The sequence below is a fragment of the Flavobacterium sp. JAS genome (assembly GCF_020991455.1).
Lineage (GTDB): Bacteria > Bacteroidota > Bacteroidia > Flavobacteriales > Flavobacteriaceae > Flavobacterium.
On sequence record NZ_JAJMOX010000004.1, the window covers coordinates 57,672 to 173,014 of the forward strand.

Annotated in this window: 91 protein-coding genes and 1 tRNA gene (2 of these 92 cut by a window edge); 45 read left to right on the top strand and 47 right to left on the bottom strand. The window is 34.1% G+C overall.

Annotated features, from left to right (window positions below):
• From LPB88_RS06245 to LPB88_RS06255, 3 genes are all read right to left on the bottom strand, one after another.
• Positions 1 to 2,137: the 5' portion of a TonB-dependent receptor gene (locus LPB88_RS06245; protein ID WP_230713660.1), read on the bottom strand. 161 nt of this gene lie to the left of the window's left edge; the window shows 2,137 of its 2,298 coding nt (coding positions 1–2,137); the start codon lies at positions 2,135 to 2,137; its stop codon lies beyond the left edge, outside the window.
• Positions 2,138 to 2,451: 314 nt separating this feature from the next.
• Complete coding sequence (locus LPB88_RS06250) at positions 2,452 to 3,363, bottom strand: NAD(P)/FAD-dependent oxidoreductase (protein WP_230713664.1); 912 nt, start codon at positions 3,361 to 3,363, stop codon at positions 2,452 to 2,454.
• Positions 3,364 to 3,375: 12 nt separating this feature from the next.
• Positions 3,376 to 3,729 carry a MerC family mercury resistance protein gene (locus LPB88_RS06255; protein WP_230713665.1) on the bottom strand — a complete coding sequence of 118 codons (354 nt, stop codon included), beginning with the start codon at positions 3,727 to 3,729 and terminating at the stop codon, positions 3,376 to 3,378.
• 95 nt (positions 3,730 to 3,824) lie between these two features.
• Here LPB88_RS06255 and LPB88_RS06260 point away from each other — a divergent pair, with 95 nt between their 5' ends.
• From LPB88_RS06260 to LPB88_RS06270, 3 genes are all read left to right on the top strand, one after another.
• A complete protein-coding gene (locus LPB88_RS06260; protein WP_089354054.1) occupies positions 3,825 to 4,217 on the top strand; it encodes a Fur family transcriptional regulator in 393 nt (130 codons plus the stop codon).
• Between the two features lie 74 nt (positions 4,218 to 4,291).
• Positions 4,292 to 6,160 carry an Nramp family divalent metal transporter gene (locus tag LPB88_RS06265; protein WP_230713667.1) on the top strand — a complete coding sequence of 623 codons (1,869 nt, stop codon included), beginning with the start codon at positions 4,292 to 4,294 and terminating at the stop codon, positions 6,158 to 6,160.
• Positions 6,161 to 6,263: 103 nt separating this feature from the next.
• Positions 6,264 to 6,917, top strand: a complete 654-nt coding sequence (locus LPB88_RS06270) for a metal-dependent transcriptional regulator (protein ID WP_230713668.1) — start codon at positions 6,264 to 6,266, stop codon at positions 6,915 to 6,917.
• A gap of 412 nt (positions 6,918 to 7,329) precedes the next feature.
• Here the strand turns inward: LPB88_RS06270 and LPB88_RS06275 are convergent, their stop codons facing one another.
• The 7 genes from LPB88_RS06275 to LPB88_RS06305 all read right to left on the bottom strand — a co-directional run bounded on the left by LPB88_RS06275 (position 7,330) and on the right by LPB88_RS06305 (position 13,487).
• Positions 7,330 to 7,728: a hypothetical protein gene (locus LPB88_RS06275; RefSeq protein ID WP_230713670.1), complete on the bottom strand. Its 399-nt coding sequence runs from the start codon at positions 7,726 to 7,728 to the stop codon at positions 7,330 to 7,332.
• Between the two features lie 165 nt (positions 7,729 to 7,893).
• Positions 7,894 to 8,676 (bottom strand): enoyl-CoA hydratase/isomerase family protein, encoded by a 783-nt coding sequence (locus tag LPB88_RS06280; protein ID WP_230713673.1) that lies wholly within the window; start codon positions 8,674 to 8,676, stop codon positions 7,894 to 7,896.
• Positions 8,677 to 8,686: 10 nt separating this feature from the next.
• Entirely contained in the window at positions 8,687 to 10,102 is a 1,416-nt protein-coding gene (locus LPB88_RS06285) for a HAMP domain-containing sensor histidine kinase (protein WP_230714297.1), read from the bottom strand.
• Positions 10,103 to 10,238: 136 nt separating this feature from the next.
• The gene (locus LPB88_RS06290) at positions 10,239 to 10,787 is read right to left on the bottom strand and encodes a CopD family protein (protein WP_230713680.1); all 549 of its coding nucleotides are present in this window, start codon (positions 10,785 to 10,787) and stop codon (positions 10,239 to 10,241) included.
• On the bottom strand, positions 10,788 to 11,357 hold the full coding sequence (locus LPB88_RS06295; RefSeq protein ID WP_230713682.1) for a hypothetical protein: 570 nt from the start codon (positions 11,355 to 11,357) through the stop codon (positions 10,788 to 10,790).
• A gap of 16 nt (positions 11,358 to 11,373) precedes the next feature.
• Entirely contained in the window at positions 11,374 to 12,387 is a 1,014-nt protein-coding gene (hemH, locus tag LPB88_RS06300; protein WP_230713689.1) for a ferrochelatase, read from the bottom strand.
• Positions 12,388 to 12,614: 227 nt separating this feature from the next.
• On the bottom strand, positions 12,615 to 13,487 hold the full coding sequence (locus tag LPB88_RS06305; RefSeq protein ID WP_056247889.1) for an AraC family transcriptional regulator: 873 nt from the start codon (positions 13,485 to 13,487) through the stop codon (positions 12,615 to 12,617).
• 227 nt (positions 13,488 to 13,714) lie between these two features.
• Between LPB88_RS06305 and hemA the strand changes: the two genes are divergently transcribed.
• The 12 genes from hemA to LPB88_RS06365 all read left to right on the top strand — a co-directional run bounded on the left by hemA (position 13,715) and on the right by LPB88_RS06365 (position 23,710).
• Positions 13,715 to 14,965, top strand: a complete 1,251-nt coding sequence (gene hemA / locus LPB88_RS06310; RefSeq protein ID WP_230713692.1) for a glutamyl-tRNA reductase — start codon at positions 13,715 to 13,717, stop codon at positions 14,963 to 14,965.
• 98 nt (positions 14,966 to 15,063) lie between these two features.
• Positions 15,064 to 15,987 carry a hydroxymethylbilane synthase gene (gene hemC / locus LPB88_RS06315; protein ID WP_089354062.1) on the top strand — a complete coding sequence of 308 codons (924 nt, stop codon included), beginning with the start codon at positions 15,064 to 15,066 and terminating at the stop codon, positions 15,985 to 15,987.
• On the top strand, positions 15,987 to 16,652 hold the full coding sequence (locus tag LPB88_RS06320; protein WP_230713694.1) for a uroporphyrinogen-III synthase: 666 nt from the start codon (positions 15,987 to 15,989) through the stop codon (positions 16,650 to 16,652). Before hemC ends, LPB88_RS06320 begins: the two co-directional genes overlap by 1 nt.
• A gap of 89 nt (positions 16,653 to 16,741) precedes the next feature.
• On the top strand, positions 16,742 to 17,767 hold the full coding sequence (hemE, locus tag LPB88_RS06325; RefSeq protein ID WP_230713696.1) for a uroporphyrinogen decarboxylase: 1,026 nt from the start codon (positions 16,742 to 16,744) through the stop codon (positions 17,765 to 17,767).
• 79 nt (positions 17,768 to 17,846) lie between these two features.
• On the top strand, positions 17,847 to 18,224 hold the full coding sequence (locus tag LPB88_RS06330; RefSeq protein ID WP_230713698.1) for a hypothetical protein: 378 nt from the start codon (positions 17,847 to 17,849) through the stop codon (positions 18,222 to 18,224).
• Positions 18,225 to 18,228: 4 nt separating this feature from the next.
• Entirely contained in the window at positions 18,229 to 18,780 is a 552-nt protein-coding gene (locus LPB88_RS06335; RefSeq protein WP_230713700.1) for a GNAT family N-acetyltransferase, read from the top strand.
• Positions 18,770 to 19,672, top strand: a complete 903-nt coding sequence (gene hemF, locus LPB88_RS06340; protein WP_230713702.1) for an oxygen-dependent coproporphyrinogen oxidase — start codon at positions 18,770 to 18,772, stop codon at positions 19,670 to 19,672. The genes LPB88_RS06335 and hemF overlap by 11 nt, the downstream gene beginning before the upstream one ends.
• A gap of 82 nt (positions 19,673 to 19,754) precedes the next feature.
• Positions 19,755 to 20,696, top strand: a complete 942-nt coding sequence (locus LPB88_RS06345) for a DUF4421 family protein (protein WP_230713704.1) — start codon at positions 19,755 to 19,757, stop codon at positions 20,694 to 20,696.
• A 66-nt stretch (positions 20,697 to 20,762) separates the two neighbouring features.
• Positions 20,763 to 21,650 carry a fructose bisphosphate aldolase gene (locus LPB88_RS06350; RefSeq protein WP_230714299.1) on the top strand — a complete coding sequence of 296 codons (888 nt, stop codon included), beginning with the start codon at positions 20,763 to 20,765 and terminating at the stop codon, positions 21,648 to 21,650.
• Between the two features lie 109 nt (positions 21,651 to 21,759).
• Positions 21,760 to 22,752 carry a porphobilinogen synthase gene (hemB, locus tag LPB88_RS06355; RefSeq protein ID WP_230713706.1) on the top strand — a complete coding sequence of 331 codons (993 nt, stop codon included), beginning with the start codon at positions 21,760 to 21,762 and terminating at the stop codon, positions 22,750 to 22,752.
• 3 nt (positions 22,753 to 22,755) lie between these two features.
• Complete coding sequence (locus tag LPB88_RS06360; protein ID WP_230713709.1) at positions 22,756 to 23,166, top strand: c-type cytochrome; 411 nt, start codon at positions 22,756 to 22,758, stop codon at positions 23,164 to 23,166.
• Positions 23,167 to 23,257: 91 nt separating this feature from the next.
• Entirely contained in the window at positions 23,258 to 23,710 is a 453-nt protein-coding gene (locus LPB88_RS06365) for a GyrI-like domain-containing protein (protein WP_230713711.1), read from the top strand.
• A gap of 47 nt (positions 23,711 to 23,757) precedes the next feature.
• Here the strand turns inward: LPB88_RS06365 and LPB88_RS06370 are convergent, their stop codons facing one another.
• Entirely contained in the window at positions 23,758 to 25,818 is a 2,061-nt protein-coding gene (locus LPB88_RS06370; RefSeq protein ID WP_230713713.1) for a M13 family metallopeptidase, read from the bottom strand.
• 200 nt (positions 25,819 to 26,018) lie between these two features.
• Between LPB88_RS06370 and LPB88_RS06375 the strand changes: the two genes are divergently transcribed.
• The 5 genes from LPB88_RS06375 to LPB88_RS06395 all read left to right on the top strand — a co-directional run bounded on the left by LPB88_RS06375 (position 26,019) and on the right by LPB88_RS06395 (position 30,367).
• Positions 26,019 to 26,942, top strand: a complete 924-nt coding sequence (locus LPB88_RS06375; protein ID WP_230713715.1) for an EamA family transporter — start codon at positions 26,019 to 26,021, stop codon at positions 26,940 to 26,942.
• A 188-nt stretch (positions 26,943 to 27,130) separates the two neighbouring features.
• On the top strand, positions 27,131 to 27,796 hold the full coding sequence (locus LPB88_RS06380; protein ID WP_230713717.1) for an SCO family protein: 666 nt from the start codon (positions 27,131 to 27,133) through the stop codon (positions 27,794 to 27,796).
• Positions 27,797 to 27,899: 103 nt separating this feature from the next.
• Complete coding sequence (locus LPB88_RS06385) at positions 27,900 to 28,139, top strand: FeoA family protein (RefSeq protein WP_230713724.1); 240 nt, start codon at positions 27,900 to 27,902, stop codon at positions 28,137 to 28,139.
• Entirely contained in the window at positions 28,139 to 30,238 is a 2,100-nt protein-coding gene (gene feoB / locus LPB88_RS06390) for a ferrous iron transport protein B (protein ID WP_230713725.1), read from the top strand. Before LPB88_RS06385 ends, feoB begins: the two co-directional genes overlap by 1 nt.
• Positions 30,239 to 30,244: 6 nt before the next feature.
• Positions 30,245 to 30,367 carry a FeoB-associated Cys-rich membrane protein gene (locus LPB88_RS06395; RefSeq protein WP_082421244.1) on the top strand — a complete coding sequence of 41 codons (123 nt, stop codon included), beginning with the start codon at positions 30,245 to 30,247 and terminating at the stop codon, positions 30,365 to 30,367.
• A gap of 443 nt (positions 30,368 to 30,810) precedes the next feature.
• Here the strand turns inward: LPB88_RS06395 and LPB88_RS06400 are convergent, their stop codons facing one another.
• From LPB88_RS06400 to LPB88_RS06410, 3 genes are all read right to left on the bottom strand, one after another.
• Positions 30,811 to 31,464 (bottom strand): HD domain-containing protein, encoded by a 654-nt coding sequence (locus LPB88_RS06400; protein ID WP_230713727.1) that lies wholly within the window; start codon positions 31,462 to 31,464, stop codon positions 30,811 to 30,813.
• A 219-nt stretch (positions 31,465 to 31,683) separates the two neighbouring features.
• Positions 31,684 to 32,676, bottom strand: a complete 993-nt coding sequence (locus LPB88_RS06405) for an acyl-ACP desaturase (protein WP_089354080.1) — start codon at positions 32,674 to 32,676, stop codon at positions 31,684 to 31,686.
• 51 nt (positions 32,677 to 32,727) lie between these two features.
• On the bottom strand, positions 32,728 to 33,468 hold the full coding sequence (locus tag LPB88_RS06410) for a 1-acyl-sn-glycerol-3-phosphate acyltransferase (protein ID WP_230713730.1): 741 nt from the start codon (positions 33,466 to 33,468) through the stop codon (positions 32,728 to 32,730).
• Positions 33,469 to 33,593: 125 nt separating this feature from the next.
• Here LPB88_RS06410 and rnpA point away from each other — a divergent pair, with 125 nt between their 5' ends.
• The 4 genes from rnpA to LPB88_RS06430 all read left to right on the top strand — a co-directional run bounded on the left by rnpA (position 33,594) and on the right by LPB88_RS06430 (position 37,333).
• Positions 33,594 to 33,998 carry a ribonuclease P protein component gene (gene rnpA / locus LPB88_RS06415; RefSeq protein WP_230713732.1) on the top strand — a complete coding sequence of 135 codons (405 nt, stop codon included), beginning with the start codon at positions 33,594 to 33,596 and terminating at the stop codon, positions 33,996 to 33,998.
• 81 nt (positions 33,999 to 34,079) lie between these two features.
• Positions 34,080 to 34,883: a DUF4349 domain-containing protein gene (locus tag LPB88_RS06420; protein ID WP_230713733.1), complete on the top strand. Its 804-nt coding sequence runs from the start codon at positions 34,080 to 34,082 to the stop codon at positions 34,881 to 34,883.
• A 2-nt stretch (positions 34,884 to 34,885) separates the two neighbouring features.
• Positions 34,886 to 36,523: a S41 family peptidase gene (locus LPB88_RS06425; protein ID WP_230713735.1), complete on the top strand. Its 1,638-nt coding sequence runs from the start codon at positions 34,886 to 34,888 to the stop codon at positions 36,521 to 36,523.
• A gap of 6 nt (positions 36,524 to 36,529) precedes the next feature.
• Positions 36,530 to 37,333 carry an OmpA family protein gene (locus tag LPB88_RS06430; RefSeq protein ID WP_230713737.1) on the top strand — a complete coding sequence of 268 codons (804 nt, stop codon included), beginning with the start codon at positions 36,530 to 36,532 and terminating at the stop codon, positions 37,331 to 37,333.
• Between the two features lie 138 nt (positions 37,334 to 37,471).
• On the opposite strand, the gene LPB88_RS06435 is transcribed toward LPB88_RS06430, so the two are convergent.
• The 12 genes from LPB88_RS06435 to LPB88_RS06490 form a co-directional block, all read right to left on the bottom strand.
• Positions 37,472 to 37,918, bottom strand: a complete 447-nt coding sequence (locus LPB88_RS06435) for a GNAT family N-acetyltransferase (RefSeq protein WP_230713739.1) — start codon at positions 37,916 to 37,918, stop codon at positions 37,472 to 37,474.
• 156 nt (positions 37,919 to 38,074) lie between these two features.
• Complete coding sequence (locus LPB88_RS06440) at positions 38,075 to 38,716, bottom strand: DUF1579 domain-containing protein (RefSeq protein WP_230713741.1); 642 nt, start codon at positions 38,714 to 38,716, stop codon at positions 38,075 to 38,077.
• A gap of 51 nt (positions 38,717 to 38,767) precedes the next feature.
• Positions 38,768 to 39,736 carry a DUF4837 family protein gene (locus tag LPB88_RS06445; protein WP_230713743.1) on the bottom strand — a complete coding sequence of 323 codons (969 nt, stop codon included), beginning with the start codon at positions 39,734 to 39,736 and terminating at the stop codon, positions 38,768 to 38,770.
• A gap of 46 nt (positions 39,737 to 39,782) precedes the next feature.
• A complete protein-coding gene (locus LPB88_RS06450; protein WP_230713745.1) occupies positions 39,783 to 41,624 on the bottom strand; it encodes a LysM peptidoglycan-binding domain-containing protein in 1,842 nt (613 codons plus the stop codon).
• Between the two features lie 110 nt (positions 41,625 to 41,734).
• The gene (gene pgk, locus LPB88_RS06455; RefSeq protein ID WP_230713747.1) at positions 41,735 to 42,922 is read right to left on the bottom strand and encodes a phosphoglycerate kinase; all 1,188 of its coding nucleotides are present in this window, start codon (positions 42,920 to 42,922) and stop codon (positions 41,735 to 41,737) included.
• Between the two features lie 157 nt (positions 42,923 to 43,079).
• A complete protein-coding gene (locus LPB88_RS06460) occupies positions 43,080 to 44,054 on the bottom strand; it encodes a type IX secretion system membrane protein PorP/SprF (RefSeq protein ID WP_230713749.1) in 975 nt (324 codons plus the stop codon).
• Positions 44,055 to 44,098: 44 nt separating this feature from the next.
• The gene (locus LPB88_RS06465) at positions 44,099 to 61,663 is read right to left on the bottom strand and encodes a T9SS type B sorting domain-containing protein (protein ID WP_230713750.1); all 17,565 of its coding nucleotides are present in this window, start codon (positions 61,661 to 61,663) and stop codon (positions 44,099 to 44,101) included.
• Between the two features lie 134 nt (positions 61,664 to 61,797).
• Positions 61,798 to 66,294, bottom strand: a complete 4,497-nt coding sequence (locus LPB88_RS06470; RefSeq protein ID WP_230713753.1) for a type IX secretion system membrane protein PorP/SprF — start codon at positions 66,292 to 66,294, stop codon at positions 61,798 to 61,800.
• A gap of 1 nt (position 66,295) precedes the next feature.
• The gene (gene sprC / locus LPB88_RS06475) at positions 66,296 to 67,753 is read right to left on the bottom strand and encodes a gliding motility protein SprC (RefSeq protein WP_230713755.1); all 1,458 of its coding nucleotides are present in this window, start codon (positions 67,751 to 67,753) and stop codon (positions 66,296 to 66,298) included.
• The gene (locus LPB88_RS06480; protein ID WP_230713757.1) at positions 67,750 to 68,163 is read right to left on the bottom strand and encodes a hypothetical protein; all 414 of its coding nucleotides are present in this window, start codon (positions 68,161 to 68,163) and stop codon (positions 67,750 to 67,752) included. The genes sprC and LPB88_RS06480 overlap by 4 nt, the downstream gene beginning before the upstream one ends.
• 104 nt (positions 68,164 to 68,267) lie before the next feature.
• Positions 68,268 to 69,560 carry a hypothetical protein gene (locus LPB88_RS06485; RefSeq protein WP_230713759.1) on the bottom strand — a complete coding sequence of 431 codons (1,293 nt, stop codon included), beginning with the start codon at positions 69,558 to 69,560 and terminating at the stop codon, positions 68,268 to 68,270.
• Positions 69,561 to 69,755: 195 nt separating this feature from the next.
• Positions 69,756 to 70,208: a hypothetical protein gene (locus tag LPB88_RS06490; RefSeq protein WP_089354557.1), complete on the bottom strand. Its 453-nt coding sequence runs from the start codon at positions 70,206 to 70,208 to the stop codon at positions 69,756 to 69,758.
• Positions 70,209 to 70,642: 434 nt separating this feature from the next.
• On the opposite strand from LPB88_RS06490, the gene LPB88_RS06495 reads away from it, so the two are divergent.
• The 4 genes from LPB88_RS06495 to recA all read left to right on the top strand — a co-directional run bounded on the left by LPB88_RS06495 (position 70,643) and on the right by recA (position 73,990).
• Positions 70,643 to 71,791 (top strand): DNA polymerase III subunit delta', encoded by a 1,149-nt coding sequence (locus LPB88_RS06495; RefSeq protein WP_230713760.1) that lies wholly within the window; start codon positions 70,643 to 70,645, stop codon positions 71,789 to 71,791.
• A 7-nt stretch (positions 71,792 to 71,798) separates the two neighbouring features.
• A complete protein-coding gene (locus LPB88_RS06500) occupies positions 71,799 to 72,182 on the top strand; it encodes a DoxX family protein (RefSeq protein WP_230713782.1) in 384 nt (127 codons plus the stop codon).
• Positions 72,183 to 72,297: 115 nt separating this feature from the next.
• Entirely contained in the window at positions 72,298 to 72,807 is a 510-nt protein-coding gene (locus LPB88_RS06505; protein ID WP_230713784.1) for an acyl-CoA thioesterase, read from the top strand.
• 175 nt (positions 72,808 to 72,982) lie between these two features.
• Positions 72,983 to 73,990, top strand: a complete 1,008-nt coding sequence (gene recA / locus LPB88_RS06510) for a recombinase RecA (RefSeq protein ID WP_230714301.1) — start codon at positions 72,983 to 72,985, stop codon at positions 73,988 to 73,990.
• Positions 73,991 to 74,550: 560 nt separating this feature from the next.
• Here recA and LPB88_RS06515 read toward each other — a convergent pair.
• Positions 74,551 to 75,306, bottom strand: a complete 756-nt coding sequence (locus tag LPB88_RS06515; RefSeq protein WP_230713786.1) for a 1-acyl-sn-glycerol-3-phosphate acyltransferase — start codon at positions 75,304 to 75,306, stop codon at positions 74,551 to 74,553.
• A gap of 131 nt (positions 75,307 to 75,437) precedes the next feature.
• Between LPB88_RS06515 and LPB88_RS23835 the strand changes: the two genes are divergently transcribed.
• From LPB88_RS23835 to trpS, 3 genes are all read left to right on the top strand, one after another.
• Positions 75,438 to 75,557, top strand: coding sequence for a GxxExxY protein (locus tag LPB88_RS23835; RefSeq protein WP_370635822.1), 120 nt, complete (start codon positions 75,438 to 75,440; stop codon positions 75,555 to 75,557).
• Positions 75,541 to 75,717 (top strand): GxxExxY protein, encoded by a 177-nt coding sequence (locus tag LPB88_RS23840; RefSeq protein WP_370635820.1) that lies wholly within the window; start codon positions 75,541 to 75,543, stop codon positions 75,715 to 75,717. The genes LPB88_RS23835 and LPB88_RS23840 overlap by 17 nt, the downstream gene beginning before the upstream one ends.
• Positions 75,718 to 75,958: 241 nt before the next feature.
• On the top strand, positions 75,959 to 76,933 hold the full coding sequence (gene trpS / locus LPB88_RS06525) for a tryptophan--tRNA ligase (protein ID WP_230713788.1): 975 nt from the start codon (positions 75,959 to 75,961) through the stop codon (positions 76,931 to 76,933).
• 76 nt (positions 76,934 to 77,009) lie between these two features.
• Here the strand turns inward: trpS and dprA are convergent, their stop codons facing one another.
• Positions 77,010 to 78,110, bottom strand: coding sequence for a DNA-processing protein DprA (gene dprA / locus LPB88_RS06530; RefSeq protein WP_230713790.1), 1,101 nt, complete (start codon positions 78,108 to 78,110; stop codon positions 77,010 to 77,012).
• 238 nt (positions 78,111 to 78,348) lie between these two features.
• Between dprA and LPB88_RS06535 the strand changes: the two genes are divergently transcribed.
• Both LPB88_RS06535 and LPB88_RS06540 read left to right on the top strand, forming a co-directional pair.
• Positions 78,349 to 79,317 carry an SPOR domain-containing protein gene (locus LPB88_RS06535; RefSeq protein ID WP_230713791.1) on the top strand — a complete coding sequence of 323 codons (969 nt, stop codon included), beginning with the start codon at positions 78,349 to 78,351 and terminating at the stop codon, positions 79,315 to 79,317.
• A 132-nt stretch (positions 79,318 to 79,449) separates the two neighbouring features.
• Complete coding sequence (locus LPB88_RS06540) at positions 79,450 to 79,896, top strand: hypothetical protein (RefSeq protein WP_230713793.1); 447 nt, start codon at positions 79,450 to 79,452, stop codon at positions 79,894 to 79,896.
• 39 nt (positions 79,897 to 79,935) lie between these two features.
• On the opposite strand, the gene LPB88_RS06545 is transcribed toward LPB88_RS06540, so the two are convergent.
• From LPB88_RS06545 to LPB88_RS06585, 9 genes are all read right to left on the bottom strand, one after another.
• Positions 79,936 to 80,697 (bottom strand): hypothetical protein, encoded by a 762-nt coding sequence (locus tag LPB88_RS06545; RefSeq protein WP_230713795.1) that lies wholly within the window; start codon positions 80,695 to 80,697, stop codon positions 79,936 to 79,938.
• Positions 80,698 to 80,878: 181 nt separating this feature from the next.
• A complete protein-coding gene (locus LPB88_RS06550; protein ID WP_230713797.1) occupies positions 80,879 to 81,640 on the bottom strand; it encodes a hypothetical protein in 762 nt (253 codons plus the stop codon).
• A 286-nt stretch (positions 81,641 to 81,926) separates the two neighbouring features.
• Positions 81,927 to 84,206 (bottom strand): helix-turn-helix domain-containing protein, encoded by a 2,280-nt coding sequence (locus LPB88_RS06555; protein WP_230713799.1) that lies wholly within the window; start codon positions 84,204 to 84,206, stop codon positions 81,927 to 81,929.
• Between the two features lie 101 nt (positions 84,207 to 84,307).
• Positions 84,308 to 84,889, bottom strand: a complete 582-nt coding sequence (locus LPB88_RS06560) for an OmpH family outer membrane protein (RefSeq protein ID WP_230713801.1) — start codon at positions 84,887 to 84,889, stop codon at positions 84,308 to 84,310.
• Between the two features lie 683 nt (positions 84,890 to 85,572).
• Positions 85,573 to 86,421, bottom strand: coding sequence for a bifunctional 2-polyprenyl-6-hydroxyphenol methylase/3-demethylubiquinol 3-O-methyltransferase UbiG (locus LPB88_RS06565; RefSeq protein WP_230713803.1), 849 nt, complete (start codon positions 86,419 to 86,421; stop codon positions 85,573 to 85,575).
• Positions 86,422 to 86,518: 97 nt separating this feature from the next.
• Positions 86,519 to 86,983 carry a GNAT family N-acetyltransferase gene (locus LPB88_RS06570; protein ID WP_230713805.1) on the bottom strand — a complete coding sequence of 155 codons (465 nt, stop codon included), beginning with the start codon at positions 86,981 to 86,983 and terminating at the stop codon, positions 86,519 to 86,521.
• Positions 86,984 to 87,309: 326 nt separating this feature from the next.
• Positions 87,310 to 89,181 carry a tRNA uridine-5-carboxymethylaminomethyl(34) synthesis enzyme MnmG gene (mnmG, locus tag LPB88_RS06575; RefSeq protein WP_230713807.1) on the bottom strand — a complete coding sequence of 624 codons (1,872 nt, stop codon included), beginning with the start codon at positions 89,179 to 89,181 and terminating at the stop codon, positions 87,310 to 87,312.
• Between the two features lie 489 nt (positions 89,182 to 89,670).
• Positions 89,671 to 90,090: an rRNA maturation RNase YbeY gene (gene ybeY, locus LPB88_RS06580; protein ID WP_230713816.1), complete on the bottom strand. Its 420-nt coding sequence runs from the start codon at positions 90,088 to 90,090 to the stop codon at positions 89,671 to 89,673.
• Positions 90,087 to 93,458 (bottom strand): DUF4175 family protein, encoded by a 3,372-nt coding sequence (locus LPB88_RS06585; protein WP_230713818.1) that lies wholly within the window; start codon positions 93,456 to 93,458, stop codon positions 90,087 to 90,089. Before LPB88_RS06585 ends, ybeY begins: the two co-directional genes overlap by 4 nt.
• A 162-nt stretch (positions 93,459 to 93,620) precedes the next feature.
• On the opposite strand from LPB88_RS06585, the gene gltX reads away from it, so the two are divergent.
• Together gltX and LPB88_RS06595 are read left to right on the top strand one after the other, a co-directional pair.
• Entirely contained in the window at positions 93,621 to 95,126 is a 1,506-nt protein-coding gene (gene gltX, locus LPB88_RS06590) for a glutamate--tRNA ligase (RefSeq protein ID WP_230713820.1), read from the top strand.
• A gap of 136 nt (positions 95,127 to 95,262) precedes the next feature.
• The gene (locus LPB88_RS06595) at positions 95,263 to 96,243 is read left to right on the top strand and encodes an SPFH domain-containing protein (protein WP_089354175.1); all 981 of its coding nucleotides are present in this window, start codon (positions 95,263 to 95,265) and stop codon (positions 96,241 to 96,243) included.
• Positions 96,244 to 96,265: 22 nt separating this feature from the next.
• Here the strand turns inward: LPB88_RS06595 and LPB88_RS06600 are convergent, their stop codons facing one another.
• The 5 genes from LPB88_RS06600 to LPB88_RS06620 form a co-directional block, all read right to left on the bottom strand.
• Positions 96,266 to 96,520 carry a DUF6327 family protein gene (locus LPB88_RS06600; RefSeq protein ID WP_230713822.1) on the bottom strand — a complete coding sequence of 85 codons (255 nt, stop codon included), beginning with the start codon at positions 96,518 to 96,520 and terminating at the stop codon, positions 96,266 to 96,268.
• 2 nt (positions 96,521 to 96,522) lie between these two features.
• Positions 96,523 to 96,873, bottom strand: a complete 351-nt coding sequence (locus LPB88_RS06605; RefSeq protein WP_230713824.1) for a competence protein — start codon at positions 96,871 to 96,873, stop codon at positions 96,523 to 96,525.
• A 127-nt stretch (positions 96,874 to 97,000) separates the two neighbouring features.
• Complete coding sequence (locus tag LPB88_RS06610) at positions 97,001 to 97,327, bottom strand: YtxH domain-containing protein (RefSeq protein ID WP_089354172.1); 327 nt, start codon at positions 97,325 to 97,327, stop codon at positions 97,001 to 97,003.
• Positions 97,328 to 97,418: 91 nt separating this feature from the next.
• Entirely contained in the window at positions 97,419 to 97,898 is a 480-nt protein-coding gene (locus LPB88_RS06615) for a hypothetical protein (protein ID WP_230713825.1), read from the bottom strand.
• Between the two features lie 905 nt (positions 97,899 to 98,803).
• A complete protein-coding gene (locus LPB88_RS06620; protein ID WP_230713827.1) occupies positions 98,804 to 100,921 on the bottom strand; it encodes a glutamine--tRNA ligase/YqeY domain fusion protein in 2,118 nt (705 codons plus the stop codon).
• A 107-nt stretch (positions 100,922 to 101,028) separates the two neighbouring features.
• Between LPB88_RS06620 and folB the strand changes: the two genes are divergently transcribed.
• Positions 101,029 to 101,388: a dihydroneopterin aldolase gene (gene folB, locus LPB88_RS06625; RefSeq protein ID WP_089354167.1), complete on the top strand. Its 360-nt coding sequence runs from the start codon at positions 101,029 to 101,031 to the stop codon at positions 101,386 to 101,388.
• 94 nt (positions 101,389 to 101,482) lie between these two features.
• A tRNA-Cys gene (locus LPB88_RS06630) sits at positions 101,483 to 101,553 on the top strand.
• Between the two features lie 317 nt (positions 101,554 to 101,870).
• On the opposite strand, the gene LPB88_RS06635 is transcribed toward LPB88_RS06630, so the two are convergent.
• The 3 genes from LPB88_RS06635 to rnr are packed head-to-tail and all read right to left on the bottom strand — an operon-like array spanning position 101,871 to position 105,435.
• On the bottom strand, positions 101,871 to 102,548 hold the full coding sequence (locus LPB88_RS06635; RefSeq protein WP_230713829.1) for a LysE family translocator: 678 nt from the start codon (positions 102,546 to 102,548) through the stop codon (positions 101,871 to 101,873).
• A gap of 14 nt (positions 102,549 to 102,562) precedes the next feature.
• The gene (locus tag LPB88_RS06640; RefSeq protein ID WP_230713831.1) at positions 102,563 to 103,231 is read right to left on the bottom strand and encodes a head GIN domain-containing protein; all 669 of its coding nucleotides are present in this window, start codon (positions 103,229 to 103,231) and stop codon (positions 102,563 to 102,565) included.
• Positions 103,232 to 103,254: 23 nt separating this feature from the next.
• Positions 103,255 to 105,435 (bottom strand): ribonuclease R, encoded by a 2,181-nt coding sequence (gene rnr, locus LPB88_RS06645; protein WP_230713833.1) that lies wholly within the window; start codon positions 105,433 to 105,435, stop codon positions 103,255 to 103,257.
• A 196-nt stretch (positions 105,436 to 105,631) separates the two neighbouring features.
• Here rnr and LPB88_RS06650 point away from each other — a divergent pair, with 196 nt between their 5' ends.
• On the top strand, positions 105,632 to 105,865 hold the full coding sequence (locus tag LPB88_RS06650) for a DUF2007 domain-containing protein (RefSeq protein ID WP_230713835.1): 234 nt from the start codon (positions 105,632 to 105,634) through the stop codon (positions 105,863 to 105,865).
• Between the two features lie 858 nt (positions 105,866 to 106,723).
• Positions 106,724 to 107,155, top strand: coding sequence for a ribose 5-phosphate isomerase B (rpiB, locus tag LPB88_RS06655; protein WP_056196715.1), 432 nt, complete (start codon positions 106,724 to 106,726; stop codon positions 107,153 to 107,155).
• Positions 107,156 to 107,306: 151 nt separating this feature from the next.
• Here rpiB and LPB88_RS06660 read toward each other — a convergent pair whose 3' ends face one another.
• The gene (locus LPB88_RS06660; RefSeq protein ID WP_230713837.1) at positions 107,307 to 107,576 is read right to left on the bottom strand and encodes a DUF1294 domain-containing protein; all 270 of its coding nucleotides are present in this window, start codon (positions 107,574 to 107,576) and stop codon (positions 107,307 to 107,309) included.
• Between the two features lie 116 nt (positions 107,577 to 107,692).
• Between LPB88_RS06660 and LPB88_RS06665 the strand changes: the two genes are divergently transcribed.
• Positions 107,693 to 109,816, top strand: coding sequence for a Tex family protein (locus LPB88_RS06665; protein WP_230713839.1), 2,124 nt, complete (start codon positions 107,693 to 107,695; stop codon positions 109,814 to 109,816).
• A 106-nt stretch (positions 109,817 to 109,922) separates the two neighbouring features.
• Here LPB88_RS06665 and LPB88_RS06670 read toward each other — a convergent pair whose 3' ends face one another.
• Entirely contained in the window at positions 109,923 to 110,102 is a 180-nt protein-coding gene (locus LPB88_RS06670) for a twin-arginine translocase TatA/TatE family subunit (RefSeq protein WP_089354160.1), read from the bottom strand.
• Positions 110,103 to 110,313: 211 nt separating this feature from the next.
• Here LPB88_RS06670 and LPB88_RS06675 point away from each other — a divergent pair, with 211 nt between their 5' ends.
• The 5 genes from LPB88_RS06675 to LPB88_RS06695 form a co-directional block, all read left to right on the top strand.
• Entirely contained in the window at positions 110,314 to 110,814 is a 501-nt protein-coding gene (locus tag LPB88_RS06675; RefSeq protein WP_230713841.1) for a peptidase, read from the top strand.
• Between the two features lie 11 nt (positions 110,815 to 110,825).
• Positions 110,826 to 112,310 carry a GH3 auxin-responsive promoter family protein gene (locus LPB88_RS06680; RefSeq protein ID WP_230713843.1) on the top strand — a complete coding sequence of 495 codons (1,485 nt, stop codon included), beginning with the start codon at positions 110,826 to 110,828 and terminating at the stop codon, positions 112,308 to 112,310.
• Positions 112,311 to 112,316: 6 nt separating this feature from the next.
• Positions 112,317 to 112,703: a hypothetical protein gene (locus tag LPB88_RS06685; RefSeq protein WP_230713845.1), complete on the top strand. Its 387-nt coding sequence runs from the start codon at positions 112,317 to 112,319 to the stop codon at positions 112,701 to 112,703.
• 119 nt (positions 112,704 to 112,822) lie between these two features.
• The gene (locus LPB88_RS06690; RefSeq protein ID WP_230713847.1) at positions 112,823 to 114,502 is read left to right on the top strand and encodes a hypothetical protein; all 1,680 of its coding nucleotides are present in this window, start codon (positions 112,823 to 112,825) and stop codon (positions 114,500 to 114,502) included.
• Between the two features lie 10 nt (positions 114,503 to 114,512).
• A protein-coding gene (locus LPB88_RS06695; protein WP_230713849.1) for a hypothetical protein crosses the window boundary here: on the top strand, positions 114,513 to 115,343 show its 5' portion. 162 nt of this gene lie beyond the right edge of the window; only the first 831 of its 993 coding nucleotides appear in the window; it begins with the start codon at positions 114,513 to 114,515; its stop codon lies beyond the right edge, outside the window.

Sequence of the window (115,343 nt, forward strand, 5' to 3'; positions counted from 1 at the left end):
AAGTTTGCACATTTTTATCAAAAGGATCATTGGTTCTCGAAATCAAAAACGGATTATTCTGCTTTGGTGTAAAGTTGAGTAAATTTTTGATTCCGCCATAAAGTTCAAAATTCTTCCAGCCCGTAAAAGTAAATTGAATATTCTGTATGCTATACCAAGGCGATTTCGGACTTCTTGGATCGTATTCGCTTAGCAAAGGCAAATTCATTGGGCTGTAAACATTTCCTGTATAATCAAGTAATAAATTCCAAGGTTCTATTTTATACGAAACGCTCCACGTAGCCGTGAAATTTTCAGTTAAAAATGGTCTTTCCGAAACTCCGTTTTCTACATTTTTGTTATCTAAAATAGTTGCTCCCAAAATCATTTTTAATCCAGTTGGAAAATTAACATCAATATTGGTACTGATTCCCTGGCTTATCGCATATCCGTTAATGTTATCGTAGATGATTTTATTTGGATCAGTTTCATAATCAGAAATGATTTTATTACTGAATCGAGTATAAAAAGCAGTAGTTTCAATTCCGATAAAAGTTCCGTTTCCAAAATTTATTTTCTGGATATAATTCAGATTTGCATTTATTGATTGTTCCGGTTTCAGATTACTTTTCAGCACAACGTCTCTAGAACCGGTAAGCGCAGCATGATCTTCGGTAAACAAGTTCACGACACGAAAACCAGTTCCCGCGTTGAATCTAAAAATAGTGTTGTCACTTTTCTTCCATCGATACGCAACTCTTGGTGTAAAAATAGAACCGTGAATAGAGTTGTAATCATATCGCATTCCTAACAAAACCAGGCTTTTTGGCGAAAGCGTAATTTCGTCCTGCACAAAAATTCCGGGTAACCACGTACTTTCTGCTTCCTTAGTAGCCGTGGTATTATCGTCATAATACGAATATCGATTAGCAATTCCCGCAAGGAAATCATTTCGACCAATCTTTTTATCCCAGGTCAATTGCAAAAACCCAATTTTCTGATTGGCAATAAACGATGTTGTTCCGTAACGGCTATCTTGATAATGCACATTTCCGGAAAACGAAAGCATCAATTTTTCTTCAAAAGGCAACTGATAACTTCCAATCAATTCCCCTCTTTTAGTATAAATACTTTCGCCGTAAATTTCGTCGCCGCCACGGTATTTTTTCTCCCAACGCACATCTCCGCCCCAACGATCTTCATACATTCCGCGTGCTGCGATCGTAAACAAGCGATTATCATTTCGCAAAAAACTCCATTTATTAAAAACAGAAATTCTCTTAGACAAAGTCACATCCGTAAAGTTGTCTTTGTCTTTATCGATAACCTGATTGTAGTCAAAGTAATTAATTCCTAAAAGCGTCGTCGATTTCTTTGTCGGATTAAATTTCATTCCCAAATCGACATTGGTTTCTAAGTAAGTTGTTGTAAACACATCTGCCGAAAACAATGGCGCATTCGTTGGGTTTTTAGTAATAATGTTGATTAAACCGCCAACTGCCTCACTTCCGTATAACGAAGAAGCCGGACCTTTTACGATTTCAATTCGCTCTACCAATGAATTCGGAATTCCGGATAAACCATAAACTGTCGAAAGACTACTTACAATTGGCATTCCATCAATTAAAACCAAAGTATAAGGCCCTTCTAAACCATTAATATGAATATCTCCCGTGTTACAAACGCCACAATTAAGCTGAGGCCGAACGCCATTGATATTTTGAAGCGCTTCGTAAATACTTGGAGTTGGATTTTTCTTGAAGAAAACCGGTGAATAAACCTCAACCGGAACAGCACTTTCTAATCGTTTTACGGGTTTTAAAGTTCCCGAAACCACTACTTCGTTAAGGAGGTTTTCATTGTCTTCCAGTTCAAAATCCAAATTTAAAGCTTGTCCTTCAACAACTGAAATTCTCCGATTTATAGATTTGAATCCAGTCGAGGTCACTTGAATTGTATAATTTCCAACTACAACATTTTCTAAATTATAGTATCCTAAACTATCTGTAACTGTTTTATATTTTGTTCCTGTTAAATGAACGTTTGCTAACTCCAATTTCTGCCCTTCGCCGGATATAAATCCGGATACAGAATTGGTTTCCTGCGCAAACGAGAATTGTAAAACAAACAAAAGCAATATCAAAAATAGTTTTTTCATTATTATAAAATTAAATTTAGGCAAAACTAAAAATTAAATTTGACAAATATAGATTATGAGCTTAAAAAAATTTAACTGTATTTAATACAATATGTTATATTTTTTTAAACTCATAGAAACGATGAACGTTTCAGGTATTGAATTAAGATTAATGCACTATACCGTTTAACCGCTGGAGGCGCTAAAATTTAATTTTACTACGCATAGAAAACACAAAATTCACAAAGCTAAATCAGCACAAAGCTTTGCAAACTTTCTGTTTTTACAAAACCTCGCTGATAAAAAAACTTTGTGCTCTTTGCGGTAAAAAATAACTAAGCAAAAGACTCCTCAATAAGTTCTTTATTAATAGATGCTCCGGCAAAAGAACCCGAAGAAACTGCCATTGCAACAGATCTTGCCTGAATAACACTATCGCCACTCGCGAAAACTCCTGGAATATTGGTTTTCTGAAAAGCATCGACTTTTATCAAACCTTGTTGGGTCAATTCACAGCCTAAAGTTTCCGGTAAATGGCAATGCTGCTCAAAAGGAGGTCTGGCATAAATCGCTTTTATGCTAATTTTCGATTGATTTTTGAAGACAATATTCTGAATATTCCCGTTTTCATGTTCAAGAGAATCAATTTCATCTTCAATAATCTCAATTTTATGTTGGTTTAAAATCTGAACCTCTTCACTTGATAAAGTCAATTTTCCGTTGGTGAGTAATCTTAAATCTTTTGTCCAATTAGAAATTAGCTTAGCAAATTCAAATCCCATTTCTCCATTGGCAATAATCGCTGTTTTCTCCTTTTTAACTTCATATCCATGACAATATGGGCAATGCAATACTGAAATTCCCCAGCATCCTGCAAAACCTTTTATATCCGGAAGCAAGTCTTTTACTCCAGTGGCAAACAATACTTTTCTTGAAGTAAAAGCTAATCCTGATTCCGTTTTAATTTCAAATCCGTTTTCGGTTTTACTAGCGCTTATTGCTAATCCGTTATAAAACTGAACTGTAGTATAAAAGTCAACTTGTAGTTTGGCTTTCGCCGAAATAACAGCGGGTTTTTCACCATCGTGCGTGATGAAATTATGAGAATGCGGTGTTTGTCTGTTACAAGACAAACCACTATCAATAACCAAAACTTGTCGTAAAGAACGACCTAAACTCATTGCGGCCGAAAGTCCGCTATAGCTTCCGCCAACGATTATAACTTCAAAATGTTTTTGCTCTGTCATAACTATACTGTTTTAATGATGCTTTTTTTTGTGTGATATATAATTTAAAAGATGCCCAATGATCATCCCAATGCCTCCAATGAAGATTAGATCGAGATGAATGTCCAGAAAAAATTCACTCAAAACACTAATCCAAATCAAAGACATTGAAACAATAAGAATACTTGCCACTAAAAGATTTGATTTATTTATAATTTTAAAAATGGCAAAAAGCCCAATCGAAGCAAAAAACAAATCGATAAAAGGATTATGACTCAACCCTAAAGGCAGAATCGTTAAAAGCGGAAAAACCAAACAATGCACCAAACAAACGGTGGCGCTCGAGATTCCTAAAATATCGTAAATAGATGTTGTAGTTTTCTTCATTTTCTGTACATTTGCTTAATGCAATTTTGTTGCAAATATACACATAAAAATCAATTGCAACATTGTTGCGTTTATTTTTTTAATCTTAGATAAAAATGAAAACAACACGTAATACCGCAGCAAAGACGGCCGTTTTAGAGATTTTTGGAAAATCTAAGACCGCATTGTCACACACCGAAATTCAAAAACAAATAGGAGATTTATGCGATCGCGTCACGATTTACAGAATCTTAGATCGCTTAGTAAATGACGATATTGTGCATAAAATTGTCAATCTTGACGGAACGGTAAAGTATGCAAAATGCCATCATAATGCACAACGGGTACACATTCATAATCATGCTCACTTTAGTTGTGAAAAATGTTTGGAGGTAACTTGTCTCGAAAATGTGAAGCCGAGTTACATCCTTCCGCACAATTATAAAGTCAACGATATAAACTTTACGTTATCAGGATTATGCCCGAAATGTTTAAATTCTAACATTTAAGTTTTAGACAAGCCTAAAAATATTGTTACGCGAATATGATTTTTGTATATATTTGCTAAAACAACATTTTTACAATGGGTAAATCCTTAGAAGAAGTTCATCAATCGGTTGCGACACAGCATAAAAAAACAGGATTCAGAAAAATATTAGCCTTTTTAGGCCCGGCATATTTAGTAAGCGTAGGTTATATGGACCCGGGAAACTGGGCGACAGACATTGCCGGAGGTAGTCAGTTTGGGTATTCATTGCTTTGGGTTTTATTAATGAGCAACTTAATGGCTTTGCTGCTTCAAAGCTTAAGCGCAAGACTCGGAATCGTAACGCAACGTGATTTGGCGCAAGCCTCACGAGAAACATACTCGAGATTTATCAACTACATTCTATACTTTTTGGCCGAAATTGCCATCGCGGCTTGTGATTTGGCCGAAGTTCTGGGAATGGCAATTGGAATCAATTTACTTTTTGATATTCCATTAATTGAAGGTGTTTTGATTACCGTTTTAGATACTTTCTTACTATTGTTTTTAATTAATAAAGGTATCCGAAAAATGGAAGCTTTTATTATAGTTTTGGTTGCTATCATTGGATTTTCTTTCATTTTCGAAATGATTTTTGCTGAACCAGAACTGGACAAAGTGATTTACGGTTTGGTTCCGTCAATTCCAAGTTCTGCCGCTTTATACATCGCAATCGGGATTATTGGTGCTACGGTAATGCCACACAACTTGTATTTGCATTCCTCTTTGGTGCAAACCCGCAAATTCGACAGAACTCCCGCGGGAATCAAACAAGCCTTGAAATACAACTTTATCGATTCGACAATTGCTTTAAACTTAGCCTTTTTTGTAAACGCTGCTATTTTAATTTTGGCTGCAGCCACATTTTACAAAAATGGAATGTTCGAAGTTGCCGAAATTCAGGATGCTCATAAATTTCTCGAACCTTTATTAGGAACTAAATGGGCACCGATATTATTTGCGGTTGCTTTGATCGCTGCCGGGCAAAGTTCGACAGTAACAGGAACTTTAGCCGGACAAATCGTGATGGAAGGTTATCTGAATTTACGTATTCAGCCTTGGGTTCGTCGTATTATCACACGTTTAATTGCCATTGTTCCGGCGGTTATTGTGATTTTAATTTATGGAGAAAGCGTTACGGGAAAACTTTTAATCCTGAGTCAGGTTATTTTGAGTTTACAATTAGGTTTCGCGATTATCCCGCTGATTCATTTTGTGAGTGATAAAACCAAAATGAAAGGGTTTCATATCTCGCGAACCACTCAAATTGTGGCCTGGATAATTGCTTCGATCATTGTTTCTCTTAATGCCAAATTGGTTTATGATGAAATCAGTTCCTGGTTAGAAAACTCAAGTAATCCAACTGTGCTTTGGCTGACAGTTGTTCCGCTTGCTTTTAGCTTCCTTGCTTTACTGTTATACATCATTGCAAAACCTTTTATAGCAAGAGCAAAATCGAATATCGAAAACCACTCACCTCATCATTTAAAATTACAATACACACCAAAGGAGAGCTACAGCAAGAAAAATATAGCGATTTCTGTAGACTTTTCTAAAGCCGATGAAGCTGCACTAAATAATGCCTTAGAACTTGGCGGAATAGACGCGCAATACACCTTAATTCACATTGTTGAAACTGTTGGTGCATTAGTCTACGGAGAGAATATTGAAGACCATGAAACTACAATCGACGAAAAATTATTATTAGAATATAAGAATATGCTTTCGCAGAAGGGCTTCAAAATCGAAACCGAACTTGGTTTTGGAAAAGCTAACAATGTGATTCCGAAGATTATCAACCGTGGTAATTTTGATATTTTAGTAATGGGAACTCATGGCCACACTGGCTTAAAAGATATTTTGTTTGGTACAACAGTAGACAAATTGAGACATAAAATTTCAATACCTTTGTTGATTGTTAAATAAAGGCTCTTTTAGAGGGGCAAAGGTTCAGAGGTGCAAAGCGACAAAGGTTTGAAAACTCTGAACCTTTGTGACTTTGTAGCTTTGAGCCTCAAAAATAAAAAAAATGACTTTCTCAGAAGAAAATTATCTAAAATCAATATATCACCTTACGGCATCGAATGACGCTGAAGTGAGCACCAATGCTATTGCCGAAATGATGGAAACCAAAGCTTCATCCGTTACGGATATGCTTAAAAAGCTATCGGAAAAAGATTTGGTGAATTATAAAAAATACCAAGGTGTTTCTTTGACTGAAAACGGCAAACTAGCGGCTAAAATGATTGTTAGAAAGCATCGTTTATGGGAAGTGTTTTTGGTTGAAAAACTGAATTTTAGCTGGGATGAAGTTCACGATATTGCTGAGCAATTAGAACATATCAAATCAGAACAATTGATTAACCGTCTGGATGATTTTCTTGGAAATCCTACCGAAGATCCGCATGGAGATCCAATTCCGGATGCAAATGGAAGAATCGTTAAAATCGAAAAACACTTACTTTCTGAATTAACAGAACATCAAACCGGCGTTTGCGTTGGTGTGAAAGACACTTCATCAGAATTCCTCAAGTATCTGGACAAACAAGAAATTGCTTTGGGTTCTAAAATCGAGTTTTTGTCTAAAGAAAGCTTCGATTTATCGGTAAAAATTAAAGTTGATGGTAGAGAATTGTCTATATCTAATAAGATTGCCTCTAATTTGTTTGTGAAGTTGGTTTAGCTAGTTATTCCGCAAAGATTCACCAGAGACTTTCCGCAGAGGAACACGAAGATTTTACTTTTTTTGATTTAGGAAGATTTAATCCGTCGAAAATAACACAATATTGTCATTTCGACGTAAGGAGAAATCCTCACGAGAAGCTCGACAAAGATTGGATTGTTGTTGCGGAGTTACTTGCGAGGATTTCTCCTTACGTCGAAATGACAAACTCGGCGATAAACATTCTTTTGAAACCAACTCCATAGCCCCGATAGAAGTGAAAATCCTTTTGTGGCGGGGTTCGCCATAAAAGATTACTTCACTGTGCATTTATTTTAATTTGGAGTTCAGTGAACTTCGTTTGTAACGGATTGCTTCGCCAGTTCGCACTTTCAGGCTCGGGTGCGGGATTAGCTCCTAAAAATTAAAATTACTAAACTATCCCCTTCTCTATCATTTCAAGCATTACCGGAGATGCATTCTTAAAAGTCGGTTCCTGTTCAATGATACTTCCAGCGTTCTTTTTATTTACTTTGAATGTTATATCATTATCAGTCGTAAACAAAAGTGCCGTCAAAAACGGATTTTTAATATAAGTTCCTAAAACCATTAAAGCTTCATCTAAAGTATGAATACTTTCTATTTCTTCGGTTTTATAACGTGTTGTTAACGAAATCGAATAGGTATTATCTTCGTTTAAAACTAAACGGAAATAAATGTTCTTGATCTCGGTATCGCCCATGGTTTTCGCCAGGGTTAATTTGGCAAAAGTGCCAGCTTGAATGCTTTCTTTAACGCGTTCGCAAAAAAGAGCAAATATTGGTTCGTACATTTTTTTAGATGCTAAGGTTCTGAGATGCTAAGGTTCTAAGTTTTTAAAACCTTTGTATATTATTTAACCGCAAAGTTCGCTAAGATTTACGCAAAGGACACAAGGAAATTTAAAAAACTTTGCGAACCTACCGTAATTCCTTGCGAACTTTGTGGTTAAGAAAATTTATTTTCCTGTAAACTCTGCTTTTCTTTTTTCTAAAAATGCAGTTGTTCCTTCTTTAAAATCCTGAGTTCCGAAACATTTTCCGAATGATTTTATCTCGGTATCAAAACCATTTTTACCGTCAGTATAATTGGCATTAATTGCTTTTATCGCTTTACTTATTGCAAAAGGAGCGTTTTTAATGATTTTTTGAGCAATTCCGTTTGCAAATTCAAGAAGTTCAGCCTGAGGCACAACATGATTTACCAAACCGTATTGTTTTGCTTCATCGGCAGAAATCATCGCCGCAGTCATAATCATTTCCATTGCACGGCCTTTCCCTACTAATTGCGGCAAACGCTGTGTTCCTCCGTAACCCGGAATCAATCCTAGAGTTACTTCCGGCAATCCCATTTTTGCATTATCTGATGCTACTCTAAAATGACATGCCATTGCCAATTCTAATCCTCCGCCTAAAGCGAAACCATTTACGGCAGCAATTACGGGTTTCTTTAAATTTTCGATAAAATCAAATAAGCTTTCTTGTCCTTCAGCAGCTAATTGTGCGCCTTCGACAATAGTATAATTTGCAAATTCCGAAATATCGGCTCCGGCAACAAATGCTTTTTCGCCGCTTCCAGTGATTATAATAACACGAACATCATCATTTTTACTTAATAATTTAACTGCTTTACTCAAGTCGCTGATCGTAGCTTTGTTTAAAGCATTTAATTTTGTAGGACGATTAATGGTTACGGTTGCAATTTTTTCTTCAATTGAAATTAAAAGATTTTCGTAGTTCATGACGCTGGTTTTATGAGTTTGTGATAGGTAAAGAAACTCTAAAAGTGGTTCCTTTTCCGTAAGTTGATTCAAAGGTAATTGTTCCTTTGTAATTTTCTATAATGTTTTTTATAATTCCGAGACCAAGTCCCATTCCACTGGTTTTAGTGGTGAATTTTGGTTCGAATATTCTACTGATATCTTGTTTTTGTATTCCAATTCCGTTGTCTTTTACCGCAATTTCAACATTGTTATTCCTACGTTTTACCTTAACCACGATTGATTTGTGAAATTGACTTTCCGGAATCGCCTGAGTTGCATTTTTAACCAAATTGGTAATGACACGAATCAGTTGCGTACGATCCATTTTTGAAATGATTTCTTCTTCTTCACTTTCGAAAACAATATAATCTTCGTTGAAAATATCCAAAGCAAGCTCCACAACCTCAACCACATTTAAGGTTTCGTTCTGTTGTGCCGGCATCGATGCAAAATTCGAAAATGCCGAAGCTACTGCCGTCATCGTATCAATTTGCTGAATTAGAGTTTCAGAGTAATCGTTTAATTTCTGCTTTACGTCCGGAGCTGTCGGGTCAAACTTTCGTTGAAAACTCTGAACCGTTAACCTCATCGGCGTAAGCGGATTTTTAATTTCGTGTGCTACTTGTTTCGCCATTTCACGCCAGGCTTCTTCACGTTCACTTTGGGCTAGTTTTATGGCGCTGGTTTCTAATTTATCCACCATTCCGTTATAAGCCTTTATCAGGAAGTTAACTTCTTTACTATTGGCTTCTAATACGATTTTCTCGTTTTTCTGATCTAAATTGGTTTCTTCCAATCTGTCTGAAATGGTTTTCAGTGATTTTGTGATATATGTCGAAAGGAAATAGGCTAATGCAAAAGCCACAACCAACATAAACGAATATACCTGACTTAATCGAATCAGGAAAGTATTCAACTCGTTGTCATAATAACCGTCGTCTTCTAAATACGGAAGATTCAAAATCCCAAGTGGTTTGAATTTTTCGTCTTTAATTAAACTATACGAAGATCTATTTTTGACTCCATCGATGGTTTTAATATCTACAAAACGCTTTTCAATTGAAGAACGCACTAATTTCAAGATATAATCCGGAACCGGCGGCGCTACTTTATCAACCGCAAAAGATTCTTTGGATGATTTTAGTAGTTTTCCGTCAAGGCTATAAATATTGATTTCGATTTTATGAATCTGCGCTAATTCGTGGATTTTATCTTTAAAAATCAAATCTAAATTGGCCGTTTTTAAAGGATATGTTGTAGTAGAAAGCACATAATTGATATGTTCCTTTACTGCATTTTCTTTTCGTTCGAGACGTTCCTGATGATATTCTTTGGCTTCATTCTTAAACTGAATAATCGATATGGAAGCCAATAAAAAAGATGCCACAACAATCAATACAATCATCGAAAGGAATATCCTAACACGAAGAGAAAGCATCGACATTTTGAAGTTGTTAAACATAGTTTTTGTTTTGTTTGTTTCAGGTTTCAAGTTTCAGGTTTCGTCGCGATTGGAAACCTGAAACTTGAAACTAAAAAAACTATTTTCTTTCGCGAATTCGTTTGTAAAATCTAAAGCCTAACATTATTAAAACCGAGAATAAAATAATTCCGATTACGCCGAAAATCCAGTTGATGGCACTTTTTAGGATTACTAAAAACACAACGGCAAATAATATAATTGTAGCTCCTTCATTCCATAAACGCATGAAATTGTTGGAATATTTTACCTCATCATTTTGCAATTGTTTGAATATTTGATGGCATTTTAGATGATACAAATACAGTAAGAAAACAAAACACAACTTAACGTGCATCCAGGGCATTTTGAGCCAGGCGTTTCCTAAATCTGTAAAAAACAACATCCAAAAAGCAAAAATACTGGCTAAAATTGCTGAAGGCCAAGTAATAATATACCACAAACGGTAGGCCATTATTTTGTATTGCGCTTGTAAAATTTCCTTTTCAGGAGAAGGCTTTTCGTTGGCTTCAATTTGGTACACAAATAAGCGCACAATATAAAACAAACCTGCAAACCAAGTAATTACAAAAATAAGATGCAATGATTTTAAGTAGTTGTAATATTCCATTTATTTTTTGAATGTAGATTGTACAAAAAGATCGGTCATAGCTTTCCCATAATCTTCATTTTCGTATACGATTGAAGCAACGAAGATTTTATCGTTAAAAGTTCTTGAAAAAATCAGTATTGTCGCAACCGTTTTTCCTTCTTCAGTTACTGTAATTTGAGATTTTCTAAATTCCAAACCTGAAATACTCTCTGCACCTACTACGTAATCTCCCATTTTACCTTTTGGATAAATACGGCCAATATCTTTTAAAAGAAGAAAATCTTTTAACTTCATCTTTAGATCGACAGAACGAATATCACCGGAATAATCTTCGTAATTTGCTGAAAAATAATTCGCTGCATCTCTTTTAAAAGCAACTATAGAATGTGTCTTTTTAACTAAAGTCGAATCTCCTTTAATATTACCTTTTTCATCATGATTCACTTTTTCGTAATCATCTGGAATTGAAATGGTCCAATTAAATGTTTTATCAAAAAAACTATTATTGGCGAAAGTGTCTCTTTTTTTACATCCAACTAAAATCGCCAAGGCGAAAAACAAAACCGAAAAGTATTTAATCTTATTCATTTATATAAACGTATTATTATTTAGCCCAATCGTTAATCCAGTTACTTACAGTCTGACACCATGCATCATCATCATTCAAACACGGAATTGCTAAGAAATTCTCACCTCCTTTTGCTTCGAAATCTTCTTTGGCGCGCATCGCGATTTCTTCTAAAGTTTCTAAACAATCAGATACAAAAGCTGGTGTTACAACGGCTAAATTCTTGATTCCTTTTCCAGGCATTTTGTCGATTTCAACATCAGTATAAGGCTCTAACCATTTGTCTCCCGCTAAACGAGATTGAAAAGTAAGGCTGTATTTATCTTCAGGAAGTCCTAATAATTTAACGACTTGTCTTGTAGTTTCGTAACATTGGTGACGGTAACAAAAATCGTGCGCAGGCGAAGGTGTGTTACAACAAGAACCGTCAATTTTACAATGTGATTTCGTTACATCGGTTTTGCGAATATGGCGTTCCGGGATTCCGTGGTATGAAAATAATAAATGATCATAATCAAATCCAATTAAATGTTTCTGAATTGAATCTGCTAAATTCTTGATATAATCCGGTTTATTATAAAACGCCGGAACATCTGTAAAAGTCATTTGTGGAAATTTCTTTTTACGGATTTCTTCGACTTTAACCAAAATAGTCAAAGTAGAAGCCATCGCATATTGCGGATATAAAGGAAAAAGCAATACTTCAGTAACACCTTTATCGTGTAATTCCTGAAGTCCTTTTTCAATAGTCATACTTCCGTAGCGCATTGCCAAAGCAACTGGAACATTTACTAAAGGTTGTACTTTCTTTTGCATTCTTTCAGAAAGAACCACTAACGGAGAACCTTCTTCCCACCAAATTTTCGCGTAAGCGTGCGCTGATTCTTCCGGTCTTTTTCTTAAAATAATACCACGAACTAAAAAGGCTCTTAACAAATACGGAACATCAATTACGTATTTATCCATTAAAAATTCGTCTAAATACGGTTTTACATCTTTTGGTTCAGGACTTTCTGGAGATCCTAAGTTTACTAATAATACGCCTTTCATTTATTCTTTGCTTTAGGCTTTAAGCTCGAGGCTTTAAGCATTTAATTTGTTTTTAAAAATTTCGTCAAAAGTATTGCTTGTTACTTTTTAGAAATATGATAAATGTTACTTTTTATTTATTGTTGAATATCGAAAATTGATTTCTAGATATTGGCACACTGATTTAACGGGTTTAACAGATTTTCGCAGATAATTAATTGGTGCAAATTCGTGAAATTCGTGGCAAACTATACATTCGTATTAATCGACATCAGATATTTTTTAGGAGTCGTAGCAAACTTCTTCTTGAATGCCGCGATAAAATGACTTCCGGTGCTGTAACCAATTTTCAGCCCTACTTCGTTTACATTATAAGATCCGCTGTCAAGAAGTTTTCGGGCGAAATCCATTTTATAATCAAATAGAAAACCGTAAACTGTGTCGCCATAGATTTGTTTGAAACCCATTTTGAGTTTCTTCAAATTCAAACCAATTTCATCTGCCAACTCTTGTAATCCAGGCGGTTCAGCCATATTTGCGATGATAATTTCTTTGGCTTTTCTGATCTTCAAAACATTATCTTCATCAATCAAAAACGGACATTGTTCTGCGTTTGGGTCTTCGGTTCTATTAAAATACAAACTCAACAATTCATATCCTTTTCCTTTATAATAAAGGTTTTTTATGGACGGATGTAAGTTATAATGAAACAGTTGACTCAAAACAATTGCCATCGACGGACTAATATTCCCTTCGTTATAATACTTTTTGTCCTTATTGTCCGGACTTAAGAAAGTGATATAATCTGCTTCCGCAGAAAACAACGCGTGAAATTTCTTGATCGAAACAATTACTGAAATCACCCACGAATTTGGAGCCAACTCTAAATTGAGCGGTAATTCTTTCTGTGGATTGTACAAAAGCAATGATTTTTCTTCTTTCAAATCTAAAGCATAACTACCTTGATTGAATAAAAATTTAGCATTCCCTTTTATCCCGAAGTGAAACTGTATCAGACCACTACCAACTTCATGCTGTCCAAAAAAAGGCTCTGAACTATCGTTTTGAAAGCGGATTAGCGTAAAGTCGTCTTCAATTTTTATAATTTCCTGAGAACTCATAGCGATATTTTTTTTAGATAAAAATCAAAGCAAAAGTGAAATGTTATTTAGAATGACTCTAAACAAACAGATTCTAACAACTTGATTTTGCTACAAAAATAATGCTTTTTGCATAAAAACAGTCGTTTAGAAACAAAAAAACATGTAGCGACACAAATAGTACTTTGAGCGTTACTTTTGTAAACAGTATAATGATAATTTTGTTGCACTTTTATGAAAGTGAATTTATGGAAAACAATAACGTACCGAAACACCTATATTTTTATTCAGTTGGTCTGAGTTATAAAAAAGCTGATGCTGAGGTCAGAGGTCAATTTAGTTTGGATGCAGTTGCCAAAACGCGTTTACTGGAACAAGCTAAAACAGAAGGAATAGAAAGTCTAATTGTTACTTCGACTTGTAACAGAACCGAAATCTACGGTTTTGCCGAACACCCTTTTCAATTAATAAAGCTAATTTGCGATAATAGCAACGGATCTGTGGATGCTTTTCAGAAAGTAGGATTCGTTTATAAAAATCAGGAAGCCATTAATCACATGTTTCGCGTAGGAACTGGTTTAGACAGTCAGATCTTAGGCGACTTTGAAATTATATCTCAAATTAAAACCTGCTTTGCTCATTCTAAATCTATGAATTTAGCGAATGCTTTCTTAGAAAGACTAGTAAACGCAGTAATTCAGGCGAGTAAAAAGATCAAAAACGAAACAGAAATCAGTTCTGGAGCGACTTCGGTTTCTTTTGCATCTGTACAATATATTATTAAGAATGTAGAAGATATCGGAAATAAAAACATTCTACTTTTCGGAACAGGAAAAATCGGAAGAAATACTTGCGAGAATCTTGTAAAACATACCAAAAACGAACATATTACTTTAATCAACCGAACTAAGGATAAAGCTGAGAAATTAGCCGGAAAACTAAATTTGATTGTTAAAGATTATTCGGAACTTCATTTAGAACTTCAAAAAGCCGATGTTGTTGTAGTTGCTACAGGCGCTCAAAACCCAACAGTTGACAAAGCAATTTTGAATCTTAAGAAGCCTTTATTGATTTTAGATTTGTCTATTCCGAAAAACGTGAATGAAAACGTTGAGGAATTAGAAGGTGTAACGTTGATTCACATGGATTATTTGTCTCAATTGACAGATGAAACTTTAGAAAACAGAAAATTACACATTCCGGCAGCCGAAGCAATTATTGAAGAAGTTAAGGAAGAATTTGTTACCTGGACTAAAGGAAGAAAATTTGCCCCAACTATAAATGCTTTGAAAGAAAAACTGAATGAGATTAAAGCTTCTGAATTAGATTTTCAAAGCCGAAAAATTGCTGATTTTAATGAAGCTCAGGCTGAAATCATCAGCAACAGAATCATCCAGAAAATCACTACTCATTTTGCCAATCACTTAAAAGACGACGACACCATGGTTGATGAAAGCATCGAATGGATCGAAAAAGTCTTCAAAATAAAAGCATCTTAAATAAATTTTAAACCATATAAGTTATATAAGTTCATTTAAGTTTTTTATCCAAACTGCTTAAATTATCTTATATAACTTATAAGGTGAAATTCAACATAATGGCGGAAAAAACAATTAGAATTGGAACTCGCGATAGCGAATTGGCACTTTGGCAAGCACATACTGTCGAAAAAAAACTTAACGATTTAGGGTATAAAACCTCAATTGTTGCAGTAAAATCACAAGGTGATATCATTCTTGACAAACCACTATACGAACTTGGCATCACTGGAATTTTTACGAAAACCTTAGACATTGCCATGATTAATGGCGATTGTGATATCGCAGTACATTCCATGAAAGATGTTCCGACAGCTTTACCAAAAGGAATTGTTCAGGCAGCAGTTTTAGAAAGAGCAAATGTTCTTGATATTTTGGTACATAAAGGAAATCCCGATTTTACGAATCCAAGTACTATTGCGACCGGAAGTTTACGTCGCCAGGCACAATGGTTCAATAAATACCCTAATCATACTGTAGTTGATTTACGTGGAAACGTAAACACTCGTATGCAAAAATTACAAGACAATAACTGGGACGGAGCTGTTTTTGCTGCTGCAGGATTGGAGCGTATTAACCTAAAACCAGGAAATTTTATAGATTTAGATTGGATGATTCCCGCGCCGGCACAAGGAGCAATGCTTGTTGTGGCAATGGAAAATGACAATTATACGCTGGATGCGCTTTCGCAATTAAACCATATTGAAACTGAAATTTGTACATATATTGAACGTCAGTTTTTAAGAACGCTGGAAGGCGGTTGTACCGCGCCAATCGGGGCTTTGGTAAAATATAATGAAGATGAAGACACTTTACATTTTCAAGGTGTTTTACTTTCTGTGGATGGAAAGCAAAAGCTGGAAATTGAAAAAACAGTTGACATTTCAGAATGGAAAAAACTAGGATTCTTTGCCGCTCAGGAAATTATAAACAATGGCGGAGCCGAATTAATGGCATCTATTAAAGAATCTCTAAAAAAATAATGGCAAAATCAATTCAAATATTATCTACAAAAAAGCTATCGGGCGAACAAAAACAAGCATTAGAAAATGCTAATTTGAACGTTACGGAAACAGATTTCATTCAAACTCAAAATAAACCTTTCGAATTAAAAGACCTCAACGAAAATTTGATTTTCACAAGTCAGAATGCTGTTCACAGTGTTTTATCTGATCCAAAATCTGAACAACTAAAAAGTAAAAATGTATTTTGTGTTGGTTTAAAAACAAAAATTCTTTTATCAGAAAGCGGATTCAATGTTGTGGCTTATACGGGTTATGCATCTGATTTAGCAGAAATTATCACTTTGATTTACCGCAGTGAAAGCTTTACTTTTTTCAGCGGAAACCTTCGCAGAGAAACGTTACCAAAAGCTTTAAAAGAAGCGGATATAAAATTCAATGAAATTCAGGTTTACGATACGTCATTAACACCTCAGAAAATAAAAACAGCCGTTGATGCTATTCTGTTTTTCAGTCCCTCTGGCGTTGAAAGTTATTTAAAAGAGAATACTATCAAGAAAGAAACCTGCTTTTGTATTGGTGAAACCACTGCAGAAGCTTTAGAAAAAATCACAAAAAACATCATTATTGCAGATCAGCCAACGGTTGAAGATGTAATTGAAGATGTTTTACAAGAATATAAATAGCAATACGCTTTAGGCAATAAGCCATAAGCAAAAAAATTATAGTTAAACAAGCTTAAAGCCTAATGCTTAAAGCCTAAAGCAACAAAAAAATGTTAAAAAACGACCTATTTTTAAAAGCACTAAAAGGAGAAACTGTTCAACGTCCGCCAGTATGGATGATGCGTCAGGCCGGAAGATATTTACCTGAATTTAGAGCTTTACGTGACAAATATGATTTTTTCACAAGATGTGAAACTCCGGAATTGGCTGCCGAAATTACGGTTCAACCAATCCGCAGAATTGCTCCGGATGCTGCGATTTTATTTTCAGATATTCTGGTAGTTCCTCGCGCTATGGGTATTCACGTAGAATTGAAAGACAATTTGGGACCAATTATTCCGGACCCAATTCGTACAATGGAACAGGTAAATCAAGTTTATGTTCCAGATGTGAATGAAACTTTAGGCTATGTTTTTGACGCTATTAAATTGACTAAAGAAATGCTGAACGACGAAGTGCCATTAATTGGTTTCGCCGGTTCGCCTTGGACAATTTTCTGCTATGCAGTTGAAGGAAAAGGTTCTAAAAGCTTTGATACCGCAAAAGGATTCTGTTTCTCAAACCCTGTTGCAGCACATACATTATTACAAAAAATTACAGATACTACCATTTTATACTTAAAAGAAAAAGTGAAATCGGGAGTTGATGCCGTTCAGATTTTTGATTCTTGGGGAGGAATGCTTTCTCCTGTTGATTATCAGGAATTTTCATGGAAATACATCAACCAAATTATTGATGCTTTAGCTGAAGTTACACCGGTTATTGTTTTCGGAAAAGGATGTTGGTTTGCTCTTGGCGAAATGGGTAAAAGTAAAGCCTCTGCACTTGGTGTAGACTGGACATGCTCGGCTAGAAATGCTCGTTATTTGTCTGGTGGAAACATCACTTTACAAGGAAATTTCGATCCATCAAGATTACTTTCTCCAATTCCTACCATCAAGAAAATGGTTCACGAAATGATCGACGAATTCGGAAAAGATAAATATATTGTAAATTTAGGTCATGGAATTTTACCAAATATCCCTGTAGATCACGCTAAAGCGTTTATTGACGCGGTTAAGGAATACGGAAACTAGCATATTTAGTATTCAGTTGCAGTTTTCAGTCTCACTTCAAAACTGAAAACTGTGACTGCAATTGAAAACTTTAAAGATCATGCTCAACAAAGGCCTAAGAGACGAAGAAAGCATCAGAATTGAGAATACTCTCCGAACTTTACATGCACTTATTTTTGTGCCTAAATTTTGGAATGCTGAAGACACGAGTCTTATAGATGAACAACTTAAAAATTTTGGTTTAAGTCTGCAACGAACAATTGAAATACCCGAAGAAGAATTAATTATTCTACTTCAAAGATGCCATTTAGATTGGAACCAACAGGAGCAATTTGCAGATATTCTAGTTGGTTTATCACAAGAAAAACAATTTGATTTTTTAGGAAAAGCACTTGCTATTTACCAATACATACAGCAGGAAAGCAAAGTTTTCTCCTTTGGAATAAATACTAAAATTGCTTCGGCGAAAAACAAATAAAAAGATGGGTTTTACAGATTGGAAAACAGAAACGATTAACAGTATTCTTCCTGAAGAGTTTTACTACCTCATCGAAAAGAATAAAAGCCACATTGAAAAAACTTTCCCAGTAACGCTTTCACATTGCCTGGATCTCGAAAAAACAAGGCAATTTATTGCTTTTAACCAAGATAAGGAAAATCATAAAGAAGGATACTTTTTTTACCCTAGAGATATAAAAACCAATATATTAATTGGTTACTTGTGCATTAAAAGCATTGATAACCAAAAAGCAAAATGTGAATTAGGTTATTTTGTTGATGAAGATTTTCAAGGAAAAGGAATTACCTCAAAATTGGTTTCAGAAACACTGAACTTTTGTTTCAACACTTTGAAAATGAACAAGGTTTTTATCTGTACTTCAAAAATCAATAAAGCAAGTCAGCAAGTTGCTTTGAAACATAACTTTAAACAAGAAGGAATATTGAGAGAAGAGTTCAAAAGCAGCGACGGAACATTAGAAGATGTTGTTTATTTTGGATTACTCAAATCAGAATACAATACAAATGAAAGATAAATTTTACGCTTACATACAAAAGTTACAAGACCAGATTTGCGCTGGATTAGAAACTGTTGACGGAACGGCAAAATTTCGTGAGGATTTATGGAAACGCCCTGAAGGCGGTGGAGGAAGAACACGCATTATTGAAAACGGTGGCGTTTTCGAGAAAGGCGGAGTAAATATTTCGGCCGTTCACGGAAAATTACCGGAAGCAATGCAAAAGATGTTTGGCGTTGGCGAAGCCGATTTTTTTGCCTGCGGATTAAGTTTGGTTTTACATCCTAAAAACCCGATGGTTCCTACTGTGCACGCTAATTGGCGATATTTTGAAATGTATGATGACGCTGGAAAAGTAATCGAGCAATGGTTTGGCGGCGGACAGGATTTAACGCCTTATTATTTGTTTGAGGAAGATGCAAAACACTTTCACCAAACCTGTAAAACAGCTTGTGACAAACACAATCCGGAATTTTATCCAAAATATAAAAAACAATGTGATACTTATTTCTGGAATGCACACAGAAACGAAGCCCGCGGAATTGGCGGTTTGTTCTTTGATTATTGCAAAGCAAATGAACAAATGTCAATGGAAGACTGGTACAATTTCGTAACTGAAGTTGGTAATAGTTTCCTGGAAGCATACGTTCCGATTGTGGAAAGAAGAAAAGATCTGGAATATACTCCAGAAAACAGAAATTGGCAGGAAATCCGCCGTGGTCGTTATGTTGAGTTTAATTTGGTTCATGACAAAGGCACTTTATTCGGTTTGAGAACCAACGGAAGAATTGAAAGTATTTTGATGAGTTTACCGCCACACGTGCAATGGGTTTACGATCATCATGCAGAAGCAGGAAGCATTGAAGAAAAATTGATAAATGTATTAGAGAATCCTGTTGACTGGATTTAATCTATTCAACTCAATATTAATTTTACCCATAGAGACATACAATTAAATTGTAAATTTAGAGGTGTTTCTAAAAATTAAAAAAATGAATCTAAAACTGATTTATATAGTGTTTTTGGGAAGTGTTTTTGGGTGTTTTGCCCAAAATGATACGCTTCATAACCCCTATTTTAAATCTTATGATGATAAAATCACTACTAGTGTTTACTATTTAGACACTTCAAATAGTTTTCAGATTGGTTTTGATTCTGAAGGAAAGAAAAAATACCTTGCATTAACTCCAAATCGAAGAGAGCAGCTTGGTGTAAGTTTGAGCTATCAGTTTGCTGATATAAGTTTTGGTTTTTCACCGAAATTCTTTAGTCAAAACAAAGACAATTCAGACTCTAAGCTTTTTAGTTTTAATACTCGTTTTTATTATAAAAAGTGGATGCAATCTTTCACTTTTATCAATCAAAAAGGGTTTTATGTTAGTGACGAAAACATTCAGGCCGCTTTTCCTCGAATGCGTACCACAAAAATTGGCGGATCTACCTCGTATATTTTTAACGACAAATTCTCGTATAAAACATTAGTAAATCAGAACGAATGGCAAACCAAAAGCTCAGGAAGTTTTATTCCGAGTTTTTCATTTTACTACACGAATCTTAATTTAAACGATGTTCCCAATTCATCAAATGGTGACTTTTATGTTTTTTCAATAGCTCCCTCCTATTTTTACAATTTTGTGATTAGTGATCGATTCTTAATAGGTTCTGGAATTGCGCTTGGAGCAGGAATTAATGACATTGATAAAGTAACCTCAGCTTTGCTTCAATTAGACTTTCATTTAAAGCTTGCCTACAATACAGATCATCTTTTTGCTTTTGCGAGTTTAAACACCGTTAGTTTCGCTCAGAACGGTGATGCCGAAGCCCGATTGAATGATAATATATCAACTTTGAAATTCAGTATAGGATATCGTTTTGATCCTCCAAATAAAGTAAAAGAAGTTTATGAGAAGGTAAATCAAAAAACAGGCTTGTAAATAGTTATAGTAATCCAAAATCTTCAGTCTAAAATCTAAATTTAAAGTATTATGGAAAAGAGAGAGATGAACACGGCACAATTAAATCGCATGCATTCCGGAAAAGGATTTATCGCTGCATTAGATCAAAGTGGTGGCAGTACGCCAAAAGCCTTATCGCAATATGGAGTTGAGGAAAGCACCTATACAAATGATGAAGAAATGTACACACTTGTACATGAAATGAGAACCAGAATTATTAAAAGTCCTTCGTTTGACAGTGAATATATCCTTGGAGCTATTTTATTTGAAAATACTATGGATCGCAAAATTGACGGACAATGGACTGCTGATTATTTATGGGAGAAAAAAAATATTGTCCCTTTTTTAAAGGTTGACAAAGGACTTGCTGATCTTGTAAATGGTGTGCAGTTGATGAAACCTATTTCAAATTTGGACGAATTACTGACAAGAGCTGTAGAACGAAATGTTTTTGGAACTAAAATGCGCTCTGTCATTAAAGAGGCAAATGCCGAAGGAATTCGACAAGTAGTGGAGCAACAATTTGAAGTAGGCTTACAAATCTTTGCAAAAGGACTTGTACCAATTATTGAACCTGAGGTAGATATTTATAGTTCTGATAAACAAAAATCGGAAGAAATTCTAAAAGAAGAAATCAAGAAACAACTTAGTTTATTAGGCAAAGATGTAAAGGTGATGCTGAAATTGTCTATTCCAACGGTGAATGATTTTTACACTGATCTTATATCTGATCCACATGTTGTGCGTGTTGTGGCATTGTCTGGTGGATATGCCCAAAAGGAAGCCAATGATAAACTTGCCCAAAACCACGGACTAATCGCCAGTTTTTCAAGAGCATTGTCTGAAGGTCTTTTTGCCAATCAGTCTGATGATGAGTTTAACACCAAGCTAGGCAAAACTATTAAAGAAATTTACCAAGCTTCCATTACATAAAATAATATATAGACGGGATTTAGTCTTCTCAAAAAGATGAAAAACTTACAATAAACAATTTATAATTTCAGTGTAAAACCTGAAACATGAAACTTTAAACAAAAAAACAATGTTCCCATTACAAAGAAACCGTCGCTTAAGAACCAATGAATCAATTCGTTCGTTAGTTCGTGAAACCAGTTTAAGCCCACAGGATTTTATGCTTCCAATGTTTGTTGCGGAAGGAAAAGACGTAAAAGTTGCGATTCCGTCAATGCCGGGAATTTACCGTCATTCGTTAGACAATACTATTAAAGAAGTAAAAGAAGTCTGGGATTTAGGGATTAAGGCGGTAAATATTTACGTAAAAGTAAGCGATAGCTTAAAAGACAATAAAGGTGTTGAAGCCTGGAATAAAGATGGTTTAATGCAACAAACTATTCGCGCTATAAAAGATGCCGTTCCAGGAATGATTGTAATGCCAGATGTGGCTCTTGATCCGTATTCGATTTATGGTCATGACGGAATCATCGAAAACGGTCAATTAATCAATGACGCAACGGTTGATGCTTTAACCCGAATGAGTTTAAGCCATGCTGAGGCTGGAGCCGATTTTGTAGCTCCAAGTGATATGATGGATGGGCGCGTTTTGGCGATTAGAAAAGCATTAGAAGAAAACGGACATCACAATGTAGGAATCATGAGTTATAGTGCTAAATATGCTTCGGCATTTTATGGACCATTTCGTGATGCATTAGATTCTGCTCCGGTAGATTCTCAAAATATTCCGAAAGACAAAAAGACGTATCAAATGGATTATGCTAACCGAATCGAAGGAATTCGTGAAGCATTATTGGATGTTGAAGAAGGCGCTGACATTGTAATGGTAAAACCAGGAATGGCCTATTTAGACATTGTTCGTGAAGTAAAAAATGCCGTTCATGTACCGGTTGCCGTATACCAAGTATCTGGTGAGTACGCTATGGTAAAGGCCGCAGCCGAAAGAGGATGGTTAGATCACGACAAAATTATGATAGAGCAACTATATTGCATTAAGCGTGCAGGAGCGAGTATTATCTCCACTTATTTTGCAAAAGAAGCTGCTGTAATCTTAAATAAATAATCAATGAAAAAGATATTATTCTTATCCGCCATTTTAGCTTTAGCATCTTGTAAAAAAGAAAATGAGGAACCTTTTGGAAAAACAACCGAAAGCAATACAGAATCCTATTCAGAAGGAGAATCGGCGAAAGCCAAAACACCGGAAGCATTTGGAAAAGACATTTTTGAAGGAAAAGGAAATTGTGTTTCGTGTCATCAGGTAGACCAAAAAGTAATTGGGCCGAGTATTCAGGAAATTGGTAAAATTTATAAAGATAAAAATGGAGATATTGTAACGTTCCTTAAAGGAAACGCAGATCCAATTGTAGATCCGAGTCAGTTTGCGGTGATGAAAACCAATATTCCGGTAACGCAAGCAATGTCTGACGAAGAATTAAAAGCAATCGAAGCTTATATTTACAGCAATTTAAAATAGCTCTTTAAATTATTTTTTTTGATTTACTGCTGACATACTGTTGTCACCACTTAATTATAAATTTGGATACAAATCAAAAAAATTAAGTAAAATGGATATTCAAAAATTCAACGTCATCGGGATTTCAGTTAGAACTACTAACGAAAATGGACAATCAGGACAAGATATTCCTGCACTTTTAAAGAAGTTTATAGGTGGAGGAATTGCTGAAAAGATTCCGAATAAAGTAAGCAACGATGTTATTTTCGTTTATACGGATTACGAAAAAGATCATACAAAACCTTATACAACCCTTTTGGGATGTGCGGTAGAAAGTTTAGATTCAATTCCGAAAGAAATGACGGGTAAAACAATTGAAGGCATTCATTACGAGAAATTCACCGCAAAAGGGAACCTCGCTGAAGGTGTTGTTTATAAGGAATGGATGAAGATTTGGAATTCAGACTTGAACAGAAGTTTTACTTCAGACTTTGAAATTTATGGAGAAGGAGCACAGAATCCTGAAAATGCAGAAGTTGACATTTTCATAGCGATAAATCGATAATAACAAAAAACGGCGCTAAAATTAGCGCCGTTTTTTATGATTTTAAATTACCAGATTTTAACTCGTTTGTCTGGACTTACAAACATTTTATCTCCACTTTTAATTCCGAAAGCTTCATAAAATGCATCAACATTCTGAATTGGAACATAAGCTCTGTACATTCCAGGAGAGTGCGGATCTGTTTTTACTTGGCTCTTAATAGCTTCATCTCTTGTTTTAGTTCTCCAAACCGTAGCCCAGGAAATAAAGAAACGTTGCTCAGGAGTGAATCCGTCAATTAAAGCAGGCCTTCCGTGTGCTTTTAAATACAATTGCAAACCATCAAAAGCAGCATTGATTCCACCTAAGTCACCAATATTTTCTCCTAAAGTAAATTTACCATCAACGTGAATTCCAGGTAATGGCTCTAAAGCACTGTATTGATCTGCAAGAGCAGTTCCTAATGCTGTAAATTGTTTCAAATCATCAGCAGTCCACCAGTCTACAAGATTTCCTTCTGCATTATAACGTGCACCGGAATCATCAAAACCATGTGAAATCTCATGCCCGATTACAGCACCAATTCCACCATAGTTTACAGCTTCATCCGCTTGGTAATTGTAAAATGGCGGTTGTAAAATAGCTGCAGGGAAAACAATCTCGTTGTAAGATGGATTGTAATAAGCATTTACAGTTTGTGGAGACATTCCCCATTCTGTTTTATCCACCGGTTTTTTCAATTTCTCAATATCTTCCTTGAAATTCCATTTTGATAAATTGCGTACGTTTTCAAAATAACTTCCGCCTTCAGCAACACCTTTAATTTCAAGAGCCGAATAATCTTTCCATTTATCAGGATATCCTACTTTAATAGTGATTTTATTTAATTTCTCGATTGCTTTTACTTTTGTAGCATCAGACATCCAGGTTAAATTATTAATACGGTTTTGGTACGCCAAAATCACATTATGAATCATATCAAGTGCTTTAGTTTTTGCTTCAGCAGGAAATACTTTCTCAACATATAATTTACCCAAAGCTTCACCAATACCACGATTTACAATAGACAAAGCATTTTCTTCACGAGGCAATTGTTTGATTGCTCCTCTTAAAGTTTTGCTGTAAAAATCAAAATTTGCTGCTTCAATATCCGTTGTTAATTGCGTTGTTGATCTGTTTAACAAAGTCCATTTCAAATATTCTTTCCATTGTGCAACCTTGTTTTCAGTAAAAACAGTTTGTATGGCTTTCATATAACGTGGTTCTGTTACAATAACGCTATCTAATTTTGCCAGGCCAAGACCAGTAAAATAAGCATTCCAATTAATTGCCGGAGTCAATTTTTGAAGATCCGCAATTGTCATTGGATTATATTGTAAACGGCTGTCTCTGCTCTCAACACGATCTAATCTTGGAGCTGACAAAGCAGTTTCTAAAGCTAGAATTTCGGCAGCACTTTGTTTTGCTTTTGCCGGAGATTCTCCAATAAACTGCATCATTCTTGCAACGTGAAGCTCGTATTTTGCGCGTTTTTCTTTAGAATCTTTATCGTCTGAGTTGTAATAATCTTTATCAGACAATCCTAATCTGCTCACGCCTAAACTTACAGAGTTCTTAGAACTATTTTTATCATCGGCACCAATGTAAATTCCAAAGAAGTCGTTTCCTCCTTCAGGTTCCATTTCAACCAAATACTTTTCAAGATCTGCTACATTTTTTATAGCATCAATTTTCTTCAAATATGGTTTTAAAGGTTCAATACCTCTTTTGTTTCTTCCAACTGTATCTAAAACAGTATTAAACAAATTCACCGCTTTACCTTGATCGGTATTCGATTTATACTTTGGATTTTTTGAAGCATCCTTCAAAATTGCCATTGCATCTTTGTCTGTTTTTTTAATTAATTCGTTAAAACTTCCCCAAGTTGTTCTGTCGCTTGGAATTGCTGTTTTATCTAACCAGGTTCCGTTTACGTATTGGAAAAAATCCTGGCTTGGGCTAATTTTCGTATTCATATACGAAACATTAATCCCTGGTTCTTTTGTAGCTGTATCCTGAGCCTTTACTGCGGTAAATGAGAGAATTGCAGAAAAAGCACAAAATAAGGGTTTAGCAAGCTGTTTGTTCATTTTTGACTGTGTTTTTTGTATACACACAAACATATTGTTAATATTTGAAATTATATGTTAAAATTTTGCAATAATATGCTGACATTTTTACAATGAAAATACCTCATTTATATCAGCAAAAATTTTCATGAATATATCTTACACTTTTGCTTTCTAATTGGAATTGTTTTTAGAATATTTGTTAAAAGAAAAACAAGAACGTGAGAGCAAGAATACAGAGTGCCTTTTCAGGAAAAGTTGAAGCGATCGGACTACCGATTCTGGCTTTGTTTTGGGTGAGCTTTTTTTGGGGAACAACCTGGTTGGCCTCAAAAGAAGGTGTAAAACATATGCCCGCTTTGCAGTTGGCTACTATTCGTCAGTTTCTGGGCGGAATTTTGTACGTTGGTTATTTTATCATCAAGAAAGAACCTTGGCCAAAAGGTAAACAATGGCGTACGATTCTGGTTTTGGCAATTTTAAATTTCTGTTGCAGTAATGGTTTGAGTACTTGGGGCGTAAAATATATCAGCTCAGGATTGGGCGCTATTATTGGTGCTATTTTCCCGATCTGGATTGTGATCATTTGTTTCTTTAAAGGCGAACGTATTGCAAAATTGGCCGTTACCGGACTTTTGATCTGTTTTGGCGGAATCTGTATTATTTTTATGGATCACTTGGGAGATTTCCTTCGACCTGATTTTCAATTTGGTATTTTTCTGTCTGTGGTTTCTACAATTACATGGGCTTTTGGAATTTTACATACCAAGAAAAAAGCAGCAAGTTTCAATCCGTATTTTAGTTTAGGTTTACAAATGCTGCTTTCGAGTTTTATTCTATTCGGAATTACCGAAACAGCAGGAATGAATATTCCATTAATTCAAATTCCAGTGAGTTCCTGGTGGGCAATTGGCTATCTGGTAATTATTGGTTCAATCTTAACCTTTATTGCTTTCATCTATACGCTGCAACATCTTCCAACAGAAATTAGCAGTATTTATGCTTACATGAATCCGATTGTAGCAATTATTCTGGCTTTTTTCATCTTCGGAGAAACCATGACACAAGCCATAGTTGTTGGAGTTGCAGTAACTTTAATGGGATTGTATCTGGTGAATAAATCTATTCGGAAAATTAAAAAATAGTATGAAAAAGTTTGCCACGAATTTTCGCGAATTGCTATGTCAATTTGCAAATATCACGTTATCCGATAATTAGTGAAAATTCGTGAAATTCGTGGCTATTTAAAATCATAACGAAACTCTGTTAAAAAGCGTTATAATTACAGCTTTTAAAAACCTCTTTTTGTATTTTTGCAGCACAAATTGCATTTATGAAATCCTTTCTATACAAATACCGAAAATTCTTTATTGTTCTAATTGTATTTTCAGCTGTTACTATATCTTTATTTTATTCGGCTTTAAAGCCACAAAAAACGTTACCAATTTACAATCCTGCCGATGTAAATCCTGAATTAGTTGACAGTACAATACAATACAAAAGCAAATACCATACAATTGCCGATTTTAAATTTGTAAACCAAAACGGCGATACGATTACTCAGAAAAACTATGAAGGCAAAATTTATGTTGCCGACTTTTTCTTCACGACTTGCGGATCAATTTGTCCAAAAATGACAACCAATCTTGAAGATGTTCAAAAAGCAATTTTAAATAATCCTAAAGTAATGCTGCTTTCGCATACTGTATTTCCTGAAGTTGACAGTATTCCGGTTCTTAAAGAATATGCCATAAAACATCATGTTGTTGATAGTAAATGGAACTTGGTTACAGGCGATAAAAAAGAAATATATACTATGGCCAGAAAATCTTATCTAGCTGTAAAATTAGGTCGCCCAGATCAATTGTATGATATGGTTCATACAGAGAATTTTGTATTGGTAGACCAAAAAAGACGCGTTCGTGGTTTTTATGACGGAACAAACAAAGAAGAAATTAAACGTCTGCTTGAAGACATCAATTTCTTATGTCAGGAGTAAAATCCCTTATTTTTAGAAAGATTTAGCATTTACAAAAGTGTTAAATGCCTTGAAATAAAGAATAATTGTCTATTTTTGCAATCTAAATTCAATCTAAATAAGCTTGCAAAATACAATCCATACCCTCAAAAAAGGCGAAAAAGCCATTATCAAAGATTTTGATATCGATTTGATTCCTTTAAAACTACTAGAGATGGGGTGTTTGCCGGGCAATTTAGTCGAATTACTTCAAATCGCTCCTTTTGGAGATCCTTTATATATAGATATAAATGGTTCGCACGTAGCCATTAGAGTTGAAACTGCTCGTGAAATTGAAGTTGAACTTATCAAAACCAATTTGTAATGAGCATTCAAAATATAAATGTTGCCCTTATTGGGAATCCAAATACCGGAAAAACTTCTGTTTTTAATCAACTTACTGGTTTAAATCAACAAGTTGGGAATTATCCCGGAATCACTGTTGAGAAAAAAATGGGGTTCTGTAAATTACCGCACAACATTAAAGCTAATATTCTGGATCTACCTGGAACTTATAGTTTGAATGCCAGTTCGATAGACGAAAGTGTTGTAATTGAACTTTTGCTGAATAAAAACGATAAGTTATATCCTGATGTTGCAGTAGTTGTAACAGACGTTGAAAATCTGAAACGAAATCTACTAATTTACACTCAGATAAAAGACCTTGAAATTCCAACGATTTTAGTCATTAATATGTCTGATCGAATGGAAAGTAAAGGGATTACACTTGATATTCCTTTTTTGGAAGAAAAACTAAAAACCAAAATTGCTTTAGTAAGTTCTCGTAAAGGTTTAGGAATCGATGAATTAAAAGAATTAATCGTTTCATACAAAACAATTCCACATGAACCTTGTCTAAATGCTTCGGTTATTGATACTGAATATTTTAAAAAACTACAGCATGCTTTTCCCAATCAACTATTGTATAAATTATGGTTGGTTATTACGCAAGATGTAAACTTTTTGAATTTAGAACGTAATGAAATCAGAAGCACATTTACGAAGTCACATTCAGAATTAAAACGCTTACAGCAAAAGGAAACCATAAAACGTTATCAATTTATAAATGATGTTTTAAAACAAGGTTTGCAAGTTGACGAATCAATGGCAAAAGATATTAGAGCTAAACTGGATCGTGTTTTAACACACAAAGTTTGGGGTTATGTTATTTTCCTTGCCATTTTATTTTTGATTTTCCAATCGATTTTTAGCTGGTCAACTATTCCTATGGATTTCATTGACAGTACTTTTGCTTCTTTAAGTAGTTGGACTGCGCAAGAATTACCAAGTGGGATTCTGACCGATTTACTTTCGCAAGGAATCATTCCGGGAATTGGCGGTGTTATTATTTTTATTCCGCAAATTGCCTTTCTGTTCTTGTTTATTTCTATTCTGGAAGAAAGCGGTTATATGAGTCGTGTTGTCTTTTTGATGGATAAAATTATGCGCAAATTTGGTCTTTCCGGAAAAAGCGTTGTACCATTAATTTCAGGAACTGCCTGTGCAATTCCGGCAATTATGGCAACTAGAAATATTGAAAACTGGAAAGAACGTTTAATTACTATTCTTGTTACACCGTTTACAACCTGTTCTGCCAGATTACCGGTTTACACCATTATTATTTCTTTGGTAATACCGGATGAACGCCTTTTTGGAATATTAAACATGCAAGGTTTGGCGTTGATGCTATTGTATTTATTAGGTTTTGGAACTGCTATTTTATCGGCTTATATTTTAAATAAGATATTAAAAATAAGCTCTAAAACATATTTCGTTGTTGAAATGCCGGGTTATAAAATGCCACTTTTAAAGAATGTTGGAATTAACGTGGTCGAAAAAACGAAAGCTTTCGTTGTTGGAGCAGGAAAAATAATTTTAGCTATAGCTGTTATTTTATGGTTTTTAGCTTCTTTTGGACCTGGAGAAAACTTTAACGAAGCAGAAACTATCGTAAAAGAACGATTTGTTGACAAACCACTATCTGAAATAGAATTTGAAAACGAAGTTGCTTCTCAAAAACTAGAGAATTCATATATTGGAATCATGGGCCGCGTAATTGAACCTGCAATTGCTCCACTAGGTTACGATTGGAAAATTGGAATAGCAATTATCAGTTCATTTGCTGCACGTGAGGTTTTCGTAGGAACTCTTGCAACTATCTATAGTGTTGGAAATAGTGATAATGAAGCCACAATAAAAAGTAAAATGCAGGAAGAAATAAATCCGGAAACAGGTCGTAAGATCTTTAATTTTGCTTCTGGAATTTCATTACTGCTTTTTTATGCTTTTGCAATGCAATGTGCCAGTACACTTGCCATTACCAAAAAAGAAACCAATTCCTGGAAATGGCCAGCCATGCAACTCGTTCTTATGAGCGGATTAGCTTATTTCGTGGCATTACTTGCCTATCAACTTTTAAAATAAATTGCCATGATACAAGAAATTATAGCCTTTGCCATTTTACTTATCGCCGTTGGTTTTTTGATCAAAAAGTTCTTCTGGAAATCAAAAAAGAAAAAAGATTGCGGCGACGGAAACTGTGGATGTTCTTAGAGGAAAGGTTCTGAGTTGCTAAGACTCTAAGTTGCTAAGGTTTCAAAAAAGACAATTTTACAGAGATACACAAAGTAAAAACACAAAGCTTCACAGAGATTTAAAATCCTTTGTGAAGCTTTGTGTTTTCTTAGCGTGTCTTTGCGGAATAAAAATGTCTTTTTGTGTTACTAAAAAAACTTATAGTTCCTGTTTTTAAATATTGCACAAACTATTTTTGAGAAATTTAAATTCATCGAAAATGTCAGAAGAAGATAAAATAGAGATCATAAAAGATAATAGAGTCGCAAGATTGTTATGGTTTACTCTTGGATTTATATGTGCGGTTATAATAACGTATTTCAGCATGAAACATCATTCATAAATAAACCTTATAAAAACCAAAATCTATTTTCAATTCAATTTAGCTTAACCCGTTATATCGAATAATAGATTCTTTTTCTTTACTTCACTCCCTCCCACTCGGCATAAAACTGCGCTAGAAAGGTTTCCATAAATTTATGCCTTTCAGAAGCGATTTGTTTTCCCGTTTCGGTATTCATTTTATCTTTTAAAAGCAATAGCTTTTCGTAAAAGTGATTTATCGTTGGCGCATTATTCTTTTTGTATTCCTCTTTGGTCATAGTGGTTATTGGGGCAATTTCAGGGTCATGTAAGGCACGATTTTTAAATCCACCATAGTTGAACGCTCTTGCTACTCCAATCGCTCCTATTGCGTCTAAACGATCCGCATCCTGAACGATATCTAATTCTACAGAAGAAAACTTCTTTTCGAAATTTCCGCCTTTATACGAGATGTTTTCGATGATGTTTACCACATGCTGAATAATTTCTTCAGAAACATTCTCAGATTCCAGAAACAAACGTGCAGTTTTTGGTCCAATCGTTTCGTCTCCGTTATGAAATTTACTATCGGCAATATCATGAAGCAAAGCTCCTAATTGTACTACAACCAAATCGCAGTTGGTGTCTTTTGCAATTAAAAGTGCATTTTTATAAACACGTTCGATATGAAACCAATCGTGTCCGCCTTCGGCATTGTTAAGTTTTTCTTTTACGAAAGCAATTGTTTTGTTTATTAAGTCAGAATTATTCATAGTTGTATGTGGTATTTTTTAGTATTGAGAAATGGCACGCAGATGACACGGATTTAAGCGGATTAACGCTGATTTTTTTTGCTTCTAATTTCTAAATCTCATTCTAAATAAAAAAGTTGATTGTCAAAGCTATTAAACTTCAACAATCAACAATATATTATAAATTCTTCAAGATCAATCTAAAATCAAGAATCGATCCCGAAGTTTCGAGATTAAAATCTACAATTTAGCAGGTTCAACCCATTTAAAGATGTGTGATTCTTGCGGAATTACTAATCTTTCAGAAATTCTTGCCATACGAGCCGGTAATTTCATTAAATAATCACGTGCTTTTTCAGCTTCGTCTGTTAAACCAGACATTTTATCAATTTCCCACTTATCCATTAATTTCTGCATGATATCTACATAATCGCTTGCGGTGTAAACCCCGATACGTTGAGCAGAATCAGAAAATTGTTCGAAAGCAGAACTGATCTTTTGACCAGATTCTCTTAAGAAATGTGCCGGCATAACGATTTTTTGTTTCATCATATATTGAAACGCCAACATCATTTCGCTTGGATCCACTGCAAAAATACGGGTTACAAATTCGCTGTATGCATGGTGATGACGCATTTCGTCGCCAGCAATCATTTTACACATTTTAGACAACTTGTTATCACCAAATTTCTTAGCCATTTGTGCTACTCTATTGTGCGAAACATAAGTTGCTAATTCCTGGAAACTAGTATATACAAAGTTTTTGTACGGGTCAGATCCAGTTCCAATATCAAAACCGTCGTTGATCAGGTGTTGTGTTGTCATTTCGATTTCACGCATGTTCACACGACCAGACAAATACAAGTATTTATTTAGTAAATCACCGTGGCGGTTTTCTTCTCCAGTCCATTGCCTGATCCATTTAGACCAGCCATTTCCACCATTTTCTATCTGATTTATTCCTTCCACGTCCATTAACCATGATTCGTATGTTGGCAAAGCTTCTTCAGTGATTGTATCACCAACAAGCGTTACCCAAAAATCGTATGGTAATTCTTTGGCAATTTCACGCAACTCTTTTACCTCCTCAAAGAAATTATCTCCTTCAGAATTAGGCAAAAAGTCTGACGGCTGCCAAATTTTTTCCACTGGAATTAAATACTGTTCTACGAAGCTATCCACGTTTTTTTCCAAAAACTGCATTACTTCTAATCTAATGTTTTTTATAGACATTACTTATTTAAGATTGGGATTTCTATTTCAGATAATTTCTGAATTAAAAATCTATTTATACTCGTTTACTCCTTCTACAACAGCCTTTTCTGTCAATCTCATTAACTCGGCAAAATCATAATCTTTTACTGCCATGGCCTCATGAACGGTAAAGGTAAGGCGATTTCCTAAGGTTACCGGGAAAAGACCATATTTTACCATTTTCCATGAATTATTAATACTCACGGGCACAACATACGCCGAAGGCGCATATTTGCATAGAATTTTTAAACCACTTTGAGCAAATTCTTTAGGTTTTCCTGTTTTACTTCTTGTTCCTTCAGGAAAAATAACGGCAGATCTATTGTTTTTTTCGATATAATCAGACAAGCTTTTGATTACCGGAATCGCTTGTTTAGGGTCTTTACGGTCAATTAGTACAGATCCTCCGTGGCGTAAATTATAAGATACACTTGGGATTCCTTTCCCTAACTCCTTCTTGCTTACAAATTTACAATGAAATCGTCTAAAATACCAAATCATTGTTATAATATCGTACATGCTTTGGTGATTTGAAACAAAAATTATCGGAACTCCGCTTGGAATACGCTCTCTATTTTCAATTTTATAAGTCGTTCCTATCAGATTTGTACATCTTAAAAGGAAGAAATTTAAATAATCAACACTCTTTTTGTGCGCCTGATAACCAAAAACATTTAGGCAAAACCACTGTATTGGATGAAATACCAATAAAACCGAACTAAAGAACAAATAGTAAATTACGGATATGGGATACGAAATTATTTTTTGCATGCTTTAAAAATTAATGCGCAAAAGTAATAAATAAATTTTTAGCGGTATAAAAATTGAAAACAATAACCCGTTTTATGGTTTAATTGTACCTTTGTCCCTGAAATTGCAAATTTTTTCTGAATTAAATGAACTTTACTTACCCAAAAAATGAACGCTTAAAGAGCAATACGACAATTAGTTTACTGTTTTCTGAAGGAAAATCGGTTTCTAAATATCCGTTGCGTTTGGTTTACCGTCAAGCGGAAGTTGACTCAACAGAAAAAATCAAAATTGGGGTTTCGGTTTCAAAAAAATACTTCAAAAAAGCAGTTGATCGCAATTACTTCAAACGTGTTTTGAGAGAAACATATCGTTTAAACAAACATTTGCTTCTTGACAATATTCAACATCCTTATTCTTTGATGTTTTTTTACCAGACAAAAGACAAATTATCGTACGAAGAAATCAATACCAAAACGATTCAGTTATTTGAGAAATTCCTATCTCAAGTGAATAAAATACCCGATTCTGAAACTAAAACAGAGTTGTAGACTTCCCAAAGCAACTTTATTTATCAAATTATACGAAAAATTATAAAAAAATTGTAGTTTTAGCTTTAATTTGAAATACTTATGCGACAATTTTCCCTTTTATTCTTTGCTGCTTTGATCTTCTCCAGTTGTGAAAAACATGCCGAACCTGCTTATGCGGCAGACGAGAAAATGATAACCATGAATGCTCCGGCACCAAACGAATCAAATGGAAATGAAAGCCCCATAATTTCTCAAAAAATAATCAAAGAAGCTTTTCTTAAATTCGAAACTAACGATTTAGAGAACACTTACAATCAAATTAAAACTGCAATTGCAGCCAATAAAGCAAGTATTCAAAATGATTCTCAGGAAAAAGATTATGGAACTGTCACCAGAAGACTTACGGTACGAATTCCTAGTCAAAATTTTGATCCATTTCTAGAATCTATATCTAAAGGCGTTTCTTATTTTGACGAAAAGAACATTTCATCTCAGAATGTTACAGAAGAATATATTGACTTAACTTCGAGATTAAGCACAAAACGCAAACTCGAAGAACGTTACATCGAAATATTAAAGAAAGCCACTAAAATAAGTGAGATTCTGGAAATCGAAAAGCAGATCTCAGCAATTAGAGAAGAAATTGAGGCGAAACAAGGCCAGCTTAAATATTTAGAAAGCCGGGTTTCTGAAAGTACTGTTACAATTGAATTCTACAAAACTATCGCTCAAAAAGAAGGTGTTAAAATTTCGTACGGATCTAAAATCTGGAACTCAATTCAGTCCGGATTCTTTAGTTTATCAGATTTTCTACTCTCTCTTATTAGTGTTTGGCCGTTTATTATTCTAATTTGCACAGTTGCCTATTTTATTAGAAAAAGATTTAAAAGAAAAAAAATATAATCATGTATCCTTATTTCAAAAAGAAGTTCATTATTCCAACCGTTGCAGCCGGATTTTTATTTATTGGAACCAGTTTCAAAGATGATTTCTTTGAAATCGCCAAGCAAATAGAGATTTTCACGACATTATTCAAAGCGGTAAACACCAATTATGTCGACGAGACTAATCCGGGTGATTTAATGGACAAGGCCATAAAAAGCATGTTGGGAAGTTTAGACCCTTATACGGTTTATTTTAATGAGCAGGATGTTGTAAACTTTAAGATTAACAATACGGGTGAATACACCGGAATTGGGGCTATGATAGCCAGAAAGAAAGATCGTTTAATTGTTCGTGAACCGTATAAAAATTATCCTGCCGATAAAGCCGGACTAAAAGCGGGTGACGAAATTATTCAGATTGGGGATGTTTTGATTGCTGATTTTAAAGATGATGCTTCACAATTATTAAAAGGAACAAAAAACACTAAGATTAACATAAAATACGTTCGTCAGGACAAAACTTTGACAACCGAATTGGTTCTGGATGAAGTTGATATTAAATCAGTTCCTTTCTACGGAAAAATCGACGATAAAACGGGTTATATCGTTTTGGCACACTTTAGCCGAAAAGCATCTAATGAAGTAAAAGATGCGCTTGAAAAACTAAAAGCTGACGGAGCTACTCAAATTGTTCTTGATTTAAGAGGAAATCCAGGAGGTTTGCTAAACGAAGCTATTGATATTTGTAATTTGTTTGTTCCTAAAAACGAAGTTATTGTAACTACAAAATCAAGAATAGAAAAACATAATAACACTTACAAAACAACTAAAGAGCCTATAGATACTCAAATTCCATTGGCGATTTTGGTTAACGGACGAAGTGCCTCTGCATCAGAAATTGTTTCGGGAGCTTTACAAGATCTAGATCGTGCCGTGATTTTAGGAAGCCGTAGTTTTGGTAAAGGTCTGGTTCAGCGTTCTGTTGATTTAACTTATGGAACTCAGCTAAAAGTAACCATTTCTCGTTATTACACGCCTTCCGGACGTTGTATTCAGGCTTTGGATTATGCACATAAAGACAAAAATGGTGTTGCTCAAAAAACGGATGCCAAAAACTTTAATGCTTTTAAAACCAGAAAAGGAAGAACGGTTTATGATGGCGGCGGTGTTTTACCGGATATTGAACTGGACGAAACTAAAATGAGCCCAATTACAACTGCTTTGTTAAAAAACGACGGAATCTTTGATTATGCAACTTCTTATTATTACAAAAATCCAAATTTAGGAGATAAGATTCCAACCGTTACAGATGCTGATTATACGAGCTTTAAACAATACCTGAAAACGAACAAAATCACTTTTGACACGGAAACGGAGGTCGCTTTGAAAAATACTTTGGCCGCAGCCAAAACTGAAAAAATCGACGAAACTATTGCTCCGGAATATCAGCAATTGTTAAACGCTCTTGAGAAAAGTGAAACTACTTTGTTAGATAAAAATCAAAAGGAAATTAGAAACCTGATTCAGGAAGAGCTTATAAAAAGATACCAATATCAAGAAGGTTTGTATCAATTTTACATTAAAAACAATTCAGAAATTAAAAAAGCGGTGAGTGTTTTAAATAATCAAACTGAGTATAAGACGATTTTAAAAATGTAAAAAATAATGAAGATTTGTAGAGTCCTTTTTCTGCTTGTTATTTACAATTTATCGGCACAGCAAAAACCTATCGAAACTGTCTACTTTGATTTCGACAAGTATGACCTTACAGATCAGCAAACCAAAGTTGTAACTAATTTTATTAAAACTATTGACACCTCAAAAGTCGAGTCAATACAGATTTATGGTTATTGCGACGATCGCGGTAATGATGAATATAATTTTCGTTTGTCAAATAACCGCGTTAATACTATTCAGGAATTATTAATTTCGAAAGGCTTTAATCAAAGCAGAATTGTTATTCTGGAAGGAAAAGGCCGCGTGGTTGTGAGACCTGATACTATTGAAAATCTTCATGAAACGAGATCTAAAAACCGTCGAGTTGACTTGATTGTTGTAAAACGAAACAGTTTTGGAAAAGGAATCTATAATTCGTTTAGAAATAATTTGAAGGTTGGCGACAAAATCTATCTTGATAACATCTTATTTGATCTTGGAAGTTCAAAACTCACGAATAATTCGAAAAAAGAATTAGACAAAATCGCCGAATTGTTACAGAACAAAAGGAACTTACAATTTGAAATTAGAGGCCATGTTTGCTGTACGCCAGACATATATAGTGATGGAATTGACAAAGATACCAACGAAAGACGACTTTCCTGGAACCGTGCCAAAACCGTTTTCCACTATTTGATTTCCAAAAAAGTCTCTAAAAGCCGGATGAATTATCTGGGTTGCGGCAATAAATATCCGCTAGGAAAAGGCGATGCTCTCGATCGCCGTGTAGAATTTGTGATCACCAAAGTTTAGGTCATTTGCCACAAAGTCTTTTTTACTTAAAGTTTTACTCTAAAACAAACTAATAAATAATTGTTTTTAAATTACTTATGATTTAAATTTAAAGCAATAAAATATTATTGCAACATTGTGACTTTAGCTCTATGTTGTTTATCCACGAATCATCTCAATATGCGGAATATCATCTTCAAGATACATTTCGCTGCTTTGGACAAATCCATGGCTTTCGTAGAATTTCTTTAAATACAATTGAGCACCAATCGTGATTGCATCTTTATTGAAATGTGTTTTTATTCCGGCAATAGCTTCACGCATTAAATCGTGTCCCCATTTTTTATCTCTATAATTGGCATCCACTACAACTCTGCCTATAGATGCGTTATCAAAACTAATTCCGGCATCAAACAGACGTGAATAGGCCACTGTTTTACCATCATATTCTCCAATTAAGTGTAATGCTTTCTTGTCTTTGCCATCAAGGTCTAAATAGACGCAGTTTTGCTCTAATACAAAGATCTCACTTCTTAGTTTGAGCAAATCATATAACTCATGAACCGTTAGCGCCTCAAACGGCTTTATTTTCCATTTTAATTCCATTATTCTCTTTTGTTAACTTTGAAGCCCCTAAATTAATTCAAAAAACTAAACTAAGACGAAGATTCCTCAGATATAAACAAAAAACCCGACTACTGAGAATAGTCAGGTGTTTTGTTTTATCAGAGAATATGCTATCTAAACTATTTAATAGTGGAATTATTTTTTCTTCATGATGATTTCCATACTCTTGTACTCTGCCTCATTCTTGGTGTCGAACATTTCCAATTTACGGGTAGTTGGATCAACAATAGTATACACTTCTCTGTAAGGTGTTTTTTTGCCGTTTAACGGATTTACCATTTCTCCTTTGAGTTCCATACTTTTTGTTTTATCATCATATTTACCGGTAGCAACCATCATACCTGTTCCCATATTGTCGATAAAGGTTGTAGTGTATTCTTTACTGGCGTTATTGTAGGCTAATGTGCTTTTGCCTTCAAATGGCTGTCCCATCATGTTTCCCTGATAATTGGCTTCCTGATAACGACCGCCAAGTACCATCTTTATATTAGCTGTAGAGGTTGCCTTTTGAGGTTTTCCATTTGCTTCTTCCCAGAAAGTCATGTCACAGTTCCAGGTTCCTGTTTCATCTGCCATCATTTTATGGGCAGTTCCTGGTGTAGCATAGGCTGCCCATAGTTTCATTTTTGCTGCCGAATCTAAAGGCTGTTCGGCAATTGCTTCTTCTGTTTTAATACTATCAGCTGCTTTTGAAGTTTCTGTTTCAGTTTTTACTTCTTTTTTACACGAAACAAAACACAACGCTAACATTGATAGTGTGATACAAAAATTTTTCATAATTAACTGATTTAATGATTATTAAAACAAAAGTATGAAAAAATATATAAACTATCTTTTATCGATTTTGACTGATTTTATGATGGCTTCAAGATCCAGCATTAAATCTCGTTCTTCATTTGATGGGGAATAACAAAATCCTTCGATAACTAATATTCTGTTATAGGTTTCGTCTACAATGGCGTAATTTATAAATGGGCCGGCCATAAAATCATTTTTCAATTCCCAGCTTCCTTTGGTTTCAAAGGCTTTTTTTCCGTCTAATTCTGTGGTTGAAAAATAAGGTGCGTAGGCTTCTCCGGTAATCATTCGGGTATTGGGTTCGCGGCCTTTGATGTAATATCCAATAGAATCACGCATTTTAATAATGCTTCCAACAACATTAGAACCGGTTTTAAAATCGTGAAGCGGAATTTGATAAATAAGCAAGCTCGTGTTTCCGCTAATAATATCTTTTTTGAGCCAAATAAAGTTCTTTTTATGCAACATATATTCATATCCTGTTGGAATCTGTATGTCGATATGAAACTTGTTCTTGATAACCGCCGGATGAAGTAGCGATTTGCTATTATCTTCCTGAATTTTCTGAATCTCGGCATCCCGAATGATCTTAATGATTTGCGCCGAATTTAATTCGATACTGCAAATTATGTCGTCTATCGATTTTCCATAAATGCGAAAGGTGTTGTGTGGTAATGTTTTGCTTCGAATAATTTCGAATTTGTCTGTAGCTGCTTTTTTTACAACAATAATACTTCGGCTATCGGTAACGAAACCTTCAAGTAATTTGGCAGGATATTGATTGATTGTAAAAAGCGGTTCTTCCTGGGTAAGTCCCCAAACGGGCGAAGCAAATTTATTTCTAATGGTGTCACCCACTTCTCCGTACCATAACTGATCGTCTATAATTATGGAAATTGTATTTGTTTTACCGGATACAGGCTGGGATTGTCTTTCGTTTCTAAAACACGAAATCAGCACAAATGGTAATAGTAACAATAAAAAATGGGTTTTATTCATTTTATTAATTTATGAAATAAAACCCAAATTTAAATAAGATTTTTTATTATCCGTTTATTTTAAGTTTCATTCCGGGTTTAATATCTCCATCTTTAATATTATTCCATTTTTTAATATCTGAAATTGTTATTCCAGGGTATTTTTTTGAAATACTATACAACGAATCTCCTTTTTTAACGTAATAATCTTCTCCCATTTTTGCAGAAGCTGCTTTTTTCTTAAATGGATCCATTGAATTATTTACTGCGATTGCTGTCGTTACATTGTTTCCTTCGACAATAGTAATAATTTTAGAGACGATTAACGTTTTACCTAAACCAACGTTGTTTGATGTTAGATTGTTCAGATCTTTTAAGTCAGCAACAGTCGTACCAAATTTTTTGGCAATACTTCCTAAATTATCTCCCGCTGCTACAACATACTCCTGATTTACTGTATTTGACTTTTCATTGCCATCTGCAGATGCAATTGCTGTTTCGGTATTTTTATCCGCTACAGGAGTCGTTTTTATTTCTTCAGTATTTTTAGCTATCGGATCAACATCTGATTTAATTTTTAATGTTCTTCCCAACGCAACTGCATTCGATTTAAGATTATTCCATTTCTTTAAATCAGCTACATTTACATCATACTTTGCAGCAATTGTGCTTAAGTTATCTCCTTTTCTAATTTTATATAACTGAATATCTTTAGCCAATTCCAGTTTTTCCTTTACAATAGGTTTTGATCTAGGAGCAACTTTCATTGCCAATTGAGTCGGCAAAGTTCTTCTTTGTGATTGATAAGCTACATAATCATAAATCTTATTTTCGTTTGAAACGAAAGTGGCAATTTTGTCTTTCGGCAAACGTAAAAAATGCTGCTCTCCTTGATAATAAGGCACTACATTTAATTTATAAGAAGGATTTAAAAGCTGTATCTGAGATTGCGGCATGTCTAACAAATCTGCGATTTGCTTGAATGTCATTTCTTTTTTGATATTGATTGTATCTGTCTCGAAGTTTTTAACGACTGCTCTTTCCGGGTTAATTCCGTGTTCTTTATGATATTCAAAAAGATACATTGTTGCTAAGAAAGCCGGAACATAACCTTGTGTTTCTTTTGGAAGATAACTACGAATATCCCAGTATTTTGTTTTTCCGCCAGAACGACGAATTGCTTTTGTTACATTTCCCGGTCCTGAATTATAAGAAGCTAAAACCAGTTCCCAATCACCAAAAATGTTATACATCTTGGTCATATATTCTGATGCTGCGGCTGTAGCTTTAAGTGGATCACTACGCTCATCAATATAAGAATCAATTTTAAGTGCGTATTGTTTTCCGGTTCCGTACATGAATTGCCAAAGTCCGGTGGCACCCATTTTAGAAACTGCTTTAGGATTTAAAGCAGATTCTACAACGGCTAAATATTTAATTTCTAAAGGAACGTTTTGTTTGGCAAAAGCATCCTCAAAAATTGGGAAATAATATTCTGATAAAGCCATTAATCGAGAAAACGATTTTTTACGATTCTTAAGAAATGACTTTATTATATTTTCTAAACCTTGATTGTATTCAATTTCAAAAGGCGATTTCTCATTCATTGCCGTAAGTCGTTGTTTTAGCAACTCTGTTGGCAGTTCTTCATCAACGGTAACGTCTGTGTTGATAGTTTGAATGTCTTTTGACAGATCGTCATAAATATCTAAACTTGTAAGTTCTTTCATCCAAAGGCTATCTACGCGAGTAGCAACATCCTCCTTTTTGAAAGTACTCTTAACAGAATCAAGATAAGATAACTTTACTTCTGGTTTAATTTCTACCGTTGAAGTTGTTGCAGCTTCCTGCGCAAACATCGACATCGAAAAAAAAGCCGAAACCACTATTGATAATTTTTTTACAATCATATAACATTTTTTTAAAATCCTATAATCCAAACAATTACAGAAGTCTTACTTTTGCAAACATAAATAGATTAACGATGAAAAATATGCAAAAAAATGTTAATTGTGATATTTTAGTCTAAAATCGCGGCGATTCCAGGTAAAATTCTTCCTTCTAACATTTCCAGCATTGCGCCTCCACCAGTGGAAACGTAGCTCATTTTGTCTTCAAAACCAAACTGTTTTACAGCAGCAACAGAATCGCCACCTCCTACTAATGAAAAAGCACCGTTTTCAGTCGCTTCAGCAATATAATCACCTAATGCAATAGTTCCTTTTGCAAATGATTCCATTTCAAAAACTCCTAATGGACCGTTCCATAAAATAGTTTTTGACTCCAGAATTACTTTTTTGAAGTTTTCTAAAGATTTAGGACCTGCATCAAGACCTTGCCATCCGTCAGGAATTTCTCTAACATCTACTACTTTTGTATTTGCTGTATTTGAAAAATCATCAGCAGCAATTACATCAACCGGAATATGAATTTGTACTCCTTTTTCTTTTGCTAATCTTAAAATTTCAAGTGCTAATTCTTGTTTATCATCTTCACAGATAGAATTTCCTATTTTTCCACCTAATGCTTTAACAAATGTAAAAGTCATTCCGCCACCAATGATCATGTGATCTACTTTGTCCAGAATGTTTTCGATAACTGTAATTTTCGAAGAAACTTTAGATCCTCCAAGAACTGCCGTTACTGGTTTTTCGCTATTTTTAAGTACTTTATTTAAACTTTCAATTTCTTTAGCCAACAATGTTCCAAAACATTTTTCTGTTGGGAAAAATTGTGCAATAATTGTAGTCGAAGCATGTGCTCTGTGCGCTGTACCAAAAGCATCATTTACATAGATATCTCCAAGTGACGCTAATTCTTTTGCAAAAGCAACATCTCCAGCTTCTTCTTCGGCGTGAAAACGTAAATTTTCTAATAATAAAACTTCTCCCGGTTGTAGATTTTTAGCAGCAGTTTGAGCTACTTCTCCAACACAGTTTTCAGCAAATTTAACGGGAACTCCTAAAATTTCAGAAGCTGTTTTTAAAATGTGTTTTAATGAATATTTTTCTTCTGCTCCTTTTGGTCTTCCTAAATGCGACATTAAAATAACGCTTCCGCCTTGTGCTAAAATTGCATCAATTGTAGGTTTCGCTGCTTCAATACGTGTTGCATCTGTTACATTAAAATTCTCATCCAGTGGCACATTAAAATCAACACGGATAATTGCTTTTTTATTTTTAAAATCGAAATCGTTTAAAGTTTTCATTATGATAGTTTTTTAATTTTTCTGATAGAAAAACAAATATAGAACTTTTAAAGTACTAACAAATTTGAAAATTCTAAAAATAATGTATCAATAACAACGAAAACGTTGTAAATCCTGAAAAAAAAACAAATTAGTATTAAAATGCTTAAAAATCGAATTAATCGTGCACCGGACCTTCTGTACAAGGACAATTACTGATTGATTGTAAGAAATCGAAACCGATTGTAATAGAATGCGTACCCGTATTATAAGCTCCAAGATCGTTGAACATTACCTGGTATGAATATCCAAAATAGAATTTAGATTTCATGAAACCAACCATTGGTCCAACTGATAAAGGTTTAGGGAACTGATCGTTTAGGAAACGATATGAAACACCTATCCAGTAATAATCTTCGTAACGATTGTAACGTCTGTACTTGAAGTTGAAATCGGTTGTTGAACGTTTATCACTTGCGAAGTATTGGTAATAAACAGATGGCTCATATTCGATACGGTTGTTTTCTAAGTCTCTAAAAACAAATCCCGAGTAAACCTGATAGTTCGAAAGTAAATTTGGTTCTACTCCTCTGTATTTATCAGTGTTTTTCTTTAAAACGTTATTGGCATTAAAACTTACATAAAATCCTTTATTACGATACAATGCACTAATATCAAAATTGTTATTGGCATTATAGCGATTATCTGTTACAGAAGGATCTATAACCGGATGTTCTATCGTAGTATTGAACTGATCTGTATCGATACGGAAAGTATTAAAGTTATACGAAATTCCAAAAGACAGATATTGCTTTGAATAATAATCTAAAATGATGTGGTGCGCAAATGAAACTTTTGCTCCCGTTTGACGAGTGTAACCATTTTTATCATTGTAAACTGAGATACCAACTCCTGAACGGTCTAAGACCCTGAAATCAGCATAAAGCGATTGGTTCTCCGGTGCATCTTTAATTCCCACCCATTGTGTGAGTCCATTGGCTCTAATTCTAAGGTTATCACCAATACCGGCAAAAGCTGGTGAGATAACAAAAGGATTGTCTGCAAGATATTGCGTAAAAACTGGTAGGTTTAACTCTTGGCTGTAACTTGTTGTTACAGCCATGAGTACTAAAGATAAAATAAACTTTTTCATTGTAATAATTTTTTTAGATAACATCATTAGGGGCTCTTATTTTGTTATCTGTATAAAGTGAAATGTCCTACAAACTCTCTGTCATCTTTCTCGTCATTCAATTTAAGAACATACCAGTAATCTCCAGAAGGTAATTCTGCACCGTTATATCTACCATCCCATTTTTGACCATAGTGATACTTAGCAATTACACGACCGTATCTATCAAAGATAGAGAACTCAAGCTTGTCGTAAATATTTGTACAACCAGGACCCCAAGTGGTATTTGTTGCACCAGACGGAGTAAAGTAGTTATCAAGACACACATCTATGTATTTAACTGGGATAGATTTCGTATCTGTACAACCGTTTTTATCTCTAACAATGATTGTATAAGTATCTGTTTTATAGATCTTGAATTTATTTTCAGAACTAAAGTTGATACCATCTATACTGTATTCATAATCCCCGCTTCCGCCAGTAGCTGTCGCTGTGATCACGTTCCAAACACCTTTCTCTTCAGACAAAGTTAATACTAATGGATCAACAGTTTTTATAATGAAACTTGTATCTGCACTACATCCGTTTGTATGTCTCACTTTGATTACGTGATTACCTGGAGTAAGACCTGTAAAGATGTTATTCATTTGCCATTGACCACCATCTAAACTGTAATCAATCTCAGAATGATCTCCATCATAACCAGGATCTACTGTTACCATATTTGAAGCTGCATTGTTCACACAGTCATAGTTAACTTCATTAGTTGGATTAAGCGTTACTGCTGCATCCATAGCAATGTCTACCTGACCGTTACAACCACTAGCATCTACAAAGTAAACAATATGTGGACCTCCTGACAGATTATCGAAATCAAATCTTGTCTGACCTGCAGTACCTTGCGTAAATGGTCCGTTTTCGGCATCAAGACTTACACTATATTCTGCAGTACCTCCTGAAACTATGATACTAAATGCTCCATCTTTCTCACCAGCACATGTTTCCTGGAATAAAGAACCGTCTACTAAAGCTCCGGTTAATGGATTTGGTTCTTTTACTTCAACGTCTTTGATGAATATATAACATTCATTTTCGTCTTGAACTAATACATCATAGAAACCTGGTTTCAAGTTTTCGAATACATTTTTGTCAAAGAACTGTCTGAACTCAGGCTCGATTGCATATTTATAAACTCCTGTTCCACCTGCAGCATTTACAGTAATTTTTCCATTATTGAAACCATTACAAGTAACGTCTGTTGGTATTGCTTCGGCTGATAAAGCTATGTTAGGTTCTTTTATTTCAACCATAACTGAGTTTACTGAACAATCAGAACTTTCTAGTTTTACTATGTATTTTCCAACTGGTAACTCTGTAAATACTCCTGGAGTAACTTGTGTTGGGGCTGGAGTAATATTAACTCCTGCAGCATTTTGCAACGTATAAACATAGTTTCCTAAACCTCCTGTTGCTACTACTGTAATTGTACCTTCGGCACTTCCTTTACATTTAATATCAACACCAACCACGCTTGTAAAATCTAATTTTGGAACTACTGGAACGTTAACAATGTTTGACACAGTGCTAACACAACCATTTTGATCTTTTACAAAATATTGGTAGTCTTTACTTACAGTTGTTTTTGGCAATGTAATATCAATACTTCCATTGAACGAAGCTGAATAATTTGTTCCATCTTCACTATAGTAATATGGCGCATTTCCACCTGTAACTGTAAGTTTCAATATTGGTACTAATTGACATGTTTCATTTCTAGCTATAGCTAATGACGGTTTTACTTCCGTTGGCTGACCAATAACTACTGTGTTCGAAACACTTGTACAAGTCCAGGTATCTTTTACAGTTACCGTATATGTTCCTGCTTTTAATCCTGTAAATTGATTAATAATACCTTGTGATTCTTCTACCGTTACAGTTCCATCAGCTAATACTCCGTTTAACGTGTAAGTATAATTTCCTGAACCTCCAGTTATTGAATTAATAGTTACAACTCCATTATCATTATCAAAACAAGTCAACATTGGAGTAGCACTTATTTGAATCTGTATTGGTGTCGGGTTTACTAATTTAGCACCAACAGACGCTTCACAACCAAGACCATCTTTAACAAAAACAGTATAATCTCCAGCTGTTAAATTATCAAATATTGGTGAACTATTATATGGTTTAACTGTAATACCTGCAGATCTTAACTCGTATAGATATTCACCTGGCCATCCGCCTGTTGCATTTGCAATGATTACACCATCATTATTACCTGTTGCACAAGTAATTTCAGACTGCGTTTTTGTAACAACCAATTCTGCCGTTGGCTGCTCAATTGTGAATATAACTGCAGCTGTTGTACACTCTGGAGAATTCTTCAATTTAGCTGTAACACTATATTGTCCCGCAACAAGGTTGATCTCTGTATTTGGACCATCACCTGTTCTAACAGCTGTACTTGGGTAAGGTCCTGTAATTGTATACGTGAATGGTCCTGCTGGATTACCCAGATTATCCAATAACGTTAAATTAACAACTCCCGCTGTAGTACCATAACAAATTTTATCACTTGTCGGTACTGCTTTTAGTACAAATACATTTGGTTCGAAGATGAAATGAACAGCTTCAATAATACATTTTGTATCTGTGTTTAGAACTGAAATTATATAGTTACCTACATCTAATCCTGCAAATTTTCCATCATTATTTGTAATTGGTCCATAAACAGTTCCGTTAGTTCCATTTATAGTGTAATCGAATATTCCAGGAACATCAACACCATTTTTGTCTTTAACTGCAGCACTGATGCTTTCCTTGTTAATACAAGTTATCTTAGTATCTACATTAATTACTACTTTGTCCATAGCAATAAATGCTTTAACCGGAGCAGTCTGAGTATTACCAATACAACCTTTATCATCTTTAACAATTATTGTATAAGTACCTCCTGTATAATCCATTTCTGTAAATACATTTCTAGGTCCGCTGTACTTTACTACTCCGTTTTTAATGAAATCGTAAGTGTAGTTTCCAGAACCACCTGTTACTCCATTAACAGTAATTGTTGCATAGTTACTATTATTTTCATTTGTACAACCATATTCAAGAACTGCTGGTGCTGGAACTGCGATTATAGCTGGGGTTTCAACCTTTACTAGCATTGAATCTGGACAACCTCTTCCTGAAACAACTTCAACTGTGTAATCTCCAGCGGCTAATCCAGTAAAATACGGATTTACTTGTGGTGTACCGCCGTTTAGGCTATACATATAAGTAGGATTATTATTTGCACCTGTTTGATCTATAACAGCTGTAATTGTACCATCTGTACTTCCAAAACATGTTACTGGCGTAGAAGTTGCATCAAATCCTATGATAGGAGTTGCTGCGCCTAATGTTACGTCAACCTTTGCAGGACAACCTGTTGTTAAATCTGTTACAACAATTGTATGTTTACCAGCACTTAAAAGTGTAAAATTAGCCGGTGTTGTAGTAATAGTTGTGGTTCCAATTGTATAACTGTAATTACCTGAACCACCCGTTGCTGAAGCGCTAAGGCTTCCGTCACCATCAGCACAAGTTGGCAATACAACATTATTATATTTTAAATCTAGTGGCTCTAAAATTTCTACAAGAGCAGTAAATTCAAAAGTACATCCAAATTTATCTTTTACTGTTAAATCGTATTTACCTGGTACATTCACTGTAAATGTTTTACCAGTTTGGAAGTCTCCTCCAATACTATATGTGAAAGGTGCCATACCTGTAGCTAAAGCATCATTTACAACTATTTCATAATTACCATCAATATCAGCACATTGAGATGTTGCCGAAGCTGTAAATCCTGCTGGCAATGGATCTGTAGTAATGTTCACTGTTATAGGAGCAGAAATACATCCATTCTGATCTTTGGCATAAACAAACCAAGAAGGAGTTGCAGGATCTAATTCTCTAATGCTAGCTGCATCAAATGCTCCAGCTGGATCTCCAGCAGTTACAAATGAATACGTATAATCTGGACTTCCGCCGCCGCCTTGAACGGTTACTAAAGCACCTTTTATACAATTTGCAGGTATCTTATCTATTTCAGTAACTATAACCACGCTTGGTTGTTTTACAATCACTGAATAATCCGTAGGACAAGTTGTAATATCATCAACAATACTGATTTTATAAGTTCCAAAAGCTAAACCAGTTAATGGAATCTCAACATCAGAAGTTGTAGTTGATGCTACAAAAGGAGCGCCATCTTTAGTTATTGTATATGTATATGTACCAGCAAATTTAGAAATCGCAAATGTAATTTTTCCATCATTTGTAGTATTACAAGACATATCCGTAAGTAACGTATTTGTCACTTCTATTTTAACAACATCCTTAATAGGAAGTAATTCGTCGTATGAACATTTGTTGTTATCTGTTACTCTAAACATATAGTCACCAAATGGTAATCCGTTAAATACTGCTGGAATTGTATTATTCGCAACTGTTACAGGAGCGTAAGGCACTGCAGGAGCCGCACCATTGAACTCAGTAATTTCAAATGTTAACTGACCAACACCATTTGTTGCAGTAACTGATACATTACTGCTGTTTCCAGTTGCACATGTAATAGCAGTTGCTGTAAATGAAAGGTCTGATGGTTTGTTCAACGGAATAATTGGAATCGCTACCGGGCTGGTAAATTCACATCCGTTTGCATCTCTAACAACATAAGTAACTGTTTGGGGAGTACCATCTTCATTATCTATAACTGTGAAAGTATTATCTCCATCAAAACCTCTATTATTGAAGTTGTAAGTGTAGCCTGGCGTACCATCTTGAGCAGTAACCTCTATTACAGTTTTAGTACTACATGATGTATTTGGTAAAATAGCATGAGTAGCTTTAAGCTCTGCTGGTTCAGTTAAAACAACCGGAATTGCCAATGAAGAACATCCTTTGCTGTCTGTTACAATAACAGAGTAATTACCTGCTGTTAAACCTGTGTAAGTTCCAGAAGTATTTCCTGTATTATTACCGGCAGGGGTTAATGCAAAAGTATAAGGACCAACTCCTTTTGAAGGCGTGATTGTTAAACTTCCATCTGTATCAGACATACATTTTAAATCAACATGAGCTTCTGTACCCTCTGGCTGTTCAGGAACGGTTACCTTTTCTGTATTTGTTGTTACAGAACAAGCTGGTGTATTACTATCTGTAATTACAAAATAGTAATCTCCATCTGCTGTCGGTGAAACTGTAAAATCACCTGGAGTAGTTGTTAAAGCACCCGTTGCAACTCCATTGAAATACATTTGATAACTATATGGTGTTACTCCGCCTATAATTACGACATCTATTGTAGCAGCTGTTGCGCCTGTACAGTATAAATCTTTCTTTAAAGTTGCACTTGCAGTTAATTGTTTCTGGATAACAAAAGTTTTGCTATCCTTACAACCGTTATCATCAATAACTGTTAATATATAACTGCCATCTGCAGTGAATTTTGCTAAAGAACTTACAGGTAAACCATTTACAGTAAATGATTTCACTCCATTGTAAGTTGTAGACAATGCATCAAGATCAACCGTTAATTCTGCACCAACAAAACATTGCTGCGCCGGCATATTTAGAACCGGAGGCAAGTTGTAAGTAACAAGAACATTTTGTGGTCCTGCAATACAACCGTTTGCATCCTTCACATAAACATCCCAAGATAGATCAACCAAACCGGTATGAGCTGTAAATGGTGTATTAATATTATCTGTAAAAGTTGTAGGAGCAGGATCTAATCCTTTAACGACAGCATAAGTATAAGGAGATGTTCCTCCTGTTACGCTGGTAACTTTAATTTCTGAATCAGGACTGTTACAAAATACTTTTGTAGCAGTTGCCGCGATCACCATTGGAGCCGGCATTGTAATTATAACATCAGCTGATTTAGAACAATTTGTTGTCTTGTCTGTAACTGATATTGTATAAGTACCTTCAACAAGACCAGTTACTGTAATAACGTCAGATACTACAGTTGGTGCATTGTATGCTAATCCAGCAGGAGTACTTGTAACTCCAATAGTATAATTTCCGGTTGAACTAAAGTCAGAAACTGTGAAAGTTGCTGTACCATTGTTATCCGTTCCGTTTGCAGTATTACAACTTACATTTGTAAATGATGTACGTGAAATATTGATTGGAACAACCGGTGAAACTTTAAAAGTATCTTCTATGTAACATCCGTTAGCATCTGTAACTCTAAATAAGTAATTTACATTTGTATCTAAATTTGTAAATGTATCTACTGCTAGGTTATTAACATATGTAGGTGAAATAATTTCATATTTCGCATAAGGAGTATAACCTCCGGCTACAATAACTTTAACATCAGCAACGTTTGTTGGACAAACCGGAGCTGTCACTATTGAAAAGTTAATACTCGTTAGTTTTTGATATGGAGCTACATTTACGGTATCATCGTACATACATCCTTTAGAATCTTTTACGTAATAATGCACTGTTTCTCCCGCAATATTATCTACTAATTTAGTATTATCATCGTAGTACACTGCACCTCCATCAAAATTATATTGATATAGTCCTGTTCCACCTGTTCCAACAACTGTTACTACAGCTTCTTTAACCGAATTACTTGTATTACAGCTAAAAGGATCTACAGTTACAATAGCGCCTACAGCTGCTGTTGGCTGACCCACGTCGAAAATCTTTGTAAGCGGACAGCCTTTTCCTGAAGTTACTGTAATTTCATAACTACCCTGAGGAACGTTTGTAAATACATTACCTACCAATACAATTCCACCAGGAAGAGGTGTTGCCGTTGCTGAAGCAATAGCATAAGTATACACTGGTTCTGTATTACCCGGAAGTAAATTCACAGTAATAGTTCCTGTATTAGAATTAAAACAAGTAGCATCTACTACAACTGCATCAAAAGTTACAGGAATTGGAAGTGCAAGCTCAACCGGAACGGTTGCGCTACAAACACCATCTGTCACAGTAACAGTATAGTTTCCTGCTGCGATGTTAGTAATAACATTATTTGTTACAACTGCACCAGGAGCATCAATAGTATATGTATATGTACCTGCACCACCCGTAGTTGTTAATGTTATTTTCCCTCCGTTTATTGCTAAACACGTTGGATCAGTATTAATTACAGCAGGCAATAAATTAAGAGGGGCATTAATATTTATAGTTTTAAAATCAACACATCCGTTGACATCTTTAATATAAATTGTATGTGAACCAGATGAAAGGTTTGTTACATTATGAGGTAATCCACCAGGAATACTCACATACGAGTTATCACTATCCACACTAATTGAATAAGCACCTGTACCGCTAGTAGTTGCAGAAACTTCTACTGTAAATGCGCCTTCTGCCGCACAGTCGTTAAGTAAATCTAAAGCAATTACCGGACTTGAATCTACAGGAATTACTTGTCCTAAAGGAACCTCACAACCTTGTGAGTCTCTAACAACTATATTCCAATTTGTTCCTAAACTAGGATCTAATTCTAAAACATTATTAGTGCTTGTAAAAACTGTAGGAATAGCTGGTGCAACAGCAACACCATAATAATATGGACCTGTTCCGCCTGTCGTTTTTATTGTTACAAAAGCACCATTATGACAGTTAGCAGGAATCACTGAAGTAATATTTGACTTCAGAGGCTGAGCTGGTTGGGTGATTTCAAAAGTGTAAGCTGTTGAACATTGTGTTTGATCATCTTCTGTAACCTGTAATACATAGTTACCCGCTGGTAAATTAGGTATAGTATGGGTTACAGGACCACCTGCTGGCCCAGTTAATGGTCCTCCAATTGGTGGTGAAACTGGTAACAATGTTAAAGCATTAAGTATTCTATAATTTATCTGTGTTACAGCTGCATTATAATTCTGAACTGTAAACTTTAATGTTCCATTAGAATCACCGGCACAAGTAGCATTTGTACTTGCTGTACCCGTAATTTTAATTGCAGATGGAGCTGGTGGTGTTGGAACCTCTACAATAGAAATACAATTATTAACATCTCTTACTTGCAAGAAGTAAGTTGTATTATGTAATAATCCCTTGAAAAGATAGCTATTACTAGCTATTGCTGCAGTTTCTGTCTGACCAAAAATAGAATATTTGTAAGGCCCTGTTCCACCGCTTGTAGTAACTAAAATATCTACACCAGTAGCACAACTATTCGAATCTACTGTACTAGTTACTTTTAAATAAGGAGGTGTTTCAATTCTAAGTCTTGGTGTTTCAAATTTACATCCGTTAGCATCTACAATTGTAATGTAGTAATAACCAAAATCAAGTCCTGAAAAAGTATAAGGAGTTGTTGGTAGTGTTGCAGAATTTTCAGTGTATGTTGCTAATTGAGCATGGTTTGTATCATATAATGTATATACATAGGGAGCACTACCTCCAGAATCTACATTTACACTAAAAGTTCCAAGAGTATTTAAATTACAAATAATTGGAGTTTGAGTTACAATCCCTACAATTGGAGCAGGGTTCGTTAAAACAACTGTATTAGCATATTCACAACCTTTTACGTCTCTAACAATATAATTGTAAGTTCCTGCTGCTAATCCTCCAAATACATAAGCATCATCAAAAGCTAATCCATTAAAACTATATTTAAATGGTGCTTCTCCGGTAAGTGCATTCAAACGCACTACACCATCTACACCGGCATTACAAGTTGGATTAGTAGGAGTGCTAGATGCTGTTACAGTTGGGGTAGGATTAATAACAACTGTACTGGTTTCTTTAGTACAACCATTAGCATCTGTAATTTCAAATTGGTAAGTTCCTGCTGTTCCTGTAGTATATACAAATGATGTTGATACTCCTGCAAAAGGAATTGGTGTTCCTGTGTAAGCACCAGGAAGCATTTTTACTCTGTATCCAAACGCTGGTTTTCCTCCTACTACCGATACATTTATCGTAGCATCTGTAGGTGAAACAGCCGCACAAGTAAGATCTTTTGTTCTCACTGCAGTAGGAATCATTGTTCCGCTTACAGTAACGCTTGTTGTATTAGTACAGCCGTTTGCATCCTTAACTGTAATAGTATAAGTACCTGCAGCTACTGTAAACGTATCTGCCGGGCTTGGTGCAACACCTGTATTAATAGTATAAGTATATGGTGCAACTCCGTTAGCTCCGGTAGCAACAATTGTAAATGAACTGCCTGAAGCAGTACACTGATTGCTTACTACAGCAGAAACCGTTGGTTTTGTATCTGTTGCAATTGTAACTGGTTTTGATGTTATACATCCGTTGTTGTCTCTAGCATAAATAACCCAATTTAAGTCTGCACCTGAATTAGAATTAATATTAAATACAGCTCCCGGACCATAAATTGGAGTACTTGTTGTATCATCAGCATCTAATATTGCATATTGATACGTTGGAGTTCCTCCTGTAGCATGAACAGTAACTGTAGAAGTTATTTTTCCGCAATTAGCATTTACATTAGAATCAATTGCTAAACCTAAAGCATTTACAGGTTCTAAAATTTGAACACTTCTTGTTAATACACAATTAGTCGTTTCATCAGTAAATACAACATTATAGATACCTACTCCACGATTTAATGTAAATACGGTCTCATTTCTACCTGTAACAATAGGTTCACTGTTTACTTTATAACTGTAAGTAGAAGTAAAGTTTGAAACATTAAATCTTATCGTTCCAGTTGCGTCTCCATGACAATAAACATCATTTAATTTAGTTGCCGTAACATCAATCGAAACTAAAGCAGGAATGTTTTTAGAAAAATCGTTATAACATCCATTCGCGTTAGTTACTCTAAAAACATAATTACCCGCAGTAAGTCCTGTGAAACTTCCGTTTGTTGCTCCTGAAGTATTAATTACTGGTCCTGAAACGATTGTATAAGTTCCAGATCCTGAAGATAACGTAATTGTTGCTGTACTAGTTCTGTTTGCAAGTGGATCACAGTAAATTACAGTAGCATCAACTTTTGAAATCTTAGGCAAAATAAGCGGCGATACTGTAATCGTTTGTTCTGCTGTTGTACAACCGTTATCATCTTTTACAGAATATTTTACTGTTTGTGTATTACCATTGTCAGAAACAGTTAGCGTATTCGAAGTCCCATAAGAACCTCCATTAAAACTATAAGTGTAAGGTCCTTTTCCTCCAATTGCAGTAACAGTAACATCTTTAGATTCCTTAGTATTTGAAGTATTACATGTAAATGGATCAACATTAGCATTTGCCTCTAATAATGCTGGTTCCGTAATTGTAACCTGCGCTGTACCTTGACAACCTATAGCGTCTGTAACAACGATATCATAAATACCAGCCGCCAATCCAGTAGCTGAAGCTGTTGCAGTTGTAGCTGAAACTGTTGTAGAAACTGCTACTCCCCCTTTGGTTATGGAGTAAGTATATGGAGTTTTTCCAGAAGTTGGTGTAACCAAAAGACTTCCTATACTTTCTCCATGACATTTTACATCAACTTTGCTTGTGCTTACTGTTAAAACAGTAGATTTTAATGTAACATTTATAACAGAAGATAAAGCTGAACAAGCCGGAGCAGGTGCTTTAGAATCTGTTACTCTAAATTGATATGTACCAGTAGCAGTTGCAACATAAGGGTTCGTAGAATTTGTATACCCTCCACCGTTATAAGAAACCTGATATGTAACAGCACCTGTTCCACCAGTTGAACTTAATTTAATTGTTGTATTTGCAGTACAAGCAACATCTGTTTCAACTTCTGTTTTTATTGTTAGTTGTTCCGGAACTACATAAGTTGTAGTAGCAGGACAGCCAAATCCATCTTTTAAATATAAAGTATAACTACCTGGAGTAAGACTGAAATTATTTGTAGGTACATAGTTGGTACCATTTATACTATAACTTGGTGTTCCTACATAAGTTCCCGTAATTAATATATTTACTGGTGCACCCGTATAACATTGCGTTGCAGGAGTATCAATATGTGGCGCATCTTCAGTTAGAACTGAAACTGTTTTCTTAACAACACAACCATTAGTGTCTTTAACATAAACATCAATAGTAGTCGTTAATGCTGCTGTATCAACTTTTAAAGTTGTTCCATAACCTGTAGTTGGTACAGTAGATGGACTAGCCGCATAAGCATAAGTATATCCGCCGCTTCCACCAGAAATACCTGTAATTGTTAATGTTGAAATTGTAGTAGAACAATTTATTTTTGAAGCAGTTACAGTATAGTTAATTGCTGTTGCAGTACCAATAACTGCGTCAACAGGAGTTGATGAACAACCTGTACTTATATCAGTAGCTACAAAAGTATAAGTACCCGGAGCCAAACCAGTAACAGTAACTACATTAGCTACTTTATTAGCTGTTCCAGAAACCGGAGTAATTGTATAGTTGAAATTACTTGTTCCTACTGTAAATGTTGCAGTACCATTATTAGATCCAAAACATAACTCATCGGTTTTTGAAGCAGCAGCTGCAATTGTAGCTGCTGGATTAATAACTGTTGAATCTGTAGTTGAACATCCTGTAGCATCAGTTACCCTAAATGTATAAGTACCTGCTGTTAAATTATTAAATGTACCGGTAGTATTAGAACCGGTTACTGGTCCTGATGTAATAGTATAAGTAAGAGGTGCAATACCTCCGGTAACCGTTAATGTAATACTTGTTTTAGTATCATTACATGTAATTGCTGCAGGTGTAGAGAAAGCAATTTTTGTTGGCGGATTAAATGCCGGAACATCAATTGTATTTGTATCAATACACCCGTTTGTATCTCTTACTGAATAAGTGATCGTTTGAACAGCGTTTGTATTCGTTACTACTAATGTATTGGTATCATTGTAATTTGTATTACCTACACCAAAATTATATTTATAACTTCCTGTACCTCCAATGGCTGAAGTTGTAATAGTCGTTGTAGTGCTGCAAGTTGTATTTGCTGCAAAATTTGCCGAAGCAACAACTTCTGTAGGGTTGTTTAAGGTTACTTTATAAATTGGAGAAACACAGCCTTTACTGTCTTTTACCTGATAAGTATATTCTCTGCTGTTAACAGATCCAACAAAAGCATCAAGACCAGAATATGTTGCAGAGTTACCAAAACCACCTCCATCAAAACTATATGTGTATGCTGGTCCAGCGCCACCTTCGGCTAAAACTGTAAATTGACCATTTGCATCTTTGTAACACTTAGGATCCGTTTTACTAACTAAAGAAGCTGTTGGATCTACTTTTGCATTTACTAAAACAGCAGGTGTTGTAAACTTACAACCTTTAGAATCTGTTACTCTAAAGATATAACTTCCTGCTATGTCTGTGTCATAAACCGCCGTTAGCATTGGAGTGAACAACGTTCCTCCATTAGTAGACACTTCATAAGTATATCCAGGTGTACCACCTTGAATATTCATGATTGTAATTTGAGCTTTAGGCGAAGTTGTACAATCTATAGTTTTTGTCAATTTAGCTTCTGCTTTTAACTCATCTGCTATTGTTGGAATTCCAGAAACTGTTGCTGTACAACCATTTGAATCTGTAACCACAATAGTATGTAAACCAGTTCCAACATTTGTAAAAGTATTTCCTGTTTGACCAGCCTGACCATCTAAACTATATGAGAATGGAGATTTTCCGTTATTTACAGTAACTACCAATGTAGCTTTGTTAACTGAATCATAACACAGGTCTGAAGCCGTAACATCTAATGATGCTGTAGGCGCAACCGCTCCTGTAACATTTACTGTGTTAGAAGCCGGAGAGGCACAATTACTAGCATCTTTTACAAAAACTACAAAATCTCCTACTTGTCCAACATTAAGTTGGAAAGTATTTGAATCCTGAAAGGCCTTAACTATAGTACCATCTGTTAAACGCAGCTCATATTTATAATTTGGCGTTCCGTTACTTGCAGTAGCTTTTATAACCGCACCTACAGTACATGTTGGCGGTGTAAAAACACTCGCTACTAATGTAATCGCAAGTGGAGCTTTAATCTCTTTGTCAAAAGATGATGAACATAAACCTGCATCGTCATTTTTAACAATAACTTTATACGTTCCTTTCGTTAATCCACTAATAATAACTGGAGATGTTGTTGAAGTACTCCAATTTTGTCCATTATCAATCGAATATTTAAAACCATTAGTAGCATCAAAATTGTCAACTGCTATTGTAATACGTCCGTCACTTTTATCGCTACAAGTTGCATCATCAATTATTGGTTCTGAAACCTTAAATGCTTTATTAGTTTGAATAATAACATCAAATTTCTTCTCTGTTATACATGATTTAGGTAATTGACGAACCCAAATATCATCTACAAGCAAATCATTTCCGCTGAATTTATTATTATAAGAACGAATTACAAAGCTAAGATTATTATAAGCGCCAGGATTTAAAGACAATTCTTTATAATTCCATATTTCATTTCTTGGCACTTTCCAAGGATTTGCAGTATCGGTTGTTGCAACAATAGTTTCTGTTCCGCCTACTCCATTTAAGTTATTAATTAATTGAATAGTTAATTCCGGATCATAATAATTGCTTCCAGTAGTACTCTTCATTAAATTTTCTGCCCATAACGAAATAATTACAGGTTGATCTACAATAACATCTTTAATTGGTTTACTGTATATAATACCTCCAACTCCCGCTGAACTTCCAATATTAACACATAAAAATCTTCCTAAGTTATCAACAGGTGTAGTGTGATCTTTAGCAACTATCCAAGTACCTCCAAAAGTTGTTTTGATACTGCTTGCGACAGCATATTTACCATCGTTTATCTGATAATCATTGATGTTACCACATATCGTTGGAAAGCTTGCTGAGTGTGGAGTCGTTTCATCTTCAAAACAATATTTCGGGCTGATTCCAGGAGTTGTAGTATAACCTCCTTTTCCAAAATCTTCTTGTAATAAGTTACTATATGTTGCAGCCGCAACAGCTTTGTATTTTACTGATATTTGATGTGTACCTGTAGGAACATTATTAAATACGTTACTAGTAATAGGTGTATTTGGCTTGGTATCTATATAATACTCGTATGTATAATTCCCTCCGCCTGTATTGTTTACTACTACAGTGGCTATTCCTGTTCCATCACAGTTATAAACAACTTGAGGGTTTGGCTCAATAGTTGGATCTGTTGGTTTAGGATCTAAAACAATATCTGACATTGCATAGATACAACCTTTACTGTCTTTAACATAAACAGTATATTTTCCTGGATTAACATAAGCTTCGTTTGAAGCAATCCATGTTCCTTGACCATCAAAACTATAAGTATATCCAGGTGTTCCTCCCTGAACATTTGTAATTCTGATTTTACCTTGATGCTCAAATCCTGCCGGTCCGCAGCCTGCTAACTCAGAAACACCAGCAGAAGCTGTTAGAGCATCTGTTGGACCTGCAATTGTGATTGTGCGTGCCGGATCTGTACATTCAATACCATTATAAGTATACTTAACTACTAAAGAATGTGTACCTGCAGCCAGATTTGTAATTGGAGTAACAGAGCTGAATGCTCCATTATCAACACTATATGAAACTGCATAACCTGAATTTGCAGGTGTTACAGTTATATCAATTTGACCGCTTTTAACTCCATAACAATCAACAGAATTTGGAGTTGCCGTAATTGTTGGTTTTGGTAAATCAGTAACTTTAACTGGTGGTATTGTTACTGTACAATTGTTTGCATCTACTACAACGATGTTATACTCTCCACTAGCTGGTAAAGGGCTTGTTACAGGAATTACAGGGTTTGTAACAAAAGTTGTACTACCATTTACATAATATAAATAATAAGGTGGTGGACCCGGTCTTGGGGTACCGCCTGTAACTGTAACTGTAATCTCTCCATCACCACATGCTGAAAGTGCCTTGGTAACTTTAGCAACAGCCGTTAAACGATAATCGAAAACTTCAATTTCTTTAGTAACACTACAACCATTATTGGCAGTAGACATTAGAACCTCATAAACTCCCGGATCAACACCATTAAATGTGATAATATTATTATCTATTAATCCTGAATTTTGAATGTCAACAGTACTTCCTTTCTTTCTAAGAATAAATTGGTATTGACCAGGAACATTATTAATAGTTGCTTTTATAGTTCCATGCTCACCATTACAAAGTGGGTGTGTTGCTACAAGATTTGTTGTAAAATCAAGCTGCTCAACATTTACATCTACCTTAAATGTACAAGCAGAGATTTGTCCAGTTTGTAATACTGTTTGTTTTATTAGTACTGTATAAGAACCTTTTGCAACATTATTAAAAATATTTGATGCCTGATAATTTGTTCCGTCAAGACTGTAAACATATCCTGTATTTGGAAGTGGATTTGTTACTGTAATTGATCCTTTTGTATTACAGACAATATCTTGTTTCTTAACTGTAGCATCAAGTAAATTTTGATAAACATTAAAATAATATGTAACAACACACGTATTATTACCATAATTTACTACAAGTCTGAATACACCTGGTCTATCAGCTGTGTATATTGGACCGTTTGCAACGGTTGTCCAGTTGGTAGCTCCTTCATTAGGACAAGAGTCCGGAACCGGGCTTCCAGCAGGAGGAACATCTTTGGTTTCCTGCCAAGTAATACTTGTGGCCCCGGTAATTTGAGTATCTATAACTCTCTTATCGTTTAGACCACATAAAAATATTTTAGGGAACGGTTTTAAATCTCTAACGCAACCATAAGCTAATCCAGTTGCAGGATCGATATTGTCTCCTTTAATTGGATTTTTATTAGCACTCGCTAAATAATCTGTAACTACAAATTTCTGTTGTATAGGTTTACAGTTTACTGCTCCACTGTCATCAACAGTATAGATGCCTGGCTTATCTACAGTAACTGATTGGTTGTTACCTCCAAAGATAACCCCATTTGGATCTTTCCATATGTATGTTGAGTAACCGTTCGCTGCTTTTAAAACTGCCGTGCCACATAACGAAACATCTCTGCTAAATAAACATTTGTCTATGCCTACTAAGAAATTTGTTGATGTAGGTTCTCCAACATTACATTGTGAAATTGTAGAAAAACTGCCTTCTCCAAAACCACCCGGAGTAGTATTTTTATCTCCAAAATATTTAGAAACAGCAGTGTTTTTAATTTCATTAGAACAAGCATCCACTAATTCGTTACAATCTTTTACAACTCTAACTTTAAATTTAAGTGTGAACTCTGCTCCTTTGGCAACAACCAAAGCGTCAGGCACAGTAAATACAAGTGTTCTTGTTGCCGGAGTGTAAGCTGCAGTAATTCTGGAGTCCATGACCAAAATATCACTTAATCCGTTAAAAATTACATTATTAGGGAGAACATCCGTAATGGTAAGATTTTTGGCATTATCGTTACCCTCGTTTTTGAACTTAATCTCATATCTAAGTTCCTGATCCAGGGTTACTGTTTGAGCATTAATATTGTTATCATCTTTGTCCAGTACATTTTTTCTTAGTACAATTTTTGGCGCAATAATCTCGACCGATAATGCATTAAAAAACATAAAATACGAATCCTGAGTTGTATTTATTCTCAGCGTAGCATTTGTTTCATCGTTTTGCATTACACTATTTTGTACCCCTCCCACATTATTATCGAGAGTTACAACACCTGCATCATACCCTAAGGTATTTTTACTGTTTGGAGTACGACCTCCCATAATAATATCACCATCTGTAATGGTACTATTAAAAAAGTTGGGTTTAACCGGAGGACCTGCTGCAATTGGTCTTACTAATGAAGAAATAGGCCCCCATACACTCAAGGGTTTCCCTCCTATTATTTGAAGACCATCACCTGATAATTGATTATCACCCTCTAATGCACTAAATGCTAATTTTACATTTACATCTCCAAAAGGATTTGTTCTAAAACCAGAAATAGGAATATCTAATGGTCCATCACTGCTTCTAATAATACTAAAACCATCAAAACTGGTAATGTATTTACTAGGCAATAACGGATCTTTATAAATTACAAAAATTGACCAACCTGCTGAGTTACCCCCAGGAGAAAATTTACCTTCAGAAGCCATCACATCGGCTACAGTATAAACCCCCTCTTTGGCTGCTTTAACCTCTGCTGTAATATCTACAAAACAAGCATAAGGCAATGATCCATAAGGACTCGTAACACCTGTACCACCTTCATCCCAAAGTATACTTCCTGTAAGAGCTTTGTAGGTTGTAGTTGTAGGCGTTTTTAATCTTACCTGATTGATCTTACTTCTATCAGTACCCTGATATGTTCCAGACCAGTATAAAGCAGCATATACAATTTCGTAACAACTTTGACTTGCTTGAGGTATTGTTAATGTTGCAGAACTTGAGTTAAAAGAAGTCTCACTGTCAATATCAATATTTTTCATATCGAAATTGTCGTTTACCTGGCTTGAACTACCTTGATCATCATAAGCATTACGAGGTCGTTCTCCTCTTCCATTATCTCTATTTAAGCTATTGTTTCCAATAACTAAAATGTCTCCATTCAAACTGGTAGTATATCTAGGAGCAAAGCCTTGTCTTAACTGGGCACGAGAAGAAATACTTAACAATAAAAATACAACTGCAATTAACGCTTTAAAAATAGTAGGTTTTTTCATGGTCTTCTTTTTGTTTATGGCTCTTACTTTATTTCTTAAGGGGCATTAAAAAATAAATTCAAGCACTCTGAAACATTTATTATTATGAACCTTCTTAACTCATAAAGAAGGCTAAACTTTAAAATCTAATTAAATTAATTCTCGACTTTTACGATAGCCATTTTCCCATTATATGGCTTGGTTCCTTTTGCTTCTAATGCTTTAGTTGCTTCAGATAAACCATCATATTTCTCGTAATAGATATAGTATTTACTAGTTGTTACATTATAAAAGAAATTTACATCTGAACGTCCCGCTGCCACCGCTTTGGTCAGAAATTCATCTCGTTTTTCAGCACTGCTGTGAACCGCAATAATTAAATAATACCCATTTTCAGAATTTTTAATATTCTTGATAATCTGCATATTTGATTGGTCTTCACCAAAATCAAAATCATTTGCAGTTAATGGTGTCGTACTTAATTTCGTTGTTTCTTTAATACGTTTAAGAGCTGCTAGGTCCTGCGCATATCTTCCCTGATCATTTTCGTAAGCCGCACGTTTAATTCTACGTTTTTTCTCAATTTCAGTTTCTGCTTTAATACGCTCTAAATCCGCCAGTAAAGCTGCACTATCTTGTTCTGCTTTTATTTGTGCTGCTTTTAATTGGTTTATTTTTTCTAAATAAGCTCTGTTTAAAGCATCACTTTTATTTGGTACTTTTTTAAGTCTTTCGTTATATAAATTAGTCAACTTGTCAATCTCTGCTTTTTGAATTCTGTTTGCATCAGCAAGCTGGCTTTTCAATGCTTCTAACTGACTGTTTTCTGCAGCAACACTTTTAAATGGTTTAGGCTCTTTATAAATTCCTTTATCACTTAAGTCGTTTTCTTCTCTCAAGTCGTTCAGGTCTTTTTGTTTGTTAGCCACTGTTGCATTAAACTGTGCTAATATATCACTTTGCGCTTTGCTTGAATTTTCTATAGATAGCGCCAGATTATCGATTGCTTTCGCTGTCTCATCTTTAGGAGCTGAAGCAGCGTTTGCAGCAGCAGCATCGGCAGCTAGCTTAGCTTTTAATTCTGCTTCTTCAGCTAGTTTAGCTTGTAAAGCTTCAGCATCGGCTTTTGCTTTTGCATCGGCAGCTAATTTTATTTGTAATGCTTCTGCATCGGCTTTCGCTTTTTCTTCAGCAGCTTGTCTTGTTCTAATAGCATCTTCTTCCGCTTTTGCTTTGGCGTCAGTAGCTTGTTTTGCTTTTAATGCATCTGCGTCAGCTTTAGCTTTGGCATCAGCAGCTAATTTTGCTTGTAATGCTTCTGCATCTGTTTTTGTTTTAGCATCTGCAGCTAATTTCGCCTGACGTGCTTCTTCAGCTAATTGTAATTCTTTTGCTTCTGCATCCGCTTTTGCTTTGGCAGTAGCTTCTGCGTCGGCTTTTACTTTTGCATCAGCAAGTAATTTCGCTTGTAATGCTATCATATCAGCTTTTGCTTTAGCATCTGCTGCCAGTTTAGCTTGTTCGGCTTCGGCATCCGCTTTCGCTTTTGCATCGGCAGCTAATTTTGCCTGACGTGCTTCTTCTTCAACTTTTGCTTTTTCTTCAGCAGCTTGTCTTGCTTGAAGTGCTTCTGCATCCGCTTTTGCTTTGGCATCGGCAGCTAATTTTGCTTGAAGTGCTTCTCCATCGGCTTTGGCTTTTGCATCGGCAGCTAGTTTAGCCTGTAAAGCGTCAGCATCAGCTTTGGCTTTTGCATCTGCAGCTAACTTCGCCTGAAGTACTACTTCATCAGCTTTCGCTTTTGCATCTGCAACTTGTTTTGCTTTAAGAGCTTCTGCATCGGCTTTAGCTTTGGCATCGGCAGCTAATTTTGCCTGACGCGCTTCTTCAGCTAATTGTAATTCTTTAGCTTCAGTATCAGCTTTAGCTTTTGCCGTTGCTTCTGCATCGGCTTTTACTCTAGCGTCAGCTATTAATTTTGCTTGTAAAGCTTCCATATCTGCTTTAGCTTTTGCATCGGCAGCTAGTTTAGCTTGTAAAGCGTCAGCATCAGCTTTGGCCTTAGCGTCAGCAGCTAATTTTGCTTGTAATGCTTCTGCATCAGCTTTGGCTTTTGCATCGGCCGCTAATTTTGCCTGTAATGCTTCTGTATCGGCTTTAGCTTTTGCATCTGCAGCTAATTTCGCCTGTAATGCTTCTGCATCAGCTTTGGCTTTCGCATCGGCAGCTAATTTCGCTTGTAAGGCTTCTTCGTCAGCTTTAACTTTTGCATCTGCAGCTTGTTTTGCTTTAAGAGCTTCTGCATCAGCTTTGGCTTTAGCGTCGGCAACTAATTTCGCCTGTAATGCTTCTGCATCGGCTTTGGCTTTTGCATCTGCAGCTTGTTTTGCTTTAAGAGCTTCTGCATCAGCTTTAGCTTTTGCATCGGCAACTAATTTTGCTTGCAATGCTTCTGCATCTGCTTTAGCTTTAGCATCCGCAACTAACTTAGCTTGTAATGCTTCTGCATCAGCTTTGGCTTTTGCGTCTGCAGCTAATTTAGCTTGTAAAGCGTCAGCATCACCTTTTGCTTTAGCATCAGCAGCCAATTTAATTTTTAACGCTTCTGCATCGGCTTTAGCTTTGGCATCTGCAGCAATTCTTGCTTGTCTGGCTTCTGCATCAGCTTGAGCTTTTGCATCTGCAGCTAGTTTCTCTTTTAAGGCAGCATCTTCAGCAGCTTTTGCTTTTGCAGCAGCAGCAATTTTTGCCTTATTTGCTGCATCTATACTAACTTTTGTTTTTGCAGCTTCTGCAGCTTTTATTTTTGCTTCTGCAGCTAATCTTGCCTGAAGTGCATCTGAATCAGCCTTAGCTTTTGCATCTGCAGCTAAAATTGATTGTAAGTCTGCAGCTTCGGCTTTCGCTTTTGCATCAGCTTTACGTTTCGCTTCAGCAGCATCTGCCTTTGCTTTTGCATCAGCAGCCAATTTAACTTTTAGAGCCTCAGCATCGGCTTTGGCTTTATTATCTGCTTCTAATTTTTTAGCTACAGCTTCGGCATCAGCCTTAGCTTTTTCAGCATTCAATTGTTCTTGCGTTTTCTGTGGTGCAGCAGCTTTTGCTTTTGCAATATTTTCGGCGTCTGCTTTAGATTTATCCGCGGCCAACTTAGCTTTTAAGGCTTCAGCATCGGCTTTAGCTTTGTCAGCAGCAAGTTGCGCTTGTGTCTTTTGTGCTACTGAACTAGCTGCTGCTGGTTTATTTGCAATTGCTTGTGCTCTCGCAGCTGCAGCGGCATCAACTTTCGCTTTATTATCTGCGGCTAATTGAATTCTGCGTGCTTCAGCATCGGCTCTTGCTTTATCAGCTGTCAATTGTGCCTGTGTTTTTTGTTCCGCGCCAATTGCTCTGTTTGTCGTTGCTGTCTGTGTTCTTGCTGCGGCTGCGGCATCGGCTTTAGCTTTGGCATCAGCAGCTAATTTTATTTTAATAGCTTCAGCATCTGCTTTAGCTTTATTATCGGCTTCTAATTTTGCTTTTGCTGCAGCTTCGGCATCAGCCTTCACTTTCTCTGCAGCCGCAAGTCTTGCTTGTTTTGCTTCAGCATCGGCTTGAGCTTTTGCTTCGGCAGCTAGTCTTGCTGTTTCGGCACCGCTAACTCTTGTAACCGGCGCGCTTGTAGGTTTTGCCATTACAGGTTTAGATTTAGCCGGATCTATAAGCGAACCTTCTTCATCATCTCCATAATAGTAGTTTTTGTTTTTGAATTTATATGCAATGGCAAATTCGTGAGAACCACCAAGGTTTGAGAAATTACCCATTCCTCTTTCATAATTATATTCAATTGCGATACTAGGCGAAATATTAACTCCTAATCCGGCTGAAACTCCATATAATGTATTGTATCCGGCTTGCGCCCAAACTCCTTGCGGAAGTGTAATCATGGCAAGTCCTGAAAGAACCGTTTTATCTTTTTTTACCTCAGTTTTTATGATACCCGAAAATTTACTTCTGTCAAAAAAACCGTAACTGTCAATGTATCCTGTGTACATTGCGTGCAATTCTATTGCTCTTTCCGGATCGTCTTTTACGATACCTGATCCGAAATTGTAAAGAATTAAGTTGTTGATCGATAATCCAAAATCAAGAAATGCTGTACCATAATTAATCCCCGGATTAACTGTAAGTAACATATTTGATGGATAATCTCCGTTTAGAATATTTGGGTCATCTGAAATTATTTTTCCTTGATCCAGTCCGCTTTTATAAAAACCAACATTCAAACCAAAAGTAAGGTTGCTGTCTTCCTGTAAAACGATATTATGAGCAAAGTTTCCAATTCCTCCAAACACAGTCATTAAACCATAATTCTGTTGAAAAAGACCAAAAGCAAATGCTTCGTTCTCTTTAAAACGTCCCGAATAATTGACTAAATAGGTTTGTGGTGCATTCTCAAATTGCACCCATTGTCTTTTATTATAAAAACTAGCATAGGCATTTGTTTCGCGAACAAAGCTAAATGCAGGGTTGATTAAGTATCTATTAAACTTTAAAGAATTTCTTATAGGTAACGAAAACGAAACAACTCCATTCTCAGAATTAGCTTCTTGGGAATAGAGTGAATTTGAAAAACCGTAAAATAAAGTTATGAATAGTAAAATTTTCTTCATATTATTTTATCACAGTTATTGATCCTTTTTTTTCACCTGTGTCGGATTGAATGACATAGTAATATACTGGATTTACATTTTTAAAATCGATTCCTGTTTGAGGCCAATCACCTTGGTAATTAGTCGCATCAAGAACCTTATCGCCATTTGAACTTATGATAATAACTTTTGTATTAGCATTTTTATAGATATCCGGAATATTCCAATAAGGATTAAGACCGCTTAATTTTAAAATATTAGGAATTACACTTGTAACTAATGCGGTTGAATAACTAACTTTAAAAGCAAATTCTTTGGTAGTTATACATCCTCCTGCCTGCGAAATTATCACTTTGTAATCTCCAATAGTCGCCACCAGGTAAGTACCGCTAGTAGCACCATCAATAAGATTACCATTTAAATACCATTCGTATTTTGGGGTTGCAGCATCTGTCGTAATAGATACGTTTAACGTTTCGCCTTCTACAATTTTATTATTCTCCGCAACATCTATACTAGCGTTAAAACCATTGCTTTTAAGATCAATACTTCCTGTAGCAACACATCCACCAAAATCAACGTCTACGCTAAATTTACCTGATTCTTTTGTACTATAAGTACGATTAGTAGCTCCGGCAATAACAGCTCCGTCTTTTTTCCATTGATACTTGTTACCAGAAGTTGCTGTTAAAACAGTGCCGTCACCAGTTGCACAAAACGGATTTCCTAAACTTGAGTCTATAGTAACCGACGAACCTGATGCTGCTGAACTAACAGTAACACGATTTGAATAAGACTCAGAAGTACATGTTCCGTAATTGGTCTCTACATAATAAACCCCCTCTGTGCTAACACTATAACTTGGTCCTGTAGCTCCTGCCATAAGAGTTGGAGGTGTAGAAACACCATTGTCTTTGTACCAGTTATAGGTCAAAAATGTATACTTAAGAGGAGAATCGTTTGGAGGGGTTGTTGAGTCTCCATCGATAGTCAACAAAATGCTTCCTCCGGCACAAAAAGTTGCCGTTCCGTTAAAGTTGTTTATTGTGTATTGTCTGTCGTGGGCTTTGTAATAAATTGGGAATGCATTTTTTAGACCAAACGAAACAAACTTAGCACTAGAAAATCCGGTAGTTGAAACTCTAAGGCTATAAGTATCTGATCCCGCAAGATTAGAGGGAACATTAAATTTTATCGTTTTTTGATTGACTGCAGGATCTGAAACAGCTATTGTATTTGCGGTCACAATAGTTGTAAAATTGTTCGTAGAAAGCTCTACTACAAATACAGTTCCTGCTGGAAAACCAGAATAAGTAAACGTTGCGTTATACTCCGTAGTAGCGTCTGCACAAATCCTGTCAAACGATAAAACCTGTGGATTTATAGCTTTAGTCTGCGCATAGCTGTTCATTTCAGTACATAAAAAAATACTAAAAAAAAGGATAATACGGAATGCTGATTGCGTAATTTTTTGAATCATATAGTGCGAGTTCGGGCTAAATCTATACGCTCAAAAAACAAGATATCGATGAATGTCTCTGAAAAGTCATACTTATAATTCTCGATAATATCTTTTGCAAGAGCTGAGTAAGTATAAGTAAAAGATGAATTTTCGTTACAATTTGATGACTGATTATTCGTCTCAGTTGCCACAGCAGAGCCATCCTTGGGGATGGATAGCCCTACTATAAACTGATTAGAATTATCTAATTTGCCGATGTTATCAGCTATGTCATTCTTTTGGTTGCATGAACTAGACGTTGTCGATTTGCAGTTAGAATCAATAGAACTTGTAGGTTTTTCTATTGTACTTTGTGCATATAGACTTAACGTAATAGGTGAAACCAAAAATATTATATATATAAAATATTTTTTTTTAGATAGTGCCATTATGTTTTGATCTTTATTTGGGTCCGGGACGAGACGAATACATAAATTGTGTCTGGGGACTTTATTAATAAAATTTACGCCTTGAAATAAAAATCGAAGTCTATTTATCTGTTTCCGCTAGATGCTGTGATTTTTCCTAATTGTAGTCTGAAATCAGGCTTTTTAGGGTTAAAAATATCAATGAATGTCTCTTTGTTATCACTTTGTGAATAAACATTAAAGAACACACTGTTTCCGTACCAGTTTTCTAAATCTTCGTTGTTAGAATTGTACTCTGTAAAGATGTTTCCATTACATAGGTTAAAGTACATTTCTTCAAATTTGATTTTCTTAAGGTTGGCATCATTAATCTCTGTTTTACTGTCTAATAAAACCGCAGGATTAAATCCGGAAATTACGCTTCTTTTCATTTCAAGTGAAGCACTTTCAGCCACATAAACAGCCTCTTTTACTAAACCTGATTGAATATCAGCTTTGATATTATCACTATCATTAAGCATAGTAATATTTGTTGCAACAACTAAAGTTTGTTTTTTAGTAAAATCAGTTTCATTTTTCTTTTCGAATGATTTTACTTCCATGCAACGAGAACCGTCTTTATTACTAGATAAGTAAGAAGATCTAACGGCTAATGAGTTATATAAACGACATTGAACACCTTGTGTAAATTTGTAATCGTCGTTGATTGATTTATAAGAAACTAATTTAGTAGCATTTACATCTCCTCCAAAAAAGGCAAATGAATCACCACCAGAGTAGCTAACCATAATGTTTTCCATTATTGTTTTAGATCCAACACCTGCAATGGTTAAACCATTGAAAGTATCAACACCTTTAACTTTTTTTCCAGCAAATTCGATTCTAACAAATCTCAAAACTCCCGAGTTTCCTGCAACATTATCACCACCATAAGTAGTAAGTGTAGGGTCAAGATCTAAGTTGTAAGAACCAACATTTCCAAATTTATTGATTGGCGCATCACCAAGAATCACAACTCCACCCCAGTCTCCAGCTTTTTTCTGGCTGCGGTTTGAAGTAAATACAATTGGGTCAGTCTCTAATCCGTCTGCAATAAGTTGCGCACCTTTTGTAACTACCAATGTTCCTTTTGTTTCGAAATCACCAATAATTAAAGTTCCTGGCTCAATTGTTAAAACAGCATTGTTAGTAACATAAACATTGCCTTGTAAAACATAAATATTCCTCTTCAGCAATTTAGTATTAACAGAAATGTTTCCTGCTAAAATTTGGTTTGCTTCTCCATACTCTACTTTGTTAGGCTTAAATTCAGTCCAATTGTTCAACCAATTGTTGTAGCCCATAATTCCTTTCTCTTGTTGAGCACTCATAGCAGTAACTGTCAAAAGAACGCAGATCATTTGAGTAATTTTTTTCATGATAGGTATTATTTGGGGTTAATAATAAATTTGGGTATGCGTATGCGTAAATGAAAAAACTCCTCTCGAATTTTCTGAAATAAATCAGAACACTTCGAGAACGAGTTGTTTTTTATCTCTTCTTCAAAATGGGCAGAAAATTTCAATTTTCTACATAAACATCTTCAAAAAGGTTTTAAAAAATATTTTTAAATATTACATTTCATTCAGTTCGTTGAACTCGTGTAATGATTTCAATGTACTTTCGTAAAATAAAATTGCTGCAATCAAATTTCCTTTATCAGAATACGGCATCATCTTTCTTTGAAATTCTACCGTCGTATCCAAAAAAGTTGTTGTACCAACAGCCTGAGCGTCCAGAACTTTTTTGTGTTCACTATCGTCCGGAATACCTAAATCGGCCATTGTAACACCAGGTTTAGTAACCAATGCAATGTAAGGGAGAGTTTTAACTAATACTTTAATACGCTCGATGTATAATTCCAACAATTCTCCTTTTTGCATACCACTTAATTCTTTTTGATCATGGTATTTTCTGATAAGAGCTGTCGTACTAATAATACTTCTCGGAGCATTTTTTGCCTGCGCTGAAATAGCACCGGTTGTCAAGAAAAAAAGTGCACTTAATAAAATAATTTTCCCTTTCATAGATTCTTATTTATAATTGGTTGTTGATGAAAACAAAAATATATAAATTAACTTAAATTGCAACTTTATTGATTTCTTTTTTCAAAAAAAAAGCTTAAAAAAACCTTAAAAAAGAACCTTATGTCGAGAAAATGTGCGTTTTAACGGGCTTTTTGTTAAAGTTGTCTAAATTAAAACGGTAAGAGAATAATTACTAAAAATAACAAAATATATAAATTAATAACCAAAAAAAGCTTACGTTAGTCGTTTTATTCAAAAAACTATTAACAAAAAACTCTTAATATCTCCTCAAATTCATCTCTTTATTAACAAAAGTTGGTTAAGAAACTGCAAAAAAATACACTCAAATCATCAATAACGTCAGAAATGAAAAGTGATGTGCAAACTTTTGATCGAAAATTTTTGCCTACATCATTTTCTTCTATCTTTGCTTCATGCAATTTTCTCAAATTTTAGGTCAAGATTACATCAAAAGTCACTTGATAAAAAGTGCATCTTCCGGACGAATTCCGCATGCTCAATTATTCATTGGGCCAGAAGGAAGTGGCACATTATCAACAGCAATTGCCTATGCGCAATATATTTTATGTAATAATACAGGAAATGAAAACTCAAACGGAAACGATTCCTGCAATTTGAAGTTTCAAAACATCTCACATCCTGACTTGCATTTTATATACCCAACAGTAACAACCGAGGATGTAAAAACAAAACCAAAAAGTCTGGACTTTATTCAGGACTGGAGAACCTTCATTCACGAAATGCCTTACGGAGGTCTATTTGACTGGTATAAAATGCTGGGCGTTCAAAACAAACAAGGAGAAATTCGTGTCGAAGATGCTCAGGAAGTTTTAAAATCGCTTTCACTAAAATCTTACGAAGGCGGCTACAAAATCATGATTATCTGGATGGCCGATAAAATGAATATCGCGGCATCAAACAAACTTTTAAAATTACTCGAGGAACCATCAGATAAAACGATTTTTATTCTGATTTCTGAAAACGAAGAAGATATTATACAAACCATACGTTCTCGTTGCCAGGTAATTCACTTTAACGGTTTACCCGAAAAAGTAATTGCCGAAGCTTTAATTTCAAAAGAAAATATCGACGAAAAAACAGCTTTTAAAATTGCACATCAGGCACAGGGAAATTTTAACAAAGCCTTACATTTATTAAAAGAAGATGACTCAGAATATCCTTTTGAACAATGGTTTGTCAATTGGGTACGTGCCGCTTTTAGAGCCAAAGGAAATGCCGCTGCCATTCAGGATTTAATTTCCTGGAGTGAAGAAATTGCAGCTTTGGGCCGCGAAAGCCAAAAAAAGTTTATTCAGTTTTGCATCGAAATGTTCCGTCAGGCACTTTTACTCAACTATCAGGCACCAACTTTAGTTTACATTGAACCTAAGGTTGATAAATTTAAATTAGAAAATTTTGCTCCGTTCGTAAATGGAAACAACATTCACGAAATTTTTAAAGAACTTTCAGATGCCATGTATCACATTGAAAGAAACGGAAATGCAAAAATAATCCTAACCGATTTATCTATAAAATTGACTCGTTTAATTCATAAAAAATAGTTTACAAATGAATAATGTTGCCTCTATTTTAATCTTAGCTTTTTTAGCTTTAACGTTCTTGCAATCAGGATACGAAAAAATATTTTATTGGAAAGATAATGTTGAATGGCTTAAAGGTCATTTTTCCAAAACAATTCTTAAAAACCAAGTGCCGCTTGCTTTACTTCATCTTTTAATTTTAGAATTACTTTCCGGAATTTTATGTGTTGTTGGTGCCATACAATTATTGACTGACAGCGGTCGTGAATTTGGTTTTTATGGGGCTATTTTCTCTTGCATTTGTCTGTTAATGATGCTTTTCGGGCAACGATTAGCCAAAGACTATGATGGCGCAAGAACCATTGTTATCTATTTTATACCAGCTGTAATGGCTGTTTATTGGTTGAATTAGTCAGCCTTAATTTTTAAAAAGAAAGCCACAGATTTCACAGATTCACACAGATTTTTTCCTAATCATTTTAATCTGTAAAATCTCCGGCAAAAAATAAAATTTTACATTGAAAAAAATGAATCCAAAACACCCTTCAGAATCCCTGACAATCTTAACCGATTTAGTTTTACCGAGCGAAACAAATCCTTTAAACAATCTTTTTGGTGGCGAATTATTAGCCCGAATGGATCGTGCAGCAAGTATTGCCGCTCGTAGACATTCACGCCGAATTGTGGTGACAGCATCTGTAAATCACGTTGCTTTCAACAGAGCAATTTCTCTAGGAAGTGTGGTAACTGTAGAAGCAAAAGTTTCAAGATCTTTCAAGAGTTCGATGGAAGTTTTCATCGATGTTTGGGTAGAAGATCGCGAATCAGGAAACAGAACTAAAGCTAACGAAGCCATATATACATTTGTTGCCGTAGATGACACCGGAAGACCGGTTGAAGTACCAGCAATTGTACCACAAACTGATCTCGAAATTCAACGTTTTGATGCTGCTTTGCGTCGTAAACAATTGAGTTTATTGCTTGCCGGAAAAATAAAACCGGAAGAAGCAACAGAACTAAAGGCTTTGTTTTTATAGTATAATTTTGTGAAAATTTGATACAATTTGGAACAATCAAACTTCAAAAAAAGAACTAATTTTACAAATTATAAGCCTTATACAAATCTAAATCAGTACCCTATTTAATTTCTGATTTGTTTTGAGAATGAAAGAAAAAGAAAAAATTTAGATGAAAGAAAAAGAAAAAAAAGAGATGAGTTCAGAAAAAGAAGCCAAATTAAAAGCGCTACAACTTACGCTTGACAAACTAGATAAGACTTACGGAAAAGGAACCGTAATGAAAATGGGCGACAAAGCCATTGTAGAAGTTGAAACTATTTCTTCAGGTTCTCTTGGTGTTGATTTAGCCCTTGGAGTAAATGGTTACCCAAAAGGTAGAATCATTGAAATTTACGGGCCGGAATCTTCTGGAAAGACTACTTTAACATTACACGCAATTGCTGAAGCTCAAAAAGCGGGCGGAATTGCTGCTTTTATAGATGCTGAACACGCTTTTGATAGAAATTATGCTGAAAAATTAGGCGTAGATATCGAAAACCTGATCATCTCTCAACCAGATAACGGAGAACAAGCATTAGAAATTGCTGAGAACCTGATTCGTTCAGGAGCAATTGATATTGTTGTAATTGACTCTGTTGCTGCCTTGACTCCAAAAAGTGAAATCGAAGGTGAAATGGGAGATTCTAAAATGGGTCTTCATGCACGTTTGATGTCTCAGGCTTTAAGAAAATTAACGGGAACTATTAGCAAAACAAACTGTACTGTTTTCTTCATCAACCAGTTAAGAGAGAAAATTGGAGTTATGTTTGGTAACCCTGAAACTACAACGGGTGGTAACGCATTAAAATTCTACGCTTCTGTTCGTTTAGATATTCGTCGTTCTTCTCAAATTAAAGATGGTGAGAATGTTATCGGAAACAGAACAAAAGTAAAAGTGGTTAAAAATAAAGTGGCTCCGCCTTTTAAAACTGCCGAATTCGACATTATGTACGGAGAAGGAGTTTCTAAAACCGGAGAAATTCTTGACTTAGCGGTTGAATTTGAAATCGTTAAAAAAGCAGGATCTTGGTTTAGCTATGGAGACACAAAATTAGGACAAGGTCGTGATGCTGTAAAATCTTTAATCAAAGATAATCCGGAATTAGCCGATGAATTAGAGGCAAAAATTAAAGCGCATATCAAAGAATTGGCAAGCGCTTAATACTTTATAAATCAACAAATTGTTGATGATTTTATCTCAAACCCAACAGATCAAAAACCTGTTGGGTTTTTTATTTCAAAAAAAAATAAAAAAATGACGCAACCTTTTTGCAACTCTTCCATCTATACAATTAGACACAAGATTTGATTGGTATTTGGCCATAAATACCCAGGTCGAAGGTTCTTTTTTAGAATAAATTTGGTTGGTTTGTTCCCTAAAAATCCGTTAGTTTATTTGGTGCTAACGGGTTTTTAATTTTTTTTTAAGCTTTTTTATACTTTTCACGCAACCTTTTTCATTTTTTACACTCTATAGTAATGTAACGTTAACTTGAGTTTTACTAAACTCTTTATTATCAACCGTTAAATATTTTACCATGAAAGAGAAAATAGAAGTGTTGTACAATAAAAACCGCCGAAAAACCAAACTAAAATTTAAAAAAGTATTACGTTTTATTTCAGAAAAAATAATTCATCGATAATATTTGGATATAAGACGGGGGTTTTTAATTCAAAAGAAAACCCGACAAACTTTAAAATTTGTCGGGTTTCAATTTATAATTACGATTTTAAATCTTCATTTTTAAATTCAAGTAAACCTTTATAAATCAACTGTCTTACTTTATCACGAAGCTCTTTTCTGTTTTCACTTCCAAGCCCTTCTGTTTCAACAAAAGGCAAAACCCGTACGCGCATTTTTCCGGGGCTTCCACTTAAAAAAGTATATGAGAAACGTTCTTTATTGTCTGCAAAAACAATCGGAACAATTGGAATTTGATGTTCTAATGCCAATCTAAAAGCACCGTCTTTAAACTCGTCCAATAAAATAGTTTCATCATCTGGAACTCCACCTTCAGGAAAAATACAAATACTAAGTCCTTGATTAAGTCTGTTCTGTGCTCTCTTGAAAACTTCATTCTTACTTTTAGAAGAATTTCTGTCGACCAAAATACAGGTTCTTTTATAGAAAAATCCAAACAATGGAATCTTCGAAAGTTCTTTCTTTCCAACAAAAACAAAAGGATTTCTCACAACAGCCAGCGTCAGCATAATATCAGTCATTGAAGTGTGATTTGCCACGATCATATAACTCTTATTTTTAATAAGCTTTTGTTCGCGTTCGACTTTATAATAGAAACCCATGCCAAAAAGGATGAATTTAGCCCAAATGCGGGCCATTTTAAAGAAATAGGGATAACCGCTCTCTGATATAATAGAAATCAGTAAAAACGGCAGCATAATCAATATCGGAATGGCCATTAGAACATAAAACCAAATGCGCCACAAAACCCAAAAAATAATTTTAATTCCTTTCATGGTTTCAAATGTAAGAAAACGGAAAGAAACTTTACAAAAAGAATTTAATGTGCTCAAAAAATTAACTCCTAAGATTTCTTTAACCACAGAGTTCACAAAGTATTTCGCAGAGGAAAGGAGTTTAAATTGAAATTCATAAAGCACTTGGGCCAGGTTTATTAGAAAATGCCTACCAAGAATGTTTATATTACAAAATCATGCAACGCGGACTTATTGTAGAAAAAAGAAAAATCGATGCCATTAATTTTTGAAGAAGTGAAACTGGACTGTGGTTATCGAATAGATTTACTAGTCGAAAATAAATTTATAATCGAAATCAAAAGTGTTGAATCTCTAAGTACAATACATTTAGCCCAAACACTAACCTATTTAAAACTTGGAAATTATAAACTAGGCTTATTAATTAATTAATTTCAATGAAACTCTCTTAAAAAACGGAGTAAGAAGAGTAATTAATGATATCTAAGATCATATATTTTCTTTGTGATCTCATTAAAATTTGCTTTTATTCAATCCTAAAAAACTTCTTTTCTCTGCGAAATACTTTGTGAACTCTGTGGTAAAAAAACTTATGTAAGAACAAATAACAAAAACTTTATGCGCTTTGCAGTAAAAAAACGAACTTTGCGTTTCGTATTAAGAAAAAACTAGAATGAGAAAAATACTAACTGGTGTTCAGAGTACAGGAACGCCACATTTGGGAAATTTATTAGGAGCAATTATTCCTGCAATTGAATTATCGAATGATCCTGCAAACGAATCTTTTTTCTTTATAGCTGATTTACACTCGATTACACAAATAAAAGATGGTAAAACATTAAGAGAAAATACAAACAGCACCGCCGCGGCTTGGCTTGCTTGCGGTCTAAATCCTGATAAAGTTACTTTCTACAGACAATCTGATGTAACTCAAACGGCTGAATTAACCTGGTATTTAAGCTGCTTTTTTCCGTTTCAAAGACTGACTTTGGCGCATTCTTTCAAAGATAAATCAGATCGTTTAGACGACGTTAACGCAGGACTTTTTACGTATCCGATGTTAATGGCGGCTGATATTTTACTTTATGATGCTGAATTTGTTCCGGTTGGAAAAGACCAATTGCAACATATTGAAATCACTCGTGATGTTGCGTCTCGTTTTAATCATCAAATGGGAGAAACTTTTGTAATTCCTGAAGCTAAAATTCAAGAAGACAGTATGTTGATTCCGGGAACAAATGGTGGAAAAATGAGTAAATCTGCTAATAATATTATCAATATTTTCCTTGATGATAAAGTATTGCGCAAACAGGTAATGAGTATTGAAACGGATAGTACGCCGCTTGAAGAACCTAAAAATCCAGATACTTGTAATGCTTTTGCAATTTATTCTTTATTAGGAACCGAAGCGCAAATCGCCGAAATGAGAGCTAATTATCTTGGTGGAAATTATGGTTACGGTCACGCCAAACAAGCTTTGTTTGAACTGATTACCGAAAAATTTAAAACTGAAAGAGAAAAATACAATTACTACATCAACAACCTTGACGAAGTTGATGCGCTCTTGAAAAAAGGTGCCGGAAAAGCTTCTGTTATTGCTGACGGTGTTTTGGCAAGAGTTCGAGAAGTACTTGGATTTGGTAAATAATATCTTTTTCCACGAATTACACTAATTTCCGCTAATTAATTTGGGAGAATTAGTGTAATTCGTGGCAATTTTTTTATCAGATCGCTTCAAATAGTTTACCGGGAAGCGGTCTAATAACTTCCTTAAGCTCCATATTTAAAAGGATTCCTGATATTTTATAAATCGGAAGATCACATTGAAGCGCAATAAAATCCAATAACTCTTTTCCGTTTTTCAAGAGAAAATCATATACTTTTTGTTCTTCTGGCTCCAACTCCACGAAGAGTTGTTTCTGAACTGATTTAGCTGCGTTTTTAACGTCCCAGTTTAAAATATAAATCAAATCGGCCGCATTGGTTAGTACGTTCGCTTTTTGAGTCTTAATCAAGTTATTACAGCCTTGACTATATTTGTCCGTCACCCGACCCGGAACGGCAAAAACATCCCTATTGTAGTCATTGGCCAAATTTGCCGTAATAAGCGAACCTCCTTTATCTGCAGATTCAATAACAATTGTAGCTTCGGTCATGCCGGCAACAATACGGTTTCTACGCACAAAATTCTCTTTATCAGGGTTTGAAGAGCTCCAAAATTCAGTCATAAATCCGCCGTTTTCCTCCATTTTTGCGACGTACTTTTTATGCGTTTTTGGATAAATTTGGTTCAACCCATGTGCTATAACTCCTATCGTTTGCAGGTTATTTTCCATCGCCAATTGGTGCGCTACAATATCAACTCCATAAGCAAATCCGCTAACAATCACAGGATCAAGCGGTGCAAGATCTTCAATTAGCTTTTTACAAAATTCTGTACCGTATGAGGTAATTTGGCGGGTTCCTACAATACTGATTATTTTTTTATTTTTCAAATTGATATTTCCCGAAGAAAAAATCAAAACCGGAGAATCGATGCAATGTTTCAGCCGATCAGGGTAATTTTCATCTTGAAAAAACGAAACATTTACTTCATTTGACTTAATAAATTCAAGTTCCCGATTGGCTTTTTCAAAAATAATTTTATCTTTTAAATTCTTTAGTAAAACACTTCCAACTCCATCAATAGCAGCAATTTGATTCATTTTAGTTTTAAAAACTGACTCAGCATTACCACAATGTGTCAACAACTTTTTGGCCATAATATCACCCACTCCGTCGACTTTTAATAAGGCTAATAAATAAAATAATTCCTGATCTGACATCTGTCTAAAATATTATGTAAAATAGAATAGAAAACTCTAATAAATTAATACTGCAAATATGGTTAAAATAAAGTAATTTCTTAATAAAAATAACAATTTACATAGTATTCAATTTTTGAAAACTAATAACATAATCATTAAAATACTGAAAACTAATTGTCTATAAAAATATCAGAATTGTTAATAAAAATTGTGAATAAAATTTTGATAACTATATTCATTACATAACTTTGCTACTATGAAAATCGAAACTTACATAGGACAGTTATTGTATCGTTATCAGTGTGTAACGGTTCCAGGGTTCGGAGCATTTTTGACCGAAATTCAGTCGGCGCAGCTTAATGAAAGCACAAATTCGTTTTTTCCACCCAAAAAAATGATCTCTTTTAACAGCCGTCTAAAAAACAATGATGGGCTTCTGGCAAATCATATCGCAAATGCAGAAAAAACATCTTACGGTTTTGCTGTAAGCGCTATTGCTTTTGAGGTTTTAAGCTGGAAAAAGACGTTAGAAGAAGACGGTACTATTTACCTAAAAGGAATTGGTGAAATTCGCTTTAATTCTGAAAAAAATATAATTTTCACACCAAATGATCAAACCAATTACCTAACAAGTTCTTTTGGATTAAGTCCATTTGTTTCTCCGTTGGTGAAAAAAGAAATGTTCGAGAAAAAAATCGAGAAAATTTCAGAAAGAGATACGGTATCATTGTATGAAAATGAAGAAGAAAGCAGATCTGCAAATCCACTTTTAAAATACGCTGCAATTCTAGTCTTAGGTCTTGGAATTACAGGTAGTATTGGATATCCTTTGTATCAAAACCAAATTGCAACTAAAACATTAATCGTTGAAAGTGCTGTTCAAAAAAAGGTGCAAAACAAGATACAAGAAGCAACTTTTTTTATTCAAAACCCGCTTCCGGCTGTTACGCTTTCAGTAGATTCGGCAAAAGTTGAAACTGTTGAAGAAAAAGTAATGCCATATCATATTATGGCCGGTGCTTACAGAAGTGAACAAAACGCCAGAAAAGCTTATAATCAACTAATAAAAGACGGTTATGAGGCGAGAATGCTTGGCGAGAATAAACACGGATTATTTCCTGTTTTATACGGAAGTTATGCTACAATGGCCGAAGCTGAAAAAGCTCAAAAAGAAATTCAGAAAGGCGAGAATCCAGATGCCTGGATCTTAGTCGAATCGCTATAAAACTTAAAAATCCTGTTCTAACGAACAGGATTTTTTTTGTCTTATTCTGTCCATAAAAAAACCTTAACAGCTCATACAAATTTACTTCTGCTTTTATTTTTGTTCTTCATTAACAAGAATATAAATAAAATCATGAATCATAAACTAAAATTATTTTTCGCATTCTTTCTTATTATTTCTGCTCAGCAATTCTATGCTCAGGACATTGTAACAACTCAAAAAGCTCAGGATGCTTTGGCAAAAAAGGCCGATCAGGAAGCTAAAAGATCATTAGAAGAATCACACAGAAAACTAAACGATGAACAGGCAAGATTAAAAAAAGAACAGAAAAAGGTTGAAAATCATCAAAGAGATTTGAAAAACTCTGAAAAAAATCTTGATAAAACAAAACAGAAAATCAGCAAATTAGAATCAGAAAATCAAAAGATTTATTCGAAAGTGAATTCAAATTCGATCACTGTAGAGGAAGCTCAAAAACAAGAACTTAAAGTAAAACAAAAAGAAGTTGAAATTCAAAAACTTAAGTTGAAGCAAATAGATCAACAAAAAGATTTGGACAAAGTTAGAGCATCACTTTAAATGAAAAAATCCTATTAGCATTGGCTAATAGGATTTTTTTTATTTTGCTATTATTTTAGCGTCCTGCTTCAGAATTGCTTTACCTCCCTGATAGATTGTGAGTTTTGCCGGAGGTGAATTTTTTTCGCCTAAAATGATAAATGCACATTCATACGTATAATTGTCTTTTTTAAACTCATATTGATGATTTCCTCCTATCCCTTCTACCACAAGTTCACCTCTACATATAATTAAATCAGGCTTTTCACTCATTTTTTTATCAATAGACCATGAAGCATATCGATAGTTGTTGTTTCCTAAATTATCAATTCTGATTTTAAATTTAGATGTTTCTAAAATGCAAATTGGTTTTTGAAAAAAAGCGATGCTTGAATCAAGTTCCTTTTTTTGAGAAGCTATGAGTTTATTCCTCAAATCTGTTTCAAATTTAGATTGATAATTTACTGCTGTTAACCGTCCGTCAATATCAATCCAAATACTTCCATGATTCAGCATTATCCCGCGCAAACCCATATCAGACCAATCTTTTTCGGGATTAGATGTTATTATTTCATTTTTTAAATTTGAATCAAATACTTCGGCATAACGTTTTACAAAGCCTTCTTTATCAACTATATCTGATATTGGATATTCACGCTGTAGCGGATATACAATCAGATCTCCAATTGCTCCTTTATTGTCGCTTTTTATGTTGTCAATAAAGCTTTTAACCAACTTTTGATATTCTGCTTTTAAATCCTGCGCACCAATCAAACCACTGCAAAAAATCAATAATACTAAAAATAAATTTCTCGTTTTCATCTTAAATTTTTTTTAATCGATTATTAATCTGATCCTCACAACTCCATATAAAAGTACATAATTTATACTTGACCTGAAAACATTAAGTTACTCTCAGGTAAATAGATAAACAGAAAATATAGTTAAAATATTGCCATTGCTTCTATAAAAAAATCCCGTTCCATGTGGAACAGGATTTCTTTTATTTGGTAATTATCTTTGCATCCTGAGAAAGAATTTCTTTTCCATTTTGATAAATCGTTAATGTTGCAGGAGGAGATTCAGATGTGCCCATGAGAACTATAAAACATTCATACAAATAAGCCCCTTTTTTAAAATCAAAATGACTATTTCCGCCTGTTCCTTCAGAAATCCATTTTCCTTTAGTAATCACTAAATCAGGTTTATCTGCCATAGTATTTTTAAGAGACCACGAAGCATATCTGTAATTATCGTTTCCTAAATCATCTATTCTTATTCTGAATTTAGAAGTTTCCAAAACGTACATTGGCGCTTTAAAAACGGCAATAGACGGATGTAATTTTGTTTTTTCGTTTGCTATAATTTTCTTTTGAAGATCTATTTCATACTGAGATTGATAGTTAATCGTGATTAACTTTCCGTTTGTATCGATCCAAATATCACCGCTTCCAAGCATGATTCCTCGCCAACCTACTTCAGACCAATCCTTTGCCGGATTAGATTTAATAATCTCATTTTTAAGAGTAGTGTCAAAAATCTGATCATATCTTTTTATAAAATCAGCCTTGTTCTTAATATCCGGAATTGGATAATCTCGTCCCAACGGAAAAGAAATAAAAGCTGCAACGCCTTCTTTGTTATTGCTTTTTACGTTGGCAATAAAACTCTTGACAAATTTTTGGTATTCCGGCTTTAAATCCTGGCCAAAAGTCAATTGACTGCAAAAAATAAAAACGGCAAAGTATACTATTCTTTTTCTCATATTTAAATCTTTTAATTAATTATTAATCTGATACTTATACAACTATAAAAGTACTTAAATTAAAACTTTCTTTGATCATTCTAGTTTATTCCAATCAAATTCGCTGCCACATTTCCCTTCCAATACATTAAAACTAAAACAAAAAATCCCGATCGCTTAAAATCAGGATTGTATGTTCAACGTGGAACAATTAAACTTCAAAAGAAGCAATTATTCTAAATATTTCTATTTTACATAATGTTATTTGGCTAAATCTAAAATCTATCCCGAAGTCTCGGGACTAAAATCAATTTATACTGGCTTTGAACATTTTAAGTTCGTCCCAGGTAAATTCATCTCCGTATTTTTCTTTTAATGGATTTAAAGATTCTTCCTGATAGAACTGAAAAGCTTCACGCAGCGCCAGGATTTTATCATAAGACAAGATGTCTGAAATCTCTACTTTCTTTGCCTGAATTAGTTTAACAAAATGCATTTCAACAGTTTGCACGGTAAGCTTTCGGATTCTGGCAATATCTTGTATAGAATTTTTTTCAAGCCATAAATCATGCGTTTCTTCTATTGTAGTTTTCTTTGCCGCCTTTGGTTCATTCTTGTCCGATCTACGGGCAGTATAACGCACTACAGGCTCCTCCGTTTTAAAAATATCGGTGTTAGCCATATTAAATTCCTCTCGGATCTTGGCAACCTTGTCTAATTTGTAGTTTTTAATCGCTGTCGACGACAATTTTTCCTTACAGATGGTTTCACCTGCAACGACAATTTCTATTAGCAATTTAGCCTTCATTAAGCGCAAAACTGCTTTGGTTTGCAAATCATCCAAAAAAGTCAATTCTTCATAAAATTCTTTTACCTTTTTGAATTTCTGAATCTCGGCCATTTTTTGTAAAAGGTCAGTCACCAGTTTATCCATCGGTTTAAAGAAATAATCATACGCCGCTACTACCCTTTCCTGCACGAAAAACAAATCGACACTTTCTTTATTGAAAATTTTATTGAGCTGATGAACGAATTTTTGCGAAGGATCGATCAATCCGTCAATAGTTTCTAAACGTTTGTGCGCCCAAATTGAATGTTTCGATTTCTCTGACCCGGCAGCGTTTTCGTTGTAACTGAATCTATGATTACGCCATTCCTGAGCTAAATCTACCCAATTAAAACTGTTAATCAAATAGTTATGAATAAAATTCTTAGTTTCAAAATGCAGCGAATGTTTCAAAACATCTTCAGTCGCTTTGTTCAAAGCATAATCCATCACATCCTGATCGTTCGAAATACCATTCATTTGTAACGGAGAAAGCAAAATAAGCCCATTTAAGGACGTTAATCGTGATAATGCTACGTATGCTTGTCCAGGCAAAAAAACTTGCGATACATCGAGCGCCGCTTTCTCAAAAGTCAAACCTTGGCTTTTATGCACTGTAATTGCCCACGCCAATTTGATTGGATAATGCGCAAATGTGCCCAAAACCTCTTCTTCAACCTCTTTTGTGAGATCGTTTACTTTGTATCGAATGTTTTTCCATTCGTATTTTTCTACTTCAATTGTTTTATTTTCTTCAGGGAAATGCACAAAAATTTCTTCGGGTGAAAGCGATTTTATAACCCCCATTTTTCCATTGAAATATCGTTTTTCAAAAGATAAATCGTTCTTCACAAACATAACTTGTGCTCCAATTTTCAATTTCAAATTCTCTTCAACAGGAAAGATTTTTTCCGGAAAATCTCCAACAATAAAGGGCTGATAAGCATATTCATTTCCTGCTAAATCACCTATTGCCTGTTCGTTAATCGAATCAGCTTTAGCATTATGCGTTGTAAGTGTGATGTAACCGGGATTGTTTTTCAAGTCGAAATCAGGCTTCACATACTCGTTTAAAACCTGAATATCCTGTGGCGTAATCTGATTGTTTCTCAGATTGTTCAAAACCGAGATAAATGCATCATCCGTTTGACGGTAAATCTTAGATAATTCTATATATAGCGGTGGATTCTGCTGAATTACATGCGAATGAAAAAAGAATTTTCCTTTGTAATAATTGCGCAAAGTTCGCCATTCTTCATCCCGAATTACGGGCGGAAGCTGCAATAAATCTCCAATAAAAAGCACCTGAACACCACCAAAAGCTAGTGTGTTTCTACGTACTGTCTGCATCATAAAATCAATAGCATCCAGTAAATCAGCACGCAACATACTAACTTCATCAATAATCAAAAGTTCCATATTTCTGATTACATTTCGCTTGACATTGTTCATTTTGAAGTGTCTGCGAAGGGTATCTTTATTCTCGAATTTTACGGTTTCTGTAAACTGAGAAGCCTCCTGATAAGATGGAATAAAGGCCGAAAATGGCAACTGAAACATGGAATGAATTGTAACTCCACCGGCATTTAGCGCCGCAATCCCCGTTGGTGCGACAACAACAGTGTTTTTGTGCGTCGTAGCAATGATTTCGCGTAAAAGCGTAGTTTTTCCTGTTCCTGCTTTACCGGTCAGGAAAATAGATTTTTGCGTTTGATTGATGAATTGTAAGGTGTAAGCAGCAGCTTCTGAAACGTTTTGCATTGGGCGTGTATTGAAAAACTAAAAGTATCGCATTTTTTTATAAAAGAAAAAACCTAAATCTTCACAGATTTAGGTTTTTAATTTAATTAATTAGTTTGGTATTATTTTTTAGCTTCTTCACCTGCTTTAGCGGCCGGTTTTTCGTCTGTTTTAGGCTCTGCTTTGTATTTATCGTTCAAAGCTTTAATGATATCTTTTGTGATGTCATATTTCTCTTCTGCATATAAAATAGAAGCAGCATCTCCTGTACCGTAGATATAAGAATAACCGTTTTTCTTACCGTAATCTTTGATGAATTTTTTAACTCCGCTTACTAGAGAATCCATTTCAACACCACTTTCTTGTTGCAATTGTTGAGACAAAGCTTGTTGAGCATAACCCAATTGTTGTTCTCTTTTTTGCAATTCAGCACCTCTTTGTTGAGCCCATGCTTGTCCATTTGCTTGTGCCTGACTTTGAAAATTAGCAGCGTCTTGTTTAAAACGAGTAATTTCCGCTTGTAGCTGTCTTCCTTTTTCTTCCGCTTGAGCTTTGTATTTAGCCTCAAGATCTTTTGCTTCAGTGTACTCTTTCATTAAAACCGAAGTATCTACGTAAGCTGTTTTTACTTCCTTAACTTCTGTTGCTTTATTACACGAAACAACTAAAATTGAAAGTGCGATAATTACTAATGCTTTTTTCATTTCTAAATTTCTATTTTTTTTAATGTATTGAAGACAAAAATATAAAAAAATAAATAGCATCAACATAAAGTTTAAAAAATGCTAGAATTTTATCATATTGTTTTTATTTATCGGAAGAAAAATGTCAATAATTCAACGCTATTAAAAGTGACTCTCATAGCTTTTATTAGAGCCTTTTTATCAAAAAAGACAACACAAACACCCGTTCTTACTACGAAAATGCCGTAAATACGCTTATTTCACGTCTCAGCCTTTTTTTAGGGTGTAAAATATATGTTGGATCCTTTTTTCCAGCGTCATGTTTATAAAATTGATCAAAGCAAAAAAAAATATCAAAAAAAACATTTTTCTGTTCTTAGATTTTAAAAACAAAATTAGAAAAGCATCATTTTTGAAATTCTGCCTGTTTGAAAATATAAAATACGATTTCCGATAAAAGCAAAATTTTTAACAATTTTCATCTTCATGATTTCAAAATTTAAAATCAGAAAAATTCAGCCATAAAATCTCAAAAAACACTCGTTTTTTATGGTATTGTTTTTATTTATGGAACCAACTTAAAGCATAAAAAACCACTATCAAAAGTGGCTTTTATAGCTTTTATTAGAGGCTCTTTCTCAAAAAAGAGGATATTTCTCCTCGCTTCATCCAAAAAAGCGCCGTAAACGCGCTTATTTTGCGTTTTAGCTGTTTTTTAGAACGTAAATGTGCGACGAATACTCTTTTGTACTGCTTGCTTTTAAATTTGATTTTAAACCAACGAAAAATGCACTGATGTAATTCATTTTTCCGGATTTATATTTTTCGGATAATAAACTCACGTAAAAAGAATCAAATTTCATTGGAAGCACTTTTTCTAATTTCATATCTACTTTTTCAAAAAGCGATTGGATGGCTTTTTTTGAGAAATGCCAAAAATGAATTGGCACATCATAAGCTGCCCAAAATTCATTATAATATTTTGCGTCGTACGATTTGAAATTTGGAACCGCAACAATTAATGTTCCAGTTGATTTTAATAAACGCTTTAATTCCTGAATTTGTAATTCCAAATTTGGAACGTGTTCCAAAACATGCCACATCGTAATCACGTCAAAAGAATTATTTTCAAGAGCGCTAATTTCATCTACAAAAGAAATTCCTTTTTGGATTGCAATATTTTTTGCTCGTTCGCTTGGTTCTACTCCAACAGTTTCCCAACCGTCATTTTTTGCTGTCAATAAAAAATCTCCAGTTCCGGCACCGATATCTAAAATTCTACCTTTTTGAGATTGCTCCGAATTAATCAAATTCAATTTATTTTTTAAAGCAATATTTTTCACAAAGTGATATGCTTTTTCAAATAACGAACGTTTGTTGTCTGTGTGCGAAATATAATCTTCGCTTTCATAATATCTTCCAAGATTTTCTAAATCGGGTTGTGGAGATGTAATCAACATGTCTAAAGTTTCGTCATGATACAATTCGAAAATTTCTTTAGATACAGAATGGTCTTTTACAGTAAGAAAATGTTTTTTGTTTAAAACGTCCATTTTTTAATTATAGGTATTTTGGTTTAATTTCATAGCAAACCCTAAAAGCGAAATTTCCACTTTTAGGGCTTATTGTTTTTAATATTTATTTTTTCTTTTAGCGCTTCCAATTTATTTTTACAGCCGACATTTTTTCATTTTCAATTCTTGTCTCTGTAATTATTGTAAAACCGTTTTTAATATAAAACGTTATTGGAGATTTATAAAAATCTCCATTTTCTTTTATTTCATTTTCATGATCAATTACCCAACCATTCAAACTACTATTTCTTTTTTTTATTTCATTAATCAAAAGTGATCCATTTCCCCTTCCCTGAATTTTACTATTCAGAATTATTGCAAACCAATCTTCTCCTTCTCTCAAAAAAGTAAAAGCCCAGCCAATTATTTCATTTGAATCATCAAACAGCAAATAATGTTTTGTATTTGAAAGTCCGTTTAAATACAATTCAAAATCTTCGCTTGTTTTCAAATGTAATCTTGCTGGATATTCATTATTCCAAAGTTCGCGTAAAACTTCTTTTTCTTCTTCCGATAAAATTTCTTTTCTAAGAATTCTCATAATCGCAACATTATAGCTTTTATCTTTTTTGTCGTTCCGAGGAACGAGGAATCTTCGCAAGAAACTCCACAATCAAAGAACCAATCTTTGTCGATCTTGCAACGGAGATTCCTCGTTCCTCGGAATGGCAAACTATCTCAAATTCGTTTCACGTGGAACATATTTTAGATTACCAAAAAAGATCAAACACAAATCTGTTTCACGTGGAACAAAACACATCTTATCTTGTCTTAGAAACAAAAATAAAAACAAATTAAAAATAGTTTCACGTGGAACAATGATTTCAAATATCACATTCCAACAAACTTGAAACCTAAAACAATCTTCTACCTTCCCATATAAATCAACAAAACCGAAATATCACTTGGTGACACTCCGCTTATTCTTGAAGCTTGAGAAATTGTTACAGGACGAATCTTGCTCAATTTTTGTTTTGCTTCAATTGACATTGATTTAATTTTATTGTAATCGAAATTCTCCGGAATTTTCACTTCTTCTAAACGAGTAAGTTTATCAGCGTTATTTCTTTCCTTTTCGATATAACCAGAATATTTGACCTGGATTTCGGCTTGTTCCAAAATTTCCTGATCAACATCATTTGCTTCAATATATTCTTTTACCTTTTCAAATTTCATCATATCCTCCAAATCAATTTGCGGACGTGAGAAAACTTTAAACATTTTATCACCCTGCGTAATCGGAGCTGTTTCTTTTGCTTCCAAAATCGGATTTGTTTCAGCAACCGAAACACTTGTCTCTTTAAAAAAAGCAACCATCTTTTCAGACTCGTTCAATTTCTTTTCCATTCGGCGTAAACGAGCTTCAGAAGCCAAACCAATTTCGTGTGACATTGGCGTCAATCTGAAATCGGCATTATCTTGACGCAACAATGTTCTATACTCTGCTCTTGATGTAAACATACGATAAGGTTCTTCTGTTCCTTTCGTAATCAAGTCGTCAATCAAAACTCCAATATAAGCTTCGTCACGTTTTAAAATCAATGGTGCTTTTTCATGCACTTTTAAATGCGCATTAATTCCAGCCATCAAACCTTGCGAAGCCGCTTCTTCATATCCTGTTGTTCCATTTATTTGTCCGGCAAAATATAAACCTTCAATTAACTTTGTTTCCAAAGTATGTTTCAATTGCGTCGGCGGGAAATAGTCATATTCGATTGCGTAACCAGGACGGAAGAATTTCACATTTTCAAAACCAACAACTGAACGCAACGCTTTGAATTGAATATCCTCCGGAAGCGAAGTTGAAAATCCATTCACATAAACCTCACAAGTATTCCAACCTTCCGGTTCAACAAATAATTGGTGACGCTCTTTATCAGCAAAACGATTTATCTTATCTTCTATCGAAGGGCAATATCTTGGTCCAAGACTTTTGATTCTTCCGTTGAACATTGGCGAACGATCAAAACCTTCTCTCAAAATATCATGAACATCCAATGACGTGTATGTCATATGACAAGATCTTTGATGTGTTAAAGGAGTTGTCAAATCCGAATAAGAAAACTTATCCGGTTTTGCATCTCCCTTTTCTTCGTTCATTTTAGAATAATCTAAAGAACGTCCATCAACTCGTGGTGGCGTTCCAGTTTTCATTCTTCCAGATTCAAAACCTGCTCTAACTAAATCTTCGGTAATTCCGGTTGCAGCACTTTCACCTGCTCTTCCTCCACCGAATTGTTTTTCTCCAATATGAATTAAACCATTCAAGAAAGTTCCGTTTGTCAATACAACCGACTTAGATCGAATCTCAACTCCCAACGAAGTTTTGATTCCCTTTATCTTTCCGTCCTCAATAATCAAACCTTTCACCATCTCTTGGTAGAAATCCAAATTTGGAGTTCCCTCCAACATCATTCTCCATTCTTCGGCAAAACGCATTCGATCACTTTGAACTCTTGGCGACCACATTGCAGGTCCTTTCGATTTGTTCAACATCTTAAATTGAATTGCAGTTCGGTCAGAAACAATTCCTGAGTATCCTCCCAACGCATCAATTTCACGCACTATCTGTCCTTTTGCAATTCCACCCATTGCAGGGTTGCAAGACATCTGCGCAATGTTCTGCAGGCTCATTGTAACCAATAAAGTTTTTGATCCTAAATTTGCAGCCGCTGCCGCGGCTTCAGATCCAGCATGACCTGCACCAACTACAATAACATCGTATTCTTCTAAAAACATTTTGTTTTATTATTCTCTGGAAACCGTTTAAGGCAGTTCTCAGAATTAACTTCTTTACTCTTTTGTTCCACGTGGAACGGCGCTAACGCGCAAAATTTGAATTTTTCAAATTCAAATTGTAACCTAAAAATTCCAAATCCCAACCTCATTCGTAAAAACATGTTCCACGTGGAACGATGTAAAATCGCGAAATACAAATCGAAATTGCAAATTTCCAATTTCAAAACAACATCTGTTCCACGTGGAACAGATTTAAAAAACACCCTTCAGTTCAAAAAATTGAAATCAAAACCCAAACTTGAAAGTCGATTTTTTATGTTCCACGTGAAACACTTTTGTCTTTCTTTTGAGAAATTGTTTCACATGGAACTTTTTAAAAGAGATAAAATTCTAAATGTTCCACGTGAAACAACTGACTTTTTTTATTTTAAAAACTTATTTATGTTTCACGTGGAACATAAATAAGCGTAAAATTAAAGAGAGATTTAATTACTGTTCCACGTGAAACATTACAATCTTCTCATCTTCTTTAGAACGCATAAGTTCTGCGTCAGCTTCACTTTTATCTTTATAACCACAGTAATGTAATATACCGTGAGCAAGAACACGTTTCAATTCTTCTTCAAAAGAAACATTAAAATCTTTTGCGTTATCCTCTACTCTTTCTACAGAAACAAAAATATCTCCGTTTAGTTCATTACCTACTGTGTAATCAAAACTGATAATATCAGTTAGAGTATCATGATTTAGATATTCTACATTTATCTTATGAAGATATTCATCATCGCAAAAAATATAACTTATCTCTCCTTCATTTTTATTTTCAGAAACAATTACAGCGCTTAACCAATCGGCAAAAGCTTGTTCGTTGTCTAAAGTAAATTCGGTTTCGTAATTAAAATTGATCATTTTGTATTAAAATATTCTTGAACTTTTTGATTAAAATTCGAGCGCAAAGGTAGTGATTGTCTGTTTAATATCTCTACACTGTTTAAATAATCCAATAGTGAACTCGGCAAAGCATTTGTTCTATTAGAAAACTCAGCCTTATTAGTTTCAGATTGACGCTTGGTATCTTGCCCTTGTTGCTGAACTGCATTGTTTAATTTCAACAACTCTTGTTGAATATTAAGTATGCGTTGCAAGTTCTCATTCTTAAAACCCTTATTTAAAATTTGCTTTTCGGAAACTTTCATTTGATCAATTACAGATTTACCTTGAGAGTCTAATCCTTGTTTAGCTAATTCTTTTTGCAAAGCTTCACGAAGTTTTACTTGCTCTTTGTAGATTTCCATGATTGCTTCAGCATCTCCTTCACCATCATGACCGTCTTTATTTTCATTTCCTTTACCGCCACTTTTATTACCTTGTCCATCCTTTCCATCTTTTCCATCTCCACTTTTTCCTTTCCCTTCTTTCCCTTGACTATCCTTACCTTCTCCACTTTTTCCTTCTCCGGGTTTCTCTCCAGGTTTCATTCCAGCTTTCATTTTCTCTCCTAAACCTTTTTGCTTTTGGATAATATCTGGCAATTGCATTCCTTGTCCATCACCTGGTTTTGGTTTTCCTGATCCCGGTTTAGACATCGACATCTGCATGTTGTTTAATAAATCACTTAAAAAATCAGCCAACTTATTAGCAGAAGAAACTGCATATTGCTGATGCGAAACTCCTTTAGGAACCTGAACATCGCTTAAACTTTCAATAGCTTTATCTACATTATATTGTACATTCCCAATTTCCTTAGTTACATCTTCGGCAATTTTTGGATTACGAAGTGACATCGCAAACAAACTATCATCGACATATCTAAACTGTTGTTTCAAATTCTGCTGAACTTTAATGTTCTTTGTATATGCCGAAGAACCCAACTTCATAGATTTAAATTGTTTCATCACATCTTCCTGCGATAAAGAATATGCTAGAAGATTATCCAGAATCTGACGAAGCATTGCAACATCTTCTTCTAACTGTTCTTGCTCCCCACCTTCCATACTAGCATCCATTTGTTCTGCCATGCTTTTCATTTTCTTGGCAGCACTTTTTTGTTTTGGCTTAGCCGAAGATGAATTCTTTTTACCCAATTCTTCAGAAGCTTTTTCTAAATCATTCTTTAAATCTTTTTCTTTTGAAGCATCATTTGGAATATCCAAAGGAGCTTTTAATGTTTTGTTTTCTTCTTTAAGGTCTTTTAAATCTTCTTGTATTTTATCAAAAGCCTTATTAATATCTTCTTGTTTCTCCTGAGTATTTTCTTTTTCTTTATTAGAAAGCTGCTCCTGCTGCTCTGCAAGTTTGTTTAATTTCTCAGCAACTTGCTCTGCTTTTTTAGATACATAAAAACGTTTGGTCAACTCAACTAATTGTTCTAAATTTCTAGATTGATTTTTACTGATCTGTTTGAACTTTTCCATCTTATCAAACAACTCTTCACTTTGTAATTTATCATTTAGGTTCTTCAACTCGTCCATTAACTTCTGATTCTTTTCTAAATCTTTCTCGGCATTATCTAAACGTTTTTGTAAATCATCGGCAGTTTTATCTTTCTTTTCAGACTGAAACTTATCTAAATTCTTATTCATTTTCTCAGCAAATTGTTTCATCATTTCGTCTTGTTGTTTCTGACGTTTGATAAAATCATTTACTTTTTGCTGATCTTTAAACTCTAAATTATCTTTCTCTTTTCCTGCTTTCTGAATCTTATCCATTTCAGAAAACTGTTTTGTTTGATTCTTTAAAGACTTTTCTAAACTATTAATATTATCATTTTGCTGTTGTAATTCCAAATCATGAATTTCATCTGTAGTTGAAACACGATCAGAAAAAACAGAAGACTTTGTACTCTTAAAACCATGAGGTGCATCGTTATCAAAAACTTCAAAATAGTATTCATAAGATACTCCTTCCTGAACGGCAAGGTTGCTTGGAAAATTAAAAACAAACTGATCAAATACTCCAGACTTCACAGGAATGGTTCCACGCTTAGCAGTGTTTGGTTTGTTGTGTTCGTAATAAACTACCTGTAATTTTGACAAACCATAGTCATCTCCTAACCTACCCAAAACATAATTCTTATCTAACTTTAAACTATCCGGAGCTGGCGAAACAGTAATCGTTGGATGCTGATCTTTGATAACTGAGAGCTGATAATCCAGTTTTTCGTAGTTTTTGACCTTATTATTGGAGGTAAGAATTTGATATTCTGTATTTTGACTGATGTTTTTAGCCAATTTAAACTCATTTTCGACTTTATTAAACTTAAAAGTAGCATTGTCATCCATCCAAACAATCTCCTGAGTCGATTGTGTATTCATCTTCCAGGTCACTAAAGTTCCTTCTGGCACAATTGCATTTCCGGTTCCTTGAATTGTTTCTGATTTCTTTTTTAGATAAGATGGAAAATTCAGAACCATTTCGAAGTTGGCAATTGATGGAACTGTGATCACTTTCAATTCATATTCATCAGATGAAACTGAATTTCCTTCAAAAGAAAAAGAAACATTTTCAACTGGTTTTTCAATCTTGAATTCAAACTTTCCTGGCTGAGAAGATTCCATAAAATAACTTTCGTCACCTATATGAATCATTACATTCTCCGGAACTACTTTTCCAACAGATTCCATTTTGATAACGAAATCTTTATTCTGTTCTGTTTGCAAATTTTGATTTAGAACTACAAATTTAAAAGGAGCCGGAGGTAAAAACGTAGCATTAAAATGTACTACTCTATTTAAACTTTGAGATATTATATTGCTATTTCCTGAAATATAAAACACCGCAAAAAGCAAAATAGGAATTATTGCTAATGGCAAATACTTTTTATTGGTTTTAAAATTGATGGCATTTCCAAACGGGATTGGTTGCAATGAATTTGCTTTTTGCTCTATCGAAGCCAACATCAATTCAGAACTTTCTGCTGAATTCTCAGAAGCCGACAATTGTAAAAAGTTAGTTAGTTTATCACTCACTTCTGTAAAATGGTCTCCAATAATTTTGGAAGCCTGACTATAATCAATCCCTTTTTGAAGTTTGAATAATTTAAAAATTGGAAACAAAATAAATCGAAACAAAAGGAAAACTTCTACTCCTATAAATAGCCAAAACAATAATGTTCTTCCTACTGGTTTTAACCAAAGAAAATACTCAACAAAAAGCGTGAACAGAAAATACAATAATCCAAAACCAATAAAAAGAAGCGCTCCTTTTATCAATTCGTTGGTATAATATTTCTTTATAAATGCTTCAAGCTTTAGATATATTGCAGATGTTGTTTTCAAAATGAATCTCTTTTATTTATAACCCATAAAAGTACTAATTTTAATTAGATAATAATCAATGAGAAAATTAGTCAATTAAGCTACAAGCAAGACATTATCTAATTAAAACTCATTTTCTAATTCTCTAATTAGAATTGTATCTTTGCATCAAAATTTAAACAAATGTCAAAGCAAGTTCGTGTGCGTTTTGCACCAAGTCCAACAGGACCTTTACATATTGGCGGAGTTCGTACTGCCTTATTTAATTATTTATTTGCCAAAAAAAATAATGGTGTTTTTTATTTAAGAATTGAAGATACTGATCAAACTCGTTTTGTTCCAGGTGCCGAAGCTTATATTATGGAAGCATTAGAATGGTTAGGAATTGCTCCTGAAGAAACCGTTGGCAAAAATGAAAAATTTGGTCCGTACAGACAAAGTGATCGTAAAGAATTGTACCAACAATATGCCGATCAATTGATCAATTCTGGTTGGGCATATTATGCTTTTGATACTCCGGAAGCTTTAGATGCACATAGAAAACAACATGAAGCTGAAGGAAAAACATTTATTTATAACCATCATAATCGTGAAAAGTTAGATACTTCTCTGGTAATTTCTGCTGACGAAGTTTCTAAAAGAATTGCAAATGGAGAACATTATGTGATCCGTTTTAAAACTCCTACTGATGAAACTTTACATTTAAAAGATATCATTCGTGGTGATGTGAAATTTGAAACGAATCTTCTTGATGATAAAGTATTGTTTAAAAGTGACGGAATGCCAACGTACCATTTAGCAAATATTGTTGATGATCATTTGATGGAAACTTCACATGTAATTCGTGGTGAAGAATGGTTACCATCGATGCCTCTTCACGTTTTATTATACAGAGCTTTTGGTTGGAATGCTCCGGAATTTGCACATTTACCTTTGATATTGAAACCCGTTGGAAACGGTAAATTATCAAAAAGAGATGGAGATAAATTAGGATTTCCTGTGTTTCCATTAGAATGGAAAACCGAAGAAGGTGTTTCATCTGGATATAGAGAGAATGGATTTTTCCCAGAAGCAGTTATAAATTTCCTTGCTTTGTTAGGTTGGAATGACGGAACTGATAAAGAATTATTTTCATTAGAAGAACTTGTAGAGTCTTTTGACTTAAACAGAGTTCACAAATCTGGAGCAAAATTTGATCCAGAGAAAAACAAATGGTTCAATCATCAACATTTAATCAAACAAAATGATGCTGATTTAGCGAAGAACTTCATTCCTATTTTGGTTGAAAAAGCTGTTGATATTTCTAAATACGACGTTACAAGAATTGTTTCATTGATTAAAGAAAGAGTAAATTTTGTTTCTGAATTTTGGGATTTAAGTGATTTCTTTTTCCAGGCCCCAACATCATACGATGAAAAAGCGAGCAAAAACTGGAAGGAAGAAACTCCAACTTTGATGCAAGAATTGATTTCAGTTCTGGAAAATATCGAAGATTTTACATCTGCAAATATTGAAACTATCGTGAAAGATTGGTTAACTAAAAACGAAATTGGAATGGGTAAAGTAATGCAGCCTTTCCGCTTGAGTTTAGTTGGAGCTCTTAAAGGTCCTCACCTATTTGACATTGTTGAAATTATTGGAAAAGAAGAAACTATTTCTAGAATTCAAAAAGCGATCGCAACATTATAATAGCTTAATAGTAAAAAATATAAACGCTAAGAAACATTGATAATATGTTCTTAGCGTTTTTTTTTATGCTTTAAAAAATTTAAATTGGAAGAATATTCGTAATTTTCAAGATCATAAAAACTAAATTAATATCATCATGGGTACAGCATTTATTATTCTAATAGTCTTCGGATTATTTATTTTAATGTCTTCTTTTTTTACAGTGAAACAACAATCGTCTGTAATTATAGAAAGATTCGGTAAGTTTTTGAGCGTTAGAAATTCAGGTTTACAATTAAAAATTCCGTTGGTTGACAGATTGGCTGGACGTGTAAATCTTAAAATTCAACAGTTAGATGTTATCATTGAAACCAAAACTAAAGACAATGTTTTTATCAAAATGAAAGTTTCGGTTCAGTTTAAAGTGATTCAGGAAAAAGTATATGATGCTTTTTATAAATTAGAATATCCACACGATCAAATTACCGCTTATGTGTTTGATGTCGTTCGTGCCGAAGTTCCTAAACTAAAATTGGATGATGTTTTTGAAAGAAAAGATGATATCGCAATTGCTGTAAAAAGAGAATTGAACGAAGCAATGACTACTTATGGATATGACATTATCAATACTTTAGTTACCGATATTGATCCGGATATTCAGGTAAAAAATGCAATGAACAGAATTAACGCTGCAGACAGAGAAAAAACTGCTGCTGAATTTGAAGCTGAAAGTTCAAGAATTAGAATCGTTGCAAAAGCAAAAGCTGAAGCAGAAAGTAAACGTTTACAAGGTCAAGGTATTGCAGATCAACGTCGTGAAATTGCCAGAGGTCTTGTAGAAAGTGTTGAAGTTTTGAACAATGTTGGTATTAATTCTCAAGAAGCTTCTGCACTAATTGTAGTAACTCAACATTATGATACGCTTCAGGCTATTGGTGCCGATGCAAATTCGAATTTAATTTTATTACCAAATTCTCCTCAAGCCGGAAGTGATATGTTGAACAATATGGTTGCATCGTTTACAGCATCAAATCAAGTTGGTGAAATGATGAAGAAAAACAATAAAAAAATTGTGAAACCAAAACCTATTGAACCTCAATCTGGTTATGAAGATGACATTCAACCTGAAGTAAAATAATTATAGAAAGTAAAAAAGAGGCTTAATTGCCTCTTTTTTTATTGATAAACCAACCAATAATATACGGTAAAATTGACTGCAAAATCTTGACATAAGAATTTGAAAAGTACTCTTTGTAAGAAGACAAAAATCCGTTTACGATATTTTGAGGTGTTATACTTTCCTTAGTTTTCTGAAAACTTAAAACTAATTTTTGATAATTAATCTCTTTCTCTAATTTCAGAATTTCCAAATCTCTTTCGATTTCTGCGTATGATGCGTATTTTTTAGTTTCCATAATTAATCATTAAAAAAGATTTCTGAAAATTTCTCCAATATCGGACCTTCTACAAACTTATCTTTGATAAAGAAAAGTAAAATTGTAGCAACAAGATACATCCCTCCTACTGTCAAAAATCCTAAAGCATAACTTCCAAACATTGTACTAAAAGCAAAAGCAGCAGCTACAGATCCAAAAAGTAAAACCATACTAAAGCACAATAAGATCAAAGTAAACTTAAAAATTAAAGTTGTCGATTTCATGGCAACTTTAAAACCCCAAAGTTTATAGTAAGCTAAATGGCTTTCCAGATAAACTTTAGTCTGATCCTGAATGTTTTCGGTATTTTCTTTTAATTCTTCAAAAGCCATAATTATAATTTTAATTAATAAAAGAAGCACAAAACTCATGATTTTACAATTACTATTCGATTATTCTAAAATTAAAATAACCAAAACAATCATTAAAATCACATTGAGCTTTGTGCTTCCTGGATTATTATTTTTGAAGTTTAGCGTTTTGTGCTTTTAAATCAGCCAATTTAGATTCCAAAAAACTGATTACCTCCTCCGTTTTATAACTCATGTTCGAAAGTAATTCTCCATAAGTTCCATCTAAATTTTCTTTTGCGTGTGTAAACTTTTCACGTAACACTTCAGAACTTGCCGAAAGTGAATCCTTCAAATTATGAGTTGCATCGTCTAAACCTTCTTTAAGTTTAGCACGAGTTTTAGATCCTTTGTCAGGAGCAAATAAAATTCCGATCGCTGCACCAGCGGCTGCAGCACCCAAAATTGCTGCTACAGTATTTAAGTTCTTTGACATAATATTTAAATTTAAATGATTAATAAAGGTACTCTTTTTTTAAATTACAAATTGCCGGCTTAATATTATTTAATAAAAATTAACACTAAATTTAATACACGTAAGCTACAGCTTCATATTTTCCATCTGCTTTTTCAACAATGCTCACAAACGGATATCCACTTGAAGCCACTTGTGTTTTGATTCTCAAAGCAGTACTATTTTGATTTGCAATTGGCGGTTCTCCTTTTGTCTTTGTCGAGACTCCAGAAAAATTAGCCACTTGTTTTAAACCTATTGTCTTTTCCTGAGGCAAAACTGTTACCAACTTGTAATCTGATTTTGAATCTACTATAACTTTATCAGATATTTTTTTAGTCTGATTGGTTTGTTTATTTGTTAATTGTGAAACAGCATATTTGCTAATTTTATGTTCTTCGGCACTTCCGTTAAAAGAATAATAAACCAAATCATTTTCTAGTTTAATAAAATTAACATCTAGTTGTTCACCATTGTGTTTTGTAATTTGATGTGTTTGTGAAATTGCAATATTTGCAAATAAAATCGATAGCGTAAAAATGATACATTTCATAAATAAATAAATTTTAAATTGTTTATGGCCAAAAGATGAAAATCAAAATTTGAAACTATTAGCAAAAAATAATTCTATGATATTTAGCCATTATGAAATCATCCTGAAAAAATACTTTTACGCTGAAGTATTATCAAAATCAAATCACAATAAAAATTAGAACATAAAACAATTGGCAAGAATTAGTACTTAGAATTAAAACCAAAATCAAAAATGCTCTATTTTTAAACTTTGGCAAAAATCAATTTCGATTCTCAACTTTCGTTTCAAATTATTGAAAAATATTTTTCAAACTTGGCACTATGATAAAAATAGCAACTTTATAAACAATTGTATGTTAACAACCCGTTAAACTGAGAAAAATAACGGCTAAAATTAAAATAAAGATCTAAAATCAACGATTATTCAAAAGATGAGTTAAGAGATGGAAGAAATGAAATTATAGCTTAAAATTAATTTATGAAGGTCACTTTTAATCTAAAACATCTATAAAAATTAGCTTTTAAATAGATTTTGTAAATAATAAATTAAACCTTTCAAATATTAAAAATGATCACTAAAACTGATATTAAATCAAATCGCTAACTTTTGATTAAAATTTCAATTTTTAACCTAGATTTCAATAGAATTTAGAAAACAGATGAAATTCTCAACTTTATAAACAATTCGTTGTTAATAAACTCAAAAGCAGCCCAAAATAAGACATAAAACTAAAATAAAGCCTTTTTTTTAACGATTATTCGAAAGATGAGTTAAGAGATGGAAGAAATGAAATTATAGCTTAAAATTAATTTATGAAGGTCACTTTTAATCTAAAAAATTTATAAATTTTATACTTTTAATAGAAATTATAAATAATAAAAAAAGCGCTTATAAAAAGCGCTTTCTAATAGATTCTAATGATATTATTTTTTTACTAAGTCGGCAAGAATTTCAATTTCTCTTTCCGAAGCATTTTTTGGTGGATTTGAATTTAATTTTAAAATTTCTTCTTCAAATTGATTTCTGAAACTTTCATTTTCTAAATCTCTTAAATTCAAAAGTGCTTTAGATCGAACATAAGTAGATTCACTTCTAAGAGACATTGTATATAATTTTTTAATATCGTCTTCTTCAAAATCAGCAGATTTCAAAATTGAATATTTCAAAATAAATTGAGCAAACAACAACGAACCTTTATTATTGTTAATATTCTTCTTTAATGAATTTTGTAATAAAGAAAAACTTGAAACATTTTTGATGCTCTCCCCTATTGCACTTTCAATTGCAATACGTTCTGCTTTTGTTTCAGCTTTAAAATATTTATTGATGTCTTTTAAAGAATTATTGATACTGTTTTCTTCTTTTTTACCTTTTTCTTCCCATGCATCTTTTAATCCAACAGTTTTGTTAAACACTAATTTTGAAGCAGTTGAATCTTTATCAACAGTAAAATAGCCTAAACGTTGAAACTGAAATTTATCTTCGTTTTTAGCTGTTGATAAACTTGGTTCAACAAATCCTTTGATAACTTCTAATGAATTTGGATTCACAAAATCTAAGAAATTTTTCTCTTTATAACTGTCCGGTGCTTCATCTGTAAACAAACGATCGTACATACGAACTTCTGCTTCAACTGCATGTTGAATAGAAACCCAATGTAGTGTTCCAGATACTTTTCTTTGACTTGCTTCTGTCCCACTTCCACTTAAAGAATCTGTATCATAAGTGACATGAATCTCTGTAATATTTCCTTCTGAATCTTTTATAACACTTTCACCTTTAATGATATAAGCATTTTTAAGACGTACTTCTTTTCCTAATGTCAAACGGAAAAATTTCGCAGGAGCTTCTTCAAGAAAGTCTTCTCTTTCTATATATAATTCTCTAGAAAATGGTACTTTTCTGAAACCTGCATTCTCATCTTCCTGATTATTTTCGGCTTCAAGCCACTCCTCTTTTCCTTCTGGATAATTTGTAATTACCAATTTTACAGGATCTAAAACAGCCATTACACGAGGTGCAATTTTGTTCAAATCTTCACGAATACAAAATTCTAAAACCGATACATTTATCAAATTATCACGTTTTGCAATACCAATTGTGTTAGCAAAATTACGCAATGAAGCAGCTGTATAACCACGTCTTCTTAATCCGGAAATTGTTGACATCCTAGGATCATCCCAACCGTTAACATGCTTTTCTTTAACTAGTTGCTGTAATTTTCTTTTACTAACAACAGTATGTGATAAGTTACGTCTTGCAAATTCTCTTTGCTTTGGACGTAGTTTATTATTGTCTAAAATCTGATCTAAAAACCAATCGTATAATTCACGGTGAGGCAAAAATTCAAGTGTACAAAATGAATGTGAAATCTCTTCTAAATAATCACTTTGTCCATGTGCCCAATCATACATTGGATAGATTTTCCAATCGTCTCCGGTTCTATGATGATGTCTGTGCAAAATCCTGTACATGATAGGATCACGCATCAACATATTAGTAGATTTCATATCTATTTTTGCACGAAGAATATGAGTACCAGCCTCAAATTCACCGTTTTTCATTCTTTCGAATAAATCTAAATTTTCTTCAACAGAACGATTTCTATACGGACTATCAGTTCCAACAGTCGATGGAGTTCCTTTTTGAATCGCCATATCTTCAGAAGATTGACTATCAACATAAGCTTTATCTTTTTTAATTAATAAAACCGCCCAATCATACAATTGTTGGAAATAATCTGAAGCATAACGTTCTTCTGCCCAGGTATACCCTAGCCATTCAACATCTTTTTTAATGGCGTCAACAAATTCCTGTTCTTCTTTTTCAGGATTTGTATCATCGAAACGTAAATTCACAGGAGATTGATAATCAATTCCTAAACCAAAATTTAATGCAATAGAACTTGCATGACCAATGTGTAAATAACCATTAGGTTCTGGTGGAAAACGAAAATGAAGTTTATTTTGTGAAAGACCTGATTTAAGATCTTCTTCTATGATTTGTTCAATAAAATTGAGTGATTTCTCTTCTGATGCCATTATTTTATAGTAATTTTAGCAAAGATAAAAAAAAGGTTTCAGGTTTCAGGTTTAAAGTTACTTAACTAGCATTAAACCTGAAACTTTAAACTTTAAACAATAAGAAAATGGGAGTTATAAAATTAAAAAACATTCGCACTTTTTCATACCACGGATGTTTAATTGAAGAAGGAAAAATTGGATCTGATTATACTGTAGATCTAAAAATTAAAGCAAATTTACAGAAATCAGCTCAAACTGATCATTTATTAGACACGGTCGATTATGTACATTTAAACAAAATTGTTGAAGAAGAAATGGCAATTCGTTCGCATTTATTAGAACATGTTGCTAAAAGAATCAATATTCGTGTCTTGGCAGAGATCGAAACTGTAGAAAAAACGACTGTTTGGGTTTCTAAAATAAATCCTCCTATAGGTGGTGATGTTGAAACAGTTACTATAAAAATGACAGAAACCAGAAAGTAAATCTTTCAAATAAAAAGGTAATTTTTTAAAATAGTTACTTTTAAAGTTTTGAAATTTAAAGATTTTAGTTACTTTTGCCATCCGTTCAAGTAATGGCGTCGTGGCCGAGCGGCTAGGCTGGGCTCTGCAAAAGCTCCTACTCCGGTTCGAATCCGGACGATGCCTCAAAAACCTTCAAAGCAATTTGAAGGTTTTTTTTATGTTTAATTTTTTGAAAAAATTAGATAAAGATTTACGTTCAAATCCGGACGATATTTATAGAAAAGATACAAAAATGTTTTTTTTTTATGTACTTAATTTTCCACAATATTGTCATTTCGACGGAGGAGAAATCCTCGTAAGTAACTCCGCAACGAAAATCCAATCTTTGTCGAGCTTCTTGCGAGGATTTCTCCTCCGTCGAAATGACAAACTTTGCTTTTAAGCATAAAAAAAACCTCTCAAATTGAGAGGTTTTAATTTATATCTTCAGTTGTTAACAACTACTTTTCAATCTTCTCAAAAGCGTTTTTAACCATTTCTTTTTCTTTTGGAAACCAACCCTGGATCATTAAAACAAGACCAAAAATCATTAAAACAATACTAATTACTTTTTTAATTTTTAAAATATTAGTTGGTGTCATTTTAGATTTTAACTGTTTGGCTAATAATATTTTAATACAATCAACTACCAAATAAGTAATAATAACTGCAGTAAAAAAAGTAAACATTCTTGTATTTTGCATCTCTAATTTTGGTCCTACAGAGATAATAACTGCTAACCAAAAACCAAGTACACCAATGTTAATAACGTTCAATAAAAAGCCTTTTACAAACAAACTAGCGTAGTTTCTTTTAATAATGTCACGATCAATTTCTTCGTCATTAATTTTTTCTTCTTTCTTTAATTTTACGAAAGAAATAATACCATAAGCCAGCATAATAATACCGCCAAAAATAAAGAGTGCCGGTTTATCTTTTAAACTCTGAATAAGTCTGTAACTTCCTAAATAAGCGATTGCTATAAAAAAAATATCACCTAACACTACTCCAAGATCAAAGACTAATGCAGCTCTAAATCCTTTTGTAATACTGGTTTCAAGTAGTATAAAAAATACTGGACCTACCATAAAACTTAAAAAAAGTCCCCATGGCAGTCCAGCCAAAATATCATTTATCATTCAAATACAATTTGTTATTTTACTTCTTCGATTTTACCTCCAAAGACTGTTTTTTGATTAATTTGTTTCGGTTTTCCATAAATGTAAATAGAGCCTCCTGCGCTTACTTTTGCATCTACAAGGGTAGAAGCATTCACATCTGCTTTTCCGCCCGCAGAAACGCTTACAGTAGTTTGAGACGTGTTTAATTTACTAGCTAATAAATATCCTCCCGCACCTAAACTTGCATCCTGATTTGCCGCTTTACCGTACAAAGTTATAGAACCTCCTGAAACTGAACTTACTTTTAGTTTATCAACATCTAAATTAGCATCAATTGTTCCCCCTTCCTGAGCACTTACTTTAAATGAAGTAGCTTTTATAGCTTCTTTACTAGTAACATTTGCACCTTCGTTAACATCAATAAGTTCTAAATGTTTATAATACACGGTAATATCAAGATCATTTCCTGATAATAGTTTTGGAAAAGGCATTCTTAGTTTTAATAAACCTTTCTTGTTAACAACTTCAACTTCTGCTTCACGAGCACCTTTAATTACAATCTTATTCTCTGAAGACTGGACTAATTTTACACTTAATTTATCAAACACTTTAACGGAATCAAAATCACCTAATTCTTTGGTTACCTGACCAAAAGACATCTGAACAAATAAAATTGCAGCTCCAATAATTAACTTTTTCATACTTTTATTTTTTAATTAAACCTCTATTCTGCTCTTCTTAAAAAATGAAAATCTAATTGTTTTTTAACTAAATCAGCATTTTTTACTTTTACGTAAATTTCATCTCCTAATTGTAATACACTGTTTGAAGTTGCTCCAACCAAAGCATATTGCTTTTCATCGAAAGTATAATAATCATCTTTGATTTCTCTGATTCTTACCATTCCTTCACATTTATTAGAAACAATTTCAACATAAATTCCCCACTCAGTAACTCCAGAAATAACTCCAAGGAATTCTTCATTCTGGTGATCCTGCATGTATTTAACCTGCATGTATTTAATACTATCTCGTTCAGCATTAGTTGCTAAACCTTCCATATTTGAACAATGTAAACACTTTGTTTCATAAACTTCTTCATCTACAGAAGCGCCATTATCTAAATAATATTGCAGCAATCTGTGTACCATAACGTCTGGATAACGACGAATTGGCGAAGTAAAATGACTGTAATAATCAAAAGCTAATCCGTAATGACCAATATTATCTGTCGAATATTTGGCTTTACTCATACTTCTAATAGCAAGAGTATCAATTAGATTTTGTTCTTTTTTACCATTAACTTCTTCCATCAAAGCGTTCAATGATTTCGAAATATCTCCTTTGTTTCTAAAATCTATTTTATAACCAAATTTAGCAATTACAGCTTGCATCGCAATTAATTTGTCTTCGTTTGGTTCATCGTGAATTCTGTAAACAAATGTTTTCTTTTGTTTACCAATGTATTCAGCCACTTTTCTGTTAGCCAAAAGCATGAATTCTTCAATAAGATGATTGGCATCTTTTGAAATTTTAAAGTAAACTCCTTCTGGTTCACCTTCAGCATCCAGATTGAATTTTACTTCCACTTTATCAAAAGAAATAGCACCATTTGCCATTCTTTTCTTTCTTAAAATCTTAGCTAATTCATCTAATTTTAAAGTTGCATCTACAATTTCATCTGAAACAACATAAGATTCTCCGGTAATCGAAATATCAACTGGAATCGTATTGTCTTTTGTTTCAATGATATATTGCGCTTCTTCATAAGCAAATCGTTGATCTGAATAAATTACTGTTCTACCAAACCATTGGTTAATAACTTGTGAAGTTGGTGAAACTTCGAATATTGCCGAGAATGTATATTTCTCTTCATTTGGACGTAATGAACATGCAAAATTAGATAAAACTTCCGGAAGCATTGGCACTACTCTATCTACTAAATAAACCGAAGTTGCACGTTGATAAGCTTCATCGTCTAAGATTGTTCCTTCTTCTAGATAGTACGAAACGTCAGCAATGTGGATTCCGATTTCATAGTTTCCGTTCTCTAATTTTTTAAAAGACAAGGCATCATCAAAATCTTTTGCATCTTTTGGATCTATCGTAAACGTAAGTGTATCACGCATATCTCGACGCTTTGCAATCTCTGATTCCTGAATCGAAGTATCTATTTTTTGAGCATAAGCCTCTACTTCTATCGGAAAATCTGACGGCAAACCATATTCGGCCAAAATAGCATGAATCTCAGTATTATGTTCTCCTGGTTTTCCTAAAACTCTAATCACAGATCCAAACGGACTATCAGCTCTTTTTGGCCAATCTTCAATGGTAACTAAAACAACATCACCATTTTCTGCTTCTCCAATTTTATCTTTTGGAATAAAAATATCGGTATACATTTTAGGATTTGCGGTAGATACAAAAGCAAAATTTGCCTGAATATCTATAACTCCAACAAAGTCTGTTTTGTTTCTTTCTATAACTTCAATAACTTCACCTTCAGGTCTTTTACCTTTTCTACGGTTATAAACATAAACCTTTACTTTGTCTTTATCTAAAGCACGGTTTAAGTTATTGGTCGGGATAAAAACATCTTCGGTAAACTCGTCACAAATAAAATATGCCGTTTTTCTGCTCGTCATATCAATTGTTCCTTCGTAATAATCCTGACTAATAGCTTTGATTAAATATTTACCCGGTTCTGATTCTATAATCTTTTTTGAAGCAGCCAGAATTTTTAAATCTTTTATAATCTGATTTCTGCTTTTTGTATCATCAAGTTCTAACTTTGCTCCTATTTGTTTGTAGTTGAATGCTTTATTTGGGCTTTGCGATAAAATTTTTACTATTTTACTTGAGAAATCTTTCTCATTTTTTATCGGCTTTCTAATTTTCTTACTCATATATCTTTTCTTAAAAAGTTAAAATTACAAATAAGATATCAGATTATAGATTTTAACAAATAAATTATTAAAAAAATAACTTTCAAAAGTAGATATTTATTGATTTTCATAGGTCATTTGTAATTCGCATATTTAAATTAGTGCAAGCAACAAATTTTAGTAATACTCATTTCGTATCTTTACTAAAAGACCTTTTATGGAAACCTTTAAAACCATTGCAATATTCAATTATCAGCACGAAACAGTTGTTCTGAAACACTTATTAGAGCAAGAGGAAATCCCATATTATTTTGAAAACGAAATGACGCTTTCAGTCGTTCCAATGTATACTTCGGCGCTGGGTGGAATTAAACTTAAAATTCATCCAAACGATTTCGAAGAAGTTCAGCGAATTCTGGACAATCTTAATAACCCTCTCAAAATTGTTTAAACCATTCTATTTTTCAATTTAAAAAAATTAATTTTCTTTTTAAACTTTCAAAGTTGTCAACATATATTAAATACAACAAAAAGAAAAATTTAAATTAAATTAATTTTTGGTTGTTATTATAGCTTGTTAATATGTCATATAAATTTATTTTTAAAAGTATTGAAATGAAGTTTCTCTTAGTTATCTTGAGTTATCAACATACTTATATTTAGTTAAACGATTAATTTATAAGACTTTTTGTATTTTAATTAACAACGGTTGACAACTAAAAATGAATTGATTTTGTAGATAAGTTAGTATGTTGATTTTTGTTGAAAATGGCATTTTTGATATTGATAACTTTTCTAAAAATTCATGAAACTTTATTAGGTTATTTCATTCCGGTTTTGGATTAGGTTTTTTTTTGACACAACCAAAAAAAACTTCTAATTTTCTATCTTAACTTATTAACAAATTATGTTAACTTAAAGTTAACTGAATATCAACTAATTAGGTTTTAGTATTAACATTTTAAAATTTTAACAAAATATATGTTTATTTCTAATTGATCCTCAGATAATTATAGAGATATTAAAATTGTTAATAACGCTAAGATTTTGATATAAAGCTATTTGCAAAAACGTTTAATTTAACCGCAAAGAGCGCCAAGATTTACGCAAAGTTAATAAAGTTTGAATCTACTATATATGTATTAATCTGTGGAAAAAGATCTCCAAGTTTTTAGCCACGAATTTCACGAATGTACACGAATTCTATTTTAAAAGTTGAAAAGGAAAAAATTAGTGATAATTCGTGAAATTCGTGGCAAACATTTTTTAATTGATTAAATTTGCACAACACAACTAAATAGTATTTACAATGAAAATTTCGATAGGAAACGACCACGCAGGACCAGATTACAAAAAAGCAATCGTTGCGATGCTTAAAGCAAAAGGATATGAAGTAACCAATTACGGAACAGATTCTGAAGATTCTGTTGATTATCCGGATTATGGTCACCCGGTTGCAAATGATGTATCTGAAGGCAAAGCTGATTTTGGAATCGTAATCTGCGGAAGCGGAAACGGAATTGCAATGACTGTTAATAAACATCCAAAGGTTAGAGCCGGTTTATGCTGGACTAAAGAAATTGCTTATTTAACCCGTTTGCATAATGATGCTAATATTGTGAGTATTCCGGCGCGTTTTACATCGATTCCGCAAGCAGTAGAAATTGTTGAAACGTTTTTAACAACTGCTTTTGAAGGTGGAAGACACCAAAACAGAGTGAATAAAATAGCTTGTTCGTAAAAAGTCAAAAAAAAACGGGTGCTTCGCACCTATAAATAAACACACCGGGCGGATTTTTAAAATTCATCCGGTTTTTTATTTAATAACTTTAAAATCAGTTGATTGTATTTTTAAATTTGGCCTATTTTGAAGTTATTAACAATGAAAATGTTTATATTTTACGGGTTAATTTCAGATAAATCAATACAATTTGAAGTAAAAGAATTATTCCAAATTTTATAATAAAAGAAGATTTACTCGTTTTATGTCTAAACGATAACATTGCTAACAATAAACCAACAGAACCACCAAAAAAAGCTGTCGCAAATAGTGTATTTTCTGGGATTCTTTGTTTATGTTTCACGGCTAGATATTTATCATATCCGGCTAAAACAAACGCAATGATATTTACAATAAAAAAATAGAGTAATAAAATTTCCATTAGGTAAAAATTAAAAACAAAGATATTATTTTAGCGGAATTATTGATAGATTTATTATTTAGTTTTAACAAGTAAATTATATCATTTTACAATCAAGAAATTATCTCATTAAAAGTATGACTAATATTCAATTCATTGCCAAGACTGTTCAAACAGCAGCGATTAACATTCAAAATACGGTAAAATTATTAGAGGAAGATTGTACGATTCCGTTCATTTCCCGCTACCGAAAAGATACAACCGGAAATCTTGATGAAGTTCAAATTGAGCAAATTGCAAAACTTCATAAAGAATATGAAGCAATTGTAAAACGTAAAGAAGCGGTTTTAAAATCGATCGAGGAGCAAAAAGCACTTACGCCAGAATTGAAACAAAAAATTGAGCAAAGTTTTGATTTACAAGAGATAGAAGATTTTTATTTGCCTTATAAAAAGAAGAAAAAAACAAAAGCCGATGTTGCGCGCGAATTTGGTTTAGAGCCTTTGGCAAAAATCATTATGTCGCAAAACGATGTTGATGTTGATTTTATTTCGACACAATATTTAAATGATAATGTAATTAATGAAGAAGCAGCGATTCAGGGTGCAAGAGATATTATTGCCGAATGGATTAATGAGAATATTTATGTTCGTAAGCAATTGCGAAGATTGTATCAGCGAAAAGCAACAATTGGGACAAAAGTTGTAAAAAAGAAAAGTGAAGAAGAAGGAGCTCAAAAATTCAGTCAGTATTTTGATTGGGAAGAACCTTTGACAAAAGCGCCCTCGCACCGTTTGTTAGCAATGCTTCGTGCAGAAAACGAAGGTTTTGTAAAGATGAAAGTAGATGTTGATATCGATGAAGCTTACGATATTATTGACGAATTGATTATTAAAAAACAAAATAGTACAACGGCTCATTTGCAATTGGCTATTGAAGATAGTTACAAACGATTGCTGAATCCTGCAATTGGAAATGAGACTTTACAGGAAGCAAAAGCAAAAGCGGATGCGAATTCGATTCAGGTTTTTGCTAACAATTTAGGACAGTTATTATTAGCGCCGCCTTTGGGCGAAAAACGTATCTTGGCAATCGATCCGGGATTTAGAAGCGGTTGTAAAGTAGTTTGTCTGGACGAAAAAGGTGATTTATTATATAACGAAACCATTTATCCGCATGCACCTCAAAATGAGGAAACAATGGCAATTAAGAAAATCCGTTCGATGGTAAATGCCTATCAGATAGACGCAATTTCTATTGGAAACGGAACTGCTTCGAGAGAAACCGAATTTTTCATAAAAAAAATCGCGTTTGAAAAACCGCTACAAGTTTTCATCGTTTCTGAAGCTGGAGCTTCGGTTTATTCGGCTTCAAAAATTGCGCGTGAAGAGTTTCCTAATTATGATGTTACGGTTCGTGGATCAGTTTCTATCGGAAGACGACTTTCAGATCCTTTGGCAGAATTGGTGAAAATTGACCCAAAAGCGATTGGAGTTGGACAATATCAACATGATGTGGATCAAACAAAATTAAAAGATGAGCTTGATGCGACGGTAATTCGCTGCGTAAACTCGGTTGGAATCAATATTAACACAGCAAGTAAACATTTACTAAGTTATGTGAGTGGAATAGGCGAGAAGCTGGCGGAAAATATCGTACAATATCGCTCAGAAAATGGTCCGTTTGAGGACAGAAAACAGCTAAAAAAAGTGCCTCGCTTAGGCGAGAAAGCGTATCAGCAAGGCGCGGCTTTTATTAGAATTTCGAATGCTAAAAATCCGCTGGATAATTCGGCAGTACATCCGGAAGCATATCCGGTTGTTGAAAAGATGGCAAAAGATTTAAATCTTTCGGTAAACGACTTAATTGCTAACAAAGACAAAACAGCCTTAATTAAGCCCGAAAAATATATTACTTCTGAAATTGGTTTGCTTACGCTAAAAGATATCATAAAAGAGCTTGAAAAACCTGGATTAGACCCAAGAAAGTCAGCGAAGGTTTTTGAATTTGATGCAAATGTAAAATCTATCAAAGATTTGAGAACCGGAATGATTTTACCTGGAATTGTCAATAACATCACCAATTTTGGCTGCTTTGTTGATATCGGAATCAAAGAAAGCGGATTGGTTCACATTTCTCAACTAAAAGCTGGTTTTGTGAGTGATGTAAACGAGGTAGTTAAACTTCATCAACATGTTGATGTTAAGGTTACTGAGGTTGATGAAGATAGAAAGAGAATTCAGTTGACGATGGTATTATAAAATTTCAAAAAAAATTAAATTCCAAATTCCAATTGGGTTGATAGAAATAAAAAAATCCCAAATTACATATGATTGTAATTTGGGATTTTTAATAACTTGAAGGTTATTATTTCGTTTCTTCCTCTTCTTTTTTGGTAGCAGCAGGTTGATCGTCTTTAGCAGCGTTTTTGAATTCTTTGATTCCGCTTCCTAAACCTTTCATTAATTCTGGAATTTTTTTACCTCCAAAAAGTAAAATCACAATACCTACTATTACAAGGATTTCTGTAAGACCTAATCTTCCCATGATTGTATATTTAATGCCGAAGCAAATTGTTTTCTAAATTATACCGCAAAGGTATATAGAAATATACGAACAAGAAGAGTTTTTAGATTAAAATATTTGTAATTAGCAACGTTAAATATTTTATAAAATCGTAAATTAAGCGGATTCGTTCAAATTTTACCAGCATCAACAAGACTATTAATTATTATATTTGCTTACATAAAGAACCACAATGACTAAGAAGAAATTCGATTTTAGAAAAAAATTATTTATCAAAAACCGATTGGTCATTTTGAATGAAGATACTTTTGAAGAGATTTTCTCATTTAAATTAACCTTGATGAATGTATTTGTTATTTTCTCTTTAGGCGGAATTTTTCTGATCTTAATTACCACTTTTATTATTGCTTTTACACCTTTAAGAGAATTTATTCCAGGATACTCTTCTTCTCAATTAAAAAAGAATGCAACAGAATTAGCCATAAAATCTGATTCGTTAGAAACGGCCCTGAAGAAGAATGAAGCTTATATAAATGGAATTCAAAAAGTATTGAGAGGCGAATTAGAATACGCAAAATTCAATAAAGATTCTATTTTAGCCGAGGTTGATGAACCTTCAGAAGTGAATATGAAAGCCTCTGAAGAAGAAATTAAATTAAGAGAAGAAGTGGTAAAAGAGGAGAAGGTGTCTGGAGAAAAATCACCAAGTAAAAACAAAAGTGACAAGAAATAATACGGAAGAAAATGTCTATTAAATCAGTAGCAGCAAAACTGTTTGCCAGCAAAATATACTACGATACTTTGGCTTGGGCCAATAAACCGGTAGAAACGCAACAAAAAATATTTAAAAGCTTAATTAATAGCGCAAGTGAAACCGAATTTGGAGTAGATCATCATTTTGATAAAATAAAAACAGTTCATGATTTCAAAAAACGCGTTCCGATTCGGGATTATGAAGATCTAAAGCCTTATATCGACAAAGTTCGAATGGGCGAAAAAAATATTCTTTGGAAAGGGAAACCATTATATTTTGCGAAAACTTCAGGAACAACTTCCGGTGCAAAATATATTCCGTTGACCAAAGAGTCGATGCCGTATCATATTGAAGCTTCGCGAAATGCGATTTTGCATTATATCTATGAAACCGGAAATGCCGATTTTGTTGACGGAAAAATGATTTTCCTGCAGGGAAGTCCTATTTTAGTGGAGAAATACGGAATCAAATTTGGAAGATTGTCTGGAATTGCGGCACATTTTGTTCCAAGATATCTTCAAAAAAATAGATTGCCTTCTTTACAAACCAATTGCATTGAAGATTGGGAGACTAAAATTGATGCTATTGTCGAGGAAACCATAGAGCAGGATATGAGCATTATTTCCGGAATTCCGTCTTGGGTTCAAATGTATTTTGAGCGTTTGCAGGAAAAAAGCGGAGGAAAGAAAATAGGCGACTTATTCAAAAATTTCAATTTGTTTATTTATGGCGGAGTAAATTACGAACCGTATCGGGCAAAGTTTGAAAACATGATTGGCAGAAAGGTAGACAGTATTGAATTGTTTCCGGCTTCTGAAGGATTTTTTGCCTATCAGGATTCTCAAAAATTAAAAGGAATGTTACTGTTATTGGATTCAGGAATTTTCTACGAGTTCATTAAAGCTGACGAATTTTTTACAGAAAAGCCAAAAAGCTATACTATTGGAGAAGTTGAACTTGGTGTAAACTATGTTTTGATTATTTCGACAAATGCAGGACTTTGGCGTTATAATATTGGTGATACTGTTCAGTTTACCACTTTGTTTCCGCACAGAGTTATTGTTTCGGGTAGAATCAAACATTATATTTCGGCTTTTGGAGAACACGTGATTGCCAATGAAGTCGAAAAAGCGATGAAGGAAGCAACCGAGGGAACCAAAATTGTAATCAACGAATTTACAGTAGCACCACAAATTAATCCGTCAAGCGGATTGCCGTATCATGAATGGTTGATTGAATTTGAAACCGAACCAGAAGACATGGAAGTTTTTGCAGAAGCAATTGACGACGCAATGAGAAAACAAAACATTTATTACGACGATTTAATTACCGGAAGCGTTTTGCGAAAAGTAGTTGTAACCAAAGTTTCTAAAAACGGTTTTCAGGATTATATGAAATCTCAGGGAAAACTAGGCGGACAAAACAAAACACCGAGATTATCGAATGATAGAAAGATTGCGGATAATTTGAAGTAGAGAAAATTGGGAGATCATATATCATATGAACAAATTAGAAATCGCGAATGTGATTTCATAGTTCAATATCGTTTTTTTTCATCAGAAGAAGGAGGAAGAGAAACAAGTCCTACGCAGGGATATCGTTCAGATTTTATGTATTCTGGTGATGAAAATATAAAACAGTTATGGATGATTTGGCCTGAATTTTTAGATAGTGAAAATAATGTAATTCTAGATAAATCAACACCAGTTCCAATATCCGGGAAGGCAAAAATGTGGATACTAAATGAATCACTTCGCGAAATACACACAGAACGAATTAAAATTGGGCTAAAAGGTTATTTTGTAGAAGGCCCCAGAAAAGCAGCGGAATGCGAAGTTATTCAGATTGTACATTTGAATTTGAAATAAATGTTACTAAATACAGACATTGACAGATTTCAATTAAAATAACATTAATAATTCCTAATTTCGTTTAATAAAAAAGATATTACATCTTCTGAAAAAGAAGATTTTTAAAATAAAATAGCATGAAAGAAACCAAACATATATCAAGATCAAGAGCGCAGGAATCATCTGCAGCTATAGAAAAAATGTACATTACAATGCGTCACTTATTCAACCGTGGGTTTTATAAACCAATGGGAGTTTCAGGTGATAGTTTACGTGAATCATTATTGGCATTACGTCCGGAGATTTACGGAAATATAGGCGAAGAAAAAGTAGAGCTTAACGGACTTTTGTACGTTATAGAGCGTCTTCCGATAGGAATAGAACAATGCCGTTTCATCAATTTAACTTCGGATGAAGGATATTCTAAATCGCATTTTCAGGCAATTGTTCCTCCAAAAAGAAGAAGAAATTGTTACCGAATCGACGAGGAACAAATGAATGTTGAAATCACTCGTGGTCGTTCAGATATTTATGATATTTTGACGCATTTGACTTTCATTTTCATTGAATCGCATAAAATTAAAAACAGAGTTTTATTAGATGACGGTGGCGAGGTTTCTCGCGATTGGCAAAAATTAGAGCAAGCTGTAATGCAGACTAAAAAACTTCCTCTAATAGAAAAAGAAAAAGCAATCTCGCATGTTGCCAATATTTTAGGAAGAACTTTTGAAGAAGTATTAGACATTTATGACGCATTTGGGTCTGAAAATGCTCCTGATCGTTTTCTACACGTTATTTATTGGTTAGGAAAATTAGCGATCGAAGAAGTTATAGACAATAATAAAAGAACCATAACTTTTAGTCCAGTTTTAAGAGAGCGTTTAGGACATCATATTCACGGTGAAATTTGGGCAACCAATATCAAGGAAGTTTTAAAAGCGAACAATCTTTTAAAGCGACCAATTCACGTAATTAGTGCAAATATGCATAGTGTAATGAATTCTATTTTTGCAACACCGTTGTTGAAAACGAAATTCAAAGACAAATCTGATTTCTTTATTTATGAAGAATTAAGCAAGTCTGGCGCTAAAGATATTAGAGGTGTCGTTGAAGAATTAGCCCTGAAAAATGGAATGATTTCGTTACCGGATACTTCTGGGACCAATATTGATGTACAGATTTTTGATACGGCTAAAATTGACTGGGCAAAAACCGGATTTCCTAAAGCTCAGCTTGACGAAGTAAAACCTGTTATTATTGTAATGGATTATGCTTTTGGTGAGCAAGCTTATGAAACTATCGACGAGCTTTTGAAACCATATAAAAAAGACACAAAACTAGAAGTAAAATCAGTGTCGATAATGGGTAAAGCCGGAATCCTTGAAGGAGGAAAAGGCGATATTATGATCCCGACGGCACATATAAATGAGGGAACTGCAGATAATTATTTCTTTGAAAATGAATTAACTGGAAAAATGTTCGAAGGAAACGATATTGCCGTTTTTGAAGGAGCGATGGTTACAGTTCTTGGAACATCATTACAAAACAGAGATTTACTGAAATTCTTTCACGAATCGACTTGGGGAGTAATTGGTCTTGAGATGGAAGGTTCTTATTATCAAAAAGCGATACAATCGGCATCAAAAATTAGAAAAAGTGTGCCTCATGATATCAAAGTTCGTTATGCGTATTATGCATCAGATAATCCATTAGAAACCGGAAGTACATTAGCTTCAGGCGGATTAGGAACAACAGGTGTAAAACCAACGTACTTGATTACCATTAAAATTTTAGAACAAATTTTCAACGTAAAATAAAAAACAATAAATGAGTACAAAATTACCCCAAGACACCAATGATCAGGAAATTGATATTTTTCAGCTTTCGCGAAGTATTGGTAGTTTTTTCGATCGCGTTAATGCATTAATATTTCGCTCGATTCAGTTTTTTGTTCGAAACTGGATTATTGTCTTAATATTGATTATTATCGGATTTGGATTGGGGTGGTATTTGGACTCAAACAAAAAAACGTTTCAGAATCAGGTTGTTGTAACTCCAAATTTTGAAAGTGTTGATTATTTATATGCCAAAATAGATTTAATAGAAGCCAAAATTATTTCGGGAGATTTGGATTTTCTAAAAAATGTAGTTGGAATTTCAGATCCAAGATCAATAAAGAAAATCGAAATTAAACCAGTTACAGACGTTTATAAGTTTATTGAAGACAAAGAACAGAACTTTGAACTTATAAAACTAATGGCTGAGGTTGGCGAAGTCAAAAAGGTTTTGGAAGATAATGTAACGAGTAAAAACTATACTTATCATACAATTTCATTTGTTTCGGGCAAAGCAATTAATGAAAAAGAAGTGGTCGAACCGTTATTAAAATACCTGAATAATTCGGCCTATTTTAATGCTATCCAGAAAATAGGGTTTAAAAACCTAGAGCAGGAAATTGTACAAAATGATACCATAATTGCTCAGATTGATCATGTTTTAGGCGGACTTTCAAGCACGGCAAAAAACAGTTCTAAAAACGAAAAATTGGTTTATTATAGTGAGAATTTACAGTTAAACGACATTATAAAAACGAAACAAAAGTTAGTTACTGAGCAAGGAAAGAACAGATTAAAATTAATTAGTTTTGATAAAACAATT

Bases quoted from the DNA above. Each gene is read 5' to 3' on its own strand.
- LPB88_RS06445 (WP_230713743.1), bottom strand. From the start codon at position 39,736: ATGAATAAAACCCATTTTTTATTGTTACTATTACCATTTGTGCTGATT.
- LPB88_RS06290 (WP_230713680.1), bottom strand. From the start codon at position 10,787: ATGGAATATTACAACTACTTAAAATCATTGCATCTTATTTTTGTAATT.
- LPB88_RS06635 (WP_230713829.1), bottom strand. From the start codon at position 102,548: ATGATAAATGATATTTTGGCTGGACTGCCATGGGGACTTTTTTTAAGT.
- LPB88_RS06420 (WP_230713733.1), top strand. From the start codon at position 34,080: ATGCGACAATTTTCCCTTTTATTCTTTGCTGCTTTGATCTTCTCCAGT.
- LPB88_RS06460 (WP_230713749.1), bottom strand. From the start codon at position 44,054: ATGAAAAAGTTTATTTTATCTTTAGTACTCATGGCTGTAACAACAAGT.
- LPB88_RS06425 (WP_230713735.1), top strand. From the start codon at position 34,886: ATGTATCCTTATTTCAAAAAGAAGTTCATTATTCCAACCGTTGCAGCC.
- LPB88_RS06280 (WP_230713673.1), bottom strand. From the start codon at position 8,676: ATGAACTACGAAAATCTTTTAATTTCAATTGAAGAAAAAATTGCAACC.
- hemA (WP_230713692.1), top strand. From the start codon at position 13,715: ATGGAAAACAATAACGTACCGAAACACCTATATTTTTATTCAGTTGGT.
- LPB88_RS06570 (WP_230713805.1), bottom strand. From the start codon at position 86,983: ATGAGAATTCTTAGAAAAGAAATTTTATCGGAAGAAGAAAAAGAAGTT.
- LPB88_RS06560 (WP_230713801.1), bottom strand. From the start codon at position 84,889: ATGAAAAAAGCATTAGTAATTATCGCACTTTCAATTTTAGTTGTTTCG.
- hemE (WP_230713696.1), top strand. From the start codon at position 16,742: ATGTTAAAAAACGACCTATTTTTAAAAGCACTAAAAGGAGAAACTGTT.
- LPB88_RS06400 (WP_230713727.1), bottom strand. From the start codon at position 31,464: ATGAATAATTCTGACTTAATAAACAAAACAATTGCTTTCGTAAAAGAA.
- LPB88_RS06395 (WP_082421244.1), top strand. From the start codon at position 30,245: ATGATACAAGAAATTATAGCCTTTGCCATTTTACTTATCGCCGTTGGT.
- LPB88_RS06275 (WP_230713670.1), bottom strand. From the start codon at position 7,728: ATGTACGAACCAATATTTGCTCTTTTTTGCGAACGCGTTAAAGAAAGC.
- LPB88_RS23840 (WP_370635820.1), top strand. From the start codon at position 75,541: ATGCCATTAATTTTTGAAGAAGTGAAACTGGACTGTGGTTATCGAATA.
- LPB88_RS06555 (WP_230713799.1), bottom strand. From the start codon at position 84,206: ATGCAAAACGTTTCAGAAGCTGCTGCTTACACCTTACAATTCATCAAT.
- LPB88_RS06650 (WP_230713835.1), top strand. From the start codon at position 105,632: ATGGAAACCTTTAAAACCATTGCAATATTCAATTATCAGCACGAAACA.
- LPB88_RS06490 (WP_089354557.1), bottom strand. From the start codon at position 70,208: ATGAAAGGGAAAATTATTTTATTAAGTGCACTTTTTTTCTTGACAACC.
- LPB88_RS06260 (WP_089354054.1), top strand. From the start codon at position 3,825: ATGAAAACAACACGTAATACCGCAGCAAAGACGGCCGTTTTAGAGATT.
- LPB88_RS06505 (WP_230713784.1), top strand. From the start codon at position 72,298: ATGAATCCAAAACACCCTTCAGAATCCCTGACAATCTTAACCGATTTA.
- LPB88_RS06495 (WP_230713760.1), top strand. From the start codon at position 70,643: ATGCAATTTTCTCAAATTTTAGGTCAAGATTACATCAAAAGTCACTTG.
- LPB88_RS06430 (WP_230713737.1), top strand. From the start codon at position 36,530: ATGAAGATTTGTAGAGTCCTTTTTCTGCTTGTTATTTACAATTTATCG.
- LPB88_RS06255 (WP_230713665.1), bottom strand. From the start codon at position 3,729: ATGAAGAAAACTACAACATCTATTTACGATATTTTAGGAATCTCGAGC.
- LPB88_RS06545 (WP_230713795.1), bottom strand. From the start codon at position 80,697: ATGAAAACGAGAAATTTATTTTTAGTATTATTGATTTTTTGCAGTGGT.
- LPB88_RS06270 (WP_230713668.1), top strand. From the start codon at position 6,264: ATGACTTTCTCAGAAGAAAATTATCTAAAATCAATATATCACCTTACG.
- folB (WP_089354167.1), top strand. From the start codon at position 101,029: ATGGGAGTTATAAAATTAAAAAACATTCGCACTTTTTCATACCACGGA.
- dprA (WP_230713790.1), bottom strand. From the start codon at position 78,110: ATGTCAGATCAGGAATTATTTTATTTATTAGCCTTATTAAAAGTCGAC.
- sprC (WP_230713755.1), bottom strand. From the start codon at position 67,753: ATGATTCAAAAAATTACGCAATCAGCATTCCGTATTATCCTTTTTTTT.
- LPB88_RS06265 (WP_230713667.1), top strand. From the start codon at position 4,292: ATGGGTAAATCCTTAGAAGAAGTTCATCAATCGGTTGCGACACAGCAT.
- LPB88_RS06565 (WP_230713803.1), bottom strand. From the start codon at position 86,421: ATGGACGTTTTAAACAAAAAACATTTTCTTACTGTAAAAGACCATTCT.
- LPB88_RS06600 (WP_230713822.1), bottom strand. From the start codon at position 96,520: ATGGAAACTAAAAAATACGCATCATACGCAGAAATCGAAAGAGATTTG.
- pgk (WP_230713747.1), bottom strand. From the start codon at position 42,922: ATGAAAACTTTAAACGATTTCGATTTTAAAAATAAAAAAGCAATTATC.
- rpiB (WP_056196715.1), top strand. From the start codon at position 106,724: ATGAAAATTTCGATAGGAAACGACCACGCAGGACCAGATTACAAAAAA.
- LPB88_RS06335 (WP_230713700.1), top strand. From the start codon at position 18,229: ATGGGTTTTACAGATTGGAAAACAGAAACGATTAACAGTATTCTTCCT.
- LPB88_RS06440 (WP_230713741.1), bottom strand. From the start codon at position 38,716: ATGAAAAATTTTTGTATCACACTATCAATGTTAGCGTTGTGTTTTGTT.
- hemH (WP_230713689.1), bottom strand. From the start codon at position 12,387: ATGAAAGGCGTATTATTAGTAAACTTAGGATCTCCAGAAAGTCCTGAA.
- rnr (WP_230713833.1), bottom strand. From the start codon at position 105,435: ATGAGTAAGAAAATTAGAAAGCCGATAAAAAATGAGAAAGATTTCTCA.
- LPB88_RS06535 (WP_230713791.1), top strand. From the start codon at position 78,349: ATGAAAATCGAAACTTACATAGGACAGTTATTGTATCGTTATCAGTGT.
- LPB88_RS06330 (WP_230713698.1), top strand. From the start codon at position 17,847: ATGCTCAACAAAGGCCTAAGAGACGAAGAAAGCATCAGAATTGAGAAT.
- LPB88_RS06405 (WP_089354080.1), bottom strand. From the start codon at position 32,676: ATGTCTATAAAAAACATTAGATTAGAAGTAATGCAGTTTTTGGAAAAA.
- LPB88_RS06320 (WP_230713694.1), top strand. From the start codon at position 15,987: ATGGCAAAATCAATTCAAATATTATCTACAAAAAAGCTATCGGGCGAA.
- LPB88_RS06365 (WP_230713711.1), top strand. From the start codon at position 23,258: ATGGATATTCAAAAATTCAACGTCATCGGGATTTCAGTTAGAACTACT.
- LPB88_RS06450 (WP_230713745.1), bottom strand. From the start codon at position 41,624: ATGATTGTAAAAAAATTATCAATAGTGGTTTCGGCTTTTTTTTCGATG.
- LPB88_RS06345 (WP_230713704.1), top strand. From the start codon at position 19,755: ATGAATCTAAAACTGATTTATATAGTGTTTTTGGGAAGTGTTTTTGGG.
- LPB88_RS06620 (WP_230713827.1), bottom strand. From the start codon at position 100,921: ATGGCATCAGAAGAGAAATCACTCAATTTTATTGAACAAATCATAGAA.
- mnmG (WP_230713807.1), bottom strand. From the start codon at position 89,181: ATGTTTTTAGAAGAATACGATGTTATTGTAGTTGGTGCAGGTCATGCT.
- LPB88_RS06670 (WP_089354160.1), bottom strand. From the start codon at position 110,102: ATGGGAAGATTAGGTCTTACAGAAATCCTTGTAATAGTAGGTATTGTG.
- LPB88_RS06380 (WP_230713717.1), top strand. From the start codon at position 27,131: ATGAAATCCTTTCTATACAAATACCGAAAATTCTTTATTGTTCTAATT.
- LPB88_RS06305 (WP_056247889.1), bottom strand. From the start codon at position 13,487: ATGAGTTCTCAGGAAATTATAAAAATTGAAGACGACTTTACGCTAATC.
- LPB88_RS06595 (WP_089354175.1), top strand. From the start codon at position 95,263: ATGGGTACAGCATTTATTATTCTAATAGTCTTCGGATTATTTATTTTA.
- LPB88_RS06250 (WP_230713664.1), bottom strand. From the start codon at position 3,363: ATGACAGAGCAAAAACATTTTGAAGTTATAATCGTTGGCGGAAGCTAT.
- hemF (WP_230713702.1), top strand. From the start codon at position 18,770: ATGAAAGATAAATTTTACGCTTACATACAAAAGTTACAAGACCAGATT.
- hemB (WP_230713706.1), top strand. From the start codon at position 21,760: ATGTTCCCATTACAAAGAAACCGTCGCTTAAGAACCAATGAATCAATT.
- LPB88_RS06370 (WP_230713713.1), bottom strand. From the start codon at position 25,818: ATGAACAAACAGCTTGCTAAACCCTTATTTTGTGCTTTTTCTGCAATT.
- LPB88_RS06605 (WP_230713824.1), bottom strand. From the start codon at position 96,873: ATGGCTTTTGAAGAATTAAAAGAAAATACCGAAAACATTCAGGATCAG.
- LPB88_RS06465 (WP_230713750.1), bottom strand. From the start codon at position 61,663: ATGAAAAAACCTACTATTTTTAAAGCGTTAATTGCAGTTGTATTTTTA.
- LPB88_RS06295 (WP_230713682.1), bottom strand. From the start codon at position 11,357: ATGAATAAGATTAAATACTTTTCGGTTTTGTTTTTCGCCTTGGCGATT.
- LPB88_RS06515 (WP_230713786.1), bottom strand. From the start codon at position 75,306: ATGAAAGGAATTAAAATTATTTTTTGGGTTTTGTGGCGCATTTGGTTT.
- LPB88_RS06640 (WP_230713831.1), bottom strand. From the start codon at position 103,231: ATGAAAAAGTTAATTATTGGAGCTGCAATTTTATTTGTTCAGATGTCT.
- LPB88_RS06665 (WP_230713839.1), top strand. From the start codon at position 107,693: ATGACTAATATTCAATTCATTGCCAAGACTGTTCAAACAGCAGCGATT.
- LPB88_RS06285 (WP_230714297.1), bottom strand. From the start codon at position 10,102: ATGATTGTATTGATTGTTGTGGCATCTTTTTTATTGGCTTCCATATCG.
- LPB88_RS06350 (WP_230714299.1), top strand. From the start codon at position 20,763: ATGAACACGGCACAATTAAATCGCATGCATTCCGGAAAAGGATTTATC.
- feoB (WP_230713725.1), top strand. From the start codon at position 28,139: ATGAGCATTCAAAATATAAATGTTGCCCTTATTGGGAATCCAAATACC.
- LPB88_RS06690 (WP_230713847.1), top strand. From the start codon at position 112,823: ATGAAAGAAACCAAACATATATCAAGATCAAGAGCGCAGGAATCATCT.
- LPB88_RS06435 (WP_230713739.1), bottom strand. From the start codon at position 37,918: ATGGAATTAAAATGGAAAATAAAGCCGTTTGAGGCGCTAACGGTTCAT.
- LPB88_RS06610 (WP_089354172.1), bottom strand. From the start codon at position 97,327: ATGTCAAAGAACTTAAATACTGTAGCAGCAATTTTGGGTGCTGCAGCC.
- LPB88_RS06660 (WP_230713837.1), bottom strand. From the start codon at position 107,576: ATGGAAATTTTATTACTCTATTTTTTTATTGTAAATATCATTGCGTTT.
- recA (WP_230714301.1), top strand. From the start codon at position 72,983: ATGAGTTCAGAAAAAGAAGCCAAATTAAAAGCGCTACAACTTACGCTT.
- gltX (WP_230713820.1), top strand. From the start codon at position 93,621: ATGTCAAAGCAAGTTCGTGTGCGTTTTGCACCAAGTCCAACAGGACCT.
- ybeY (WP_230713816.1), bottom strand. From the start codon at position 90,090: ATGATCAATTTTAATTACGAAACCGAATTTACTTTAGACAACGAACAA.
- hemC (WP_089354062.1), top strand. From the start codon at position 15,064: ATGGCGGAAAAAACAATTAGAATTGGAACTCGCGATAGCGAATTGGCA.
- LPB88_RS06410 (WP_230713730.1), bottom strand. From the start codon at position 33,468: ATGCAAAAAATAATTTCGTATCCCATATCCGTAATTTACTATTTGTTC.
- LPB88_RS06500 (WP_230713782.1), top strand. From the start codon at position 71,799: ATGAATAATGTTGCCTCTATTTTAATCTTAGCTTTTTTAGCTTTAACG.
- LPB88_RS06615 (WP_230713825.1), bottom strand. From the start codon at position 97,898: ATGAAATGTATCATTTTTACGCTATCGATTTTATTTGCAAATATTGCA.
- LPB88_RS06480 (WP_230713757.1), bottom strand. From the start codon at position 68,163: ATGGCACTATCTAAAAAAAAATATTTTATATATATAATATTTTTGGTT.
- LPB88_RS06360 (WP_230713709.1), top strand. From the start codon at position 22,756: ATGAAAAAGATATTATTCTTATCCGCCATTTTAGCTTTAGCATCTTGT.
- LPB88_RS06675 (WP_230713841.1), top strand. From the start codon at position 110,314: ATGACTAAGAAGAAATTCGATTTTAGAAAAAAATTATTTATCAAAAAC.
- LPB88_RS06540 (WP_230713793.1), top strand. From the start codon at position 79,450: ATGAATCATAAACTAAAATTATTTTTCGCATTCTTTCTTATTATTTCT.
- rnpA (WP_230713732.1), top strand. From the start codon at position 33,594: ATGAACTTTACTTACCCAAAAAATGAACGCTTAAAGAGCAATACGACA.
- LPB88_RS06550 (WP_230713797.1), bottom strand. From the start codon at position 81,640: ATGAGAAAAAGAATAGTATACTTTGCCGTTTTTATTTTTTGCAGTCAA.
- trpS (WP_230713788.1), top strand. From the start codon at position 75,959: ATGAGAAAAATACTAACTGGTGTTCAGAGTACAGGAACGCCACATTTG.
- LPB88_RS06680 (WP_230713843.1), top strand. From the start codon at position 110,826: ATGTCTATTAAATCAGTAGCAGCAAAACTGTTTGCCAGCAAAATATAC.
- LPB88_RS06485 (WP_230713759.1), bottom strand. From the start codon at position 69,560: ATGAAAAAAATTACTCAAATGATCTGCGTTCTTTTGACAGTTACTGCT.
- LPB88_RS06470 (WP_230713753.1), bottom strand. From the start codon at position 66,294: ATGAAGAAAATTTTACTATTCATAACTTTATTTTACGGTTTTTCAAAT.